Annotated in this window: 105 protein-coding genes and 1 riboswitch (1 of these 106 only partly in view); of the genes, 45 read left to right on the top strand and 60 right to left on the bottom strand. The window is 63.6% G+C overall.

What is annotated here, in order from left to right; genetic code table 11:
• Positions 1 to 871 carry the 5' portion of a cytosine deaminase gene (locus ACSQ3E_RS25960; RefSeq protein ID WP_436124862.1) on the bottom strand. The gene continues 497 nt to the left of window position 1, outside the view, so only the first 871 of its 1,368 coding nucleotides appear in the window; it begins with the start codon at positions 869 to 871; its stop codon lies off the left edge, out of view.
• 245 nt (positions 872 to 1,116) lie between these two features.
• Here ACSQ3E_RS25960 and ACSQ3E_RS25955 point away from each other — a divergent pair, with 245 nt between their 5' ends.
• The 9 genes from ACSQ3E_RS25955 to ACSQ3E_RS25915 all read left to right on the top strand — a co-directional run bounded on the left by ACSQ3E_RS25955 (position 1,117) and on the right by ACSQ3E_RS25915 (position 9,750).
• The gene (locus ACSQ3E_RS25955) at positions 1,117 to 1,860 is read left to right on the top strand and encodes a GntR family transcriptional regulator (protein ID WP_310324013.1); all 744 of its coding nucleotides are present in this window, start codon (positions 1,117 to 1,119) and stop codon (positions 1,858 to 1,860) included.
• A gap of 25 nt (positions 1,861 to 1,885) precedes the next feature.
• The gene (locus ACSQ3E_RS25950; protein WP_067967501.1) at positions 1,886 to 2,353 is read left to right on the top strand and encodes a RidA family protein; all 468 of its coding nucleotides are present in this window, start codon (positions 1,886 to 1,888) and stop codon (positions 2,351 to 2,353) included.
• 2 nt (positions 2,354 to 2,355) lie between these two features.
• Positions 2,356 to 3,354 (top strand): CobW family GTP-binding protein, encoded by a 999-nt coding sequence (locus ACSQ3E_RS25945; RefSeq protein WP_436124861.1) that lies wholly within the window; start codon positions 2,356 to 2,358, stop codon positions 3,352 to 3,354.
• 342 nt (positions 3,355 to 3,696) lie between these two features.
• Positions 3,697 to 4,689, top strand: a complete 993-nt coding sequence (locus tag ACSQ3E_RS25940; RefSeq protein ID WP_436124860.1) for an ABC transporter substrate-binding protein — start codon at positions 3,697 to 3,699, stop codon at positions 4,687 to 4,689.
• A gap of 64 nt (positions 4,690 to 4,753) precedes the next feature.
• Positions 4,754 to 5,530, top strand: coding sequence for an ABC transporter permease (locus ACSQ3E_RS25935; protein WP_310324001.1), 777 nt, complete (start codon positions 4,754 to 4,756; stop codon positions 5,528 to 5,530).
• Positions 5,531 to 5,585: 55 nt separating this feature from the next.
• Positions 5,586 to 6,386, top strand: a complete 801-nt coding sequence (locus ACSQ3E_RS25930) for an ABC transporter ATP-binding protein (RefSeq protein WP_310323999.1) — start codon at positions 5,586 to 5,588, stop codon at positions 6,384 to 6,386.
• A gap of 202 nt (positions 6,387 to 6,588) precedes the next feature.
• On the top strand, positions 6,589 to 7,929 hold the full coding sequence (locus ACSQ3E_RS25925) for a Re/Si-specific NAD(P)(+) transhydrogenase subunit alpha (RefSeq protein WP_436124859.1): 1,341 nt from the start codon (positions 6,589 to 6,591) through the stop codon (positions 7,927 to 7,929).
• A complete protein-coding gene (locus tag ACSQ3E_RS25920; protein WP_432288986.1) occupies positions 7,929 to 8,351 on the top strand; it encodes a proton-translocating transhydrogenase family protein in 423 nt (140 codons plus the stop codon). Before ACSQ3E_RS25925 ends, ACSQ3E_RS25920 begins: the two co-directional genes overlap by 1 nt.
• 1 nt (position 8,352) lies before the next feature.
• The gene (locus ACSQ3E_RS25915) at positions 8,353 to 9,750 is read left to right on the top strand and encodes an NAD(P)(+) transhydrogenase (Re/Si-specific) subunit beta (protein ID WP_436124858.1); all 1,398 of its coding nucleotides are present in this window, start codon (positions 8,353 to 8,355) and stop codon (positions 9,748 to 9,750) included.
• Between the two features lie 99 nt (positions 9,751 to 9,849).
• On the opposite strand, the gene ACSQ3E_RS25910 is transcribed toward ACSQ3E_RS25915, so the two are convergent.
• The 8 genes from ACSQ3E_RS25910 to ACSQ3E_RS25875 all read right to left on the bottom strand — a co-directional run bounded on the left by ACSQ3E_RS25910 (position 9,850) and on the right by ACSQ3E_RS25875 (position 19,239).
• Positions 9,850 to 11,085 (bottom strand): phenylacetate--CoA ligase family protein, encoded by a 1,236-nt coding sequence (locus ACSQ3E_RS25910; protein ID WP_436124857.1) that lies wholly within the window; start codon positions 11,083 to 11,085, stop codon positions 9,850 to 9,852.
• A 76-nt stretch (positions 11,086 to 11,161) separates the two neighbouring features.
• Positions 11,162 to 11,998 carry an ABC transporter ATP-binding protein gene (locus tag ACSQ3E_RS25905; RefSeq protein ID WP_310323987.1) on the bottom strand — a complete coding sequence of 279 codons (837 nt, stop codon included), beginning with the start codon at positions 11,996 to 11,998 and terminating at the stop codon, positions 11,162 to 11,164.
• Positions 11,999 to 12,061: 63 nt separating this feature from the next.
• Complete coding sequence (locus ACSQ3E_RS25900; protein WP_436124856.1) at positions 12,062 to 13,390, bottom strand: ABC transporter substrate-binding protein; 1,329 nt, start codon at positions 13,388 to 13,390, stop codon at positions 12,062 to 12,064.
• Positions 13,391 to 13,437: 47 nt separating this feature from the next.
• A complete protein-coding gene (locus tag ACSQ3E_RS25895; RefSeq protein ID WP_436124855.1) occupies positions 13,438 to 14,514 on the bottom strand; it encodes a branched-chain amino acid ABC transporter permease in 1,077 nt (358 codons plus the stop codon).
• Between the two features lie 4 nt (positions 14,515 to 14,518).
• The gene (locus tag ACSQ3E_RS25890) at positions 14,519 to 15,493 is read right to left on the bottom strand and encodes a branched-chain amino acid ABC transporter permease (protein WP_436124854.1); all 975 of its coding nucleotides are present in this window, start codon (positions 15,491 to 15,493) and stop codon (positions 14,519 to 14,521) included.
• Positions 15,494 to 15,604: 111 nt separating this feature from the next.
• Positions 15,605 to 16,384: an ABC transporter ATP-binding protein gene (locus ACSQ3E_RS25885; protein ID WP_436124853.1), complete on the bottom strand. Its 780-nt coding sequence runs from the start codon at positions 16,382 to 16,384 to the stop codon at positions 15,605 to 15,607.
• Positions 16,381 to 18,345 (bottom strand): AMP-dependent synthetase/ligase, encoded by a 1,965-nt coding sequence (locus ACSQ3E_RS25880; protein ID WP_436124852.1) that lies wholly within the window; start codon positions 18,343 to 18,345, stop codon positions 16,381 to 16,383. The genes ACSQ3E_RS25885 and ACSQ3E_RS25880 overlap by 4 nt, the downstream gene beginning before the upstream one ends.
• A gap of 219 nt (positions 18,346 to 18,564) precedes the next feature.
• Positions 18,565 to 19,239, bottom strand: a complete 675-nt coding sequence (locus ACSQ3E_RS25875) for a Crp/Fnr family transcriptional regulator (RefSeq protein WP_436124851.1) — start codon at positions 19,237 to 19,239, stop codon at positions 18,565 to 18,567.
• Positions 19,240 to 19,729: 490 nt separating this feature from the next.
• Here ACSQ3E_RS25875 and ACSQ3E_RS25870 point away from each other — a divergent pair, with 490 nt between their 5' ends.
• The 3 genes from ACSQ3E_RS25870 (at position 19,730) to ACSQ3E_RS25860 (ending at position 22,735) form a co-directional block, all read left to right on the top strand.
• Entirely contained in the window at positions 19,730 to 20,416 is a 687-nt protein-coding gene (locus ACSQ3E_RS25870; RefSeq protein WP_436124850.1) for an antitoxin Xre/MbcA/ParS-like domain-containing protein, read from the top strand.
• A 316-nt stretch (positions 20,417 to 20,732) separates the two neighbouring features.
• Positions 20,733 to 21,812: a porin gene (locus ACSQ3E_RS25865; protein ID WP_436124849.1), complete on the top strand. Its 1,080-nt coding sequence runs from the start codon at positions 20,733 to 20,735 to the stop codon at positions 21,810 to 21,812.
• Positions 21,813 to 21,970: 158 nt separating this feature from the next.
• A complete protein-coding gene (locus ACSQ3E_RS25860; protein WP_436124848.1) occupies positions 21,971 to 22,735 on the top strand; it encodes an IclR family transcriptional regulator in 765 nt (254 codons plus the stop codon).
• Between the two features lie 47 nt (positions 22,736 to 22,782).
• On the opposite strand, the gene ACSQ3E_RS25855 is transcribed toward ACSQ3E_RS25860, so the two are convergent.
• The 3 genes from ACSQ3E_RS25855 to ACSQ3E_RS25845 form a co-directional block, all read right to left on the bottom strand.
• Positions 22,783 to 23,958 (bottom strand): Rieske 2Fe-2S domain-containing protein, encoded by a 1,176-nt coding sequence (locus ACSQ3E_RS25855; protein WP_436124847.1) that lies wholly within the window; start codon positions 23,956 to 23,958, stop codon positions 22,783 to 22,785.
• Positions 23,959 to 23,971: 13 nt separating this feature from the next.
• Entirely contained in the window at positions 23,972 to 24,937 is a 966-nt protein-coding gene (locus ACSQ3E_RS25850; RefSeq protein ID WP_436124846.1) for a PDR/VanB family oxidoreductase, read from the bottom strand.
• Between the two features lie 71 nt (positions 24,938 to 25,008).
• Positions 25,009 to 26,676 carry a thiamine pyrophosphate-binding protein gene (locus tag ACSQ3E_RS25845; RefSeq protein ID WP_436124845.1) on the bottom strand — a complete coding sequence of 556 codons (1,668 nt, stop codon included), beginning with the start codon at positions 26,674 to 26,676 and terminating at the stop codon, positions 25,009 to 25,011.
• Positions 26,677 to 26,991: 315 nt separating this feature from the next.
• Here ACSQ3E_RS25845 and ACSQ3E_RS25840 point away from each other — a divergent pair, with 315 nt between their 5' ends.
• A complete protein-coding gene (locus tag ACSQ3E_RS25840) occupies positions 26,992 to 28,176 on the top strand; it encodes an aromatic amino acid transaminase (protein ID WP_436124844.1) in 1,185 nt (394 codons plus the stop codon).
• A gap of 133 nt (positions 28,177 to 28,309) precedes the next feature.
• On the opposite strand, the gene ACSQ3E_RS25835 is transcribed toward ACSQ3E_RS25840, so the two are convergent.
• From ACSQ3E_RS25835 to ACSQ3E_RS25785, 11 genes are read right to left on the bottom strand one after another with little or no spacing between them, the layout of a single operon-like run.
• Positions 28,310 to 29,482, bottom strand: coding sequence for a 4-hydroxybenzoate 3-monooxygenase (locus ACSQ3E_RS25835; protein WP_436124843.1), 1,173 nt, complete (start codon positions 29,480 to 29,482; stop codon positions 28,310 to 28,312).
• A 46-nt stretch (positions 29,483 to 29,528) separates the two neighbouring features.
• The gene (locus ACSQ3E_RS25830) at positions 29,529 to 30,197 is read right to left on the bottom strand and encodes a 4-carboxy-4-hydroxy-2-oxoadipate aldolase/oxaloacetate decarboxylase (RefSeq protein ID WP_436124842.1); all 669 of its coding nucleotides are present in this window, start codon (positions 30,195 to 30,197) and stop codon (positions 29,529 to 29,531) included.
• Complete coding sequence (locus ACSQ3E_RS25825) at positions 30,194 to 30,850, bottom strand: RraA family protein (protein WP_436124841.1); 657 nt, start codon at positions 30,848 to 30,850, stop codon at positions 30,194 to 30,196. The genes ACSQ3E_RS25830 and ACSQ3E_RS25825 overlap by 4 nt, the downstream gene beginning before the upstream one ends.
• The gene (locus tag ACSQ3E_RS25820) at positions 30,847 to 31,509 is read right to left on the bottom strand and encodes an RraA family protein (protein WP_436124840.1); all 663 of its coding nucleotides are present in this window, start codon (positions 31,507 to 31,509) and stop codon (positions 30,847 to 30,849) included. The genes ACSQ3E_RS25825 and ACSQ3E_RS25820 overlap by 4 nt, the downstream gene beginning before the upstream one ends.
• Positions 31,506 to 32,522, bottom strand: coding sequence for a hypothetical protein (locus ACSQ3E_RS25815; RefSeq protein ID WP_436124839.1), 1,017 nt, complete (start codon positions 32,520 to 32,522; stop codon positions 31,506 to 31,508). The genes ACSQ3E_RS25820 and ACSQ3E_RS25815 overlap by 4 nt, the downstream gene beginning before the upstream one ends.
• A 50-nt stretch (positions 32,523 to 32,572) precedes the next feature.
• Positions 32,573 to 33,598, bottom strand: a complete 1,026-nt coding sequence (locus ACSQ3E_RS25810) for an amidohydrolase family protein (RefSeq protein WP_436124838.1) — start codon at positions 33,596 to 33,598, stop codon at positions 32,573 to 32,575.
• A gap of 41 nt (positions 33,599 to 33,639) precedes the next feature.
• Positions 33,640 to 35,301, bottom strand: coding sequence for an FAD-dependent oxidoreductase (locus ACSQ3E_RS25805; RefSeq protein ID WP_436124837.1), 1,662 nt, complete (start codon positions 35,299 to 35,301; stop codon positions 33,640 to 33,642).
• A complete protein-coding gene (locus ACSQ3E_RS25800; protein WP_310323931.1) occupies positions 35,298 to 35,708 on the bottom strand; it encodes a Rieske (2Fe-2S) protein in 411 nt (136 codons plus the stop codon). The genes ACSQ3E_RS25805 and ACSQ3E_RS25800 overlap by 4 nt, the downstream gene beginning before the upstream one ends.
• Entirely contained in the window at positions 35,705 to 36,004 is a 300-nt protein-coding gene (locus tag ACSQ3E_RS25795; protein ID WP_310323928.1) for a hypothetical protein, read from the bottom strand. Before ACSQ3E_RS25795 ends, ACSQ3E_RS25800 begins: the two co-directional genes overlap by 4 nt.
• Before the next feature lie 11 nt (positions 36,005 to 36,015).
• Positions 36,016 to 37,269 carry an amidohydrolase family protein gene (locus ACSQ3E_RS25790; protein ID WP_310323926.1) on the bottom strand — a complete coding sequence of 418 codons (1,254 nt, stop codon included), beginning with the start codon at positions 37,267 to 37,269 and terminating at the stop codon, positions 36,016 to 36,018.
• Between the two features lie 11 nt (positions 37,270 to 37,280).
• Positions 37,281 to 38,720 (bottom strand): NAD-dependent succinate-semialdehyde dehydrogenase, encoded by a 1,440-nt coding sequence (locus tag ACSQ3E_RS25785; protein WP_436124836.1) that lies wholly within the window; start codon positions 38,718 to 38,720, stop codon positions 37,281 to 37,283.
• A gap of 163 nt (positions 38,721 to 38,883) precedes the next feature.
• Here ACSQ3E_RS25785 and ACSQ3E_RS25780 point away from each other — a divergent pair, with 163 nt between their 5' ends.
• The 6 genes from ACSQ3E_RS25780 (at position 38,884) to ACSQ3E_RS25755 (ending at position 46,192) form a co-directional block, all read left to right on the top strand.
• On the top strand, positions 38,884 to 39,660 hold the full coding sequence (locus ACSQ3E_RS25780) for a FadR/GntR family transcriptional regulator (protein WP_436124835.1): 777 nt from the start codon (positions 38,884 to 38,886) through the stop codon (positions 39,658 to 39,660).
• A gap of 128 nt (positions 39,661 to 39,788) precedes the next feature.
• A complete protein-coding gene (locus ACSQ3E_RS25775) occupies positions 39,789 to 41,318 on the top strand; it encodes an ABC transporter substrate-binding protein (RefSeq protein ID WP_436124834.1) in 1,530 nt (509 codons plus the stop codon).
• Between the two features lie 38 nt (positions 41,319 to 41,356).
• On the top strand, positions 41,357 to 42,313 hold the full coding sequence (locus ACSQ3E_RS25770; protein ID WP_436124833.1) for an ABC transporter permease: 957 nt from the start codon (positions 41,357 to 41,359) through the stop codon (positions 42,311 to 42,313).
• 3 nt (positions 42,314 to 42,316) lie between these two features.
• A complete protein-coding gene (locus tag ACSQ3E_RS25765) occupies positions 42,317 to 43,126 on the top strand; it encodes an ABC transporter permease (RefSeq protein ID WP_436124832.1) in 810 nt (269 codons plus the stop codon).
• Positions 43,123 to 44,715, top strand: coding sequence for an ABC transporter ATP-binding protein (locus ACSQ3E_RS25760; RefSeq protein WP_436124831.1), 1,593 nt, complete (start codon positions 43,123 to 43,125; stop codon positions 44,713 to 44,715). The genes ACSQ3E_RS25765 and ACSQ3E_RS25760 overlap by 4 nt, the downstream gene beginning before the upstream one ends.
• A 67-nt stretch (positions 44,716 to 44,782) precedes the next feature.
• A complete protein-coding gene (locus tag ACSQ3E_RS25755) occupies positions 44,783 to 46,192 on the top strand; it encodes an aldehyde dehydrogenase family protein (protein WP_436124830.1) in 1,410 nt (469 codons plus the stop codon).
• Positions 46,193 to 46,308: 116 nt separating this feature from the next.
• Here the strand turns inward: ACSQ3E_RS25755 and hpaI are convergent, their stop codons facing one another.
• From hpaI to ACSQ3E_RS25725, 6 genes are read right to left on the bottom strand one after another with little or no spacing between them, the layout of a single operon-like run.
• Positions 46,309 to 47,115: a 4-hydroxy-2-oxoheptanedioate aldolase gene (gene hpaI / locus ACSQ3E_RS25750; protein ID WP_436124829.1), complete on the bottom strand. Its 807-nt coding sequence runs from the start codon at positions 47,113 to 47,115 to the stop codon at positions 46,309 to 46,311.
• A gap of 8 nt (positions 47,116 to 47,123) precedes the next feature.
• Positions 47,124 to 47,930, bottom strand: coding sequence for a 2-oxo-hept-4-ene-1,7-dioate hydratase (hpaH, locus tag ACSQ3E_RS25745; RefSeq protein ID WP_436124828.1), 807 nt, complete (start codon positions 47,928 to 47,930; stop codon positions 47,124 to 47,126).
• A complete protein-coding gene (locus tag ACSQ3E_RS25740; RefSeq protein WP_436124827.1) occupies positions 47,927 to 48,799 on the bottom strand; it encodes a fumarylacetoacetate hydrolase family protein in 873 nt (290 codons plus the stop codon). Before ACSQ3E_RS25740 ends, hpaH begins: the two co-directional genes overlap by 4 nt.
• Positions 48,800 to 48,807: 8 nt before the next feature.
• Positions 48,808 to 49,788 carry a 3,4-dihydroxyphenylacetate 2,3-dioxygenase gene (hpaD, locus tag ACSQ3E_RS25735; protein WP_436124826.1) on the bottom strand — a complete coding sequence of 327 codons (981 nt, stop codon included), beginning with the start codon at positions 49,786 to 49,788 and terminating at the stop codon, positions 48,808 to 48,810.
• Positions 49,789 to 49,803: 15 nt separating this feature from the next.
• Complete coding sequence (hpaE, locus tag ACSQ3E_RS25730; RefSeq protein WP_436124825.1) at positions 49,804 to 51,321, bottom strand: 5-carboxymethyl-2-hydroxymuconate semialdehyde dehydrogenase; 1,518 nt, start codon at positions 51,319 to 51,321, stop codon at positions 49,804 to 49,806.
• Between the two features lie 11 nt (positions 51,322 to 51,332).
• Complete coding sequence (locus ACSQ3E_RS25725) at positions 51,333 to 51,719, bottom strand: 5-carboxymethyl-2-hydroxymuconate Delta-isomerase (protein WP_436124824.1); 387 nt, start codon at positions 51,717 to 51,719, stop codon at positions 51,333 to 51,335.
• A 153-nt stretch (positions 51,720 to 51,872) separates the two neighbouring features.
• Here ACSQ3E_RS25725 and hpaR point away from each other — a divergent pair, with 153 nt between their 5' ends.
• Positions 51,873 to 52,340: a homoprotocatechuate degradation operon regulator HpaR gene (gene hpaR / locus ACSQ3E_RS25720; RefSeq protein WP_436124823.1), complete on the top strand. Its 468-nt coding sequence runs from the start codon at positions 51,873 to 51,875 to the stop codon at positions 52,338 to 52,340.
• Positions 52,341 to 52,409: 69 nt separating this feature from the next.
• Positions 52,410 to 53,327, top strand: coding sequence for a DUF6929 family protein (locus ACSQ3E_RS25715; protein ID WP_436124822.1), 918 nt, complete (start codon positions 52,410 to 52,412; stop codon positions 53,325 to 53,327).
• Positions 53,328 to 53,381: 54 nt separating this feature from the next.
• Here the strand turns inward: ACSQ3E_RS25715 and ACSQ3E_RS25710 are convergent, their stop codons facing one another.
• Entirely contained in the window at positions 53,382 to 53,795 is a 414-nt protein-coding gene (locus tag ACSQ3E_RS25710; RefSeq protein WP_067968446.1) for a VOC family protein, read from the bottom strand.
• Between the two features lie 91 nt (positions 53,796 to 53,886).
• Here ACSQ3E_RS25710 and ACSQ3E_RS25705 point away from each other — a divergent pair, with 91 nt between their 5' ends.
• Entirely contained in the window at positions 53,887 to 54,756 is an 870-nt protein-coding gene (locus tag ACSQ3E_RS25705) for a LysR family transcriptional regulator (protein ID WP_436124821.1), read from the top strand.
• A gap of 233 nt (positions 54,757 to 54,989) precedes the next feature.
• Here the strand turns inward: ACSQ3E_RS25705 and ACSQ3E_RS25700 are convergent, their stop codons facing one another.
• The 6 genes from ACSQ3E_RS25700 to ACSQ3E_RS25675 all read right to left on the bottom strand — a co-directional run bounded on the left by ACSQ3E_RS25700 (position 54,990) and on the right by ACSQ3E_RS25675 (position 62,325).
• Positions 54,990 to 56,801, bottom strand: a complete 1,812-nt coding sequence (locus ACSQ3E_RS25700; protein WP_436124820.1) for an aminopeptidase P family protein — start codon at positions 56,799 to 56,801, stop codon at positions 54,990 to 54,992.
• Positions 56,802 to 56,836: 35 nt separating this feature from the next.
• Positions 56,837 to 57,850 carry an ABC transporter ATP-binding protein gene (locus tag ACSQ3E_RS25695; protein WP_436124819.1) on the bottom strand — a complete coding sequence of 338 codons (1,014 nt, stop codon included), beginning with the start codon at positions 57,848 to 57,850 and terminating at the stop codon, positions 56,837 to 56,839.
• The gene (locus ACSQ3E_RS25690) at positions 57,847 to 58,848 is read right to left on the bottom strand and encodes an ABC transporter ATP-binding protein (protein WP_436124869.1); all 1,002 of its coding nucleotides are present in this window, start codon (positions 58,846 to 58,848) and stop codon (positions 57,847 to 57,849) included. Before ACSQ3E_RS25690 ends, ACSQ3E_RS25695 begins: the two co-directional genes overlap by 4 nt.
• 13 nt (positions 58,849 to 58,861) lie before the next feature.
• Positions 58,862 to 59,731 carry an ABC transporter permease gene (locus tag ACSQ3E_RS25685; RefSeq protein WP_436124818.1) on the bottom strand — a complete coding sequence of 290 codons (870 nt, stop codon included), beginning with the start codon at positions 59,729 to 59,731 and terminating at the stop codon, positions 58,862 to 58,864.
• Positions 59,728 to 60,669, bottom strand: a complete 942-nt coding sequence (locus ACSQ3E_RS25680; RefSeq protein ID WP_436124817.1) for an ABC transporter permease — start codon at positions 60,667 to 60,669, stop codon at positions 59,728 to 59,730. Before ACSQ3E_RS25680 ends, ACSQ3E_RS25685 begins: the two co-directional genes overlap by 4 nt.
• 81 nt (positions 60,670 to 60,750) lie before the next feature.
• The gene (locus ACSQ3E_RS25675) at positions 60,751 to 62,325 is read right to left on the bottom strand and encodes an ABC transporter substrate-binding protein (RefSeq protein ID WP_436124816.1); all 1,575 of its coding nucleotides are present in this window, start codon (positions 62,323 to 62,325) and stop codon (positions 60,751 to 60,753) included.
• 226 nt (positions 62,326 to 62,551) lie between these two features.
• On the opposite strand from ACSQ3E_RS25675, the gene ACSQ3E_RS25670 reads away from it, so the two are divergent.
• Entirely contained in the window at positions 62,552 to 63,172 is a 621-nt protein-coding gene (locus tag ACSQ3E_RS25670) for a helix-turn-helix domain-containing protein (RefSeq protein WP_310323867.1), read from the top strand.
• Positions 63,173 to 63,175: 3 nt separating this feature from the next.
• Here ACSQ3E_RS25670 and ACSQ3E_RS25665 read toward each other — a convergent pair whose 3' ends face one another.
• Positions 63,176 to 64,207 (bottom strand): trans-3-hydroxy-L-proline dehydratase, encoded by a 1,032-nt coding sequence (locus ACSQ3E_RS25665; protein WP_310323863.1) that lies wholly within the window; start codon positions 64,205 to 64,207, stop codon positions 63,176 to 63,178.
• Positions 64,208 to 64,449: 242 nt separating this feature from the next.
• Here ACSQ3E_RS25665 and ACSQ3E_RS25660 point away from each other — a divergent pair, with 242 nt between their 5' ends.
• Positions 64,450 to 65,124 carry a GntR family transcriptional regulator gene (locus ACSQ3E_RS25660; protein WP_310323861.1) on the top strand — a complete coding sequence of 225 codons (675 nt, stop codon included), beginning with the start codon at positions 64,450 to 64,452 and terminating at the stop codon, positions 65,122 to 65,124.
• A gap of 70 nt (positions 65,125 to 65,194) precedes the next feature.
• On the opposite strand, the gene ACSQ3E_RS25655 is transcribed toward ACSQ3E_RS25660, so the two are convergent.
• Positions 65,195 to 65,677: an Lrp/AsnC family transcriptional regulator gene (locus tag ACSQ3E_RS25655; RefSeq protein ID WP_310323858.1), complete on the bottom strand. Its 483-nt coding sequence runs from the start codon at positions 65,675 to 65,677 to the stop codon at positions 65,195 to 65,197.
• A gap of 96 nt (positions 65,678 to 65,773) precedes the next feature.
• Here ACSQ3E_RS25655 and ACSQ3E_RS25650 point away from each other — a divergent pair, with 96 nt between their 5' ends.
• Together ACSQ3E_RS25650 and ACSQ3E_RS25645 are read left to right on the top strand one after the other, a co-directional pair.
• Positions 65,774 to 67,255: an aminotransferase class V-fold PLP-dependent enzyme gene (locus ACSQ3E_RS25650; RefSeq protein ID WP_436124815.1), complete on the top strand. Its 1,482-nt coding sequence runs from the start codon at positions 65,774 to 65,776 to the stop codon at positions 67,253 to 67,255.
• 3 nt (positions 67,256 to 67,258) lie between these two features.
• Positions 67,259 to 68,137 carry an MBL fold metallo-hydrolase gene (locus ACSQ3E_RS25645; protein WP_310323854.1) on the top strand — a complete coding sequence of 293 codons (879 nt, stop codon included), beginning with the start codon at positions 67,259 to 67,261 and terminating at the stop codon, positions 68,135 to 68,137.
• A 45-nt stretch (positions 68,138 to 68,182) separates the two neighbouring features.
• Here ACSQ3E_RS25645 and ACSQ3E_RS25640 read toward each other — a convergent pair whose 3' ends face one another.
• From ACSQ3E_RS25640 to ACSQ3E_RS25630, 3 genes are read right to left on the bottom strand one after another with little or no spacing between them, the layout of a single operon-like run.
• The gene (locus ACSQ3E_RS25640; RefSeq protein ID WP_436124814.1) at positions 68,183 to 69,091 is read right to left on the bottom strand and encodes a DMT family transporter; all 909 of its coding nucleotides are present in this window, start codon (positions 69,089 to 69,091) and stop codon (positions 68,183 to 68,185) included.
• Positions 69,075 to 71,480, bottom strand: a complete 2,406-nt coding sequence (locus ACSQ3E_RS25635) for a PIG-L family deacetylase (RefSeq protein ID WP_436124813.1) — start codon at positions 71,478 to 71,480, stop codon at positions 69,075 to 69,077. The genes ACSQ3E_RS25640 and ACSQ3E_RS25635 overlap by 17 nt, the downstream gene beginning before the upstream one ends.
• Before the next feature lie 26 nt (positions 71,481 to 71,506).
• Entirely contained in the window at positions 71,507 to 72,721 is a 1,215-nt protein-coding gene (locus ACSQ3E_RS25630; protein ID WP_436124812.1) for an ROK family protein, read from the bottom strand.
• 298 nt (positions 72,722 to 73,019) lie between these two features.
• On the opposite strand from ACSQ3E_RS25630, the gene ACSQ3E_RS25625 reads away from it, so the two are divergent.
• Genes ACSQ3E_RS25625 through ACSQ3E_RS25600 form a run of 6 tightly spaced genes read left to right on the top strand, consistent with a single transcriptional unit; the run spans position 73,020 to position 79,547 of the window.
• Positions 73,020 to 74,276 (top strand): extracellular solute-binding protein, encoded by a 1,257-nt coding sequence (locus tag ACSQ3E_RS25625; RefSeq protein WP_067967706.1) that lies wholly within the window; start codon positions 73,020 to 73,022, stop codon positions 74,274 to 74,276.
• A gap of 18 nt (positions 74,277 to 74,294) precedes the next feature.
• Positions 74,295 to 75,233: a carbohydrate ABC transporter permease gene (locus ACSQ3E_RS25620; protein WP_436124868.1), complete on the top strand. Its 939-nt coding sequence runs from the start codon at positions 74,295 to 74,297 to the stop codon at positions 75,231 to 75,233.
• Positions 75,230 to 76,081, top strand: a complete 852-nt coding sequence (locus tag ACSQ3E_RS25615) for a carbohydrate ABC transporter permease (RefSeq protein WP_436124811.1) — start codon at positions 75,230 to 75,232, stop codon at positions 76,079 to 76,081. The genes ACSQ3E_RS25620 and ACSQ3E_RS25615 overlap by 4 nt, the downstream gene beginning before the upstream one ends.
• Before the next feature lie 3 nt (positions 76,082 to 76,084).
• Positions 76,085 to 77,599, top strand: coding sequence for an argininosuccinate lyase (gene argH, locus ACSQ3E_RS25610; protein WP_436124810.1), 1,515 nt, complete (start codon positions 76,085 to 76,087; stop codon positions 77,597 to 77,599).
• A complete protein-coding gene (locus tag ACSQ3E_RS25605) occupies positions 77,599 to 78,636 on the top strand; it encodes an ABC transporter ATP-binding protein (RefSeq protein WP_154384300.1) in 1,038 nt (345 codons plus the stop codon). Before argH ends, ACSQ3E_RS25605 begins: the two co-directional genes overlap by 1 nt.
• Positions 78,633 to 79,547 (top strand): carbohydrate kinase family protein, encoded by a 915-nt coding sequence (locus ACSQ3E_RS25600; RefSeq protein WP_436124809.1) that lies wholly within the window; start codon positions 78,633 to 78,635, stop codon positions 79,545 to 79,547. The genes ACSQ3E_RS25605 and ACSQ3E_RS25600 overlap by 4 nt, the downstream gene beginning before the upstream one ends.
• Positions 79,548 to 79,583: 36 nt before the next feature.
• On the opposite strand, the gene pcaF is transcribed toward ACSQ3E_RS25600, so the two are convergent.
• From pcaF to ACSQ3E_RS25555, 9 genes are all read right to left on the bottom strand, one after another.
• Positions 79,584 to 80,786, bottom strand: a complete 1,203-nt coding sequence (gene pcaF, locus ACSQ3E_RS25595) for a 3-oxoadipyl-CoA thiolase (protein WP_436124808.1) — start codon at positions 80,784 to 80,786, stop codon at positions 79,584 to 79,586.
• Entirely contained in the window at positions 80,783 to 82,762 is a 1,980-nt protein-coding gene (locus tag ACSQ3E_RS25590) for a 3-hydroxyacyl-CoA dehydrogenase NAD-binding domain-containing protein (RefSeq protein ID WP_436124807.1), read from the bottom strand. The genes pcaF and ACSQ3E_RS25590 overlap by 4 nt, the downstream gene beginning before the upstream one ends.
• 6 nt (positions 82,763 to 82,768) lie before the next feature.
• The gene (locus tag ACSQ3E_RS25585; protein ID WP_436124806.1) at positions 82,769 to 83,164 is read right to left on the bottom strand and encodes a RidA family protein; all 396 of its coding nucleotides are present in this window, start codon (positions 83,162 to 83,164) and stop codon (positions 82,769 to 82,771) included.
• Positions 83,157 to 83,573, bottom strand: coding sequence for an acyl-CoA thioesterase (locus ACSQ3E_RS25580; protein ID WP_436124805.1), 417 nt, complete (start codon positions 83,571 to 83,573; stop codon positions 83,157 to 83,159). Before ACSQ3E_RS25580 ends, ACSQ3E_RS25585 begins: the two co-directional genes overlap by 8 nt.
• A 10-nt stretch (positions 83,574 to 83,583) precedes the next feature.
• On the bottom strand, positions 83,584 to 84,777 hold the full coding sequence (locus tag ACSQ3E_RS25575; RefSeq protein WP_436124804.1) for an acyl-CoA dehydrogenase family protein: 1,194 nt from the start codon (positions 84,775 to 84,777) through the stop codon (positions 83,584 to 83,586).
• A gap of 3 nt (positions 84,778 to 84,780) precedes the next feature.
• Positions 84,781 to 85,623: an enoyl-CoA hydratase family protein gene (locus ACSQ3E_RS25570; RefSeq protein WP_436124803.1), complete on the bottom strand. Its 843-nt coding sequence runs from the start codon at positions 85,621 to 85,623 to the stop codon at positions 84,781 to 84,783.
• Positions 85,624 to 85,625: 2 nt separating this feature from the next.
• Positions 85,626 to 86,402: an SDR family NAD(P)-dependent oxidoreductase gene (locus ACSQ3E_RS25565; RefSeq protein WP_436124802.1), complete on the bottom strand. Its 777-nt coding sequence runs from the start codon at positions 86,400 to 86,402 to the stop codon at positions 85,626 to 85,628.
• Positions 86,403 to 86,404: 2 nt separating this feature from the next.
• The gene (locus ACSQ3E_RS25560) at positions 86,405 to 88,732 is read right to left on the bottom strand and encodes a bifunctional salicylyl-CoA 5-hydroxylase/oxidoreductase (protein ID WP_436124801.1); all 2,328 of its coding nucleotides are present in this window, start codon (positions 88,730 to 88,732) and stop codon (positions 86,405 to 86,407) included.
• A 174-nt stretch (positions 88,733 to 88,906) separates the two neighbouring features.
• A complete protein-coding gene (locus ACSQ3E_RS25555; RefSeq protein WP_436124800.1) occupies positions 88,907 to 89,455 on the bottom strand; it encodes a cysteine hydrolase family protein in 549 nt (182 codons plus the stop codon).
• A gap of 105 nt (positions 89,456 to 89,560) precedes the next feature.
• On the opposite strand from ACSQ3E_RS25555, the gene ACSQ3E_RS25550 reads away from it, so the two are divergent.
• Positions 89,561 to 90,535 carry a GlxA family transcriptional regulator gene (locus tag ACSQ3E_RS25550; protein WP_436124799.1) on the top strand — a complete coding sequence of 325 codons (975 nt, stop codon included), beginning with the start codon at positions 89,561 to 89,563 and terminating at the stop codon, positions 90,533 to 90,535.
• 54 nt (positions 90,536 to 90,589) lie between these two features.
• On the opposite strand, the gene ACSQ3E_RS25545 is transcribed toward ACSQ3E_RS25550, so the two are convergent.
• From ACSQ3E_RS25545 to ACSQ3E_RS25535, 3 genes are all read right to left on the bottom strand, one after another.
• Positions 90,590 to 91,114, bottom strand: a complete 525-nt coding sequence (locus ACSQ3E_RS25545) for a MarR family winged helix-turn-helix transcriptional regulator (protein ID WP_436124798.1) — start codon at positions 91,112 to 91,114, stop codon at positions 90,590 to 90,592.
• A gap of 96 nt (positions 91,115 to 91,210) precedes the next feature.
• Positions 91,211 to 92,179 (bottom strand): pyridoxal-phosphate dependent enzyme, encoded by a 969-nt coding sequence (locus ACSQ3E_RS25540; protein ID WP_436124797.1) that lies wholly within the window; start codon positions 92,177 to 92,179, stop codon positions 91,211 to 91,213.
• Positions 92,176 to 92,955, bottom strand: coding sequence for a GntR family transcriptional regulator (locus ACSQ3E_RS25535; protein ID WP_067967747.1), 780 nt, complete (start codon positions 92,953 to 92,955; stop codon positions 92,176 to 92,178). The genes ACSQ3E_RS25540 and ACSQ3E_RS25535 overlap by 4 nt, the downstream gene beginning before the upstream one ends.
• Positions 92,956 to 93,106: 151 nt before the next feature.
• Here ACSQ3E_RS25535 and ACSQ3E_RS25530 point away from each other — a divergent pair, with 151 nt between their 5' ends.
• The 4 genes from ACSQ3E_RS25530 to kynU all read left to right on the top strand — a co-directional run bounded on the left by ACSQ3E_RS25530 (position 93,107) and on the right by kynU (position 97,193).
• Complete coding sequence (locus tag ACSQ3E_RS25530) at positions 93,107 to 94,093, top strand: ABC transporter substrate-binding protein (protein WP_310323807.1); 987 nt, start codon at positions 93,107 to 93,109, stop codon at positions 94,091 to 94,093.
• A 125-nt stretch (positions 94,094 to 94,218) separates the two neighbouring features.
• Positions 94,219 to 94,998: an ABC transporter ATP-binding protein gene (locus ACSQ3E_RS25525; RefSeq protein WP_310323804.1), complete on the top strand. Its 780-nt coding sequence runs from the start codon at positions 94,219 to 94,221 to the stop codon at positions 94,996 to 94,998.
• A gap of 5 nt (positions 94,999 to 95,003) precedes the next feature.
• On the top strand, positions 95,004 to 95,927 hold the full coding sequence (locus tag ACSQ3E_RS25520) for an ABC transporter permease (protein ID WP_310323801.1): 924 nt from the start codon (positions 95,004 to 95,006) through the stop codon (positions 95,925 to 95,927).
• An 18-nt stretch (positions 95,928 to 95,945) separates the two neighbouring features.
• Positions 95,946 to 97,193: a kynureninase gene (kynU, locus tag ACSQ3E_RS25515; RefSeq protein ID WP_436124796.1), complete on the top strand. Its 1,248-nt coding sequence runs from the start codon at positions 95,946 to 95,948 to the stop codon at positions 97,191 to 97,193.
• 48 nt (positions 97,194 to 97,241) lie between these two features.
• On the opposite strand, the gene ACSQ3E_RS25510 is transcribed toward kynU, so the two are convergent.
• The 7 genes from ACSQ3E_RS25510 to ACSQ3E_RS25480 all read right to left on the bottom strand — a co-directional run bounded on the left by ACSQ3E_RS25510 (position 97,242) and on the right by ACSQ3E_RS25480 (position 104,360).
• The gene (locus tag ACSQ3E_RS25510) at positions 97,242 to 97,928 is read right to left on the bottom strand and encodes an ABC transporter ATP-binding protein (RefSeq protein WP_436124795.1); all 687 of its coding nucleotides are present in this window, start codon (positions 97,926 to 97,928) and stop codon (positions 97,242 to 97,244) included.
• The gene (locus tag ACSQ3E_RS25505; RefSeq protein ID WP_310323794.1) at positions 97,925 to 98,674 is read right to left on the bottom strand and encodes an ABC transporter ATP-binding protein; all 750 of its coding nucleotides are present in this window, start codon (positions 98,672 to 98,674) and stop codon (positions 97,925 to 97,927) included. The genes ACSQ3E_RS25510 and ACSQ3E_RS25505 overlap by 4 nt, the downstream gene beginning before the upstream one ends.
• Positions 98,667 to 99,638, bottom strand: a complete 972-nt coding sequence (locus tag ACSQ3E_RS25500) for a branched-chain amino acid ABC transporter permease (protein WP_436124867.1) — start codon at positions 99,636 to 99,638, stop codon at positions 98,667 to 98,669. The genes ACSQ3E_RS25505 and ACSQ3E_RS25500 overlap by 8 nt, the downstream gene beginning before the upstream one ends.
• 25 nt (positions 99,639 to 99,663) lie before the next feature.
• On the bottom strand, positions 99,664 to 100,584 hold the full coding sequence (locus ACSQ3E_RS25495; RefSeq protein WP_067967767.1) for a branched-chain amino acid ABC transporter permease: 921 nt from the start codon (positions 100,582 to 100,584) through the stop codon (positions 99,664 to 99,666).
• A gap of 136 nt (positions 100,585 to 100,720) precedes the next feature.
• Positions 100,721 to 101,857 (bottom strand): ABC transporter substrate-binding protein, encoded by a 1,137-nt coding sequence (locus ACSQ3E_RS25490; protein ID WP_192320331.1) that lies wholly within the window; start codon positions 101,855 to 101,857, stop codon positions 100,721 to 100,723.
• A gap of 44 nt (positions 101,858 to 101,901) precedes the next feature.
• Positions 101,902 to 102,699 (bottom strand): tryptophan 2,3-dioxygenase, encoded by a 798-nt coding sequence (kynA, locus tag ACSQ3E_RS25485; RefSeq protein ID WP_436124866.1) that lies wholly within the window; start codon positions 102,697 to 102,699, stop codon positions 101,902 to 101,904.
• A 35-nt stretch (positions 102,700 to 102,734) separates the two neighbouring features.
• A complete protein-coding gene (locus ACSQ3E_RS25480; RefSeq protein ID WP_436124794.1) occupies positions 102,735 to 104,360 on the bottom strand; it encodes a benzoate-CoA ligase family protein in 1,626 nt (541 codons plus the stop codon).
• Between the two features lie 308 nt (positions 104,361 to 104,668).
• Here ACSQ3E_RS25480 and ACSQ3E_RS25475 point away from each other — a divergent pair, with 308 nt between their 5' ends.
• The 8 genes from ACSQ3E_RS25475 (at position 104,669) to ACSQ3E_RS25440 (ending at position 112,533) form a co-directional block, all read left to right on the top strand.
• Positions 104,669 to 105,496: an alpha/beta hydrolase gene (locus ACSQ3E_RS25475; RefSeq protein WP_310323788.1), complete on the top strand. Its 828-nt coding sequence runs from the start codon at positions 104,669 to 104,671 to the stop codon at positions 105,494 to 105,496.
• 202 nt (positions 105,497 to 105,698) lie between these two features.
• Positions 105,699 to 105,900: riboswitch (cobalamin riboswitch) on the top strand.
• A 179-nt stretch (positions 105,901 to 106,079) separates the two neighbouring features.
• On the top strand, positions 106,080 to 107,942 hold the full coding sequence (locus ACSQ3E_RS25470; protein ID WP_436124793.1) for a TonB-dependent receptor domain-containing protein: 1,863 nt from the start codon (positions 106,080 to 106,082) through the stop codon (positions 107,940 to 107,942).
• Positions 107,943 to 107,953: 11 nt separating this feature from the next.
• Positions 107,954 to 108,829, top strand: a complete 876-nt coding sequence (locus ACSQ3E_RS25465; RefSeq protein WP_436124792.1) for an ABC transporter substrate-binding protein — start codon at positions 107,954 to 107,956, stop codon at positions 108,827 to 108,829.
• On the top strand, positions 108,826 to 109,827 hold the full coding sequence (locus ACSQ3E_RS25460; protein WP_436124791.1) for a FecCD family ABC transporter permease: 1,002 nt from the start codon (positions 108,826 to 108,828) through the stop codon (positions 109,825 to 109,827). The genes ACSQ3E_RS25465 and ACSQ3E_RS25460 overlap by 4 nt, the downstream gene beginning before the upstream one ends.
• Positions 109,824 to 110,618, top strand: a complete 795-nt coding sequence (locus ACSQ3E_RS25455; protein ID WP_436124865.1) for an ABC transporter ATP-binding protein — start codon at positions 109,824 to 109,826, stop codon at positions 110,616 to 110,618. The genes ACSQ3E_RS25460 and ACSQ3E_RS25455 overlap by 4 nt, the downstream gene beginning before the upstream one ends.
• Positions 110,615 to 111,652: a DUF6925 family protein gene (locus tag ACSQ3E_RS25450; RefSeq protein ID WP_436124790.1), complete on the top strand. Its 1,038-nt coding sequence runs from the start codon at positions 110,615 to 110,617 to the stop codon at positions 111,650 to 111,652. The genes ACSQ3E_RS25455 and ACSQ3E_RS25450 overlap by 4 nt, the downstream gene beginning before the upstream one ends.
• A gap of 171 nt (positions 111,653 to 111,823) precedes the next feature.
• A complete protein-coding gene (locus ACSQ3E_RS25445; RefSeq protein WP_436124789.1) occupies positions 111,824 to 112,192 on the top strand; it encodes a hypothetical protein in 369 nt (122 codons plus the stop codon).
• Positions 112,189 to 112,533 (top strand): hypothetical protein, encoded by a 345-nt coding sequence (locus tag ACSQ3E_RS25440; RefSeq protein ID WP_436124788.1) that lies wholly within the window; start codon positions 112,189 to 112,191, stop codon positions 112,531 to 112,533. Before ACSQ3E_RS25445 ends, ACSQ3E_RS25440 begins: the two co-directional genes overlap by 4 nt.
• Positions 112,534 to 112,546: the final 13 nt, after the last annotated feature.

Here is a 112,546-nt window from a genome sequence, read left to right as displayed (position 1 = left end):
CCTCGACATTGGCTTCGTCCTGCATTGCCAGCGAACAGCAATGGCCGACCAGCACCTGACCGCCAAACGACGATCGCATCGCGGCCTCGGCGATACGGCGCAGTCCATCGGCTTTGGGATTCGCGGTCTCGTCGGCATGGAAGTCGAGGTTGAGGCCATGTTGCTGGGCTTTCCGGAACATCAGGTCGAGCAGATGGTCGATGTCGGGAGCCGGATAAGCGACCGCCCCGAGTGTACCGCTGGCAGCGGCGACATGGCGTGCGATACGCTCGAGAAATGCATCGTCGCGGGCCATGTCGATGGGAAACAGGCATGACGCCTGCAAGTCGATGCGGCCACGCCAGTGTTGTTTGAGTTCCATGAAGGCAGGCCAGGAAATGTCGTCTTGCGGAGGCTGTGAGTCGATGTGCGTGCGCATGGCCGCCGTGCCGTAGTGGAACGCCGAGCGCAGCGCGAAATCCATGCGCCTGGTGACATCGCTGGCCGACCAGTTGGCCGTACGATCGGCGCGCGTGGCCGCCAACGCGCCATCGAACGTGCCGTTGGCTGCCGGCGTTCGCGGCAGGATATGACCCTTGTCGAGATGGGTGTGGCAGTCGACGAAGGTGGGGAGGGCGACCCGACCGCCGGCATCGATCGAAATCGCGCTGTCGTCGCTGGTTTCGATGGAACGGCTGCGCGCAGCAGTTGTTGCCAGTATCTTGCCGTGCTCTACTGTCACGTCAGCTAGAAAGTACCCTGTGGCATCGACGGTACCAGTTTTTGCCACTGCACTGTCGAGACGCACATTGCGCAAGATGTAACGGCCCAGCCCGGCGCCGTTGGCGATCTGGTCGCGCAGGGCAGGCTGGTCGAAGGCAGGTGCGTTCATGGACGGGTCTCCGGATGGGCGGATGTGACGGCGCGTCGGGCTGCCGCGGTGTTCTCGGTCAAACGGCAGGGCAGTTAATGGTTGCCGTTCCGGTCAAGATCATTTATTGATCACAATATGAGATCACAGATTGCGGCCTGTCAACTTCTGCCCCCGGCCGGCGACTGTATGCGGCAGCTCGCCGCCAGACGCCGTTCCTCGTACAGCGCAATTCTTGAGGAGCTTGCGAGAGGCGGAGAAGCAGAGTGCGGATAGATAAGACTGAGGATGCCGGCAACGGCAGCAGTGACGCGCCCAAGAAGGAGCGCGGCCATGTCCACGGACATGTGCTGCGCTACATGCGCCGCGGCCTGATGGTCGGCGCATTCCTGCCCGGCCAGGTGATGAGCCTGCGCAAGCTGGCTGCCGGTTTCGGCACCAGCCCGATGCCGGTTCGCGAGGTGCTGAGCCGCCTGGTGGCGGCCAATGCGCTTGAGGAAACCAAGGGCGGTTCGGTGCGCGTGCCCAGGCTGAGCCCGGAAAAGCTCAGCGACCTTTTCGCCGTGCGCGAGATGCTCGAAGGCATGGCCGCCGAGCTTGCCGCGAAGAAGGCGACCCCAGCACTGATCAGCGAACTTGCCGCGATCAACAAGCAGCTGCTGGTGGCAATCGAAAAGCGCGACATTCTGAACTGCCTGTCGTCCAACCAGAAATTCCATTTCACGCTCTATGAGGCGGCTGCATCCGACGTGCTGATGCCGCTGATCGAGTCGCTGTGGCTGCAGTTCGGCCCGACCATGTACATGTCGCTGCTGATCCCCTCGATGCCGTGGAACGCCTCGGACCACGAGGACATCCTTGCCGCCTTGAAGGAAGGCAACGCCAGCGCTGCCAAGAAGGGCATCGTCCACGACATCCGCACCACCTGCAAGGCGCTGCTCAGCGTCGCCGGCTCGCAAGGCATCGAACTGCCTTTCGCGCAGGGGGCGGATATTCAATTCGATTACTGACATCACGATCTGGGAGGATCCCGCCATGGTGGGAAAAGTTGAACAGAACCTTGCTCGCCTGGGCATCAGCCTGCCGGCGACGGTGGCGCCCGCCGCCAACTACGTGCCCGCCCGCCGCCTGGGCAACCAGGTCTATGTTTCGGGCCAGGTCCCAGCTGAAGGCGGCAAGGACAAGTTCACCGGCAAGCTCGGGTCCGATTTCACCGTCGAGGAAGGCCAGGCCGCAGCGCGGCTCTGCGCCGTCAACATCCTGGCCCAGCTCAAGCAGGCGCTCGACGGTGATCTCGACCGTGTCGTTGGCGTCATCCGCCTCGGCGGCTTCGTCAATGCCGAACCCGACTTCAAGGATCACCCCAAGGTCATCAACGGCGCTTCCGATCTGATGGTCGAGGTGTTCGGCGAGGCCGGCCGCCATGCCCGCGCCGCCGTCGGCTGCTACTCGCTGCCGCGCAACGTTCCCGTCGAGGTAGACGCCATCTTCGAGGTCAACTGACCGTGCTGCCTGCCGCTTCCGCGACCGACGACCGAATTCCGGTCCACGTGCTGACCGGCTTCCTCGGCAGCGGCAAGACGACGTTCCTGCGGCATCTGCTCGGCGAACCTGATCTCGCCGACACTGCCGTGATCATCAACGAGTTCGGCGAGGTCGGGCTCGACCATCTTCTGGTGCGGGAAGTGTCCGAGGACGCGGTTTTGCTGTCGTCGGGCTGTCTGTGCTGTGCCGTGCGAGATGATCTCGTTTCCACTCTGGCGGACCTTCTGGCGATGGTCCGCCGTGGCGAGGTGGCGCCGTTCCGCCGGGTCGTGGTGGAGACCACGGGCCTCGCCGACCCCGCGCCGATCATGCAGGCGGTAATGAGCGACCTTCAGCTCCGCCGCGGCTATCGGGCGGGCAGTATCGTTGCCACCGTCGACGGCGTCAGTGGCGCCAATTCCATCGGCAGTTTCGCCGAAGCCGTGCAGCAAGTGGCGCTGGCCGATTGTGTGGTCATCACCAAGTCGGATCTTGTCGAACCCTGGCGGCTGGATGCGCTCGCCCAGGATGTCGGTAAGGTCAACCCTCGGGTACGACAGCTTGTTTCAAGCCGGGCAAGCATGCCGGTTGCAGCCGACATCTTCGACCAAGACGACAGCTGGGAGCCGCGCCATTTCGAAATGGCCGATACGCCGATGCCTGGCCGCCACAGCGATGGCATCGAGACCTTCACCGTCGAGATTGACAACGAAGTCGACTGGCCGTCCTTCGTCGATTGGCTGGAATTGCTGCTCGCCGGACGCGGCCAATCGATCCTTCGTGTGAAAGGACTTCTGCCGGTCAGGGGCGACCCGCGCCCGGTGGTCATCCATGGTGTCCAGCACGTGATGTATCCGCCCGAGTATCTGCCGCGCTGGCCGGAGGGCATGCCCCGCGGCTGGCTGGTTTTCATCGCGCGCAACCTTAACCGCAGCGCCATCGAGCGCTCGTTGCCTGATACCTTCGCCGCTGCGGACTGATCCGGCACGCTTCATTTTTCAGGCGATCTTGGGCCGTTTGCCGACTTGTGAATGTGCCTCGCCCGGAGCGGGTGAGGTTGCGTCGTCTCGACGCGTGGTGAATCCGCCAGCAATTTCCGATGCTTGCCGCAGCGGCAGGGAATTCGCGGCAACGCTTCGATTGAGCATGCAAATTCGTGCGCTGCCTGATCCGATTCATCGCTTGACAATCATCAAATGTGATCACACTATGAGATCAAGAATGAAGATCGAGAGCGAAGGCTGTCGCGCTTTGTTCCGGGGAGAGAGGCAGGCCTTCGGGCCATTGGGGCGCCTGAAAGGTGCTCTTTAGGGAGGAGAGAAATGTTGTACGCCACAGGTCTCATTCGCGGCACGGCGCTTGTCGCCACAGCCGCCGTCGCTACCGTTCTTGCCAGTCACAGCGCCATGGCGGAAGACGTCAACGTCCGCTTCAGCTGGAAGCTCAAGGGCGAATACGGCTTCTTCTATCTCGGCGAGCAGAAGGGGCTCTACAAGGACGCTGGTGTGACGCTGAAGCTCGGCGAAGGTGCCGGTTCGCAGGCAGCACTCGGCTCGCTCATCCAAGGCCAGGAAGACGCTGTCATCCTGCCCGGCATCTTCGCCATCTCCGCGATCCAGAAGGGCATGCCGGTCAAGATCATCGCGCTGTATCAGCCGGAGTCGCCGATTGCGTTGATCTCGCACCCCGACAAGGCAGTGATGACCCCGAAGGATCTCGAAGGCAAGACCATTGCGCACGCCGTCGGCGAGACCGGCACCTCCTATCTCGGCGCGTTCTGCGAGATCAACAAGATCGACTGCGCCAAGGTCTCCAAGGTCCAGATGGACTCGCAGTCGCGCGTGCCGCAGTTCCTGCAGAAGCAGGTCGACGTCGTCAGCGTCTACAAGACCAACGACCTGCCGGTGCTGGAAGACAAGACCGGCACCAAGTTCCCAACCCTGGACCTCACCGAATTCGGTCTTGCCGTGCCCGGCATGGCGGTCGTCGCCAGCGATGATGGCATTGCCAAGAAGGGGCCGGCACTCAGGAGTTTCCTGGCTGCCAACGCCAAGGCCATCGAGCTGACCCGTGCCGACCCGGTTGCTGCCACCGCCGCGCTCAAGGCGGTCTGGCAGGCCGGACCTTCCGACAAGGTCGTGCAGCAGCAGATCGAGGCGACCTCGGCATCGATCCATTCGCCCGCCGGTACGCCGATCGGGTACATCGACGAAAAAGCGATTGCAGACGCCATCAAGCTGATCGGCAGTGTCGAGGAAATCGGCGACGCCAAGCCGATGTCGTCTTTTTATACCAATGAACTTCTGACGCAGTGAGGCTACGGTGGCGAGCACGGATGTAATCGGCGCCGCTCAGGCGCAGAAAAAGCAAGGCAAGGGCATGAGCAGCAAGAAGAAATCACGAGGGCCATGGCTCGAGCGCTATTCGGCGCTCATCCTGGCGGTAGTGCTGCTCGGCGCATGGCAAGTTCTGGTTCCCTGGTCCGGGCTTTCGGAGTTTGTCCTGCCGACGCCGCTGGCAATTGCCAAGCGGATCGTCAACGAGCTGCCGTTGCTCGCCTCCCACGCCTATGTCACGCTGTTCGAAGTGGTTGCGGGATTTGCCATGGGCGTGCTGGTCGGCATGCCGCTGGCGCTGGCGATCTTCTATTCCAAGGCTTTCGAACGCGCCATCTACCCGATCCTGGTGGCGCTGCAGACCGTGCCCAAGGTGGCGCTGGCGCCGCTCCTGGTGCTCTATCTCGGCTATGGCTGGGCACCCAAGATCACGCTGGCATTCCTGATTTCGTTCTTCCCGATCGTCATCTCGACGGTGGTCGGCCTGCAGTCGCTCGACAAGAACCTGGTCAATCTCGTCCGTTCGATGGGCGCCAGCGAGTGGCAAACCTTCTTCAAGGTCCGTCTGCCGGCAGCCTTGCCCAACATCTTCGGCGGCTTCAAGGTTGCGGTGTCGCTGGCAGTCATCGGTGCGGTCATCGGCGAGTATGTCGCTGCCGAACGCGGCCTCGGCTACCTGCAGCTGCAAGCCAACTCGCTGTTCGACACGACGCTCAACTTTGCCACCGTTGTGACGATCTCCGGGCTCGGCGTGATGCTCTACTTCATCATCGACACGATCGAAGCCCGCGTCACCTACAAGCGCGACGCCGCCAAGTAATCAGCCGGCCGCCGGTGCGGCCGAGCAACGACAACAGGTTCAGTGAGGCAATCCCATGAGTGCCACTACCCAGATGGGCGCGGCGGTCGACATTTCGCGGCTTTCCAAGATCTACAAGACACGCGAGGACGATGATGTCCTCGCCCTCGACAAGATCGATCTCAAGATCGAACCCGGCAGCTTCGTCGCGGTGGTCGGTCCCAGCGGTTGCGGCAAGAGCACGCTGCTCTCGCTTCTCGCCGGCCTGACGCCAGCCTCGACCGGCAGCATCGCCATCGACGGCGACGGCGTCTCCAGGCCACACCCGAAGACCGGCGTTGTGTTTCAGTCCGACCTTCTGCTCTACTGGCGCACAGTGCTCGACAACATCCTGCTGCCGATCGAGATCAAGAAGCTCGATGTCGCGAGGTACCGGGCGCGTGCCGAGGAGCTGCTTGCCCAGGTCGGGCTCAAGGGCTTCGGCAACAAGTATCCCTCCGAGCTATCCGGCGGCATGCGCCAGCGCGTGGCGATCTGCCGGGCGCTGATCCAGGAACCGGGCCTGCTTCTGATGGACGAGCCCTTCGGTGCGCTCGACGCGCTGACCCGCGAACAGATGATCATGGATTTGCAGTCGATGTGGCTGCGCCTGCGCAACACGGTGCTGTTCATCACCCATGGCATCGACGAGGCCGTGTTCCTGGCCGACCGCGTCCTGGTGATGTCGCCCCGTCCCGGCCGTGTCGACCTCGACCTCAAGATCGACCTGCCGCGTCCGCGCCAGTGGAGCAAGACCCACGAGGACAAGGACTACCACGGCTATGTCCGGCAGATCCGGGCGATCTTCGAGGCCAAGGGCATTCTCGTCGCTCACTAAACCAGCAGTCCGAATATCGGAACCGATTTTCGGATAGGATCAAGCACGGCTTCCACGCTTTGCGGCATCCTTGGCGCCTCTACATGGACGCGCGGCTCTCTAGTCGGTTCGGCCGATCCGTCAAATCGGCGAATACTGCAGTAACGGCATCAGCGTCGCCGGGAAATTTCCCGGCGGACGAACATTTGCGCGGAGACCTCGGATGTCCGGGACGATATTCATACCCAGAGAGTTGGATGCGATTGAGAGCCGTGTAGGTGCTTCGCCGGATACGGTGAAACGCCTTGTGGGTCTTGGTTTTGCGGTGGTTGTCGAGACGGGTGCCGGCACCTTGTCGCGCATTCCCGATGCCGATTATGCGGCGGTCGGTGCTGTCATCGGCAAAGCCGGCGATGCCGCCAAGGCCGATGTCGTGCTGAAGGTGCGCCGTCCTTCGGAGGCCGAGGTCAAGGGCTACAAGCAAGGTGCCGCGGTGCTGGCCACCATGGATCCCTACGGCAATGATGCGGCGGTTGCCGCGATGGCCAAGGCCGGTGTGACGGCGTTCGCCATGGAGTTCATGCCGCGCATCACCCGAGCCCAGGTGATGGACGTGCTGTCGTCGCAGGCAAACCTCGCCGGCTACCAGGCGGTCATCGACGGTGCCGCCGAATATGACCGGGCGCTGCCGATGATGATGACGGCGGCCGGCACGGTTCCTGCTGCCAAGGTGTTCATCATGGGCGTCGGCGTTGCCGGCCTACAGGCGATCGCCACCGCACGCCGCATGGGCGCGATCGTGACGGCCACCGACGTGCGTCCGGCTGTGAAGGAGCAGGTCGCCTCGCTCGGCGCAAAGTTCCTCGCCGTCGAGGACGAGGAGTTCAAGGCCGCCGAGACCGCCGGCGGCTACGCCAAGGAGATGTCCAAGGAGTACCAGGCGAAGCAGGCGGCTTTGACCGCCGAGCACATCGCCAAGCAGGACATCGTCATTACCACGGCACTCATCCCGGGCCGTCCGGCGCCAAAGCTGGTGTCCGCGGCAATGGTTGCCTCGATGAAGCCGGGTTCGGTGCTTGTCGACCTCGCCGTCGAGCGCGGCGGCAATGTCGAGGGCGCGGTGCCGGGCAAGGTCGTCACGACAGCCAACGGGGCAAAGATCGTCGGCCATCTCAACGTGCCGGGCCGTGTCGCGGCGTCTGCCTCGCTGCTTTACGCCAAGAACCTGTTCGCCTTCCTCGAGACCATGGTCGACAAGACCACCAAGCAGATCGCCATCAACCGCGACGACGAGCTGGTCAAGGCGACCATGCTGACCGACGGCGGCAAGGTGGTTCATCCCAACTTCGCCAATGCGGCTGCGGCAGCGGACAAGCCAAAACCGATCGTGCCGGGCCAGAACCGCGGCGACGATCCGGCGAGCGATGGTGCTGCACCTGCCAAGGCAGCAGCGAAGAAACCGGCCGCCGCCAAATCGGACAAACCGGCCGCTGCGAAAAAGCCCGCTGCCAAGAAGTCGGCCCCAAGCGCCGGCGCCAAGACGTCATCTGAGGGAGACGCGTGATGGAAGGTCTTCAGAAAGCCCTCGACCAGCTTGACCAGGCGGTCGCCGCCGTCCGGCTCGGCGTCCAGGATCTCGCCACATCAGAAGGTGCGGCGGAAGCTGCCGGCAATGCGGCGCATGCTGTGTCAGGCGGTGCGATCGACCCGTTCGTGTTCCGCTTCGCCATCTTCGTTCTGGCGATCTTCGTCGGCTATTACGTCGTCTGGTCGGTGACACCGGCTCTGCACACGCCGCTGATGGCCGTCACCAACGCGATTTCCTCGGTCATCGTGGTCGGTGCGCTGCTCGCCGTCGGCATCGCCGCCTCCGGCCTTGCCACCGGCTTCGGCTTCGTCGCCCTGGTGCTGGCCTCGGTCAACATCTTCGGCGGCTTCCTCGTCACCCAGCGCATGCTGGCGATGTACAAGAAGAAGGACAAGTGACGTGACCCTGAACCTCGCTTCCTTCCTCTACCTCGTCTCCGGCATCCTGTTCATCCTGGCCCTGCGCGGCCTGTCGCATCCGACCACGTCGCGCAAGGGCAACACCTACGGCATGGTCGGCATGGGTATTGCCATCGTCACCACGCTGGCGCTGGCCAAGCCGTCCGCGACCGGCCTCGGCCTGATCGTGCTCGGCCTCGCCATTGGCGGCGGTGTCGGTGCGGTTACCGCGCGCCGCATCGCCATGACCTCGATGCCGCAGCTGGTCGCTGCCTTCCACAGCCTCGTCGGTTTGGCCGCCGTCATGGTGGCGGCTGCCGCCGTCTATGCACCCGAAAGCTTCGGCATCGGTGCCGTCGGCGCCATCCATGGCCAGGCGCTTGTCGAGATGAGCCTTGGCGTTGCCATCGGCGCCATCACCTTCACCGGCTCGGTCATCGCCTTCCTCAAGCTCGATGGCCGCATGTCGGGCAAGCCGATCATGCTGCCGGCCCGCCACCTGATCAACGCAGCACTCGGCATCGGCCTGGTCGTGCTGATCGTGCTGTTGGTCACCACCCAGTCGACCACCATCTTCTGGCTGATCGTGGCGCTCTCGCTTGTCCTCGGCGTGCTCTTGATCATCCCGATCGGCGGCGCCGACATGCCGGTGGTCGTGTCGATGCTCAACTCCTATTCGGGTTGGGCGGCAGCAGCCCTCGGCTTCACGCTCGGCAATCTCGCGCTGATCATCACCGGCGCGCTGGTTGGCTCGTCTGGTGCGATCCTGTCCTACATCATGTGCAAGGGCATGAACCGCTCGTTCATCTCGGTCATCCTTGGCGGCTTCGGCGGCGAGACGGCGGCAGCTGTCGACGACGGCATCCAGCGCACGGTCAAGACGGGTGCTGCCGACGACGCGGCCTATCTGATGATGAACGCCCAGAAGGTCATCATCGTGCCGGGCTACGGCATGGCTGTCGCCCAGGCCCAGCATGCGCTGCGCGAGATGGCCGACAAGCTCAAGGCCAATGGCGTCGAGGTCAAGTACGCCATCCACCCGGTCGCCGGCCGCATGCCCGGCCACATGAACGTGCTGCTCGCCGAGGCCAACGTGCCTTATGACGAGGTCTTCGAACTCGAGGACATCAACAGCGAGTTCTCGCAGGCCGACGTCGCTTACGTCATCGGCGCCAACGACGTCACCAACCCGTCGGCGCGTGACGACAAGAGCTCGCCGATCTACGGCATGCCGATCCTCGACGTCGACAAGGCCCGCACCTGCCTGTTCGTCAAGCGCTCGCTCGGTTCAGGTTATGCCGGCATCGACAACACGCTGTTCTACAAGGACGGCACCATGATGCTGCTCGGCGACGCCAAGAAGATGACCGAAGAAATCGTCAAGGCCATGGATCACTGAGCCAACAGCTCGGACATCCGCACCCAAGACAAACAAAAGCCCGGCGTGAGCTGGGCTTTTTTCTACAGACGGCGGGTGCTCGCGAGCTTCTGCCGTAGATTATTCAACAGGCCGCTCGTCGGCGATGACCTTGCCGTCGTTCGGCAGGCTGCCGGGAGCGACGATCTCGACGCCGCCGCGCATCTTAGTCGCGGCCTGCAATGCTGCTTCGAGTTCCGCTTGCAGTTCGCCATCGGTTGAGCTGGCTTCGGCTTTCAGCAGCATGACGTCCTGCTCGGCCTCGCGGCTGACGACGAGGCGAAGGCGGCCAAGGGCTGGGAATTTCCGGCCGATCGCTGCGATCTGGGCCGGGTCGACGAACATGCCCTTGACCTTGGTGCGCTGGTCGGCGCGGCCCATCCAGCCGGCGAGCCGCATGTTGGTGCGGCCGCAGGCGCTCTGGCCGGGCAGGACACGCGAGAGGTCGCCCGTGCCGAAACGCAGCAGGGGGTATTCCGGGCTCAGCCGGGTAACCACGACTTCGCCGACATCGCCGTCGGCGACCGCCTCACCGGTACCCGGGCGCACGATCTCGACGATCAGGCCTTCATTGACGACGAGGCCGGAGCGCGCCGCCGTTTCATAGGCGGCGACGCCGAGCTCTGCAGTGGCGTAAGCCTGATAGGCATCGATGCCGGCGCCGGCGATTTCCTGCTGCAGTGAGGCCGGAAATGCGGCCCCCGAAACCAGGGCATGGCGGAATGGGCTGGCAGCACCTGACGCCACGATGCGGTCGAGCAGGATCTTGAGAAAATCCGGCGTGCCGATGTAGCCTGTCGGCTTCAGCACCGTGATGGCCTCGACCTGTTGCTCGGTGTTGCCGACACCCGCCGGGATCACCGCGCAGCCAAGCGCGTGCGCGCCGGCTTCCATCATGTGCCCACCCGGCGTCAGGTGATAGCTGAAGGCGTTGTGGACGACGTCTTCCCGGCGCATGCCTGACGCGAACAGGGCGCGCGCGGATCCCCACCAATCGTCGCCGCGCCCCTCGGGATCGAAGATCGGACCGGGGGATACGAGCAGGCGCTTGAGTGCGCCGGGCCTGATGGGTGTGAGGCCGGCAAAGGGTGGGTTCTCGGCTTGCAAGGTCAGCAGGTCGCCCTTGCGGATGACTGGCACCAGCTGCAGGGAACTGCGGTCGACGAAGCTGTCCGACGCAATTCCTTCGAGCTGCTGGCGCAAGGCAGGCGTTGCGGATAGCGCGCCTTCGAGAAGCGAACGCAACCGGGCAAAAAGTGCCGCCTCGCGGGCTGCCGGATCTTGGGTTTCCCCGGCATCGTAATGTGCGTTCGTCACCATGGTTCACCTGGAGTTTGAACGAGGGGCAAGCGCGCCCGCCCGGTTGAGGCTTGGCCGCGCTGCTAGGAAAAGATCACGCCAGCCAGCGCTTGCGCCGCTTGTAGCTCTTGACCTCGCGGAACGACTTGCGACCCTCGCCGCCAATGCCGAGATAGAATTCCTTGACGTCTTCATTGTCGCGCAGGGAAGCGGCGTCGCCATCCATGACGACGCGGCCGGTCTCCATGATGTAGCCATAGGTGGCGTATTTCAGCGCCATGTTGGTGTTCTGCTCGGCCACCAGGAACGACACGCCCTGCTTGCTGTTCAGGTCCTTGACGATCTCGAAGATCTCGTCGACGACCTGGGGCGCGAGGCCCATCGATGGCTCGTCGAGCAGGATCATCTTGGGTCGGCTCATCATGGCGCGGCCGATGGCGCACATCTGCTGCTCGCCGCCGGAGGTATAGCCGGCCATCGACGACCGGCGCTGCTTCAGCCGCGGGAAATAGTCATAGATCATGTCGAGATCGTCGCGGATGGCGCGGTTGCCGTCGCGACGCGTAAAGGCGCCGGTGAGCAGGTTCTCCTCGATGCTGAGATGGCCGAAGCAGTGGCGGCCTTCCATCACCTGGATGCAGCCGCGCCGCACCAATTCGTTCGGGCTGAGCCGGTCGACGCGGTCGCCGTCGAACTCGATCGAACCCTTGGTGACTTCGCCGCGCTCGGCCCTGAGCAGGTTGGAGATCGCCTTCAGCGTCGTTGTCTTGCCGGCGCCATTGGCACCAAGTATGGCGACGATGCCGCCTTGGGGCACATCAAGCGACACGCCCTTTAGGACGAGGATGACGTGATCGTAGATCACCTCGATGTTGTTGACCGACAGCATCGGCCGGGCCGGCTCGACCGCTTTGGAAGCATGTTCAGACATCAGCAAGCTCCGGGGGCATTGTCCCTTCCCCTGATGGGGAAGGGACGGGGTTCAGGGTAGGCCTCAGGAGGCGTCGCAGGCCTCGGAACGGGCGGGCCACGGCGCGTTCTTTTCGGCATAGGCCTTGGCATCGGCGTCGAGCAGCGGACCGACCTTGTCGCTCAGCGGCGCGATGTAGTCGGAGACCTTCTCGTAGGTGGTGCCGTTCCAGCTCTGGACGAAGGTCGAGAAGTGGCCGTTGTGGTCGGCGCAGGAGAGCTTGACCGCGCTGGTGAAGCCTTCGAGGCCGATTTCCTTGAGCCTGGCGTCGTCGATGTTGAGGCCTTCGAGCCCGCGGCGGACGTCCTCGCCGGTAACGACCTTGTTGCCGGTGATTTCCTGGGCCTTGCGGATCGCCTCGGCAATCAGCATCGAATTGTAGATGCCGCGGTTGTAGAGGACCTGGCCGACCTTGTCCTTGCCCGAGACCTGGCTCTTGCCGGCATCGACGACGTGCTTCTGGATGTCGGCGAGCAGCGGGAAGTCCGCGCCCACGGCATGCCAGTTCAGCGTCTTGAAGCCCTTGGCGCCATCGCCGGCGCCCTTGGCGTCATCCTCGCTCGGCCACCAGATCGAGATGAACTTCTCCATCGGGTAGTTGGTCTTGACCGCTTCCTTGACGGCGGTGGCGTTCAGCGCGCCCCAGCCATAGAGGATCATGTAGTCGGGCTTGTCGCGGCGGACGCTCAGCCATTGCGACGACTGGTTTTGCATGTCGGCGGCAGCCACCGGGTAAAGCTTGGCTTCGAAGCCGAGTTCCTTCGACAGCTGTTCGATCAGCGGAAGCGGCTCGCGGCCGAAGCTGGCGTCGAGGTAGATGTAGCCGATCTTCTTGCCCTTGAGCTTCTCGACGCCACCGCCTTCCTGTGTCGCGATGTATTGCAGGATCTGGGTGAAGCCGTCCCAGTAGGTCGCCGGCGGGTTGAAGATCCAGGGGAAGGTGTCGCCCTTGGCCGAGGCCGACAAGCCGTAGGCCATCGACAGCACGGGGATCTTGTCCACGGCGGCCTTGGGAATCAGCGGCAGGGTGATGCCGGTCGACCACGGATTGACGATGACGGGCTTCTTGGGCTTCACCGATTCATAACATTCGAGGCCCTTTTTGGTGTCGTAGCCGGTCTCGCATTCCTCGACGATCAGCTTGACGCCGCCGATGCCGCCGTCGCGCTCGTTGAGCAGTGTCAAATAGTCGTGCATGCCGTTGGCGATCGGCGTGCCGGAGCCGGCGAAGGGCCCGGTACGGTAGGTGAACAGCGGCACATAGATCGAGTCCTCGGCCTGCGCGTCGTGGACGGCCGGCAAGGTCAGCACTGCTGTTGCGGAAAGTGCGTATAACCAGTTCTTGAGTGACATGACGTTCTCCTCCCTACTTGTTTGCATTTCCGTCTTGTGGGCAGCCCCTAGTAAGGGAAGGGCCACACACGAAGCTTCTGCTTGGCGATCTGCCAGAGCCGCGCGAGGCCGTGCGGTTCGACGATCAGGAAAAAGATGATGAGGGCGCCGACGATCAGATAGGTCAGGTGCTCGACGGTCGCGGCAGCGATCGGCAGGCCGAGTGCTTCCGGAAGCCCGCGGATGACGATCGGCAGGATGTGGATCAGGGCGGCGCCGAAAAAGCTGCCGATCATCGAGCCGAGGCCGCCGATGATGACCATGAACAGCAGCAGGAACGACAGCTTGATGTCGAAGGCCGATGGCTCGGCGGCACCGAGCCACAGGAACACCATCAGCGCGCCCGAGACGCCGCAATAGAAGGATGACACCGCGAAGGCCAAGAGCTTTGCCGGCAGCAGGCGGATGCCCATCAGCTGGGCCGCGATGTCCATGTCGCGCACCGCCATCCAGGTGCGGCCGATCCTGCCATGGACGATGTTGGAGGCGAGCAGGGTCATGACCACGACGATGACCAAGACGACCAGATAGCGCGTCACGGGTGTGGCCGACGGGCCGGTGATGGCGAGGCCAAACAAAGTGCGGGCAGGGACCTCGATGGCTCCCGACGGATTGTCGTTGTAGAGCCAGCTGATGCGCACGAAGCACCATTGCAGGAAGAACTGCGCGGCAAGTGTCGCGACTGCCAGGTAGAAGCCCTTGATGCGCAGTGACGGCAGCCCGAACAGCACGCCGATGCCGGCTGCGAAGAAGCCTGAACACAGGATCCAGACCAGGATGTTGACGCCTGGAAAGATGGTCGAAAGCTTGTAGGCCGCATAGGCACCGACACCCATGAAGGCGGCCGAGCCGAGGGACAAAAGTCCAGTGTAGCCGACCAGGATGTTGAGCCCGATCGCGCCGAGCGACAGGATCAGGAACGGCACCATGACAGAGGCGAGCAGGAACTCGTTGCCGAACAGCGGCACGACGACGAAGGCAACGAGCAGGATTAAGGCCAGGCCGAGCCTGTCCTGCAGGATCGGGAACACCGCCTGGTCGGCCGCGTAGCTTTGCTTGAACTGGCCAGTTTCGCGATAGAACATGTTGTCAGATCCGCTCGATAATCTTGTCGCCGAACAGGCCTTGCGGCCGGTACAGCAGGAACAGCAGGGCAATGGCATAGGCGAACCAGCTCTCAATGCCGCCGCCAAGCAGGGGCCCCCAGTAGAACTCGCCAAGTTTCTCGCCGATGCCGATGATCAGCCCGCCGACGATCGCGCCGGGCACGGACGTCAGGCCGCCGAGCACCAGCACCGGAAGCGCCTTGAGGGCCACGATCTCCAGCGCGAAGGAGACGTCGGAGCGGGCGCCCCACATGATGCCGGTTACCAGTGCGACTAGGCCGGCGGCGAACCAGACGATGACCCAGATCTGGTTGAGCGAAATGCCGACCGAAAGCGCTGCCTTGTGGCTGTCGGCCACGGCGCGAAGGGCGCGGCCGATGCGGGTCTTCTGGAAGAACAGGGCAAGCCCGACGATCATCGCCGACGCAATGACGGCGGCGGCGATATCGATCTTCTGGAAGCTGACGAGGCCACCCAGCATTTCGACGTCGACCGAGCCGCTGGGCAGGAACAGCTCGCTGGCGATCATCTGCTTTGGGTCGCCGCCGAACACCATCTCACCGAGGCCGATCAGCACATAGGTGATGCCGAAGGTCGCCATGAACAGGATGATGTCGGGCTGGTTGACCAACGGCCGCAGCACGACACGCTCGACCAGCATCGCCAGCACGAACATCACGCCCGCGGTCAGGATCAGCGCGACGAAGGCCGCTGTGTGGCCGGAGAAACCCGCAGCCGAGAACTTCTCATAGAAGCCGACCAGGGTGAGCGCTGAAAACACCACCATGATGCCTTGGGCGAAGTTGAACACGCCCGACGCCTTGAAGATCAGCACAAATCCAAGTGCTATCAGAGCATAGAGCACGCCCGATACCAGACCCTCCCACAGGGTCTGAACCAGCAGGTCGGGCATCTGCATCATCTGCACGAAGGGGTCGATGAAGATGTTGTAGAGCATCTGTTTCCCCTCAGCTGAGCTGGCAGATGGCACGAGCCTGCCGGCATGTTGTGCTGACTGTGTGTCTCGCGTTCATGCGGAATTTCTCTCCTCCACCAGACAGCTGCATGCTCAATGCCCCACGCCGAGGTAGGCCTCGATGACCTTCGGGTCGGCCTTGACCACTTCGGGCGTGCCGTCGGCGATCTTGTGGCCGTATTCGAGAACCACCACGCGGTCGGACAGGTCCATGACCACGCCCATGTCATGCTCTATGAGGGCGATGGTGGTGCCGAAGTGCTTGTTGAGGTCGAGGATATAGCGGCACATGTCCTCCTTCTCCTCGATGTTCATGCCGGCCATCGGCTCGTCGAGCAGCAGGAGCTCCGGTTCCATCGCCAGCGCTCGGCCAAGCTCGACGCGCTTCTGCAGGCCGTAGGGCAGCTTGCCCACCGGCGTCTTGCGGATCGACTCGATCTGCAGGAAGTCGATGATGTCTTCGACCACGCGCCGGTGCTCGATCTCCTCGCGCATCGCCGGCCCGTAGCGCAGCATCTGCCAGAAGAGCCCGCGGTGCATCTTCAGCGTGCGTCCGACCATGATGTTGTCAAGCGTGGTCATGCCTCGGAACAAGGCCACGTTCTGGAATGTGCGGGCGATACCCTGGCTCGCGGCCTGGTAGGGCCGCATGCGCGGGCGGGTCTTGCCCTTGTAGGTGATGCGGCCGTGCTGGGGATGGTAAAAACCGTTGACGACGTTCAGCATCGAGGTCTTGCCGGCGCCGTTGGGGCCGATGATGGCGCGGATCTCGCCCTTGCGGATATCGAAGGAAACGTCTGTGATGGCCTTGACCCCACCGAACGACAACGACACGCCGTCGACCGCCAGCAAAGTTTCCGATGTCGCGGTCATGCTGCGGCCTCGAGCTTTGCGGCCGGCATGGCCTTGGCGTCGGCGATGCGGACTCGAGCCGAGATGACGCCCTTACGGCCGTCCTCGAAGGTCACTTCGGTCGAGATGTCGGCGGCCTCGGCACCGTTGTAGAGTGCGTCGACCAGAGGCTTGTAGCGTTCGGCGATGAAGCTACGCCGGACCTTCTGGGTCCGGGTCATCTCGCCATCGTCGGCGTCGAGTTCCTTGTGCAGGATCAGGAAGCGATGGATCTGGGCGGCCGCCATGCGCGGCTCGGCGGCGAGCGCCTTGTTCACCTCGGCGACATGCTCGATGAACATCGCGTAGACCTCCGGCCGCTGCGCCAGTTCCTGGTACGAACCATAGGCGATGTTCTTGCGCTCGGCCCAGTTGCCGACCGCCGTGAGGTCGATGTTGAGCATCACGGTGACGAAGTCGCGGTCCTGGCCGAAGGCCACGGCTTCCTTGATGTTGGGGAAGAATTTCAGCTTGTTTTCGATGTATTTCGGCGCAAACAGCGCGCCCGACCTCAGCTTGCCGACATCCTTTGCCCGGTCGATGATGTTTAGGTGGCCGTCGGGATCGAAGAAGCCGGCATCGCCTGTCTTCACGTAGCCGTCGGCGGTCACCGTCTCGGCCGTCTTCTCCGCATCCTTGTAATAGCCGACGAACTGGCCGGGCGAGCGGTAGAGCACCTCGCCGTCGTCGGTGATGCGGATGTCAACATTGGGCGTCGCCGGTCCGACCGTGCCCGCGCGGATCTGCCCGTCGGGCTGCGCGGTGACATAGAGGAAGGCTTCGGTCTGGCCATAGAGCTGCTTCAAATTGAGGCCGAGCGAGCGGTAGAACGAAAACAGATCCGGGCCGATCGCTTCGCCGGCAGTGTAGGCGACGCGGATACGGGAGAAGCCGAGCACGTTCTTCAGCGGAGCGTAGACCAGCAGGTTGCCGATGGCGTAGCCGAGGCGGGCGCCGAGCGGGACCTGCTTGCCGTCGAGGATCTGTTCGCCCCAGCGCTTGGCGACACCGATGAAGTAGTTGAACATCGAGCGCTTCAGCGCGCCCGCGTCCTCCATGCGGATGGTGATCCGCGTCAGCAGTGTTTCGAACACACGCGGCGGTGCGAAATAGAAGCTCGGGCCGATCTCCTGGGTATCCGCTTCAGCGGTCTCGCGGCTTTCGGGGCAGGCAATGCAGAAGCCCGCGACCAGCGACTGCGCATAGTTGAGATAGTGATCGCCGACCCAGGCCAGCGGCAGATATGCCAGTACCTCGTCGCGGTCGGTCAGCTTGTCGAAGGTGACGGTATCACGTGCTGCCGCGATCGAGCCCCCGGCGGTCAGCAGCACGCCCTTGGAACGCCCTGTCGTGCCTGAGGTGTAGAGGATGATCGAGATGTCGCTGGCCTGGCCGCGATCGCGCTCGGCGTTGATCGCGGTGTCGTCGGAAGCCAACAGGGCACGGCCGTTCGCAATGATGGTATCGATGGCGTGGAGCCGGCTGTGGTCATAGTCGCGCAGGCCGCGCGGCTCGTCATAAAGCACCGTGCGGAGCTTGGGCACGCGATCCTGCACGGAGATCAGCTTGTCGACCTGCTCCTGATCCTGCACGGCTGCAAAAGCGACGTCGGCATGGTCGAGCACATAGGCCATCTCGTCGGCAACGGCGTCGGCGTAGACCGGCACCGGAATGGCGCCCAGCCATTGCGCGGCGAGGATGGTCCAGTACATCGCCGGGCGGTTTTCGCCGATGACGGCAATTGTTGCGCCGCGCTCGAGGCCTAGCTGCTGCAGGCCGGCAGCATAGGCGCGGATCGTCTCGGCCAGTTCGCTCCAGCTCCACGTCCGCCAGATGCCAAGATCCTTGTGGCGCATCGCCGGGCGGTCTGGCCGAACCCGTGCATGCTCGCACAATAGCTTGGCAAACGTGTCGCGTTCGCGCGTCTCGCTCCCTTGTGCCAAAGGCACGCCTCCCGTTTCGTTCCCTCGTATGCCGCCGGGTATTCCCGGTCGTTGTATCGAAGCTCGCAACCTTGGCAGGCTTTTTCAAGGGCTGGCTTGACAGACAGGACGCCAATGTTCAGTCTTGGCTACCGGCCTTGTGTGGTCGAGCTGCGAAAATTCCCATAACTTATTGATTTTACTATGCTGTGAGCATTGGCCGCGCTGAGCGCTGTGATGCTAGTCGCCGTAGTGGCGCAGCTTGTCGAGATCCAGGATCGTCACGCCGCCATTTTCGCTGCGGAGCAAACCTTCCTTTTCCAGTTCCTGCAGGATTCGGTTGGCGACGGGGCGCGAGACGCCGGCCAGCAAGCCGATCTCCTCCTGGCTGATATCGATGTGTTTGCCGACGAACGGGCTGATCACTGGGTTGAACAGCGAGGCCAGGCTGCGCGCCACCTTTCCGGTCGAATCGAGCGTACGGTCATGCTCGACCTGCGCAATGAACTGGCCGAGCCGCTCGTTGATGAGCCGCACCAACAGCCGATCGAAGGCGACGCTGTTTTCGAACAGCCAGAAGAATGTCGCGCGGTTGAGAAGCGCCACCTGCGTGCGGCGCAGGGCCAGCACGTCATACTGGCGAGGTTCGTCCTTGAGCAGCGACCCCTCGCCGAACCAGCAGCTCGGCGGCAGGCCGGCATAGGTCACGGCCTTGCCCGATGTGGTGATCGAACCCAACCGCAGCAGGCCGCTGACCACGCCGATCCAGTTGTCGATGCGATCGCCGCGATGGATGAAATAGGTGCCCGGTTCCAGGACGCGCAGCATGATGCCGCGCCGCGCTCGCTCGCGCTCATCCTCCGGCAGTTCACGCGCCCAGAATACCGAGGCCAGAAATTGCTCCGGGCTTATCACGCGCGCTCCCACTCTTCATGACGGAGTCGTGCGTACCATGTCTTGGGCGCGCTCGCCATGCTGCGGGACTGGCCGGTCGCTCCCCCACACAGGCTTGTCGCCCTATGCCCTTAGGGAATGTTAGCGGGCGCTCAAGGAATGGCAGGGACATCGTCCGGATCGACTATGCCAACAGTGCGGAAGTCATTGTAGGCATGATCGGCCACGACATCGATTGGACAAAGGTGCCTGGCTAAGCATCGCGACCGTGGAGGAGCCCGAAAGGGAGCGGATCGTGGCGCAGATCGCATCGAGGGGAGGGTATCGATGAACGCTGTCTTGCATTCGCGTGGCCGACGGTATGGCCGGCCTTGTACGGCTGCCGGCATTGTCTGGCGTTGAGCCGACTTTCACCGCCGCCCGATCGACGCGCAGCTTCGTGAAAATGAGAAGCGCCTGGGATCGAATGTAGCTTGATGCTTCCTTTTGCATTGGCAAGGACTAATTGGAAATGGTTGAAGATATTCATGCGCATGGAATAACGCTTGTCAACAAATACACTGAGTTCTTCTTCAGTGAGTTGAAGAATATACTTGCGGTTGACCGTGAAGATTCTGGATGGCCGGCGCAACAGCGGGCATCGTTCGATGCTGTCGCTCGCGCGGCAGCGGCGCAACTGCCGAGCAGCATTTCGCCCGAATTGCCTGGACTCGCCTCCCAGTTCATCCGTGCCCTGGCTGTTGAGGCGTCTCGCCAGTGCTTGGTAAACGAGGGCGGCGACCCCGGGATGCTGGCGCAGTCGTCGGCCCGGTTGATGTCGCCAGGTCAGGTCCGCGGCGGCGATCTCGACTCCATGACCATCGAAGAGTGGGCAGGGCGTGTCGCGGGAGCCACCTATCTGGAAGAGAACCTCCGCATTCCGCGGTCAACTTTGCACCGGTGGTTCCGATGCAACGAGGTCATCGCATTGCGCAAGGGGCGGCAGCGTCACGTATTCCCCCTGGCGCAGTTCGTCGATGGCAGGCCCGCGTCGGGCATTCGCGAGGTGCTGGTGCATATCACTCATCCGCGCCAGGCCTGGCACTGGATGATCCATCCTTCGCCGGTGCTGAACGGCCGGACCCCGATAGATTTGCTCAAGCAGGACCTGGTTGGTGACGTCGTCTCGGCGGCCAGAGAGCATTCCCTGGCGCCATAAGTTTCGCCGCGCGAACTGCGGAGCGTGGCTTCGGTTCCGTATTTGTTTGTAAAAGCAAACGTTCTATTTGTGCCAAATGTACTTGTTGTTTCATTTGTGTAGTATTGTTGTTGTTTTTATATCACTAGACAATCGGATTCATCGAATTTTTGACGTGGCGTTGAATTTTGATGTTTATCAATCCAGTCAGATGGCGATATTCAATCTGACCGGAAGCGAAATTCAAGAAACGTTTCTGGCGGATCGGTACCGACGGCACTTTCAATATAAGAAAGTACTCTGTGCCATTTGGATTAATTCTACTGGAGGTTGGATAATGAATATCAAGAGCGTTCTTCTCGGCTCTGCTGCGGCTTTGCTCGCAGTTTCTGGCGCCCGTGCGGCCGACGCTGTCGTCGTCGCCGAGCCGGAGCCCATGGAATATGTCCGCATCTGCGACGTCTACGGCGCGGGCTTCTACTACATCCCCGGCACCGAGACCTGCCTCAAGGTAGGCGGCCTGGTTCGCTACCAGATCGACTGGGCTGACTCCGACAATGGCTGGAAGAAGTACTCGGCGGCGCGCCTCAAGCTCGATGCACGTTCGGAAACCGAATACGGCACCTTCCGTCGCTACATCGAACTGCATTGGCAGAACAATGGTGGCGAGTTCGGTACCACTTCGACCACGCCGCGGCCGTACACCGACACGACCGACATGTGGATCCGCTATGCCTACTTCGAGGTTGGCGGCCTGATGATCGGCCGCAATGACACGCTGTTCGACGGCGGCGTCGACGGCGAGTTCGACAAGGGCGGCGGCACCTTCATCAACCAGATCCGCTACACCTTCGACGCAGGCAACGGCATCGCCGTGTCGGTCGGCCTAGAAGAGGAAGACAACAACTTCGACTACGTGCCGCTCGTGACCGGCAAGGTCTCGATCGCCCAGGGTTGGGGTTCGGTCAACCTGTACGCCGCCTATGACGATCGCTTCTCCGAGTTCGCTCTGAAGGGCATCGTCAACGTCAAGGCAACCGATGCCCTGGCGCTTCAGGCGATCGCGACCTATGAGTCGGGGGCGACCTGGCTCGGCCTGCTTGGCCCGTACTCGGGCTACGACTGGTCGATCGGCGGCTATGTGAAGTACCAGGTCAACGCAAGCCTGTCGGTTGGTGCCGGCGGCCAGTACTTCGGCGACCGTCACGTTGGCAACTTCGCCACCGGCCAGACCGTCGACCTGAACGCCAACGACTGGGCCATCGGCGCCGTCGTCGACTACAAGATCGTCGAGAACCTGAACGCCAAGCTGGCCCTCAACTACAACGATGGCGACAGCTACCAGGACAATCCGCTTACCGCTGTTAAGGAAGACGGCGCGTTCTCGGGCTTCCTGCGCCTCGACGCTTCGTTCTGATCCATTGCTGAACTGACCTTGGCAAACCCGGCTTCCAGTCGCCGGGTTTGTCTTTTTCCTATTTCAACATTGAGAATTTCGGAGCGGTTGTCTCGAATTTCGTGAATACTTCTTGCTATGCGTGACATATAACAGGCTACGCGCAGCGGAAGGAAAGCATGAGACGGTCGAACCAGGACAATGACGACGAGCAAGGATCCTCGTCAACGGTAAAAAGCGTCGAGGTCGCTGTCCAGATTCTCGATGCGCTGGCCGACGCGCCGGGTCCGGTGCGCGTGACCGAGCTCGCCCGTTCGCTCGACATGACCAAGGCCAGGGTTTCCAGGCATCTGCAGACGCTGACCAGGCTCGGTCTCGTCGATCACGCCCGGGAGGGCGAGGGTTATGTCTTCGGCCGCAAGCTGTTCAAATTCGGACGCGCCGCGGTCTACCGCAGCAATGTCGTCGAGATCGGGCGGCCCTATCTCAACGAGCTGTGCGCGCAGACCGGCCATACAGCCTTGCTGACGACGCCGATCAAGGGTGGTGCAATGGTCGTGCACGCAGTGCCCAACCCGTTCGAGCCCGGCATCATGGTGCAGCCGGGCATGGTGTTGAGCTTGCCGGGATCGCCGGCGGCGCGGCTGTTCTATTATTTCGAAAACAAGAAGCCGGTGCCGCCGCGGGTCGTCGAAAACCTGACGGCATATGGGGTCGACTTCGAGACCGACACGCGCGGCAACGGGCTCGGCGGCATCGCCGCGCCGATCTTCGAGGCGGACGGCCAGATTTGTGCCGCGCTGGGCGTCATCTTGTCGTCGTCGCTGCTGGTGCCCGAGCCCGATGTCCAGTTGCTCGCGACCGTGAGATCGGTCGCAAGCGAAATCCAGAAGCGGTACGCCGACGGCGTCAATCCACCTCTGATGCCAACGCAATCAAACTGATTAAGTGCTGCCGGCTCGCAGGCAACGCCGCTGAGCCGGCTGTTCGATCATGCCCCGGGCACGACGCGCGATCCTGCCTCGAGCTTGACCAGCGCCTTGGTCGGGTCGAAGACGACACCGATCGGATCCTTGCCGTTGGCAACCGCGTCGACCTGCTGGCGCAGGACGCGGCGCAGCATGCCGATGCCCTGGTCGGTCGAGGTCAGGTTTTCCTCGGAGTGGAAGGTGATCGGCCCCTGGCCGACTTGGGCCTCGTAGTCGCCCGGCAGCTTCTGGTGTTCTTCTTCCGACAGTTCGTGCCAGACCTTGCCGGCATATTTCGATCGGATCTTGGCCAGCGTGCCGGCCTCCCTGACGCGGCCGACCGAATAGATGCGGAACGACGTGTCGTCCATCGGCAGGACCCAGCCGAGCAGGCTGCACGGGCCGTCGACGGTTGCGACCGGACTTGCCACCGCGCGCACGGTCGGCACGACGGCTTCGGTGATGCGTTGATGTTCGCCTGCTTCCAGATCACGCAATTGCAGGCTGGAGACGCCGCGCGGCGTGTAGTGGAATGTCACGCGCGGCATCAGGCTCATCTTGGAATTGAATTGATCGCCGCTGAAGGAACCGTGCAGGATCGGCACGTGGAACGGGTCGAGCACGTTTTCGTAGTGCTGGAGCCAGTTGCAATCGACGATGACGGGACCGCCGCTGCCGATGCTGCTGTCGTCGGTTTCGAGGAATTCGCCCTCGCCGAGCTTCTCCAGCACGTCATAGCTTGGCAGCACGGGTTTGCGGTCGAGCGGGCCCATATAGGCAAAGATCAGGCCGTACTTCTCTTCCAGCGGATAGTGCGGCTGGCGGATATGGCCGCGGGTCTTCGCGCCCATTTCGGGTTCGCAAGGTTGCTCCAGGCAGTTGCCTTCGGTGTCGAACAGCCAGCCATGATAGCAGCAGCGAATACCCGTTTCCTCGACGCGGCCGTAATAGAGTGACGCGCCGCGATGGGCGCAGCGCGGATGCACGAGGCCTGGCCGGCCGGTGCCGTCGCGAAACAGGATGAGCTCCTCGCCAAGTGCCATGATCTTGCGTGGCGTGGCGGTGGCATCTTCCGACAGGCCGACCGGGTGCCAGTAGCGGCGAAGCAGTTCGCCCATCGGCGTTCCGCGCCCGACCTCGGTCAGTTCGGCGAAGTATGTCGGCTTGGGCAAGGTGTAGGCCGATCCATCTTTGGTCATTGTGGTTTCCTCCCTAGCGGTCGAGCCGTAGCAGCGCTGTCGTGGCGCGTGAGCAGCAGATCATCATCGTGTTGCCGGCCGTGCGTTCGGTGTCGCTGAGCACCTTGTCGCGATGGTCGGGCACACCCTCCAGCACGCGGGTCTCGCATGTGCCGCAGACGCCGTTGCGGCAGGACGAGGGCGCATGCACCCCGGCCTGCTCGAGCGCATCGAGGATTGTCTGGTCGGCACGGACCTGGATCGAGAGCCCCGACTTGTTCAGCACAACTGTGAAGCCGCCATCATCGGCGGCAGGTACGCTCGGCGTGAAGGATTCCGAATGCACAGTCGAGGGATCGCGGGACGAGGCGGCGCTGAGGAACGCATCCAGCATCGGCACTGGGCCACAGCAATAGAGTTGCGTTTCCGTCGCTGCCTGCGCGACGATCCGTGCGATATCGAGCAGGCCGTCGTTTTCACTGTCGACATGAAGCTGGATGTTGTTGCCGAGCGCCAAGAGCTCGTCGAGAAGCGCGCATTCGGCGCGCGAACGCACCGCATAATGCAGCGTCCAGTCGGCCCCGGCCTCGTGCAGCTGTCGCGCCATGGCGAGCAGGGGCGTGATGCCTATGCCGCCGGCAATCAGGATCGAAGTGGCCTTCGCGTCTGCAAGCGCGAAGGTCGAGCGCGGCTGCGAGATCCTTATGCGATCGCCGGGCCGGGCGCTTGCATGAAGCCAGCGCGAGCCGCCGCGTGTCGCCCGGTCGAGCGCTACGGCGATGCGGTAGTCTGAAGCGTCCGGCGTGCCGATCAACGAGTACTGCCGCACCAACCCGTCGGGAAGATGGACGTCGATATGTGCGCCTGCCTCGAAGGACAGCAGGCGCGCGTCGTTGGTCGGCCGCAGGTCATATGAAAGGACCGTGGGCGTTTCGTAGGAAATCCGACGGACGATGACCTCGATCGTCGCGTCGGCAGTCTGCTGATGACCGTCGTTCATTTTTGCGGCCATCCCAAGCCGTATCAAGGGAGACCCGGCCGCGCGTCCGCGGGATGCCGGGCCTGGTGGGGTTAGCCCAGCGGGTTGGCTGGTGGCGTGACGGGCGAGGGCACGAAGGGGTGGATCAGCGCCCAGGGGCTCGGCATCTCGCTGACCGAGACGGCGATCAGGGCCGGGCCCTTGCTGTCTTTTGCCCGCACCAGTGCGTCGTGAAGCCCCGACGGCGAGTCCACCTTTTCAAAAGGCAGGCCGAAGGCGCTTGCCAGATGGGCGAAGTCGGGGTTGGCAAGTTCGACCGCGAAGGTGTCGCCGAACGTGCGCTGCTGGATGCGGCGGACATTGCCGTAGTGGCCATCGACGAAGACCACGACCGACATGTTGCAGCCGTCGCGCGCCAGCGTCGCCAGTTCCTGCATGCCCCAGCCGAAGCCGCCGTCGCCATTGAGTGAAACGACGCGCCGGTCCGGATTGCCGTGGGCGGCACCCAAGGCGGTGTTGAAGCCGTAGCCCAGCGTGCCCTGGTAGCCCGGGGTGACGTAGGAGTTGGCTGCATGGACCGGGAAGGCGATGTTGGAGAAATAGCCGACCTGGGTGAGCTCGCTTACCAGGATGTCGTCGCTGGCCATGCTGGAGCGAATGGCCCTGACATAGTCGGTCTGCGGCTGGATCGCGTCGGTCTGTGATGACGACCAAGCCTTGACCTTGCCGATCTTGTCGGTTGACGAGGCGCGCGTTTCGGACGGTAGCGCCGAGAGCAGCGCTTCGGCCGCGGCAGTTGCGTCTGACAGCACCAAGCAGCCCGGCCTGCGTGGTGTTCCGGCGGCACCCGCATCGACATTGACGTAGACGTATTTGGTCTCGCCGCTGGCATGGGTCGGCTTGGCGATGCCGTCGATGAACCGGGTCCCGACCGCAACGATGACGTCGGCATGCGGGAACACCGCCCGTCCGCCAAGCGAAGTCAGGGCAAGCGGGTGGTTGTCATCGAGCAGGCCGCGTGCGCCGTCGGTCATGACGACAGGCGCCTGCAGACGTTCGGCTAGGGCCTGAATGGCCTTGCCGGCGCCGGATGCGGCAGCACCGCCGCCAAGCTGGATGACCGGGAATTTCGCCTGCGCCAGGATTGCGGCCGCTTCTTTGATAGCGTCGGCCTGCGGTTCGAGGCGGTTGAATTCGGAACGAGGAAGGACTTTCGTCACGCCCTTGGCTTGCAGCACGTCTGGCGGCAGTTCGATGGCGACGGGGCGCGGGTGGCCCGAGCGCAGCTGGACGAAGGCCTCATGAACGAGCGCGGGCACGTCTTCGGGGCGATGGGCGATGCCATGCCACTTGGTCAGCGACCTGAGGATGCCGCTCTGGTCGGGGATCTCGTGCAGCATGCCGTGCTTCTGACCGATCAGGGTCGAGGGGATCTGGCCCGAGATGCAGAGCACGCGCGAGCTGCAGGCATAGGCGGTGGCGAGGCCGGAAAGCGCGTTGAGCACGCCGGGGCCGGGCACCACCATGAACACGCCTTCGCGGCCGGTGGTACGGGCATAGCCGTCGGCCATGTAGGACGTCGCCTGCTCGTGGCGGGGCATGATGTAGCGAATGCGGTCCGGCTGGCTGCGGATGGCGTCAACCGCCCAGTCGAGCTGAATGCCGGGAATGCCAAAGATGTCGGTCACGCCTTCTTCCAGGAGCTGGGCGACCAGCGCCTGTCCTCCGGTCAGCTCCATAGGTTCGTAATTCCTGTTCACGCCGCTTTTCTCCGGTTGGTTTCGATCGCAGGGCAGGCTCTTCCCCAAAGCCATTTGCCGATCTAGGGGCGTCCCAAAGCCCTGCGAATAGTCACATGAAATGCAAAGTCGTCTCATAATGCGTTACATCGTCTCGCTAGTCAACGACAAAACACGATACGCGATCCGAGTTGAGACCCGTTCGGGCTGCCTGTCGTGTAACATCGGGAAAAATGCTAGAGGACGCGCGCCACAAGAGGTCGGGTTGATGAGTCCGAGTTGACCACGTTCAAAATACGCGATAAAGTCTCATAATACGAGACAATAGAGGGTGATATGTTTTCAAATCTCTCCACGCCGACAGCCGACCCGCTGCTCGGAATGATGCAGCAGTTCCGCGACGACCCGAGCGCCGACAAGGTCGACCTCGGCATTGGCATCTACAAGGACGGGCAGGGCAAAGCGCCGGTGCTGGCGACGGTCAAGCAAGCGGAATCCTTCCTGGTGGAGAACCAGAAGTCGAAGGCTTACGTCTCCTCGGCTGGCAATGAAGACTACAATCGCCTGACGCGGGAACTCATCTTCGGCGCCGACAGCGGCCTGCTCGCACGGTCGCAGGCGATCCAGACGCCGGGCGGCACCGGTGCATTGCGTGTCGCGGGCGATTTCGCCCAGAGCGTGAAGCCGGGCTGCAAGGTCTTCCTGCCGGATCCGACCTGGCCGAACCATCCCTCGCTGCTGGCGGCTGCCGGCCTCCAGGTGGTCCGTTACCCCTATTACGACGTCGCGTCGGGCAAGCTCCAGTTCGACCGGATGATCGAGGCGCTGCGCGCCGCGGGGCCCGGCGACCTGGTGCTGTTCCACGGCTGCTGCCACAATCCCGGCGGCGCCGATCCGAGCCTGGCGCAGTGGGCGGAAATCGCCGAGCTGCTCGCCTCGACCGGTGCCACACCGCTGATCGACCTCGCCTATCTCGGTTTCGGCGACGGGCTGAATGAGGATGCCGCCGGCGTCCGGCTTCTGGCCGAGCGCTTGCCGGAAATGCTGATTGCCAGCTCCTATTCGAAGAACTTCGCGCTCTATCGCGAGCGCGTCGGCGCGCTGACGCTGGTGGCCAAGGATGAAGCCACGGCCAGCCGCGCGCACGGCCACCTGCTGCCGGTCGTTCGCACCAACTATTCGATGCCGCCGGATCACGGCGCCTCGGTGGTTGCCCATATTCTCGGCGATGCGGCTCTGCGCACGACCTGGGAAGGCGAAGTCGCCGAAATGCGCGGACGCATCAATGGCATGCGCGAAAAGCTGGTGGCAGCACTTGCCGGCCGCACGACGCGTGACTTCGGATTCCTCGGTGTGCAGCGCGGCATGTTTGCCATGCTCGGCATCACCCCTGCGGACGCCGAACGGATGAAGGTCGAGCATCACGTCCACATCACCAGCTCGGGCCGCGTCAACGTCGCCGGCCTGAACGACAGCAATGTCGGCCACGTCGCCAACGCCATCGTTGCCGTCTGCGGCTGAGTTACCGACGGCGGGCTTGGTCCGCGTGAATGAAAAAAGGGCGGCGTTCCATCGGAGCGCCGCCCTTTTCGTTTGCAGAGCCTTCGGAAAGTGATCCGGGATCAGCCAGCTGCCGTCCCGGACCCTTGGAAAGTCAGATTTCGTAGGGCAGGCCGAGCTGGGCCTTGCGCAGCCGCTGCTGGCCGATCTCGGTGTTCCCCCAGTGGTTCAGCGTCTGGTACTGCATCCGGGTCTGGAAGTTCGTCTGGCCGGGGAAGATGTGCAGTGCCTCGCACATCGAGCAGGCCCAGTGGACGGTCGGCCAAATCCGGCGCAGGCACATCTCCGAATAGCTGTCGAGCAGGGCGGTGTCGTTGGCCGTCAGCAGCCGGCGGATCGCTTCGGCCATGATGCGCGCGTCGCCAACCGCGAGGTTCAGCCCCTTGCCGCCGCTCGGCGGCACGATGTGTGCTGCGTCACCGGCAATCGCCAGCCGGCCATGGCGCATCTTCTCGCAGACATAGCCACGCAGGCGCGCCACCGAGCGTTCGATGATCGGCCCGCGATTGAGTTGCGCTGCGGTACCGTCATCCATGCGAATGTCGAGTTCGTCCCAGATCTGCTGGTCGCTCATCGCGTTGGGGTCAGCGTCTGGCTCGACCTGCAGATAGAGCCGGCCGACCGATGCGGAGCGGGCGGAGGCAACGGCCAGGCCGCGCGTCGAATGGGCAAAGCCGCGGCGGGCGGCGAGAGGTGCCGCCTCGGCCAGGATGCCAAGCCAGGCGAAAGGATATTCGGTCAGGAAGATATGTTCGTCTGACCCCGGAATGTGCCGGCGGCTGACACCGTGATAGCCGTCGCAGCCGGCGATGAACTGGCACTCCAGCACCTTGTCCTCGCCATTGTGGCGGTAGTGGATGCGCGGTGCGGTTTCGATATCTTCGAGCTTCGAAACGTCGGCTTCGAAGACGATCGGCAGGCCGTCGGCCTCGCGCTGAAGGATCAAGTCCTCGACGATCTTCTGCTGGCCATAGGTGGTCAGGTGCCGCCCGGTGCCGTCGTCGAGTGAGATGTCGGCCTTCTGCTTGTCCCAGCACAACTGCATCGACCGCATCGGAATGCCCTCGCGGTTCAGGCGTTCGCCCACGCCGTAGGCCCGCAGCGTGTCGACGGTGCCCGATTCAAGAACGCCGGCGCGCACGCGCTCGAGCACATAGGCCCGCGTACGCCGTTCCAAGATCACCGAGTCGATGCCGTTGAGCTGGAGGATACGCGCCACAAGCAGGCCGGCTGGCCCCGCGCCGATGATACCGACCTGAGTTTTCATGAGTTCACCCATTGCTGCTGACTGGTTTGCGGCGCCGTGTCAGGCGTCAGTATTCGAGGCCCTTGTCCTTCAGGCGCCCGCGCAGATTGAAGAGATCGAGGCTGAGAACGCCCTTGGCGAGTTCTGTGCGCTTGGCTTCCTCGTCGGCGATGCGACGCTCGGAAAGATGCGCAACGGTGTCGGCCAGTTCGCGCGGGATGATCACGACACCGTCGTCATCGGCGACGACGACATCGCCGGGATTGACCACAGCGCCGGCGCACGAGACCGGCACGTTGACCGAACCGATCGTTTCCTTGACCGTGCCCTGGGCGCAGATCGCTGTCGACCAGACCGGGAACTTCATCTGGGTCAGGTCGCGGATATCGCGCACGCCCGCGTCGATGACGAGGCCGATGCCGCCGCGAGCCATGACAGAGGTTGCAAGCAGGTCGCCGAAATAGCCGGCGTCGGAAGGCGAGAACGGGGCAACGACAAGGATGTCGCCCGGCTTGATCAGCTCAATCGCCACATGGATCATCCAGTTGTCGCCGGGCGGCACCAGAACGGTGACCGCACTTCCTGATATGGCGGCACCGGGATAAATCGGCCGCATACGTGAGCTCATCAGGCCGGTCCGGCCAAGAGCTTCATGGGTGGTGGCAACGCCGGCATTTGCCAGCCGGGCGATAGTCGCGCTGTCGGCGCGCTCGATGTTGCGAACGACCTTGTTCATGACTGGCGCGTCTGCAGCGAGTGATAACGGTACTTCACGCGGGCATCGCGCAGCGACATGCCTTCGGTGATGGCTTGCCGGATGGCATTCTCGGCGGTGGCGATCTCGTCGGCGAGGTCGAGAACCTGTTCGGCGCGCTCGCTCGGAATGACGACGACACCGTCGGCATCGCCGACCAGGATGTCGCCCTGGCGAACCAGCGCACCACCGATCTCGACCGTGATTCCTGTCGCGTCGACCTGGACGCGGTCCTTGCCGGTCTTCATCGAATAGCTGCGCGAATAGATCGGGTAACCGAGCCTGAGGCAAAGATCGACATCGCGACAGGCGCCGTCGATGACAGTGCCGGCGAGGCCCTTGTGGCTGGCCAGCTGGGTCATGATATCGCCCCAGACGGTGCAGTCCTCGCGGCCTCGATTGTCGAGCACGACTACCGTACCCGCCGGCAGGTCGTCGATGAAGTCGCCGACATTGCCCGGTGCCAGCACATCGAGCGGCACGTAGCGGACGGTGAAGGCGCGGCCGACAAGCCTGAACTTGTGGTCGCGCGGCTTGATGCCCCGGCAGACGCCCTCAATGCCGAGCCTGTCCATGGCGTCGGAAAGGGTGGCGCAGTCGTGTTTTCCGGCGCGTTCTACGGCCTGGTCGGTCATTGCATTGCCTCGAGCATGTCTTCGTAGTCGGCGCCGAGCACCTCGGAGACCGGCTTGCCGGACTTCAGGGCGTCGATCATCAGGCATTCCTTGGCAGCAATCCGCTCGCCGGTCCGGATCACCTTCTCCGCGTTGTCGGCGGTAATGAACACCGCACCAGAACCGTCTGAAATGACGTAGTCGCCGGGCATCACCATCACCGCGTCGATGGTGATGGGCACGTTGGTTGCGACGTCATGGACGCGGCCGCGAGCCGTGCGCACGGTGGTCGCGCGCGCAAAGATCGGAAAGTCGAGCCCGTTGGCTTCATCGACGTCACGCAACGGTCCATCGACGATCACACCCTGAATGCCGGCAAGGCGTGCAGCCTGGGTCAGCACGCCGCCCCAGCCGCCGGCGTCGATGCCGGGGTGGGAAACCACGATCACCGAGTTGGCGTCGCCGGCTTCGATGGCGCGGGCACCGAGGTGAACCTTCGGTGCGCCCGCGGGCGCCGGGCCTTCGGCGAGGGCGACGGTGACGACACGTCCGGCCACCACGCCGCCACCGGAGCGACGGGCGATGCCGGTGACAGCGCCGGTCAGGCCAAGCGCATCAAGTGCGTCCGAGACTGTACAGGCGTCGAGGCGGCGCAGCCGTTCAAGCAGGTCCGCGCTCATGGCTTGACGCCCCACCAGTACATGCCCTGCGCGGTGCCGGTGCCGGCAGCCGAGCGGTAGCACGGTACGTAGGCGACCTCGTGGTACTCGGTGTTGTAGGCTTCCATGACACCGGCGGTGGTGATCCAGCTCTTCATTTCCGAGGTGCCCGACTGGAGCTCCGAGAGCGGGATGTTCTTGAGGAACTCGGCATCCTTTTCGCGCATCGCCTGCATGAAGCGGGCGTCCCAGTCCTCATCGATGGTGAAATGGCTCATGCCGCCCGAGCCGAACACGACGACGCGTGCGTCGCTGTCCCAGGAACGGATGGCTTCGCCCACCACCTGGCCGAACTTGTAGGAGCGCTTTGCCGTCGGCTGGTTCGGCGGGAAGAAAGTGTTCTGGTAGATCGGAACGTTGGGAATGACCTTGTCGCGCATCACCTGGCGATAGATGTGGCCAAAGGCGTGGCTGATGCCGGTGGTGCGCGGATTGTGGGTCGGCAGCTTGGGCGAGACGGTGATGTCGAATTCGTTCTCGACCAGATTGCCGATGATGTGCTTGGCGAGCTCCGGCACCGTATCGTATTCGCGGTACTCTTCCGGCGCGTGGCCGGCCTCGCCCTCGGCGACTCCAGGTGGCATCAGGCGGCGGCCCTCTTCGGTCGCCGGATGGTGGCGGATCTTGTCGCCGTAATAGATCATGTAAGGCGGGCTCAGATCCTCGCCGTAGATCTCGTGCTGGTCGTTGCCGAAGATGATGGCGACGTCGGCCTGCATGGCGTCGAAGGCGTCAGCCAGGCGTTCGCTGGCTATGTGGCACTTCTCATAATTGGCGGTCATCGCCTCCATGGTGCTGCGCTCGGCAAGGTTCTCGTCCTTGCGCAGTTCGCAGAGCTGGTCGAACGAATAGACGCCGCCCCGGAAGGGGTGCATGCGGGTGCGGTCCGACTGGACGCGCAGCAGCCACTTGTCAGGGGTGGTGTGCAGTTGCGGCCCGTGAGCCGTGCAGATGAATCCGACTATTTTCGCCATAGGGTAGCCTCCATGTTTGCCAAGGCTGCGCTTCAGGTGACCTGGGGTGATCAGGCTTCGATGTTGAAAAGCCGTGCGGCATTGCCGCCCAGGATTGCCTTGCGTTCATCATCGGAGATGAACGACAGACCGTTGATGTGCGGGATGATGGTGTCGAAGGTTTCGCCGGTTTCCGGATCGATGGACGAGCCGACGCCGGGCATTTCCGCGCCGTAGAGGCATTGCGAGGGGCCAACCACCTTGACCAGCAGCTCGATCGCGTCGCGCGAATAGAGCACGGTGTCGAAATAGAGCTTCTGCAGCCGGTCGCGGAAACGCACGCCTGATGTCGACATGCCGTTGCGCGGCACCGTGGTCGCATCGAAGCGGCCAAGCTGGTAGGGGATCGCGCCGCCGCCATGGCTGACCAGGATCTTGAGCTCGGGGAAGTCTTCCAGCACCGTCGACTTGCACAGACCGTAGACGGCAGTGGTCTCTTCATTGATGAAGTGCAGCGAATAAGGCTCGCGTTCGGGCGCCCGTGAGCTCGCCGAATGGATGTGGCCGACGACGTCGAGCTCGCAGAGCTTTTCGTAGAGCGGGTACCAGTAGCGGTCGCCCATTGGCGGCGCCATGCGGCCGTTGTTCTCGAACGGATCGGGATTGATCAGGCAGCCGCGGAAGCCGAACTCCTTGACGCAGCGTTCGAGCTCCGGCAGCGCCTCGGTGATCGGGCTGTCGCCTGTCTGCGGCAGGCCGGCGACGCCATAGAAGCGCTTGGGATAAAGCGCGCATTCCTGGGCGATGATGTCGTTGGCGTATTCGACGTACCAGTGCACCAGCTTCTTGGGTTCTTCCGAATGCATCAGCTGGAACGGACGCGGCGACAGGAGCTGGATGTCGACGCCGGCCTGGTCGAGACAGGCGAGGTGGCCCATTGGTGCCATCTCGACGCGGTTGAAGGCCTGCTCCAGCGCCTCGTTGGACACAGGCGGCGCCTTGCGGCCATGCGCGCCGCGATGCGACAGGATGCTGGCCTTGTAGGCGGGAAGCTGATGCGGCACCGCCATGTGTGCGTGACAGTCGATGATCTTCATCGGGCACTCCAGAATTCCAGATAGGTTCGCATTGGCCCGCCTCAGTTCGCCGAGGCGGCAGTGCCGGTGATGGTGTCGAGCAACGCGTTGGGCTCGGTTGGGCAGGTATCGCCGCGCCAGGCGACATGCCTGTCGGGTCGCGACAGCACGAAGGCTTTGGCATACGGGCCTGAGCCATCCTTGCCGGGTACGACGTCGAGCAGCTGGATCGGGATCCCGCGCGCCGCTGCCGCCGCCATCAAGGGCTCTGCGTCCTGGCTCGGGTCGAACCGCAGCAAGGTGTAATCGGGACCCATCGCGTCATAGAGCGAGCGCTTGTCCGCCAGCCAGATGTGCGGCGTGCGGCAGCCGGGCACTGTCGACGGCGTGAAGTCGGCCATCGAGTAGGCCGGCTGAGCCGCACCGTCATAGGAGATGATCGGCGAGCGGTCGTAGTAGTAGCCGAAGTTGAGGCCGCCGCAGCAATATTGCTGGACGTTCAGGTCGTAGATCTTGCGTCCCAGCACCTCGCGCGCCGAGGCACCTTCCGTGGTGTCGTCCTCGATGTTTGCGGGCACGACCTTTCGCTCCTTGGCCATGGCATGGGCATGGTTCATGGCGAAGACCGAAACCTGCTCGGTGATCGGTTGGCGCTCGGCGGCATAGGCGTCGAGCATGCCTGATTTGCCCCATCCGGCGACGTTGGCGGCGAGCAGCCAGCCCAGGCATTCGGCGTCGGCGATGCCGGCGTTCATGCCGTAGCCGGCGTAAGGCACCCACAGATGAGCTGCGTCACCGCAGATGAAGACCCGGCCCTTTTGGAAGCTGTCGGCGACGAGGCGACGGCCGAACCAGTCTTCGTTGGACAGGACTTCGTAGGAAAAGTCCGGACCGACGCCGAGGATCTCGCGGATCGACCAGTGGCGGTCGACGCTGTCGAAATCCGGCTCGTCGTCGCGCAGATAGTTGTGCACCAGCCAGGTCTCGCGGCCGTCGATAGCATAAACGTTGCCGCTGCGACGGGGATTGAGCGAGAAGCTTGCCCAGGCAGGTTGATCATTCATCAGGCCAAGCAACTGCGGCGCGCGGATGTAGGTCGACTGCACGCGCTGCACGACGGCGTCGCCGACGAGCTTGGCGCCGATGTCGCGGCGGACCTGCGAGCGGCCGCCGTCGCAGCCGGCAAGATAGCGCGCCGAGATCGTCGTCTCCTCGCCGCTGTCGATGTTGCGGGCGCTGATCTGCACGCCGTCGGCGGTTTCAGCGTGAGAGACATATTCTGTCCGGTTGAGCACCGTCAGCCCCGGCATTGCCACTGCGTGTTCGAACAGGATCGGCTCGAGGAAGAGCTGGTTGATGCGATGCGGCGGTTCGGCTGTCGGCCAGTCTGTGTCGGGCCCACCGGTTGCCATGAAGCGGTCGCGCCGGCAGGGGATGGGGATACGGGTGATCGCCTTGCCGGTCATCGAGGTGCGGTAAGCGATGTCGTTGGCATAGTCCTCCGGCAGGCCGGCATTGCGTGCGGCGCTGGCGACGCCGAGGCGCCTCAGGATCTCCATCGAACGCGCCGAGACGTGATTGCATTTCACGTTCGGTGGCTCGCCGCGATGGCGGGTCTCCAGGATCGTCACCGCCACGCCGCGCTGTGCCAGCACCATGCCGAGCGTCAGCCCGACAGGACCCGCGCCAACGATGAGCACGTCTGTTTCGACCGTCGCGGTCATGGCCGGATGCCTCCGACCGTCACGACTACGTCGCCGTCTTTAACCGCGACCGGGATCGGCGTCAGTCCAACATTCTTGTCGATCGGGTGGCGCCCGGTCAGCATGTCGAATTCGAAGCCATGCCAGGGGCAAACGATGTGCAACTGCTCCTTGGAAAAGCCGAGGCCGAGGCTCTTGCCGTTGTCGGCCACCAATTCCAACGTGCGCGGCATGATCTTGCCTTGGCACACTGGTCCGCCCATGTGCGGGCAGATGTTGAGATAGGCGCGCACTTCTTCGCCCACGAAGTAGACGCCGATGCCCGTGCCGTCGACGTCGATGACCATGCGCTGGCGCTTTTTGAGCTCGTCATGACGGCCCAAAACGATTTGCCGCGACGTTGCCGCCGTCATTTCGGGGGCGCTCACGATGCCCTCCGGAACCACATGGCGAGGTCGAACACGTTGAGGTCGGCGGCGCGCAGAAGTTCGCTGACCAAGACTGCTGTCTCGGTTGCGGTCAGCGCATCCGAAGCGACGGGCGGGAAGATCTTGTCCGACTTTTCAACCTTGGCGGCGTAGAGCTTTCCGAGCGCGGTCAGGGCTGTGGCGATGTCGGCCTCGCTCACACAGTTGAGTGTTCCGGAGGCGAGGGCCTCGTCTGCTGCTGTGGCAATTGCCGCGGCAGCCGCGCTGAAACCAGCGCCATGTTCTGAATTTGTCATTGTCTGTGCCACTACGATGCGGTTTTCGGGCGATTGGCGAGGACGTCCTCTGCCAGCGGCTTGCGGCGCGTCGTGTCGAGCTTGAACAGCCGCGCGGCGTTCAGGCCGAGGATGTTGCGCTTGGCCTGCTCGGAGAGGAACGGCAGCGAGTCGATGGTCGCAGGCGAATCCCAGTCCCAGTGCGGCCAGTCCGAGGAGTAGAGCAGCTGAGTCTCGGCGTTCATCGCCTCCATGGTCGCTTCGAGAAGCTTCATGTTGGTGCGCTCGAGCGGCTGGCTCGTGTAGTACATCTCGCGCATGTATTCGCTCGGCAGCCGCTTGAGGCCGGGCGCCTCGCTGGGGCGCATCAGAACTTCATGGTCGAGCCGCTGCATCAGGAACGGGATCCAGGCCAGGCCGCTTTCCACCCAAAGCATGTTGAGCTTGGGGAAGCGCTCCGGCATGGCGTTGACGATCCAGTTGGTGAGGTGGATTTGGTTGTAGTGGGTGAACGACAGCGCATGCATCGACAGGAAGCGGTTGAGCTGCGCGAAGGACGGATCGCCCCAGTGATAGCCGGAGTGGAAGGCCAGCGGCTTGTCCAGTTCCTGGATCATCGAATAGAGCCGCATGTAGCAGTCGTGGTGGACCGGCTTGTTGCGGGTCGAGCAGACGGTGAAGCCAATGATGCCTTCGGTGTCGCCGTAGCGCTCGACCAGTTCCTCGCAGGCCTCGGGGGTATTGAACGGCAGGTAGAGCAGGCCCTTCATGCGGCTGTCGATCGGCAGGATGCGTTCGATCATCCAGCGGTTGAAGGCCTTGGCCAGCGCCACCTCGATTTCGTCCTGCGGGTGCATTCCGAGCAGCAGCATGGCGCTCGGGAACACCACCTGGTAGTCGAGCCCCATCGCATCCATGCTGCGGCGCGCTGTCGAGATGAAGCGGTGCACGCTGTCGTCCGTCACCGGTTCGCGCCGGCCCTGGTGGCCGATGCGGCCGCCGACGCTTTGCAGCGACAGGCCGGGCGAAATGTTGAGCAGGGCGTTGGAACCGCCAAAGCCCTTGACCTGGTGCTGGCCGATCTGGCGCAGCACGTCATTGTCGATCAGGTCGATGATCTCCGACCAGAAATGGTCCTCCGAAACATGGGCGTCGACGTCGACGATAAGGTAGTCGTCGAAATTCCTGGCCGCCTGCCTGGTGGCGTGCGCCAGCACGTCGCGGGAATCCGTCGAGCCGGTGATTTCGCCGATTTCACGGAAGTTGGGAATCGAATGCTCGGTCATTGCGCTACGCTTCAACCCTGTGTCACGAATTTGGTCACGAGATAGCTATCGAGGCCTTCCGACCCGCCTTCGGAGCCGTAGCCGCTTTCCTTGACGCCGCCGAACGGGGTCTCGGGCGTCGTCAGCACCATGTTGTTGATGCCGACCATGCCGGACTCCAGCTCGTCGCCGATCCGCGTGGCGGTGGTCGTGTCGCGGGTGAAGGCATAGGCGGAAAGACCGAAGGGAAGCCTGTTGGCCTCGGCAACGACCTCGTCGAAATCCTTGAACCGGCGCGTCACCGCGACCGGACCGAACGGCTCCTCATTCATGATCCGCGCCTCATTGGGCACGTCGGTCAGAACGGTGGGCTGCCAGAAATAGCCGCGATCACCAGTTCGTTCGCCGCCCAGCTCGATGCGCGCGCCAGAGCGTTGCGCCTCCGAAACCAGGCTGTCCATTGCGTCTATGCGGCGGCTGTTCGCCAGAGGCCCCATCTGGGTTTGCGGGTCGAGGCCGTCGCCCAACCTGAGCGAGGCAGCTACATCGCGAAACCTGGTAACGAACCTGTCGTGGATGCTCTCGTGGAGATAGAAGCGGGTCGGCGTGATGCAGATCTGGCCGGCGTTGCGGTACTTCGACCGCGCGGTCATTTCGGCAGCCTTCTCGACGTCGGCGTCAGCAAAGACGATTGTCGGAGCGTGACCGCCGAGCTCCAGCGTCGCCGGCTTGACGCCGTCGGCTGCCAGCCTGGCGAGGTGCTTGCCGACGCGGGTCGATCCGGTGAAGGAGATCTTCTTGATCACCGGCGACGCGATCAGATGCGTCGAGATTTGATCCGGCACGCCGAAGACGATGTTGAGCACGCCATGTGGAAGGCCGGCATCGGCGAGCGCCTGGGCGATCGCCAGTGTCGGCGACGGCGTTTCCTCGGCGGGTTTGGCAATGCAGGAACATCCAGCGGCAAGTGCCGCGGCGATCTTGCGTGCCGGGATCGTGACGGGGAAATTCCACGGCGTGAACAGGGCGACCGGGCCGATCGGCTCGCGGAACACCAGGCTGCGCACACCTGAGGTACGCGAAGGAATGATGCGCCCGTAGGCGCGGCGGCCTTCCTCGGCGTACCAGTCGAAGATGTCGGCAGCACCTTGCACCTCGGCCATCGAGTCGCCGACCGGCTTGCCCTGCTCAAGCGTCATGGCACGGGCGATGCTTGGTGCGCGTTCGCGCAGCAAGCCCGCCGCGCGGCGCAAAATGGCGTAGCGCTCGAATGCCGAAACCTTGCGCCAGGAGCGGTATGCGGCGGTCGCCGCGGCCAGGGCGTCGTCGAGATCGGCAGTGGTTGCGACGGGGATTTCGCCGATCGTCTCGCCGCTGGCGGGGTTGATGATCGGCAGAATGTCGCGATCGGCCGCTTGGACCCTCTCGGAGCCGATGCGCAACGAGCGATCTATCAGATCTTCTGTGACCATGTCCCACTCAACTGATTGAAATTGTTGAAGGCGGGAGCTCGTCACCGCCGATCTTGAAATATATGATAGTTTAAAAATTTAGGCTGCGCAATCGCCATTTTTCGCTTGATTTCTGACTCCGAATGATCTTTTTTGTCCTAAATATCGTATCAAAGGGATCGACATGCAAAAGGCGCCTGATGCTGAAGGTAGCGGTCTTACCCAGATGGTCGGTCCGGCAGAGCGGCTGTGGTCCTCGGGCAAGCAGACGACGCTTTCGGCGAGCGTGATCGATCAGATCCGCACCGTGCTTTTTGCCGGCCGGCTTGCACCTGGTGATCGCCTGGGTTCGGAGGCGTCACTGGCGCTGCAGTTCGGCGTCAGCCGCATGACGATGCGTGATGCCTTGCGGTCGCTCCAGGCATCTGGCGTGATCGAGGTCAAAGTTGGTATCAAGGGCGGCATCTTCGTTGCCGAGGGCAATTCCGAACGGCTGGCTGAAACCATCGCCATCCAGTTGAAGCTGATCGGCATCAGCACCGAGGAGCTTCTCGACACGCAAATCGCCATCGAGGTGATGGCGGCGGGGCTTGCTGCCAGCAACGCCGACGGCTCCGATATCAAGGCACTGCATGACGCGCTGGCCGAGGCCGAGCGGCTCATTGATGACGCCGAGGAGTTCACCTGGGCGGCGATCAACTTTCATGGCTGCGTCGTCGCAGCCTCCCACAATCGGGTGCTCGCAGCACAGTTCAGGGCGCTCAGCCATGTTCTGATGCCGCTCTACGTCAGGGGATCGTCGCCTGACGTGGCCCGTCGCGCGGTGGCATTCCAGCGCGCGCTGATCGCCTGCATCGAAGCCCGCGAGCCCGATGCGGCCAGAAACCTCGTTTACGGACGTCTGCAGTTCGTCAAGTCGCGCCAACTGGGCGACCTGGCGAAGGCAGAAGCCGGCGACTGACCATGGAGGAACGGCCGGGCCTGCCCTGCCGCTTTGGTTCCAAGCCGAAAATACAGAGGGGAATGCCTGCTGAACGCCGCAAGAGAAGCGACGTTGCGGGTCAATTTGCGAAAAAGGGAGTGAGGAAGATGTTTACGATTTCGCGCCGAAGCCTGCTCAAGATCTCAGCGGCTTCCGGCCTGATGGCGGCATTGCCTGGCGGCGGTGTATGGGCGGCCGAGCCCAAGCGCGGCGGCCACCTTGTCGTGGCAAGCGGTGGCGCCTCGACGGCGGATTCGCTTGATCCGCGCACGTTCGGCTCGCCCTACACGGCGGTCATGTCCGGCATCACCTACAATTCGTTGATCGAAGTCCATGGCCTCGACATGGAACTGCGGCCCGGTCTCGCCAAGAGCTGGGAGCCTGCCAACGGCGGCAAGAGCTGGATTTTCGATCTGGTCGAGGGCGCCACCTTCCACAACGGCAAGGCGTTCACCAGCGATGACGTGGTGTTCTCGCTGAAGCGCCATGCCGAAGAGGCGTCGCGCTCCAATATGCGTGGCATCATCAAGAGCGTTACCGATATCCGCGCTGATGGCCCGAACCGCGTCATCATCGACCTGCCCGAAGCCAACTACATGTTCCCGGCCATGCTGACGGCGTTCTCGCTGGGCATCGTTCCGGCTGGCACGACGACCTTTGACGGTGTCGGCACCGGCCCTTACAAGCTGAAGCGGTTTTCGCCGGGCGAGGTTCTCGAAGCCGAGCGCAACGAGAACTATTTCAAGTCGGACGCAGCTTTCGTCGACAGCCTCGAATTCCTCGCCATCAATGATGCCTCGGCGCTGGGCAGCGCGTTCCAGAGCGGCCAGATCCATCTGACCACGCTGCTCGACGCCCGCACTGCACCGCTGATGCGCCAGATGCCGAACCTCAAGATCTACAACACCGAGGGCCGCGGCTTCATCTGCTTCAACATGCGCACCGACATGGCGCCGTTCGACAACCCCGACATGCGCATGGCGCTCAAGCTCGCCGTCAACCGTCCCGACATGCTCGAGCGTGTCTCGGTTGGCGTCGGCCGTATCGCCAACGACACGCCGGTCGCACCGAGCGATCCGGTCTTTGCCGACGACCTGCCGCAGACCGAATACGATCCGAAGCGCGCCAAGGAACTGTTCGACAAGACCGGCTTCAAGGGTCCGCTCGTGCTGCAGACTTCGGAAGCGATCTCGTCACGTGCCGTCGACATGGCCGTGATCTTCCAGGAGCACGCCGCCAAGGCGGGCATTCCGATCGAGGTCAAGCGTGAGCCGTCGGACGGCTACTGGGAGACCATCGTCGGCCAGACGCCGTTCCACGTCTCGGCCCGTTCCGACCGACCGACCGCAGATGCGATCTTCTCGGTCGCCTTCCTCAGCACCTCGGGCAACAACGAGTGCAAGTGGGTGAACAAGGACTTCGACGCAGCAGTGATCGCCGCGCGCGCCGAGCCTGACCTCGAGAAGCGCAAGGCCTTCTATGCGACGGCGCAGAAAATCTGCCGGGAAGATGGCGGCACCATCATTCCGTTCTTCTCCAGCACGGTCGAAGGCACGACCAGCGACCTCGACGGTTTCGTGCCCTCGGCTCTGCAGATGGCGGGCTACCGCGCCATCGAGCAGGTCTGGTTCGCCTGACAGGACTGGACGGCATGACTCTGTTCGCCAATTCCCCGGTGAAATCGTTCGTAGTCGCCAGGGTTGCGTCCGGGCTCGTGTCGATCTTTTTCATTTCGTTCCTGGTCTTTCTGGGAACGTCGATGTTGCCGGGTGACGCAGCCAATGCGTTGCTCGGCCAGAATGCCACCCCTGAAACGGTCTTGGCCCTGCGTACCGAGCTGGGCCTAGATCAACCTTTGCCGGTGCGTTATTTCCATTGGCTTGGAAATGCGTTGCACGGCGATTTCGGAACTTCGCTTTCCAACTCCCAGCCGGTCATCAACCTGTTGGTGCCGCGACTGATCAATTCGCTGATCCTCGCTTTTTCTGCGGCGGCAATCGTTCTGCCGCTGGCTGTCGGCGTCGGGCTGCTCGCGGCGATCAACCGTGGCAAGGCACTCGACACCGCAACCGGTTCGGTCTCCGCGATCTTCCTGTCGATGCCGTCGTTCCTGATCGGCTACCTCTTGGTCTTCATCTTCGCGGTCAAGCTTGGGCTGTTTCCACCTCTGTCGATGGTCCGCTCCAGCGCCAGCCTGCCGACATGGATTTCGGCGCTGACATTGCCGGTGCTGACTCTGGTTCTGGTGGCGCAGGCCCATGTGATGAAACTCACCCGCGCCGCCGTGCTCGGGGTGATGAGTTCCGACTACATTCTGATGGCCGAGACCAAGGGCATTCCGCGCAACAGGATCATTCTCAAGCACGCGCTGCCCAATGCGCTGTCGCCGATCGTCTCGATCTGCATGATCACCATGGCCTACCTGATCGTTGACGTCGTGGTGATCGAGGCAGTGTTCAACTATCCCGGCATGGGCAAGCTGATGGTCGACGCGGTCGCCTATCGCGACATTCCGATGGTGCTTGCTTGCGGCGTGCTGTTCTCGACGATCTTCATCTCGCTCAACTTCACCGCCGACCTTTTGGCCATGCTCGTTAATCCGCGCCAGCGCCTGCCCAGGAAGGGGAACTGAACCGTGTCGAGCAAGTTGACGCTGACCGTTTCCCTGGCCGTACTCGCAACGATGGCGGCAGCTGCCATCCTTGCGCCGGTGCTGGCGCCGTTCCCGCCGAACGAGATGGTCCATGCCGCATTCGATGCGCCCGGCGTGGGCGGTGTGCTGGGTGCCGACGGCCTCGGCCGGGACATGCTGTCCCGCATCCTCTACGCCACGCGCTACACCTTCGTTGCGACGCTGATCGCAACCACGCTGGCCTGCATGATCGGCGTGTCGCTGGCCATCATCGCCGGCTTGAGCAAGGGGTGGGTCGATATCGTCATTGGCCGTGCAGTCGACATCCTGATGTCGATCCCGCAGATCATCTTCGCGCTGATCATCCTGGCCATTGCCGGCGTGTCGTTGACGACGCTGATCCTGACCATGGCGGTGCTGCAGTCGAGCACCTACTACCGCGTCACACGGCCGATCGCCGGCGACCTGGCGGCGATGGAATATGTCGAAGTCGGACGCCTGCGTGGCGAACGGCTGCACTGGTATTTGTTCAAGGAAATACTGCCTAACATGGTGCCGTCGCTTTTGGCGCAGTTCGGACTGGGGCTTTCCTCCGCGGCACTTTTCATCAGTTCGCTCAGCTTCCTGGGCATTGGCATCCAGCCGCCCGCGGCCGATCTCGGCGGACTTGTCCGCGAGAATGCGCTCGCCCTTTCAACCGGCCGTCTGACGCCGCTGATACCGGCTTTCTGCATCGCGCTCTTCTGCCTGAGCGTGAACGGGATCGTTGATTGGCTCGTCGGTCGCTTTTCAGACAAACCGGACGTGAAATGAGCGGAAATCGAATACTGAGCATCGACAATCTGCGAGTCGAGACACAGACGGGCGTATTGCTCGACGACGTCTCGATTCATGTCGATCGTGGCGAAGTGCTCGGCATCATCGGTGAGTCAGGCGCGGGCAAGAGCACGCTGGCGCTGAGCTCGATCATGCTGTTCAAGTCGGGCTGTAGACCGACCGCGGGGTCGATCACGCTGGGTGGCCAGTCGCTGATGGTGCTCGGAACCGCCGAACTCGAGACCATCCGTCGTACCAAAGCGTCCTATGTCGCCCAAAGTGCTGCCGCGGCGTTCAACCCGTTTTATCGGTTGGAAGATCAGGTCACCGAAATCCCCGCCATGGCGCAGAAGCTGACTTCCGCCCAGCGGCGGCGCATGGCAACCGAACTATTCGAGGAACTTCAGCTCCCAGACCCTCAGAATTTCGGCCGGCGCTATCCGCACCAGGTCTCGGGCGGCCAGTTGCAGCGGGCGATGATCGCCATGGCGCTGATCAACCAGCCAGACCTGATCATTTTCGACGAACCGACCACCGCACTCGACGTGACGACGCAGATCGAGGTGCTCAGGCTGATCAAGAAGGTGGCGAGTACGCACAATTGCGGTGCGCTCTACATCTCGCACGACCTGGCCGTGGTGTCGCAGATGGCCGACCGTATCGTCGTGATGCGTAATGGCAAGATGGTAGAGCAAGGGCCGACGCGTCAGCTCGTCGACCACCCGCAGACCGAATACGCCAAGCGTCTCGTCGCCCACCAGGGTGATGGCAGCTACGCCAGTACCAATGGCAGCGACGAAACCTTGCTCGATGTACGCAATGTCGACGTCGGCTATGGCGGTGTTACTGCCGTGAAGGACGCCTCGATCAGGCTTGGCTCCGGTTCTGTGCTGGCGCTCGTCGGCGAGTCCGGCAGCGGCAAGACCACATTGGCGCGCAGCATTGCCGGGCTGCAGCCGGCCCGCACCGGCGAGATCCGCATGCGCGACAGCCTGCTGGCGCCTTTGGTCGAACGCCGCAGCTTCGACCAGCGACGCCTGATCCAGTACATCCATCAATTGCCCGACCTGGCGCTCAATCCACGCCAGACCATCCGCGACGTCGTTGGCCGGCCGCTCAGCTATTTCCACGGTTTGCGTGGTACTGGTGCTGAACAGCGGCTGCGCGAGCTGATGGATGCCATCGAGCTGCCGGTGGCCTATCTCGACCGCTACCCCGCATCGCTCTCCGGTGGGCAGAAGCAGCGTGTCTGCATCGCACGCTCGCTGGCGGCCAAACCCGACATCCTGATCTGCGACGAAATCACGTCAGCGCTCGATCCGCTGGTCGAGGAAAGCATCGTCAAACTGCTTACCCGACTGATCAAGGACGAGGGGCTGAGCATCCTGTTCATCACCCACAATCTGGGGCTCGCGCTGCGCTTTTCACACAAGACCGCGGTGATGCAGGGAGGGCGGATCGTCGAGCATGGCGATACGCGCGCCGTGTTTGAACAGCCGCAGTCCGACTACACGAAGAGCTTGATCCGAGCGGTGCCGCAGCTACGCGAAGGCTGGCTGGACGGCTTTTCCGCCAATGCCGCCTGAATGAAGCGTGGCCGCTTGTGCGGCCAGTGCCGCAATTTGCGGCGGTTCAAATTCGAGGGAGACAACCATGACGCAGTCCCATGCGATGATCATCAATGGCGAAAGGGTGGAGGCCGCGGGCAATTTCGGCGTCATCGATCCGGCGCGGGCGGAGGTCTTCGCCGAGTGTCCTGCCGCCAGCCCTGAGCATCTCGATGCAGCGGTTGCGGCCGCGCGCGCGGCGTTCCCGGCATGGCGTGACACCGCGATCGAAGAGAGGGCACGCCTGCTCAACGAGATCGCGAACGCCGTCGAAGCTGACAAGGAAGCCTTGGCGGTGCTGCTGTCGACCGAACAGGGCAAACCGCGTGCCAGCGCTCATGGCGAGATCGGTGCTGCCATCCACTGGATGCGCGAAACGGCCAAGCTCACGCCACCGGTCGAAGTGATCCGTGACGACGAGAAGGTCAGGATCGAGGTCCACCGCAAGCCGCTAGGTGTGGTCGGTTCGATCACTCCGTGGAACCATCCGGTGCTGATTGCCACCTGGCACATCATGCCGGCGCTGATGGCGGGCAACTGCGTGGTGATCAAGCCGTCGTCCTACACACCGCTGAGCACGCTTCGGCTTGTCGAACTTGCCAATGCGCATCTGCCGCGCGGCGTGCTCAATTCGGTCACCGGCGAGGGCGGCATCGGCCGCGCCATCACCAGCCACCCCGGCATCGACAAGATCGTCTTCACCGGCTCGACGCCCACCGGGCGCAACATCATGTCGAATGCCGCCAACACGCTGAAGCGCCTGACGCTCGAACTCGGCGGAAACGATGCGGCGATCGTCTTGCCCGACGCCGACATCGACGCCATCGCGCCGGTGATCTTCGCCAAATCTTTCGGCAATAGCGGCCAGACATGCGCCGCGCTCAAGCGTCTCTACGTGCATGAGAGCCTGCATGATGCTCTGGCCGAAAAGATCGCTGGCCTGGCGCGCGCCGCCAAGGTCGGTCCGGCCAGCGATCCGGCCAGCCAGTTTGGTCCGCTGCAGAACAAGGCACAGTTCGATCTGGTGCGCGCTCTCGCCGATGACGCCAAGGCCAATGGCGGACGTTTCCTGGCCGGCGGCGAGGCTTCAGGTGAGATAGGCTACTTTTTCCCGCTGACCGTCGTCACCGAAGTGACCGACGGCATGCGCATCGTTGACGAAGAGCAGTTCGGCCCGATCCTGCCGATCGTGCGCTACAGCGATGTCGATGATGCGATCGCGCGCGCCAATGCCAGCGAAAACGGCTTGGGCGGTTCGATCTGGTCGACTGACATCAAGAAGGCGGAAGTGCTGGCGCGGCGCCTGGAATGCGGAACCGCCTGGGTCAACGACCACAGCTCGATCTCGCCTGCTGCGCCATTCGGCGGCGCCAAACAATCGGGCATCGGTGTCGAGTTCGGCCACTGGGGACTCGAAGAGTACATGCAGATGCAGACGGTCCACATCACGCGCTGAGCGAGCGATGGTTTCAGCTGTGCGAGGCGGTTGCGGCTGGCGCCGGGTGATCGCGGGACAGCAAAAGAAGGGGCGGCTCGAGGCCGCCCTTTCTACATTTCTGACGAAGAGAATTCTCAGTAGCTGGTGCCAGTTGCCTGCTGCTCGCCCTTGCTGTTGGTCCTGAACTTCGCTGCAAGTGCGCTCGTCGCCTGCGCCAGCAGGCCGACATCGTTGCCGACGGCGACGAAGGTGGCGCCGAGGTCCAGGTAGCGCTGGGCCAGACTGACATCGGAGGTGAGGATGCCGGCAGCCTTGCCTGAAATGCCAATGCGGCGGATCGCATCCTCCACGGCTGCCTGCACTTCCGGCGCGCCGGGCTTGCCGAGGTAGCCCATGTCGGCGGCGAGGTCGGCCGGGCCGATGAAGATGCCGTCGACGCCCTCGACGGCTGCGATGGCTTCAAGCTGCGCCAGCCCGGCCCTGCTCTCCAGCTGGACCAGCAGACAGGTCTGGTCGTTGGCTGTCGCCAGATAGTCGGGGATGCGGTTGAAGGCAGAAGCGCGGGCAAGCGCTGCACCCACGCCGCGCACGCCATGCGGCGGGTAGCGCATCGCCTTGACGAGCTCGCGGGCTTGATCGGCGGTCTCGACCATCGGTACCAGGATTGTTTGGGCGCCGATGTCGAGCAGTTGCTTGATGATCCAGGTTTCGCCGATTGGCGGGCGCACGACGGCATGGGAACCGGAGGCGGCGATGGCCTGCATCTGCGTGGCCATGACGGGGACATCATTCGGGGCGTGCTCGCCGTCAATGACCAGCCAGTCGAAACCCGCGCCGGCACAGATCTCGGCGGTGTAGGCATTGGCGAGGCCGAGCCACAGGCCGATCTGCGCTTCGCTGTTCAGCAGTGCCGCTTTGAAAGGATTGTGTGGTGCGGGCATGGGCTTCTCTAAGCGAAGTAGGCGCTGACAGTGCCGAAGGAACCGAAGTCGGCCATGATGGTGTCGCCGTGGCGCGCTTCCACAGGACGGATGAACGAACCCGAGAGCACGATGTCGCCGGCCGCAATCGAGCCGCCGAACATGGCGAGCCGGTTGGCCAGCCAGGCGATACCGGCTGCAGGATGGTTGAGTACACCGGCGCCGAGGCCGGTTTCCTCGACTTCGCCATTGCGCGATACGATGGCGCCGATCCAGCGCATGTCGGCCTCGGTCGGGCGCATCGGCCGGCCGCCGGTGATGATACCGGCATTGGCAGCATTGTCGGAGATGGTGTCGACGATGGTGCGGGTGCGGCCGGTGGCTGGATCGCTACGCAGGATGCGCGTGTCGAGGATCTCGATGGCGGGCGCAATGAAATCGGTGGCGTTGAGCACGTCGAAGACGGTCGTGTTCGGACCGTCCAGCGGCGCTTTCATAACGAATGCGATCTCGGCCTCGATGCGGGGCTGGATGAAGCGGTCGGCCGAGATTGTCGCCGCGTCCGAAAACATCATGTCGTCAAGCAGGACGCCTGAATCGGGAATGTCGATGTTGAGCGCATATTGCATCGCCTTCGATGTCAGGCCGATCTTCCAGCCAATCCGGCGCCGACCCTGGGCGAGCTTGAGCTGGACCCATGCGGCCTGCACGGCATAGGCGTCCTCCATGTCCATCTCAGGGTGTTCGAGCGACAGCAGCCCGATCTGCTTGCGCTGCTTTTCGGCCTGGTCGAGGCGTTGCGCTGCTGTCTGATGCTGCTCTGGCTTAAGCTTCATGGCTGTTCGTCCATGACGGTGTTGCGCAATGTGCCGATGCCTTCCGCTTCGACTTCCACGATGTCGCCGGGGACCAGCCAGCGCGGCGGATCGAAGCGCGCGCCGGCGCCGGTCGGTGTGCCGGTGACGATGACGTCGCCTGGAACAAGCGTGGTGAAGGTCGAGATGTAGCTGATCAGCTTGCGGAAGCCGAAGATCATGCGGCTTGTGCGGTCATCCTGCCGCAGCTCGCCATTGACCTTCGTCGTCAGGCGAATGTCGGCAAGCTGGGCTTCGTCCGTATAGGGCACCAGCCAGGGGCCGATGGCGCCGGTGGCGTCGAAGTTCTTGCCCTGGGTGACGTTGAACTTGGCGTGCCGGACCCAGTCGCGGATCGTGCCTTCGTTGCAGAGCGAAAGTGCTGCTATATGGTCGAGCGCGTCGCGCTCGGCAATGCGGCGTCCGCCCTTACCTATGACGATGACGATCTCGCCTTCATAGTCGAACTGCGGTGACTCCGGTGGCCGGACGATGGCCGCGCCATGGCCGACAAAGGAACGCGGGAAACGGATGAACAGCGACGGATTGCCGGGCGCCGCCTGGCCGTCCTTGTACTCTTCGTTGCGGTCGGGGAAGTTGACCCCGACGCAGATCAGCTTCTCCGGCGCCGGGATCGGGATCTGGTAGGTGATCTCGGGTTCCGAAATGTCGGCCGCGCGCTGTTCAGCGGCTTCCGTAAGCCGAGCGAGACCGTTCGCCGCGATAACCTCGCGCAGCGTCGGCCATTGCGGGAACTGTGGTGCCAGGTCGACAATACCTTTGGAGGTCACCGCGCCGTAGCTCGTCTTGCCGGCGTGGGTGTAAGTGGCGAAACGCGGCCGTTCGGTCATGTCTGATCTCACGGTGCGATGATCGGCGAGGCGGCAAGCGCCGACGGGCGCGGCTCGGTGCCGGCGAATGTGCTGCCCTCCTCGAACCATGAGCGCGGGGCAGGGGCGCCCCACAGCGTCTGGCGCTGCGGATCCTTGAGGTCCCACTTGATCGGCTCGAGGTCGGGATCGACCGTCTGGTAGTCCGAGCAATAGATCTCGATGCGGTGACCGTCGGGATCGCGGATGTAGAGGAAGAAGGCGTTGGAGATGCCGTGGCGGCCGGGTCCACGCTCGATGTTGCCGACGTAACCGGTGGTCGCCATCAGGTCGAGCAGGTCGATGATGTTGAGCGGCGTCGGCACCCAGAAGGCGACGTGGTGCAGGCGCGGTCCGAGCCCATTGGTGAAGGCGATGTCGTGCACGCCGCCCTTGCGGTGGGTCCACGCCGCCCACAGGCGGCCGGTCTCATTGTCCTCGGTGAACTCGGTCACGCGGAAGCCGAGCTCGTTGTAGAAGGCGACCGACTGGTCGACGTCTGGCGAAAAACAGTTGAAGTGGTCGATGCGCAACGGTTTCACGCCCTTGTAGAGCGCGTATTTCTGGTGGATCGGCGCCAGCCGGTCCATTTTGGAATAGAACTCCAGCGGAATGCCGTGCGGGTCGCGGGTGCGCAACGTGCGCGACTGGTAGGGCCGCTCGACCCATTCGACCGGCAGCTCCTTCGCCTTGAAGAAGTGCTCGGCCTTGTCGAGGTCTTCGTCCGAAAACACCTTGAAGCCGAGGTCACGGGCTTCGGCCCGGGCGCTCTTTTTCAGCACGATGCAATGGTGGCCGCGCTCTTCCATGGCGCGCAGGTAGATCGTGTCGGCCGTTTCGTCGGTGACCTGAAGGCCGAGCGTGTCGACATAGAACGCGCGAGACTTCGCCAGATCCGTTACGGCCAGTTCGACATGGCTGAGCCGTACGATGTTGAAGGCGGGATAGAGGTTGGGTGTGGGCAATGGCATGTGTGGTGTTCCCGCTCAGCCGCCGAGCTTCTGGATGTTGTGGGCCGCCGTGGCGAAGGCGATATTCTTGGTTTCCATGTAGAAGTCGAACGACCAGTCGCCGCCGTCACGGCCGATGCCGGAGTTCTTGACGCCGCCGAACGGCGCCGGCAGATGCCGGACATTCTCCGAATTGACCCAGATCATCCCGGCAGCTAGCCCTTCGGTGAAGCGCAGGGCGCGCGTCACATCCGATGTCCACAGATATCCGGCAAGACCGTATTGGGTGTCATTGGCGATCGAAAGCGCTTCGGCTTCGGTCTCGAACGGGATCGCGGTCAGCACCGGTCCGAAGATCTCCTCCTGCGCGATGCGCATGTCGTTGCGTGCGCCGGTGAACAGCGTCGGCGCGACGTAGCAGCCGCCACCCGGGCCGTCGACCTTGTTACCGCCGGCGGCGATGGTAGCACCTTCCGAACGGGCGAGCTCGATGTAGGAAAGCACCTTGGCCTCGTGCACCGGGTGGATCAGCGGGCCGACGACAGTCTTCGGGTCGAGCGGATGGCCGACCTGGATGCGCTTGGCCTTTTCCGCCACCATGGCCACGAACTTGTCGTGGATCGAAGCTTCGACCAGCAGGCGTGACGACGAGGTGCAGCGTTCGCCATTGAGCGAGTAGATCATGAACACGGCGGCGTCCGCAGCGCGCTCGAGGTCGGCATCGGCGAACACGATCACCGGGTTCTTGCCGCCGAGCTCGAAATGCACGCGCTTCAGCGTGTCGGCGCCCTGGCGCATGATCATCGAGCCGGTGCGGCTTTCGCCGACGAAGCCGATCGCCTTGATGTCGGGGTGTTCGGTCAGCGCCTTGCCGGCATCCTCGCCCAGGCCGTTGACCAGGTTCCAGACGCCCTTTGGCAGGCCTGCCTCTTCGGCGATCTCGACGAGCAGCCGCGCGGTCAGCGGCGAGAACTCGGCCGGCTTGTGGACGATCGTGCAACCTGCGGCCAGTGCCGGCGCAATTTTCCAGGTCGACAGCATGAAAGGCGTGTTCCACGGCGTGATGACGCCGACCGGGCCGATCGGCACGCGGGTGGTGATGTTCAGCTGGCCGGGCGCCTGCAGCGTGCGGCCGTCGCGCGCCTCGGGTGCCTTGTCGGCATAGTAGCGGAAGTTCTCGGCACCGCGGAGGGCCGCCTTGGCCATGAACTTCAGCGACTGGCCGGTATCCATGCATTCGACGAAGGCGATCTCTTCTGCCCGCTTGACGATGGCATCGGCGATGGCGTGAAGCATCTTCTTGCGGGCATCGCCCGATTGGGCGGCCCATGCCGGAAAGGCTGCCTTGGCTGCCTTGGCCGCCATGTCGATGTCAGCCGCCTTGCCATGTGCCACCCGGGCTAGCGGCTTGAGGTCGACCGGCGAGATGGTCTCGAAGGTCGTCCCGTCGAGCGCAGGCACCGCCTCGCCGTTGATGTGGTTACTGACCCGGCCGGACTTGAAGCGTTCGAGATAGGCTTCAGCCTTGCGCAGGTTGTTTTCGAAATCTGACATTGAGGTTTCCGTCACTTGTTCCGCAGACGCGGGTGGATGGCGTTGTTTTTCCAGCTCAGCTCGGCGTCGATCTCGCGGATCTCGAGCGAAAGCGCGAAATGAGGCGTGGCGAAAAGAGGCGCGAGAAACGCATTCGCGGCAGCGAAGATTGCCGCGCCGGCACGTTTCTTTTCCTCTGCTGTGCGTCCGGCGCCGATCCTGAAGCTCATGTCGATGAAGCCGTTTTCGGCCACGCGGTCGGCAACCGCATAAGTGTCGGCGCGCAGTGCCCGCACTCTGACCGCACCATGTTCGAACAGGCCGGTGTCGAGGATCGCCTGCGACAGCTCTCCGCAAAGCATCGGCATGTCGACGCGGCCGTCGAGATTGGCGGAATATTCGAGCGTGAGGTGAGGCAAGGCGTGTCTTCCCACACAATTGGCGTTTCAATATTTAACATGTTAAGTAGTTTTGCGGATCGATGTCAAGGCGCATATGCCGTCAGAATTCAGCTGATTGCCGCCACTCGGCGTTGATCCGTCGGGGCGCCGGTATTATCGGAGTAGAGTGGAATGCCGGCCAAACCGTCGCCTGCCATCAGGAGTTCACCCTTGCTGCAAAGCACCCGACGTTCGTTGCCAATGTCACTGCTGCGTGCGCGTGAAGTGGTGATGGCCCAGTTCCGGCCCATTCTCGCTCAGCATGGCGTTTCGGAGCAGCAATGGCGCGTCCTTCGCGTTCTGGGCGAGCAGAGCCCTCTCGATGCGACGGAACTTGCCGAACGTGCCTCGATACTGGCGCCGAGCCTGACACGGATCATCAAGGCGCTTGAAGAGCGCAGCCTCATCACGCGCGGCAAGGTCGAAGGCGATGGCCGGCGTGTGATGCTGTCCATCGCGCCGAAAGGGCAGGTCCTGATATCGGAAGTGTCGCCGGAGAGCAGCGCCATCTATGATGACGTCCAAAGGCGCATCGGGCACGAGCGTTACGAACAGCTGCTCGACCTGCTGGAGGGGCTGATCGATCTTGAGAAGAAATGACGGTCGCGCGGCCGCGGCAATGTCCCGGCAGGTAGGAGCCATTCGCGCACAAGCTGCTATGACTTCTGCATGATCGCTCTCAAGAAGCAGCGCGAACTGACCCTGACGGCTGCGCCAAGCGCTGGGCGGCCATTGCATCTGAGTGCTGCCAGCGGCCTAGTTTGCCTCGGTTCGGCGATGTATGTCGTTGCCGACGACGAACTCCATCTCGGCGTCTTTTCCACAAAGGACGATCGTCCCGGTCAGCTGGTACTGTTGTTCGACGGCGCGCTGCCAGACGAGAAAGTTGCCCGCAAGCGGCACAAGCCAGACCTCGAAGCACTCACGTCGCTGCCCGCTTTCGAGGGTTTTCCCCATGGCGCGCTGTTGGCTGTCGGATCGGGCTCGCGGCCCAACCGGCGCCGCGGCGCATTGCTTGCTCTCGACCTATCGGGTGCCATTACCGGCGCTGCGCGAGGCCTCGACTGCTCAGCCATCCTGGCTCCGCTTGCCGATGTTTTCGCCGAGGTCAATATCGAAGGTGCGGTCGTTGTCGGAGACGAACTGCGCCTGTTCCAGCGCGGCAACAAGCAGCATCCCGACAATGCCATCATCCGATATCCGCTTGCGGCGGTCATCGATGTCGTGACCGGCACACGAGCCGATGCGCTCAGGCCGATGACAATCGACAGGTTCGATCTCGGCCATGTCGATGGCGTGCCGCTGTGCTTTACGGATGCCACGGCGCTGCCCGGTGGCGATGTGGTGTTCAGCGCGGTTGCCGAAGACACGGACGACGCCTTCAACGACGGCGCATGTGTCGGGGCTGCCATCGGTATCGTCGGGAACGACGGCCAGCTGCGTTTCGTTCGCCGGCTTGATCGGCCGTATAAGATCGAGGGCATTCACGCTGAGCTCGACGGCAACCGCCTCGATCTGCTGGCAGTCACCGACGCCGACGATCCGGACATGGCGGCAGCGCTCTATGCGGCGACGATCGCGATCTGATCACGCTAGGCACGCGGTCTCATTCCAGAACTTGTCGAGCGTGACCTGTCTCGTCTAGGCGGCGAAGACGCTGTCGAAATCCTTGAAACCCTTGACCTCGATCGGATTGCCCGAAGGGTCGAAGAAGAACATCGTGCGCTGCTCGCCGGGTTCACCTTCGAAGCGGATGACAGGCGGAATGTCGAATGCGATGCCGCCTTTTTTCAAGCGATCGGCGAGTGCAAACCAGTCGTCGAGCGGAAGCACGATGCCGAAATGCGGCATCATGACGAGGTGCGTGCCGACCTTGCCGGTGCGGGTGACCTCGAACGGCTTGCCGAGATGCAGCGACAGCTGATGGCCGAAAAAGTCGAAGTCGACCCAGCTGTCGGTCGAACGCCCTTCGACACAGCCGAGCACACCGCCATAGAAGCCGCGCGCCGCGTCCAGGTCCGTCACGTGAATGGCGAGATGGAACAGTGATTTCATATCAGGTGTTTCCCAGTGTTTGACCGACATCTAGAGGATCCGCTAGGAAAGGAAAACTATGGAAAAGTGTTTCTCAGCATAAGGAATTCCATTGGATATCCGGTTTCTGCAGAGCCTCGTTGCGGTGGTCGAGACCGGCTCCATCGTTGCCGCTGCGCGGCGGGAAGGGCTTACGCCAGCGGCTGTCAGCCAGCGTATCCAGGCACTGGAGCGGACGCTTGGTTGCTCACTTCTGGTGCGCGGCGCCCATACCGCGCGGCCGACGGAGGCCTGCCTTTCGCTGCTGCCCCGGGCCCGCCAGCTTGTTCGCGATGCCTCGCTGCTCGTCGATGATCTCGACGCCAGCGGCCTGTCCGGTGATCTCAGGGTGGGCGCGATCTCGACTGTCCTCACCGGGCTGGTGCCGGCGGTGCTGGGCAGGCTGACGGCACGTGCGCCAGCCCTGAAACTGCGGCTGACGCCCGGAACGTCCGAACACCTCTACGATCAGATGCTTGCCGGCCAGCTTGACGTCGCCGTACTCGTCGAACCGCCCTTTGCGCTGCCCAAACTGCTCGACGCCACCTGCATTTCGCGTGAGCCGCTGGTGTATCTGACCCGCGATGCTGTCGCGCCCGCTGACATCGTCACGCATGCGCGGGAGACGCCGTTCATCCGCTACGACCCGTCATCATGGGGCGGGCGTATCGTCGCCGGCTATATGGAAAAGGCGGGGCTCCACCCTGATGTGCGTTGCGACATGGATGCGCTGGAAACGATCGCGATCCTGGTAACCAAGGGCATCGGCAGTTCGCTTGTGCCTCACTGGCCGGGGCTCGTCGCCGAGGGGTTCAACATCGTCCCCGTGCCGCAGGCGGATGCGCACCAACGGTCGCTGTCCTTTCTCGCGCCGAGCGTTCCGCAAAAGCCCAACGCCATCCGGCTTTTGCGTGATCTGCTTGTCGAGGCTGTGAATGCCTGAGGCTTAGGCGCTGCCGCGTCCGATCGCATTGCCGATCCAGTCCAGCCGCGCTGCCGGGATCAGGCCGTAGTTGTAGAATGCGTGGCGACGAGCGGTGAAGCCGGCATTCGCAACGACTCCGCCGCGACGCGTGGCAGGAGTGCGTCTGTCCGAAACGCCAACAGGCCTCCGATTGGAGGCCTGTGATTTGTTGCGGTCAGACTATGTCGTGAATGAGCTGACGTGATGTCCGCTCAGATGGCGTCCCGACATGGCGTGCACATGCGCTGCAGCCACTCCAGGTCATCTCGGCCGAGCAGGGGGCTCAGAGCAGACCTGACATCGTCATGATATGCGTCGAGCCATCGTCTCTCCGACGGTGTCAGCAGCCCGATATCTGCAAGGCGCAGATCGAGCGGTATCAGCGTCAGGCTTTTGAAAGTCATGAAGCCTTCGCCCGCCTCGACAACCTCGACCTGGTTTTCAAGGCGGATGCCGTATTCTCCCGCCTTGTAGTAACCGGGCTCGATGGTCGTCACCATGCCGGGTCGCAGGGCGATCTCGTTGACGCGCCTGTCGAAGCGCTGCGGCTGCTCGTGCACCGACAGGAAGTGGCCGACCCCATGGCCGGTGCCGTGGTCGTAGTCGAGACCGAGCTCCCATAGTGGCCGCCGCGCAAAGGCATCGACATGGTGGCCGAAGGTGCCCGCCGGGAACTTCAGCGTCAGCATCGAGATCAGCCCCTTGAGCACGGCCGTATAGGCGCGACGGATCTCCGGGTCGGTCTCTGCCAACGCAGTCGTGCGCGTGGCATCGGTGGTGCCGGTCAGATATTGGCCGCCGGAATCGAGCAAATAGACGCTGGCCGAGGTGATCGGCGCGTTGGTCTCGACAGTGGCGTTGTAATGGCACATCGCGGCATTGCCGCCGGAGGCCGAAATCGTGCGGAAGCTCGGCTCGACGAACAGCCTGCTGTCGCGGCGATAGGTCAGGATCCGCTCTTCAGCCTCCAACTCGCTCACCGGCATGCCTTGGCTTTCGCGCGTGCGGCCGTAGCGGTCGAGCCAGGCCAGGAAACGCACCCAGGCCGCACCGTCCTGGCGGTGGCAGTCGCGGAAACCTTGCAGCTCGACGTGGTTCTTCAACATCTTGGCGAGCGTAATGGGGCTGCGGGCCAGCTTGGCCTCGCCGCCGCTTTCGCGTGCGGCATGAGCGACCGCCGACGGCGCGAAACCGGGATCGACGAGCGCTGTCCGGCCCTTACCAAAGGCGGCGACGCGTTCCAGCAGGCGCGCCGGTTCGGCGATCGCCACCCCGTCGAGTTCGAACTCGGAGAGATCGTTGGGCAGCTTGCGGTGGTCGACCAGCCATTCGGTGCGGCCGTCCTTGTCAAGGATCAGGAAGGAATGCGGCATCGGGTTGAACGCCACGTCGCGGCCGCGCACGTTGAGCAGCCAGGAGATGTTGTCGGGCTGCGCCTCGACGAGGAAGTCGGCGCCCTGCGCCGCGACCAGTTCGGCGATGCGGCGCTTCTTGTCGGCGACGCTCTCGCCTGAATACTGGCGGCCAAAGGCCATGATCGGGCCGAGCGGCTCCTCAGGCTGGTTCGGCCATATCGCATCGACGAGATCGTCTGAGAACGCGACCCAGCTGCCACCGGCTGATACAACGGCGCGACGGCAATCCTGGTCCCAGGTCGAGGGCAAAAGCATTGCGTTGAAGCCGATGCGCTGGCCTTCACGCACGTGCTTCGCCAGCCAGTCTTTCAGCGGCGCATCGTAGAAATGCTCTATGGCGAAGCTGCCGAGATCGACCTCGTCGCGCACCTGCACCTGGTAGCGGCCGTCGACGAAGATCGCTGCCTTGTCGTGCATGACGATCGCCACGCCGGCCGAGCCGGTGAAGCCGGTGAGGTAAGCGAGCCGGCAATCGTGCGGCGCGCAGTATTCGCTCTGGTGCTCGTCGAAGCGCGGGATGACGTAGCCGTCGAGCCCCTCCTCGACAAGCTTGCGGCGCAGTGCTTCAACGCGGCCGGAAATCCCCAGCCTGTTGTCGGTGGATGTCATGTCGTCTGTCCTTGATATGTAGATGATGGCGGCTTTCACGCCCCGGAAATGGTTTCGGCGAAGTGGCAGGCGGCCATACCGGCGCCGACAGTTCGCAACGCCGGCTTTTCGATACGGCAACGCTCGGCGGCATGCGGGCAACGCACATGGAAAGGGCAGCCCGGCGGGATATCGAGCGGGCTGGGCAACTCGCCAGTCAGCGCCGGCGCGCGCCTGCGGTCGGCCGGATCGAGCGATGGGGCTGCGGCCAGCAGGGCTTGCGAATAGGGATGGCGGGGCCGCGAAAACAGCGCCTCGGACGGGCCGACCTCGACGATGGCGCCGAGATAGATGACCGCGACCCGGTGCGAGACGTGGCGCACCAGCCGGAGATCATGCGCGACGAACAGCACCGTCAGTCCGAGATTGTCCTGCAGCTCGAGCAAAAGATTGACCACCTGCGCCTGCACCGAGACGTCAAGCGCAGACACCAGCTCGTCGGCGACGAGACAGATCGGCTCGAGCGACAGCGCACGCGCGATGCCGATGCGCTGGCGTTGCCCGCCGGAGAATTCGTGCGGGTATTTGTCGGCGGCACCCTCGGGCAGGCGCACGAGATCGAGCAATTCGTCGACGCGCCGGTCGATGGCAGCGCCTTCTCGCATCCCGTGCACCGAGATCGCCTCGCGCAGCGTGTCGCGCACTGTCATGCGCGGGTTGAGCGAGGTGTAGGGGTCCTGGAACATCATCTGCACGCGCTTGTTGTAGGCGCGACGTCTCAGTCCCTTGAGCCCGACAACGCTCGCGCCTTCGAACAGGATGTCGCCGCCGCTTGGCTGGTGCAGCCCGGCGATGCAACGGGCGAGCGTCGACTTGCCGCAGCCGGATTCGCCGACGATGCCAAGCGTCTCGGCCGGCATGACGTCGAGGTCGACGCCGTTGAGCGCCGACACGATCTGGCGCGGCCTGCCCGCCAGCGTATCGGAAAGCGAACGCGGCTTTTCGAAGCGCATGGTGAGGTCGCGGATGGAGAGCAGCGGCGTGGCCGGCTCCATGGTCAGCATGTTCATTGTGCCGCCTCGTGTTGACGGAAATGAGCGAGCGCCTCGGTGAGACGGTGGCATGCCACTTCGTGCGACTGTCCGACGGCGGCAAGTGCCGGCCGAACATCCCCGCATTCGGGTCCGGCGACCGGGCAGCGCGCTGTGAAGGCGCAGCCCGGAGGCAGCGCGCTGAGCGCCGGCGGCGCGCCAGGGATCGAGTAGAGCGGCGTGCGTGGCGCGACATCGCGCGGGATCGAGCGCAACAGCCCCAGCGCGTAGGGATGGCGGGCGTCGCCGATCACCTGGGTTGTCGTGCCCACTTCACACAGCCTGCCGCCATACATCACTGCCACGCGGTCGCAGGTCTGGGCGACGACGCCCATGTCGTGGGTGACGAGGATCACCGCCATGCCGAGATCGCGGCTCAGCGACTGGATCAGGCGCAGAATCTGATCCTGGATCGTCACGTCGAGCGCCGTCGTCGGCTCGTCCGCCAGCAACAGTTGCGGGTTCGAGGCAAGGGCGATGGCGATCATGACGCGTTGGCGCATGCCGCCCGAGAACTCGTGCGGATAGTCGCCTAGCCGGTTGCGGGCGCCGGGAATGCCGACCATGTCGAGCAGCTCAATGGCCTTCGCCTTGCGCGCCTTGGCGTCGAGCTCTGTATGGGCGACGAGGTTTTCGGAGATTTGCAGCCCCACCGTCAGCAGCGGGTTGAGCGACGACATCGGTTCCTGGAAGATCATCGCGATCTCGCGCCCGCGCACTTTGCGCAACGCCGCTTCGTCAAGTGCCGCGAGATCACGGCCCTTCCAGAGGATTTCGCCGCCGACGCGGCCACGCGGACGGACGATGCCGAGGATCGAGCGCAAGGTGATGCTCTTGCCCGAGCCGGACTCGCCGACGAGGCCGAGTATTTCGCCCGCCTTGACGCTGAAGGAGACGTCATCGACCGCGACCAGCGGGCGCTCGCGCGGACCGAATTCGGTCCTGAGATGGCGCAGTTCGAGCACTTTATTGCGCATGGGGTCGGCCATCTCAGCGTCCCTTTGGTCGCAGCAGGTCGGCCAGCGCGTCGCCGAGCAGGCTGAAGCCCAAGCCGGTGAGCACGATGGCGAGGCCCGGCATCAGGCTCATCCACCAGGCGGTGAGCAGGAAGTTGCGCCCTTCCGAGATGAGCACGCCCCATTCGGCCGCCGGCGGCTGGGCGCCGAGGCCGAGATAGCCGAGCGAGGAGCCGAGCAGGATGGCGAGCGCCATGTCGGTCATCCAGTAGACGATGATCGGCGAAATCGCGTTGGGCAGGAGGTGGCGGAAGATGATGCGGCGGTCGGAATAGCCGAGCACCCGGCCGGCGGCGGCGTAATCGTTGGCCTTCTGCGTCATGATCTCGGCGCGGGTCAGCCGGGCGTAGTAGACCCAGTTCACCATGGTGATGGCGATGTACATGTTGACGAGGCCAGGCCCGAGCACGGCGACGATGGCGATGACAAGCACCAGGAACGGGAAGGTGATGATGGCGTCGACGCAGCGCCCGAAGATGGTGTCGGCAATGCCGCCGTAATAGCCGACGAAGGCGCCGATGGTGACGCCGATGGTCAACGCGAAAATGGTCGCGAACAGCGCCATCTGCATGTCAACACGGTAGGCCCAGATGACCCGAGAGAGCACATCGCGGCCGAAATTGTCGGTGCCGAAGGGATGTGCGAGGCTCGGCGGTTGCTGGATCGCCGTCATGTCGAAGGCGAGTGGATCGTAAGGCGCGAAGACCTGCGGAAACAGCGCCAGCGCGATCGACATCGCGATGATGACAAAGCCGATGGCGAATGACGGCCGCGCAAAGGCGCGACCTATGAATGCGCGGAAGCGGCTCGGCCTGCGCGGCAGGGATTGTGTGACTGCGCTCATGCCTTGCGAAGCCTCGGATCGAGCAATGACTGGACGACGTCGGTAAGCAGGAAGACGACCGAGACCAGCACGGCGAAGGTCAATGTCAGCCCCTGGATCAGCGGATAGTCGCGCGCGAAGATCGCCTCCAGCATCAGCCGGCCCACGCCGGGAATGGCGAACACTGTCTCGGTCACCAGCGTGCCGCTCATCAGGTTGCCGATCGACAGGCCGAGCAAGGTGACGGTCGACACCAGCGCATTGCGCAGCACGTGGCGGGTCATGATGATCCGCGTCGACAGACCCTTGGCGCGGGCGAACTGGACATAGTCGGCGTCGAGCACCTCGATCAAGGATGCGCGCAGGTTTCTGAGGATGATCGCCGAGGTGTAGAGCGCGACGCTCAGCGCCGGCAGAATCAGGTGGTGCAGATTGTTGAGAAAGCTGGTGCCGTAGCCGCCGACCGGGAACCAGCGCAATTGCGCTGCAAGCACCGTGAGCAGCACCAGGCCGATGTAGAACACCGGCATCGACAGCCCGATCTGGAAGACGCTGCGAATGACGACGTCGGTTGAGCTGTTGACGCGAACCGCGGCAAGAAATGCCAACGGTCCCGCCAGGCAGATTGCGAGCACCACCGAATAAAGCGCCAGGAAGATTGTCGTTGGCAGGCGGTCGAGAATGACCTCCGTGACAGGCGCTTTCAGCATGATCGAGCGGCCGAGATCGCCCGTCAGCGTGTTCTTGACGAAGACCACGAACTGCACCGGCAGCGGTTGGTCGAGGCCAAGATTGTGGCGGATCTGCTCGACCTGGGCGTCTGTCGCCTTGGCCTCGGCCATTGCGATGGCGGGGTCGCCGGGCAGCATGCGCACCAGCAGGAAGATGAAGACCATGACCAGCAGAAAGGTCGGGATGATCTGCAGCAGCCGCGCCAGAAGATAGGACAGAGAGGGCATTGGCTTCGCCTTTGAGCACTCGCCTTGCAGAAAGACGCGCCGGACGGATGTCCCGCCCGGCGCGCAGCGGTCACGCTTGGGTTACTTGGCGCGCCATGCTTCGGAGAAGTCGTTGGCGCCGAGCGGGGTCTGGACGTAGTCCTCGACCGACTTCGACACCGCGACTGCGAACGGCGTCTCATAGAGGAACAGCAGTGGCGCTTCTGCGGAGTAGATTTCCTGCATGCGCTTGTATTCGTCCTTGCGCTTGGCCGGATCGACCTCGGAGTTCGAAGCCTCGAACAGCGTGTTGAACTCCGCGTTGTTCCAGCCGGTGCCGACTGCCTGGCGCTGCTTGTAGTAGCCCAGCCATCCGGTCACCTGGGCCGGGTCGTTGACGTCATTGGCCCAGCCATAGGTGTGGATGTCGAACTCGCCGTTGCGGTTCTTGGCGCCCCGCGTTGGGTTGTCGACCTGCTCGACCTTGAGGTTGACGCCGAGCGGCGCCCACATCTGCTGGAGGGCTGTGAACAAAGTCGCGTCGTCGGCGCTGCCGGCGAGCGTGGTGAAGGTGATGTCGAGGCCGCCATCGATGCCGGCTTCGGCAAGCAGCTGCCTGGCCTTTTCCGGGTTGTAGGGATAGAGCGGCTCGGGCCCATAGTGCAGCTGGGTTGCTGCCGACATTAGCGAGGTCATCGGCTTGCCGGTGTCGAAGGTCACCAGCTTGATCAGCATGTTCTTGTCGGTGGCGTAGTTCAGCGCCTGGCGCACCTTGAGGTTGGCGAGCGGGTTCTTCGAGCCGTCCTTGCGGGTGTCGCGGGTGTTGATCGGCGCGTAGATGATGCGGGTCGAGGGGAACAGCTCCATCTTCAGGTTGGCGTCGCCGCCGAGTTCGCCGACGCGGGCGAACGGGATGAATTCGGCGACGTCGACTTCGCCCGCCTGCAGCTTGAGGATGCGGGTGGCGTCGTCAGGGATGACGACGAAATCGACGCTATCGAGATAGGGCAGCGGCTTGCCATCCTCGCCGGCACGCCAATAGTTCGGGTTCTTGGCAAAGCTCATGGAACTGCCGGCGGTGCGGCCCTTCATGGTGAAGGGGCCTGACGTCACTGGATTGTTGTCGAAATAGGCCTTGGCCTTTTCCTGGTCGTTGGCGCCCGTGGCCTTCTCGAACGCGGCCTTGGAGACGATGCCGGTGTTGAAGGTCGCGAGGATCGAGGGGATCGTCGGATCGGGCTGCTTCAGAGACAGCGTGACCTTGCCGCCCTCGGTCGTCACCTTTTCGACCGAACCGAGCAGGCCGGCCCACGGTCCGTCGGGGTTGCGGGCGCGGTCGAGCGAAAACACAATGTCGCCACCCGTGATCGGCGATCCGTCGGAGAACTTCAGGCCGTCGCGCAGCTTGAGCGAGATCGACTTGCCGTCGCCGGCGACTTCGTAGCTTTCGGCGAGGCCGGGCTCAATCGCACCGTTGGCGCCGTTGCGCAGCAGCGTCTCATACAGGCTGGTGATCATCCACAGATCGGGATTGCGGTCGGCCCAGACCGGGTCGATGACGGTGGAATCGTCATAGCGGGCAAAGGTCATCGAGCCGCCGCGCTCAATCGCCAAAGCCGACGTCGCGGCGCCCAGACCCAGTGATGCGCTGAGCAAAAGCGGCAAAAAGCGTTTCATGTCTTCTCCTCCTCTTGGCCTGCCGGCAATGCCGGCGCTACACCTCGGCGGTCAGTTTGGATATTTTATCCAATTTTGCCGGACAATTTTCTTTGCGTCCGGATTGCCGCGAAGGCATTGTGCAGTTCCCCATCAAAGCGGCGGCGCGGTGGCCATTTGGCTTGCGCAACCAACTTTAGCTGGACTAAAGTTCATCGAAATTGTGAAGTCAAGCGGAAAGACAGTGATGCCCCTCGATATCGATGACGCGGCCGCAGGCAACGGGGACGCGCCGCATCCGGACATGCCTGCCGCCGCTTCGATCGGCCAGATGCTGCGGGCGCGCCGCAAGCTGATCGGCAAGACGATGAAGCAGGTCGCGGCCGAGGCGGGCTTGACCGAAGGTTTCATCAGCCAGATCGAGCGTGGGATTTCGACGCCGTCGCTGATTTCGCTCTACAACGTCGCCAGTGCGCTCGAAACCACCGTCGACACCTTCCTGTCGCAGCCGCCGGAACATACCCATTCGATGGTCTCGCATGCCGGCGCGCGCCGCGGCTACAATGTCGAAACCAAGGAACGCGTCTATGAGTTGCTCGAGCGCGGCTTTCCCGGTGCCCAGCTCAATGGCTGCATCACCCACATGCCGCAAGGCTATGCCTCCGAGATTACGACCCATCAGGGCGAGGACTTTCTCTATCTGATCGAGGGCGAGATGCTCTACGAGATCGACGGCAAGGAGTATCTGCTCAAGGCCGGCGACACGCTGCACTTCCCTGCTTCGCTGCCGCACCGCGCCCGCAATGTGGGCCCGGGGCCGGCGCGCGAGCTCTGGGTTGGCACCACGCGCATCATCTCCGAGACCTGACCGCTACTGCCGGCGCGGCCAGGTATCGGCGAGCCGGTAACCGGCCGGCCAGGGATCGTCCGGGTCCAGCATCACCTGATGGGTGCCGGTGATCCAGGCGCGGCCCGAGATTTCCGGAACGATCGCCGGCCGGCCGGCGACGGTTGTTTCAGCGAGGATGCGGCAGTCGAAGGTCGAGTCGATGATCGAATGCCCGCTGAAGCGCTGGCCGATCTTCATCAGCCCGCGTGCGTGCAGCACGGCCATGCGTGCCGAGCAGCCGGTGCCGGTCGGCGAGCGGTCGAGCTTGGCGGGCTGGATGACGACGGTGTTGCGGCCATGCAGGACACCGTCCCTTTGCTCGACCGGAAGCGCCAGCTGGCAGAATGAGATGTGGTCCCACTCGGGGTTCTCGGGATGCGAGAAGCCGAGCTGTTCATTGGCGGCGCGGGTGATCCTGATGCCGGTTTCGGCCAGCTCGCGCGCCTCGTCGGGCGTGACGGAAAAGCCCAGCGCCTTGGCATCGGCAATGACGAAGCTGTCGCCACCATAAGCCGTGTCGACGGTCAGCGTGCCCAGGCCCTCGACTTCAAGCTTTGCGTCCAGCCTGTCGGCGAAGGACGGTACGTTGGTGACGGTGATCCGCTCAGCCTTGCCATTGCGGCAAGAGGCGACGACGTCGACAAGACCGCCCGGCGCCTCAAGGACAAATCGCGTTTCCGGCTCCTGCATTGGCACGATGCCGCTGTCGAGCAGCACGGTCGAAACGCAGATCGAATTGGAGCCCGACATCGGCGGGGTGTCTTCAGGCTCCATGATGATGAAGCCCATCGCGGCACGCGGGTCCTTCGGCGGCACCAAAAGATTGATGTGGCGGAACACCCCGCCGCGCGGCTCGTTGAGCACGAAATTGCGCAGCGTCTTGTCCTCGGCAATGAAACGCCGCTGCTCCCACAATGTATTGCCCGGCGGTGGCGCGACACCACCGACGATGACGTCTCCGACCTCGCCTTCGGCGTGGCAGGAAACGATGTGGATCACCTTGCTTGTGCGCATCCTTCGCCTCCTCGCGAATTCGCTTCGTTCCTCGCACCGGTCCTCGCACCGGTACGATGCCGGGCCTCTCGCATCGTGCCTCGGCCCTGCGAGTTTGGCATCCATAGAAAAATAGGATCCAATATACAATCTGGAATATGCAATTGTGTGGGAAGAAAATGCTGGGCATGTTGCCCCCTGCTGCCACGGCACCTATCACCGAGCCTTGGCCGTTTGCCGCAATCCTGCAAGGTTGGACCGCAATGAAACTGGAGACCGTCGATATCAGGCAAGCCGCATCGGCGGCCGATATCGTCTACGAGGCGCTGCGCAAGGCGATCATCGAGGGCGAACTTGCCGAGGGCGAGAACCTCAGGCAGGACCAGATCGCCTCGCTGTTCAACACCAGCCGCATCCCGGTACGCGAGGCGCTGTCGCGGCTCGAGCAGAACGGCCTGATCACCACCCAACGCTACAAGGGTGCGGTCGTCGCCGGCCTGTCGATCGAGGAGATCGAAGAGATCTTCGAGTTCCGCGCGCTCATCGAGGCCGAGGTCATCCGGCTTGCAGTGCCGAACATGAACACAAAAACGCTCGACGCCGCCCGGCGGCATTGCGAGGCGTTCGGCGGCGAAGCCAATTCGGCCAAGTGGGGCGAGATCAACCGCAACTTCCACTACAGCCTCTACGAGGCGGCGCGGCGGCCCTATTATCTGCAGATCGTGCGCGCCTCGCTCGACCGTATCGACCGTTACCTGCGCGCGCAGCTGACATTGACCGACGGCATGAACCGAGCCCGGCGCGAACACCAGGGCATCCTCGACGCCTGCATCGAGGGCAATACCGACAAGGCTGCCGAACTCACCCGCGACCACATCCTCGGCGCTGGCCGCGCATTGATGACGTTCCTTGAAGAAACGCGCGCCCGCAACGAGTGAAGAAGCGCGCAATCCGCCTTCTGCTCATCGGTCGCACAGACCATGATCGACGCGCTGGCTTGAGCGGAAATCAGCGAAGGCGGGCCAGGTCCGCTGCGCGGTTTTCGATGATCGCTTCCATGGAAAAGAAACCGGTCACCGTCGCCAGGTCGAAGTTGGTGATCAGCTTCTGGTAGAAGGCGTCGTAGCCCGACATGCCTCTGGTCACGACCTTGATCAGATAGTCCCAATCGCCGCCGATACGGTAGAAGTCGGTTACCTCGGGCATGCGTTCGACATGCTTGCGGAAATTGTCCGCCCACTCCTTGGAGTGATGGCGGGTGCGGATCATCACGAACACCGTCAGGTCGTAGCCGAGTGCCGCAAGGTCGATGTCGGCATGGGTGCCGCGGATCAGGCCTGATGCGTTGAGCCGCTGCAGGCGGCGCCAGCAGGCGTTTTGCGATAGGCCGACGCGCTCGGCCAGGTCGCGCTGCGAGATCGCACCATCCTTTTGCAGGCATGCCAGAATCTTGTGGTCGATTTCGTCGATTTTTTCCATTGAAACGATCATATGACCCAACTCGGTTGCAAAGTCGCGCGAAAACGATGAGGTTTCACCTCTCGTATCCGATTAGAATCGCCTCCAGTTGGTTGCGGGAGAGATTCAATGGACACCGAGCGCTGCGAAAAGCCTGGCGGCACCGGCTTGCTGGACAAGTTCAAGGAGTGCCTTGCCGTTCGTGACGTCGTCGCGGAGCTGCGGAGCGGCCTTGTCGGCAAGGATGCAAGCATCGACGGCCCGTTTGGCCCCAAGCCCATGGTCTATGCCGACTATGTCGCATCAGGCCGGGCGCTGATGCAGATCGAGCGCTTCGTCCTCGAAGAGATCTTGCCCTACTATGCCAACAGCCACACCGAGGCTTCCTACTGTGGCGGCATGATGACCCGCCTGCGCCGCGAGGCGCGTGCGGCGATCGCCGAGTGCTGCGGCGCGAGCGACAAGCATGCGGTCATCTTCGCCGGGTCGGGCGCGACGGCCGGCATCAATCGGCTGGTCAAGCTCCTGGGCGTCACTGATGCTGTTGCCGCCGGCAAGCAGGTCCGTGTCATCATCGGTCCCTACGAGCACCATTCCAACATCCTGCCCTGGCGCGAAAGCGGAGCCGAGGTGATCGAGATCGCCGAATGCGCTGCCGGTGGACCCGATCTCTCCGCACTGGACGAAGTGCTGCAATGGGAGGCCGACCTCACTGTATGCGCGTTTTCGGCTGCCTCCAACGTTACCGGCATCATTACCGATGTCGCTGCCATCACCAGGCAGGTGAAGACGGCGGGCGCCAAGATCGTCTGGGACTACGCCGGCGCGGGACCCTACATGCCGATCGCCATGTCGCCGGTATCAGGCGCCGAGATCGATGCCGTCGTCGTTTCGCCGCACAAGTTCCTCGGTGGTCCGGGCGCTTCGGGCGTGCTGATCGTCCGCCGCGATGCCGTCGTCACCGATAAGCCGTCATGGCCCGGCGGCGGCACCGTCAAATTCGTCTCGCCTGCTGGCCACGACTACAGCACCAGCCTGGAAGCGCGGGAGGAGGCGGGCACGCCCAACGTGGTCGGCGACATCCGCGCGGCCCTTGTCTTCCTGGTCAAGGAAGCGCTAGGCGTGGACGCGATGCAGGCTCGCAACGCTAAATTGACGAACCGCGCCATGGCCGCCTGGAACGGCGCCGGGAACATCGAGTTGCTCGGTGCCCTGGCACCGCAAAGGCTGCCGATCTTTTCGTTCCGCGTGAAGGATGGCAAGGGCGGCTATGTCCATCAGCAGCTGGTCACCCGCATGCTCAGCGATCGTTTCGGCATCCAGGCGCGTGGCGGCTGCGCTTGCGCCGGCCCTTATGTCCATCGCCTGCTGTCGATCGGCGAGACGGAATCTGAGCGCATGCGCCAAGCTATCCTGGCAGGCGACGAGATCAGCAAGCCAGGCTTTGTCAGGCTCAATTTCAGCGTGCTGTTGCCGGAAGAGAAAGTGCAGTTCATCCTCGATGCGGTGCTGAAGCTGGCTTCGGACGCGGTGCAGTATCAGGATCGCTACGATTTCGATGCCAGCCGTGCGATCTTCTATCCGCGCGCTGCGGAAATGGCGGAGGCTTGAGAAATGGCAAGACCCGACGTCGCCGCCTTTTTCGACCCACGCACCTGGTCGGTGCAGTATGTCGTCTCCGACCCGCGAACCCGAAAGTGCGCGATCATCGATCCGGTCCTCGACTTCGACGAGAAATCGGGTGCGACGGCGACCGTCAACGCCGACAAGCTGCTGGACCATGTTCGCGAACAGGATCTGGAGATCCAGTGGATCCTCGACACCCACCCGCACGCCGACCACTTCTCGGCAGCTTCCTATCTGAAAGCAAAGACCGGTGCGCCGACGGCGATCGGGGCGCGCATCGTCGACGTGCAGAAGCTGTGGGCCGGCATCTACAACTGGCCTGAACTCCGCACTGACGGCTCGCAATGGGACCGCCTGTTCGACAAGGGCGACACCTTCGAGATCGGCGACATCAAGACGGGTGTGATGTTCTCGCCCGGCCACACGCTGGCATCCGTCACCTATGTCGTCGGCGATTCAGCTTTCGTCCACGATACCGTGTTCATGCCCGACAGCGGTACAGCGCGTACCGATTTCCCTGGCGGCAGCGCCAATGCGTTGTGGTCGACGATCCAGGACATCATGGCGCTGCCCGGCGACACCCGTATTTTCGTCGGCCATGACTACCAGCCGGGCGGGCGCACGCCTTTGTGGGAGAGCACCGTTGCCGCCCAGAAAAGCCAGAACATTCACCTGACGCGCTACGAGCGGGAAGAGGATTTCGTGGCGTTTCGCAACGGGCGCGATGCCACGCTGCCGATGCCGAAGCTGATCCTGCATGCGCTGCAGATCAACATCAATGGCGGCCGGCTTCCCGAGCCGGAAGCCAACGGCCAGCGCTATCTCAAATTCCCGCTCAATGCCCTCGACGGAGCCGCCTGGGGCTGATTTCTCCCACGTCCTGGAGCAGGACGCTCCCGGATTTGGCGAAGGTCACTTCCGCTTGGCGCGGCGTTCGAGATAGGCGGTCGTCTGCAATGCGGCGAGGATGACGATTGCGCCGATGACGATACGCTGGTCGGGCACTTCGCCGAAGAAGATGTAGCCGGCGGCGGTCGTCACGACGATCGAGAGATAGCCGATGGGCGCGAGAACGCTGGCGTCGGCAAGGCGATAGGCGCGCAGGAAGCAGTATTGACCGGCCTGCGCCAGAAGTCCGATGCCGAGCAGCGGCACCCAGTCGAAGGTCTTGACCGGCTGCCAGACAAAGATTGCCGGGACAGCGGTGATGACCGCAAGGCCGACAGTGTAGAACACCATCATCACGGTGGTGTTTTCGTCGCGCAGCATGCGTGTCTGGATGATGGCGAGCGAGCCGAAGATGACCGTGGCAAACACCGCAAGCAGGCCGAGGTTCCACTCGACGCCGCCTGGCGCCAGCATGACGAGTACGCCGGCGAAGGCGAAGGCGGCACCCACCCAGCGCAGCCGCGAAACTGTTTCGCCCAGGAAGGCGACCGCCATGGCCATGGTGACCAGCGGCCTGGAAAAGCTCAGCGCGTTGACCACCGCCAGCGGCAGCAGCGTGTAGGCCATGAACTGGCTGGTCAGCGCGATCGCGTTGCAGCTGATGCGCGAGACGTTCTTCCACGGATGCTTGGTATGCCTGATTTGACGGCGATGGCGCCAGATCAGTGGCAGGATGAACAGCAGGCCGATCAACGAGCGGATGAAAACCAGCTGAAACGCCGGATAGACCATGCCTTGCGCCTTGACGAGGGCCGTCATGCCGCCGGAGACCAGCAGCATGTCGGCGAGCACCCAAACGACGCCCTCGCGGTTGGCTTTTTGCCGCTCCTCTTCCGCCTGGAGCGGCAAGTCCTGATCAGGCTGGCTGGACAAGATTTGCCATCAGGCGGAATGCTCCCGGCACCAGCTTGTCCATCTGGTGATGCAGGACAAGGCTTGTGTGGGTGTGGCGGCCCTTGCCGATCGCAGCCGAGACCAGTGCACCCATCAGCGGCTGTTCGTTGGCGTCGTGCATGGCCAGCAGCGGTTGGTAGGCCTCGTCCCAGCGCGCGGCGAAGTAGAGCCCGCGCTCCTTGTTCCAGCCGGACCAGTCCTGCGGGCCAATGATGTTCGGCCCCTTGAGCAGGACGTGGTCCGGCACCAGCACCGTAACCTCGGCGGTCGGATCCGTTACGCGCCAGCGTAAAGACGGCGAGCCAATCTCGAGTTTCCTCGGCGGCGTCGCTAGTGGATCCCAACCGTCGGTCGGGCGGTGGTAAAGGGTGACAAGGTGGCCGCCATTTTCGACGAAGCGGTGCAGCTTCTCAGTAGCGGCGGCCAGATCCTTGCGAATGCCGAAGGCAAAGATGCCGACGACGATGTTGGTGTAGCGGCTGAGGTCTCCGGCGAGCGCCTTGGCGTCGAGTTCGGTGACGTCGAGCCCCATGCGTGACAGCCAAAGGCCGACACGGTCGGCACCTGCTCCGACATAACCGACGACAGCGCGTTGCGGCAGCTTGAGGTCGAGTGTCAGCACGCGCAGCGCTTCCGGCTGGCGATGGGTGACGCGGCCGATATGCGGATAGGCAATCGGGGTCAGCCGCAATGCCGACCTGCCGCCAACGAGCGGGGTGATGGTGGCGAGCCCGGCAACGCGTGTTTCGGGCGCGCGGATGACTTGGCCGCCTTCTGCCTGGGAAAGCGTCCAGCCGTCCTCCATTTTTAGCGAGACGGGCGCATCCTTGCCGGCGAGGACTGGCTTGATCGGCCATTCGCGCCTGGTGCCGTCGAGCGGCACGATCAGCGCTTCGGGCTCCATCACAACCGAGCTTGCCGGCAGCACGGCAAATGGCTCCTCGAGATCATAGGTGGCGCGGGCGGTATGGTCACCGAACTTCGCCGAGATGACGACATGGGCGTCGCCATTGCCGCCGAGAGCAGACCATGACGGCGGATAGAGCTTTGTGTAGGCGGCGTCGGCTGCGGCAACGATTTTCAGGCTGCGCCGGCGTCCGGGGCTGGTCTCCGCCTTGGCTGCAACAGCGTTGGGCAGGACAGCTTCGATCTCCACAGAGCGGTTGTCGCTGGCGGGGGCCAGATCGATGGTGAGCTCAGCCGTTTCGCCCGGCGACATTGTCGACGGCGACAGCGTCGCGCGATCTAAGATGCCGGCGGCTTCGATCAGGGCGGCGTCGATCTCACGTGCCTTGCGGTCGAGGCGGTGGCGATGGCGTTCGAGGAAATCGGGCGAGGCATTGTTGCGGGTAGCGGTAAGCTGGGTAGCCGCTTCGGTAAGCGCTGCAATGACCGCATCGGCGTGTGGGAAAGCTGCAATTGCCTTGTCGACGGCCGTTGCAGCGGCCTTCAGTGCCTGCGCGGCTTCATAGGAGAGGTCTCGCGACGTGGCGAGATCGGCGAGCGTTGCCGGCAGTGCGTCGAGCACCGACGTCTCGGCCTTTGTACCGTTGGCAGCCAGCAGCAGGTGCAGCGGCCAGCGGGTCTCGGGTACAGCTGGCCAGTGCCCCATGCCTTGCGAGGCGTGGTAGTAGCGCGACCATTCGCCGATGCGGTCATATTCCACGCCGGTCGCCGGTTCGCGGCCGACTGCATCCACGACGACAGTCGCGTCCGGAGGTGGCACTTCATCGTCATAGGTATCGCCGCCGCCGGACCACGCCGGCAGGTAATATTTTGCCACCTGCCAGGGGCTTATGCCTTCCTTGAAATGTTCGGGGAAAGCTTGCGGGTCGGCGGCAAGCCTGATCGCTTTTTCGGCGGCGCGGGTCATGGCGCGGTGGTGGCCATGCTGGCCGGGGACATCGAGAAAGGTCGGAATGACGATGTCGGGCCGTTCGCTGCGATAGGCGCGCACCAGCCGTTCGACAGTGCGCATCTCGCCCCAGCGGGTGAAGGTCTGGTCGCCGTCCTTGGAGAAGCCGAAATCATGCACCTCGTCATCGGGGCCATGGCCGAGCCAGACGACGTCGGCGTCGAGCTCGCGCGCGGCCTCTTCCATCTCGCGCGTGCGCATCATGCCGAGCACGCCAAGGCGCTCTGGCCCGAGTGAATTCTGGCCGCCTTCGCCACGCGTCGAGCAGGCGACGATGACACGCATGCCGAGGCCAAGGCGGAACCAGGCGAGCAGGCCGCTCTGCTCGTCGTCGGGATGGGCTCCGGTGTTCATCATGGTGACGGTGGAGCTGAGACGGCTGAGGGCACGGTGAAGCCTGAGCAGCGACGGGCTGGCCTTTTGTTTTTCAATACGTTCGCGGGCGCTCGGCAATTCAGGTCCTCCGGTATTTCAGTCTGCTATTCGGTGGGCGCGGTGGCGGCCGTTTCGAGCTTGGGGGTAACCACCTCGAACAGCGGCAGGGCGGCGGCACCGAGTGCCGCCGTGTATTGCCCGGTCTGGCCGCGCATGACGCGGGGCAGGGCGCGGGTCCGTCGGCTGGCGACCGAGATCGGCAAGGGTCCCATCCGTTCGATCAGTTCGTCGATGATCGCGTCCGGCAACACGCCGCCAAGGATCACCGTTTCGGGGTCGAGGATGTTTTCGATCATCGCGATCATTGGGGCGAGATAGGTCGCGGTTTCGTCCATCCATTCCAGCAGCACCGGGTGGCGCGTGGCATGGAGTTCGGAGAAGTCGGCGAAATCGCAGTCGGGGATGCCGGCGGCGCAAAGCTTTTCGCGCAGGGCATGAACCGAGGCGTAGCGCTCGAGGCAACCGTGCTGGCCGCATGGGCAGGCCCTGCCTCTGGGAACGACGACGACATGGCCGATTTCGCCGGCATTGCCGAAGGCACCACGAAATGGCGTTCCGTCCTGGATCATGCCGAGGCCAAGGCCGGCGCCGAAATAGACCATGCAGAAGCTGGAGATGGTGTGGCCGGCACCGAAGAAGCGTTCGCCGACAGCCGCGGCGTTGGCGTCGTTTTCCACAGTCACCGGCTCGCCGCAGGCTTCGCTGAGCAGGCTCGCGGCATCGATATTGGCCCAGCCCGGCAGCGTCGTCGGGCCGACCGAGGTCATGCCTTCGATCTCGAACGGGCCGGGCATCACCACGCCGATGCCGAGCAGCCGCGACTTGAACGTCGACCTGACCGTGTCGAGCTCGGCGCGCAGATGGGCGATGACCTGGCTTGGGCTGGTGTCGCTGACCGGCATGATTCGCCTGGAGCGCGGCTGTCCCGACAGGTCGAGCACCGTCGACACCATATGGTCGGAAGCCATCTCAATGCCCATGGTCATGGCACCATCGGGATTGACGGCGAACTGGATCGGCGGCTGGCCTCGGCCCGAGCGCAGGCGCCCGGTCTCCATCAACAGGTTTTCGCTGACCAGCTCGTCGACGATGTTGGCGATGGCCTGCGCTGTCAGATGGGTAAGCCGGGCGATGTGCATGCGCCCGAGGGCGCCGTTGCGGCGCACGACGTCGAGCACCACGCGACGGTTATGGTCGCGGCTGCGCTCGGGGTTGTTGCCCAATGTGACCTGATGTGTGCTGCCCGGCTGAAATGCCATTTCGCCCATCCTGACCTCAGTTGCAAAATTGATAACGCGGAAGCGACGTTAGCCGCAATAGATTAATTCAAGTAGATTATCTTATTGACAAATGGCCGACGAAAGGGAACCGTAAAGGGAGTGTGCGGGGAGGATCCGCAGCTCCTTGGTGTCAGTTTTGTCGGGCGTGTTCCGCCCGCGTGCGATGACCCATGAATTTAGGCGAGTGGCCCGTTTCTCGAATGCGAGGAAAATCGGGCCAAGGGGATAATGGTCGCCCGTGGTTCGGGAAATCCGATGGGCGCATTTGGAGGCTAATATGCGTAGAGCAACCTTGTTTGCCGGTTTGATCGCTGGTTTCAGCACGCTGGCTATGAACGCGGCGCAAGCCGTCGAGATCGAATATTGGCAGTATGTCTTCGACTCGCGCGTCAAGGCGATGGACCAGCTGATCGAGAATTTCGAGAAGGCCAATCCCGATATCACCGTCAAGCAGACGACCTTCCCTTATGCCGACTATCAGACGCGCGTCATCGCTGCGAAGATGGGCGGCCAGGGCCCCGATGTCATGCAGCTGTTCTACGGCTGGCTCGACAAGTTCGTTGCCGGCGGTCTGCTGCAGCCGCTGCCCACCGACGCGTTCCCGCACGACAAGATCGAAAGCGAATTCTTCCCGATCGTCAGCGCCATGAAGCGCGGCGAAGACTATTACGGCCTGCCGACCGCAGTGCGTTCGCTGGCGCTGTTCTACAACAAGAAGCTGTTCACCGAAGCTGGCCTCGATCCGGCGAACCCGCCCAAGACGCTCGACGAGTTCGTCGCTGCCGCCGAGAAGGCGACCAAGCGTGATGCCGCTGGCAACCTGATCGTTGCCGGCTCGACCCTCGACATGGCCGGCCAGGACCATCAGTGGTGGCGTGAAGTGCTGGTGCGCCAGTTCGGCGGCCAGCCTTACACCGATGGCGACCGCAAGGTGGCCTACAACACCGAAGCCGGTGAAAAGGCGCTGAAGTTCTACACCGACCTGCAGACCGAGAAGAAGATCGGCCAGGCCGGCTTCATGGATGAAGGCCAGGCAGCCTTCCGCGCCGGCATGGCGGCAATGACCATCGACGGCACCTTCCGTCTCGGCGCCTTCAAGTCTATCGAAGGCTTCGAATGGGGTGTGACCGAACTGCCGGCCAATGCCGACGGCACTCGCTCCAACTATGCCAGCTACTTCGCCAACGGCATCTCGGCGACGACCAGCGGCGAGAAGCTCGAAGCCTCGAAGAAGTTCCTGGCCTACATCTCGTCGCCCGAGGCCATGGACGTCTGGCTGAAGACTGTCGGCGAGCTGCCGGCACGCCGTTCGGCCGCCATGACCGAGGCCAACCTTGCGGATCCGGTCTACGGTCCGTTCCTCAAGGGTCTCGAATACGCCCGCACCACCATGTTCGTTGATGAGGCGGCCCAGCGCCAGACCACCATCGACATGGCCAACCGCGTGCTGCTCGAAGGCCAGTCGGTGAAGGATTCGCTCGCACAGGCCGCAGCGGCCGAGCAGGCGATCATCGACGCAGCAGCCCCGAAGTAAGGCGAAGGCTTGATGTCTGTGACAGCGGATCAACAGGGGGCGGCGCTGAGCCGCCCCGGCGCGACCTTCTGGGAACGCCGTTCCATGCGGACGAAGCGGCTGGTGTGGGTGTGGAGTTTCCTCGCTCTGCCGATCCTGTTCTATTCGGTGATCCGCTTTTACCCGACAATCGAAGCCTTCTGGCTTTCGCTGACCAACTGGGACCTATTGAAGCCGCCGCAGTTCATCGGCTTGGCCAACTACGAAAAGCTGTTCGCAGACCCGCAGTTCTGGAAGGTGTTCAAGAACACCTTCGCCTATCTGCTCGTCGGCACGCCGATCAGCCTGTTGCTGTCATTCGTCATTGCCTATCACCTCGATCGCGTGCGCTTCATGCATGGGCTGATCCGCGGTCTCTATTTCCTGCCCTACCTGACCACGGCTGCGGCCATGGCCTGGGTATGGCGCTGGTTCTTCCAGCCGGCACCGATCGGCGTGATCAACAATGCGCTCGGCACGCTTGGCATTCCCCAGCAGCCGTTCATCCGCTCGGTTGACCAAGCCTTGCCGTCGATCATGCTGACGGCGATCTGGGCCGGCCTCGGCTTCCAGATCATCATCTTCATGGCCGGCCTGCGGTCGATCCCCAACACCTTCTACGAGGCTGCGCGCATCGACGGCCTTGGCGAATGGGCGATCCTGCGCAAGATCACGCTGCCGCTGCTCAAGCCGACCACCGTGTTCCTCGTCGTGTTCTCGTCGATCGGCTTCCTGCGCATCTTCGACCAGGTCTACAACATGACCACCAACGATCCGGGCGGCCCGCTCGGTTCGACCAAGCCTCTGGTGCTGATGATCTACCAGACGGCGTTTTCGTCCTACGCGATGGGATATGCGGCGGCCCAGACGGTGGTGCTGTTCACCATCCTGCTGTTCGTGTCGCTGTTGCAGCTCTGGATCCTGAGGGAAAAGAAATGAGTGCCGTCACCCAAACGCCGGCGCTGTCCCACGCCAACGTCAAGCCCGGCCGCATCCTGACGTGGACGCTGCTGTTCATCGGCGGCCTGATCATGGTGACGCCGCTGGCCTTCATGTTCTCGACGTCGTTCAAGACAGCTGGCCAGGTCTATGACCTCAGGCTCATTCCCGCAGCGCCGACGCTCAACAACTACATCGCCATCCTGGCCGACGGGCGCTTCATGCGCTGGTTCTTCAATTCGATGTTCGTTGCCGTCATGGTGACGCTGTCGAACGTCTTCTTCGACAGCCTTGTCGGCTACACGCTTGCCAAGTTTGAATTCCGCGGCCGCTACTTCATATTCCTGGCCATCCTATCGACGCTGATGATCCCGACCGAGATGCTCGTCATCCCGTGGTACCTGATGTCGGCCAATCTCGGCTGGCTGGACAGCTACTGGGGCATCATGTTCCCCGGTATGATGACGGCCTTCGGCACCTTCCTGATGAAGCAGTTCTTCGAAGGCGTGCCCAACGACTTCCTCGAAGCAGCGCGCGTCGATGGCCTGAACGAGTTCCAGATCTTCTGGAAAGTGGCGATGCCGCTGGTGACGCCGGCTCTCTCGGCGCTCGCCATCTTCACCTTCCTCGGCAACTGGACGGCGTTCTTCTGGCCGCTGATCGTGACCACCAGCAAGGAGCTCTACACCTTGCCGGTCGGCCTATCGAGCTTCGCCGTCGAACAGTCCATCCAGTGGGAAATGATCATGACGGGTGCTGCAATTGCCACGCTGCCGACGCTGATCGTCTTCCTCGTGCTCCAGCGCTACATCGTCCGCGGCGTCATGCTCGCCGGGCTCAAGGGATAGAAAATGTCTGAACTGAACCCCAGGCTCTCCGACAAGAGCGTCTTCCCCGATCCCGTCTACAAGGAGACGGTGCTTCGGCCGCTCTTCGACGGTGCCAAGACCCACCATGTCGACGGCTTCCGCGCCATCGACCGGGCACATCTGGTGATGCTGACCGAGACTGGCATTCTCGACGCCAAGCAGGCGTCGGCTATCGCCGGTGCCCTCGAAGCCATCGACCGCGAAGTCGACCCGGAGAAGCTGGTCTACACCGGCGAGGTCGAGGACTTCTTCTTCCTCATCGAAAAGGAACTGAAGGCCCGCCTCGGTGCCGACGTCGCCGGACGCCTGCACACCTCGCGTTCGCGCAACGACATCGACCACACGCTGTTCAAGCTTGGGCTCAAGCAGCGCATCGATGCGTTGATGGTCAAGGCGCGGCATCTGCTGGCCGCGATGATCGACGCGGCCGAGCGTGAAAAGGCGACGCTGATCGTTGCCTACACGCATGGCCAGCCGGCGCAGCCCTCGACTTTCGGGCATTACCTGTCGGCTGCCATCGAGGTGCTGATCCGCGACATCGAGCGCTTCGAAGAGGCGCGCAAGATCGTCGACCTGTCGCCGATGGGGGCCGCCGCCATCACCACGTCGGGTTTCCCGATCGACCGGCAGCGTGTCGCCGATCTGCTTGGCTTTGCCTCACCTTTGCGCAATTCCTACAGCTGCATCGCGGCGTCCGATTACATCACCTCGACCTATTCGGCGATCGAGCTGATGTTCCTCCACCTCGGCCGCCTGATCCAGGACTTCCAGTTCTGGACCAGCTTCGAGGTCGGCCAGGTCTATGTGCCGAACGCCTTCGTGCAGATCTCGTCGATCATGCCGCAGAAGCGCAACCCGGTGCCGATCGAGCATATGCGCCTGCTCGCCAGCCAGACGATGGGCCGCGCCCGCACCGTGCTCGGTGTCATTCACAACACGCCGTTCACCGACATGAACGACAGCGAGGGTGAAACCCAGTCGATGGGCTATGAGGCGTTCACCGCGGCATCGCGCGTGCTCGACCTGTTGGCAGCTTTCGTCAGCGCGATCCGCATCGATCCCGAGCGCGTGGCCGAGAATATCCGCCGCTCCTGCATCACCATCACCGAGCTTGCCGACTCGCTCGTTCGTATCGAAGGCCTGTCCTTCCGCGAGGCGCACGAGATCGCGGCGACTGTCGCCAAGTCAGTGGTTGCGGCGGGCGGCGGGCTCGCCAAGGATGGCTACGCGCCGTTCCTCGAAGCCTTCAAGCATTCGACCGGACGCGAACCGAGTTTCGGCCGCGACAAGTTCGAGGAGATCGTTTCGCCTGAACATTTCGTTGCCGTGCGCGACCGCTTCGGCGGTCCGGCACCGGTGGCGATGGCCGAAGCGATCGGCGTCTACAGGAAGAAGGCAGCGGCACTGGATGCCGTTGCGCAGGAGCATGCCGGGCACGAGGCGAAAGCCGCAAAAGAACTCGGTGAGAAATTCAAGGCACTGGCAGGGGCGCTCTGATGGCGACGATCGAACTTGAAAAGCTGGTCAAGCGCTACGGCAAGGTAGACGTCGTCCAGGGCATCGACCTTGAAATCGCCGATGGCGAATTCGTGGTCTTCGTCGGGCCTTCGGGCTGCGGAAAGTCGACGACGCTGCGCATGATCGCCGGCCTCGAAGACATCTCCGGCGGCACGCTGAAGATCGGCGGCGAGGTGGTCAACGAGCGCGATCCCAAGCAGCGCAACATCGCCATGGTGTTCCAGAACTACGCCATCTACCCGCACCTGACCGTGCGCCAGAACATCGGCTTCGGTCTCTACACCTCGAAGCTGTCCAAGGCCGAGAAGGACCAGCGCATCGAAGAGGCAGGCAAGATCCTTGGCCTGGAGAAGTATCTCGACCGCCGTCCGGCGGCGTTGTCGGGCGGTCAGCGCCAGCGCGTCGCCATCGGCCGCGCCATGGTCCGCAACCCTTCGGCCTTCCTGTTCGACGAGCCCTTGTCCAACCTCGACGCCCAGCTGCGCGCCCAGATGCGCATCGAGATCAAGCGCCTGCACCAGAAGCTCAAGACGACCACCGTTTACGTCACCCACGACCAGGTCGAGGCGATGACCATGGCGGACCGCATCGTTGTCATGAAGGACGGCCACATCCTGCAGGTGGGCACGCCGACCGACCTCTATGAAAACCCGGTCGATGTCTTCACCGCCCGCTTCATCGGCAGCCCGTCGATGAACCTGGTGCCCGGACGCAAGAACGGCAAGGGAATCGAGCCCGCTGCCGGCGGCGATATCCTGATCGGCGTGCGCCCGCACGAGCTGACCGCAGCCGTCGAGAAGTCGGATGGCGGTCTGGAGCTCACCGGTACGGTGACGGCGGTCGAGCCGCTCGGACCCGAGACGCTTGTGCACCTCGATGTCGATGGCAGCGCCGTGATCGCCACCGCACCGAGCAAGTTCATTCCCGCGACGGGCAGCACGCTGACCTGCCGCGCAGCACCCGGTAGCCTTTATCTCTTCGACGCCAAGACCGAGAAGAGCCTGGGCCGGCAATGACTTCGGGAAATGCCAAGCGTCCGGCGGTGCTCAGCATCGGGCGGATTTACTGTGACCTGATTTTCACCGGCCTGGCGTCGTTGCCTGAGCCGGGGCGTGAGGTGTTTGCGCAGGACATGAAAATGGCTGCTGGCGGCGGGGCGTTCATCGCCGCCGCCCACATGGCCCATGCCGGGCGTCAGGTCGCTCTGGTGGCGCGCCTTGGCACCGACTCGCTGTCGACAGGGATCGAGGCCGAACTCGGTGCCAGCAATGTCGACCTGCGTTTCGTCGAGCATTCGCCCGGCGCGGGGCCGCAGGTCACTGTCGCCTCGGTGATCGGCAACGATCGCGCCTTCCTGTCGCGGCGCGCAGGGACCGCGCTGCCGGCTACGCTCGATGCCGCGCTCGACTGGAGCGATGCCGGCCATCTGCACATAGCCGAATATGCCACGCTGCACGAAATCCCCGACCTGGTGACCCGCGCCAAGGCGAAGGGGCTGACCGTCTCGCTTGATCCGAGTTGGGACGAGACGCTGATCTATGAGGCCGAGCTGCTGGAGCGCTGTGCCGGCGTCGACATCTTCCTGCCCAACATGGAAGAGGCGACCGCGATCACCCGGGAGAACGATCCGATCGCAGCGATCGAGATCCTGTCCAGGGACTTCCCTGTCGTTGCCCTGAAAGCGGGTGGCGAGGGCGCATGGCTGAAGGCGAGTGGCCAGTTGTTGCACCGGCGGGCGGAACAGGTTCCTGTCATCGACACGACGGGTGCAGGAGACGCCTTCAACGCTGGTTTCATCGATGCTTGGCTCTCTGGTCAGTCCGAGGACGCCTGCCTTGCCGCCGGCATCACCTATGGCAGCCTTGCCGTCCAGGCAGCAGGAGGCTCGGCGATCTTGCGCCAGCCGCTGCGTCGGGCCGCGGGCTGAAGCCACCAAGACCGGCCGAAGCGAGACGTGGTTTCGCTACGGCCGGCTGATCAAAAGCGAGATGCCCTGGCCAACGCCGATGCACATGGTGGCGAGCGCGCGGTTGGCGCCGCGCAGGTCGAGTTCCAATGCTGCGGTGAGTGCAAGACGCGCGCCCGACATACCAAGCGGGTGGCCGAGCGCGATGGCGCCGCCATTCGGATTGACGTGGCCCGCGTCGTCGGCGAGGCCAAGCTGGCGCATGCATGCCAGCGACTGTGCGGCAAAGGCTTCGTTGAGTTCGACGATGTCGATGTCGGCCATGCTCAGGCCAGCGCGCTCCAGAAGCTTTTTCGTCGAGGCGACCGGGCCGATGCCCATGATGCGTGGGGCAACGCCGGCGGTCGCCATGCCATCGACCTTGGCGAGCGGCTTGAGACCGAAGCGCTCGATGGCACGTGCCGATGCAACGATCACTGCCGCGGCCCCATCATTGACGCCTGACGCGTTGCCGGCTGTCACCGTGCCGCCATCTCGGAACGGGGCCGAAAGGCTCGCCAGCTTTTCGATCGTCGTTTCGCGCGGATGCTCGTCGTGCTCGACGACGGTCGCTTCGCCCTTGCGGCCCTTGATGGTGACAGGAGCGATCTCGCGGGCAAAACGGCCGCTCTTCTGCGTGGCGGCGGCACGAGCCTGGCTGCGCAGGGCAAAATGGTCCTGATCCTCGCGTGAAATGGAAAACTCGGCGGCGACGTTCTCGGCCGTTTCAGGCATGGAATCGATGCCGTATTGCTTTTCCATCAACGGATTGACGAAACGCCAGCCGATGGTGGTGTCGAAGATCTCGGAGCTGCGCTGGAACGCGCTCGTCGCTTTCGGCATGACAAAGGGCGCGCGCGACATGCTTTCGACGCCTCCGGCGATGATGATGTCAGCTTCACCCAGCTTGATGGCGCGCGCGGCATACCCGACGGCATCGAGACCGGAACCGCAGAGCCGGTTGATTGTCGTTCCGGCCACCGTCTCCGGCAGGCCCGAAAGCAGTGCGGCCATGCGGGCGACATTGCGGTTGTCTTCGCCGGCCTGGTTGGCGCAGCCGAGCACGACTTCGTCGATGCTGTCAGAGGGAATGCCAGGGTACCGCGCTAGTGCCTCGCGAATGGCATGGGCGGCGAGATCGTCAGGGCGCACCGAGGCAAGCGCGCCGCCATAACGGCCGATCGGGGTGCGGACGCCGCCAACGATGTATGCTTCGGTCATGGTGTCATGTCCTTGTGCGTTTCGGCTGCGAACATCGGCCCGCCCTTGTGCGCCGGAAAGCCGTAGCCATTGATCATCACCAGATCGATGTCGCTCGATCGCGCAGCGATACCCTCAGTGAGCAAGGCAGCGCCTTCGTCGGCCATGGCGCGCAGCAGTCGGTCGACGATCTCGTTGGGCGTAAAGCTGCGGGGCGAGATGTCCTTGGCCTTGCGTGCGGCGGCAATCAACGCAGTGACCTCTGGATCGACGGCCTTTTCGCCAGACGCATAGTCATACCAGCCCTTGCCGGTCTTGCGGCCGAAACGGCCCGCCTCGCAAAGCTGATCGGCGATCTCGACATAACGCGCCTGGGGATCGCGGGTCGCGGCCTGGCGCTTGCGCCTTGCCCAGGCGATCTCCAGCCCGGCCATATCGTAGACGGTGAAGATGCCCATCGGAAAGCCATAGCCTTCGAGCGCCGCGTCGACCTGTTCGGGTGCTGCACCGTCCTCGATCATGAACTCCGCCTCGCGGCGATAGGCCGAGAAGATGCGGTTGCCGATGAAACCTTCGGTCACGCCGCAGACCACCGGCAGCTTGCCCAGTTTCCTGGCGAACGCCAGCGCGGAGGCGAGCACGTCGGGCGCAGTTGCTTTACAATCAACGACCTCGACCAGGCGCATGATGTTGGCCGGCGAGAAAAAATGCAGGCCTACGACGCGCTTAGGGTGAGCCGTTGCCGCCGCGATCTCGTCGGGGTTCAGGTAGCTGGTGTTGGTGGCGAGGATCGCATCCGGCCTGACGATGCCGTCGAGGCGCCGGAACAGCTCGGTCTTGACCGCGAGATCGTCGAAGACAGCTTCGATAATGAGGTCTGCTGCGGCGAGTTTGCTGATGTTCGCAGCCACCGCCAGCCGTGCAAGGCATTCGTCGCGAGCTGTCGCCGCAAGGCGCCCCGACTGGACTGCCTTGTCGAGAATGCCTGCGATACGCTCGCGTCCCTTGGCAGCTGCGTCCTCAGTCTGCTCGATGCCGACGACGCGGTAGCCAGCTGTCAACGCTGCGACCGCGATGCCCGCGCCCATCAGGCCGGTGCCGACGATGCCGACAGTCTCGATCTTGCGTGGGGCGATGCCCTCGAGTTTGTCGACCTTGCCGGCTTGCCGTTCGGCGAAGAAGACGTGGCGCAGGGCAGCGGCCTCATTGGAATCCCGCAGGCGCAGGAAGGTCGCGCGTTCGTCGGCGAGGCCTTGCTTCAAGTCGACATTTGCGGCTGCCTTGACGAGACGGACGGCCTCGGCGGGGGCGGCCTGACCGCGCGCCTTGGAAAGTACTTTTTTCACTGCAGCGTCGACGGCCGCCGATTCCGCGGCGGGGACTTCCAACATGCCGGTGCGGCGCAGCGGCTCGCTGGCGAGATCATGGACGAGGCTCAAAGCGGCGTCGAGATGATCGGCTGATATGCCGTCAACGAGGCTAAGCGAAAGCGCTTCGCCTGATTTGACCGTGCGTCCGCTGCCGATCAGGTCGATCGCTGCGACGGTGCCGATCAGGCGCGGCAGGCGCTGTGTGCCGCCGGCACCCGGCACGATGCCCAGCTTGACCTCGGGCATGCCGAAGGTCGCCTTGTCGCTGGCGATGCGGCCATGGCAGGCAAGTGCGATTTCGCAGCCGCCGCCCAACGCGGCACCATTGATCGTAGCGACGACAGGTTTGCTGTAACTCTCGATGCGTTCGATGACCTCGGGCAGCGTCGGCTCGACCGGAGGCTTGCCGAACTCCTTGATGTCGGCGCCGCCGACAAAAGCGCGGCCGGCACCGGTGATCACGACGCCGACCACCATGACGAGGGCGGCCGCATGGTCGAGGGCCTTGACTAGCCCTTGGCGGACATGAGCCGAGATGGCGTTGACGGGCGCATTGTCGATCGTAACGACCAGCACGCCGTCGCGGATGCCACCCGTAACGCTCTCGGAAAACCGCGTTGCGCTCATTTGGCCTTACTCGGGAATGACGGCGGTGGCCTGGATCTCGATCTTGGCGCGGTCCTCGACCAGCGCCACGACCTGCATGGCGGCCATCGCCGGGAAGTGGCGGCCGATGACATCGCGATAGGCTTGGCCGAGGCCGCGCAGGTTCTCGGTGTATTCCTTCTTGTCGGTGAAGTACCAGGTCATGGTCGTGATGTGGTGCGGCTCGGCGCCGCCGGCCTTCAGCACGGTGACGACGTTTTCCAGCGTCTGGCGCACCTGGCCGACGAAGTCGTCGGTCTCGAACTGGCACTGCGCGTTCCAGCCGATCTGGCCGCCGACGAAGATGGTGCGGCCGCTGGCGGCGACGCCGTTGGCATAACCGATGGGCTTGGCCCAACCTTCGGGTTGCAGGATCTCATGCATCTGACGTCTCCAGGCGGCTTTCGAGCGCGGCACGGAGATCGTCCGGCCAGGCAAGCGATTTGTGGGTATCGAGCGAGGTGGCGACCACGCTGTGGCGAGCGCTCCAGAGCAGCGTGCCGGCGGCCGAAACCTTGTGCTCGAGATCGAGCGAGGAGCGGCCGATGCGCCGGACGAACAGCTCGAAGTCGAGCGTGTCGCCATGGAAGCCCGGATGGGCAAAGGTGAGGTCCAGTCGCACCGTCGGCGTGCCGATGCGGCGTTGGGCGATCAGGCCTTTCCAAGGCGCGCCGGCATCGCCGAAGAATTCCTCCAAGACGCCGACGAGGATGTTCAGGTAGGACGGGAAATAGGCAATCCCGGAGGGGTCGCAGTCTCCGAAACGCAGCGGCCGTGAGGTGCGGAAGGGCACGTCAGCACTCCTACCTTGCGGCCTTCATCAGCTCGCGGCCGATGATCAGCTTCTGCACTTCGGTGGCGCCTTCATAGATGCGTAGTGCACGGATCTCGCGATAGAGGCGCTCGGTGATCTCACCGACGCGCACGCCGCGGCCGCCGAACAGCTGCAGTGCCTGGTCGATGACCCACTGGGCGTTCTCGGTCGCCGTCATCTTGGCCATGGCGGCCTCGCGGGTGATAGGCAGCTTTTGCACGTCGCGCCGCCAGGCGGTGCGCACGGTCAGTAGCGAGGCTGCATCGATGGCAGTCGCCATCTCGCCCAGCGTGCTCTGGGCGGTCGGCAGGTCGGCCAGCGTCGCCCCGAACATTTTGCGCGACTTGGCGTGTGCCACAGCTTCGTCGAGCGCGCGACGGGCAAAGCCGAGGGCTGCGGCGGCCACCGACGGCCGGAAAATGTCGAGCGTGCGCATGGCAATCTTGAAGCCTTCGCCCGGTTCGCCCAACAGGTGGGATGCCGGGATGCGGCAATTGTCGAACCTGACGCGTGCCAGGGGATGCGGGGCGATCGTCTCGATGCGCTCGGCGATCGAAAAGCCCGGCGTGTCGGCATAGACGACGAAGGCCGAAATACCGCGTGTGCCCAGCGCCTCGCCGGTGCGGGCAAAGACAGTGTAGACGTCGGCGATGCCGCCATTGGAGATGAAGACCTTCTCGCCGTCGAGCACGTAGGTGTCGCCGTCACGGCGTGCGGCGGTCGACATTGCGGCAACATCGGACCCGGCCTCCGGCTCGGTCAGCGCGAAGGCCGAGATCAGTTGGCCTCGGGCGATCTTCGGCAAGATGGCCTGCTTGAGTTCATCCGAACCGGACAGGCTGATCGCGCCGGTGCCAAGGCCCTGCATGGCGAAGGCGAAGTCGGCGAGACCGTCGGCATAGGCCAGTGTCTCGCGGATCAGGCAGAGCGAGCGGCTGTCGATCATGTCCGACGCGCCGCCGAAGGCAGCCGGCACGCAGTGGCGCAGAATACCAGCCTGGCCAAGCGCCGCCACGAGCTTCTTGCAGGCGCCGTCGGCGTTGCCATGGTCGATCTCGCCCAGCCCGCCGCTGGCGATGAAGGCGTCGAGTTCAGCTGCCAATGCGCGATGGCTTTCGGCGAAGAACGGCCAGTCGAGATGGTCGCGAGCCGGCGCACTGGTCGGCATCAAATGCGCGGCCATGGCTCAGTTTCCCTTGAATTCGGGCTTGGCCTTGGCGGCGAAAGCCTCGAAGGCGCGGCGGAAGTCGCCTGTCGCCATGCAGATCGCCTGCGCCTGCGCTTCGGATTCGATCAGCTGGTCGATGCCCATCGCCCATTCCTGGTCGAGCATCTTCTTGGTCATGGCATGCGCAAACCAGGGACCGTCGGCCAGGTTGCGGGCGAATTTCTGAGCCTCGGCGAGCAGTGTGCCACGCTCATGCAGCGCGTTGTAGAAGCCCCAGGCATGGCCCTCGGCCGAGGTCATGACGCGGCCGGTAAAAAGAAGTTCTGCGGCGCGGCCCTGGCCGATGATGCGTGGAAGGATGCCGCAAGCGCCCATGTCAGCTCCGGCCAGGCCGACGCGGGTGAACAGGAAGGCGGTCTTCGCGTCCGGCGTGGCGACGCGGTAGTCGGACGACATGGCGATGATGGCGCCTGCGCCGGCGCAGATGCCGTCGACGGCGGAGATGATCGGCTGCGGGCAGGCACGCATCTGGCGCACCAGATCGCCGGTGAGGCGGGTGAAGTCGAGCAGGTCATGCATCGGCATGCGGGTCAGCGGCTCGATGATCTCGAACACGTCGCCGCCCGAGCAGAAATTGTTCTCGGCACCCGCGATGACGATGGCGCGCACGTCGCTGGCCCGGTGCAGGGAGCGGAACAGGTTGCCGAGCTCCTCATAGCTCTCGAAGGTCAGCGGGTTCTTCTTCTCGGGGCGGTTGAGCGTGATGGTCGCGACCTTGCCGTCGGCATCGGTCTCAAACTTGAAGTGCTGCGCCTGATGGCCCTGGAAGGGACGCTTCTTGTCCTGCATCGGGTTGGTCATGGTCATCCTCCCAGAACTTCGCCGCCGGCGATGGGGATCGCCTGGCCTGTGATTGCGGTCGCCTTTTCCGAGGCGAGCCAGAGCACGGTGTCGGCCACCTCCTCAGGCGTCACCAGCCGCCCTTGCGGATTGGCGCGGGCGAGCGTGGCGCGGGCCTCTTCGGCCGAGCGGCCGGTCTTGCCGGTGATGGTTTCCACGGCACCGTCGAGCAGCGGCGTGTCGGTGAAGCCGGGGCAAACCGCGTTGACGGTCACGTCAGCGCGGGCAAGCTCAAGCGCCAGAGCGCGCGTCATGCCGACCACGCCATGCTTTGAGGCGCAATAGGCGGAGACGTAGGCATAGCCGGTCAGGCCGGCGGTGCTGGCGACATTGACGATGCGGCCCTTGCCGGCGCGCTTGACCGAAGCAAGCGCTGCCTGTGTGACCAGGAACGCGCCGGTGAGATTGATGCCGATCACCCGGTTCCACAATGCCAAGTCGGTCTTGTCGAACGGTGCCGACGGCGCTTCCCCGGCGCAGTTGACCAGCACGGCGATGTCGCCTGCCTGGGCAATCGCGTTGGCGATGCCTGCCTCGACCGAATGCGCATCAGTGACGTCGAAGCCGTCAAACACAATGGCCTTGCCGCCCACCTTGGCGATCTCGTCGCGCACCGCCTCGAGCGGCGCGGCACGCCGTCCGCACAGGCTGACGCTGTGGCCGTTGGCTGCCAGCGCAAGAGCAATGGCCTTACCGATCCCGCTTCCGGCGCCGGTGACGAGGGCGTGACGTTTGGCCATGCTCATGCCTTGCCCGTGGGTGCCGCCGCTGCTGCGCGGGCGAGGTTGTTCACATATTGGGCGCGGGCCGAATGATACTGCTTCGGCCAGGCCTGTTCGGCATAGCCGATCTTCGCTGCCTCATGCATGACGAAAGATGGGTCGGCGAGGTGCGGGCGGGCGACGGCGCAGAGATCGGCGCGGCCGGCGGCGATGATCGAATTGGCGTGATCGGCTTCCGAGATCGCGCCTACGGCAATTGTCGGCACCTGGATCTCGTTGCGGATCTTGTCGGAGAACGGCGTCTGGAACAGACGGCCATAGACCGGCTGCTCTTCCTTCACCACCTGGCCGGACGAGCAGTCGATCATGTCTGCGCCGGCGTCCTTGAACATCCTGGCGAAGATCGCCGCGTCTTCCGGCGTGTTGCCGCCTTCGTACCAGTCATGGGTGGAGAGACGCACCGAAATCGGCTTGTCTTCAGGCCATGCAGCGCGCACGGCGCGGAACACTTCGAGCGGATAGCGGGCGCGGTTTTCGTGGCTGCCGCCATATTCGTCGTCGCGCAGATTGGTCAGCGGCGACAGGAAGGAGGACAGCAGGTAACCGTGGGCGGCGTGCAGCTCGAGGATGTCGAAGCCGAGGTCGCGGGCGCGCTCGGTGGCGCTGACAAAGTCGGCCAGCACGCGGACCATGTCCTCGCGCGTCATGGCGCGTGGCATGTCCGAATGCTTGAGATAGGGCAGGGCGGAGGCCGAGATCAGCGGCCAGCCGCCTGAGGTGACCGGCTGGTCGATGCCTTCCCAGGCAACCTTGGTCGCACCCTTGCGGCCGGCATGGCCGATCTGGATGCCGATCTTGGCCTGGGTCTGGTTATGGACGAAGTCGACCATGCGCTTGAAGGCTTGCGCCTGCTCGTCGTTCCACAGACCGAGGCAGCCTGGCGTGATGCGCGCGTCTGGCGACACGCAGGTCATCTCCGGGAAGACGAGTGCTGCGCCGCCCATGGCGCGCGCGCCGATATGGACGAGATGGAAATCGTCCGGCACACCGTCGGTCGCCGAATACATCGCCATCGGCGACATGACGATGCGGTTCTTCAGCGTCAGCCCGCGGATTGAAAACGGCGTGAACATCGGCGGCGGTACTGAGCCGTTGGGGGCAGGCGACACGCCGGCGCGCTCGGCGAACCAGCGTTCGAAACCTTCCAGCCAATCCTTGTCGCGCAGGCGCAGATTCTCATGGCTGATGCGCTGCGAGCGGGTCAGCATCGAGTACATGAACTGCTCGGGTTCGAGCGTGTCGGCATAGCGCGTACCCACGACCTCGAACCATTCCATGGCGTTGCGCGCCGCATTCTGGATGCGGGCGACGTCGACGCGGCGCACTTCTTCATAGGCCGACAGCACGGCCGGGATGCTGGCCTTGTCATGGCCAATGAGGTCGAACTGGCGGGTCAGCTCGATGGCGTCATCAATGGCGAGCTTGGTGCCCGAGCCGATGGCGAAATGTGCGGTGTGGGCGCTGTCGCCCATCAAGACGACGTGGCTTTGGCCGTTGAAGTGGCTCCACTTGTCGCAGATTAGTCGGCCGAAATTCAGCCAGGCCGAGCCGCGCAGATGGCGCGCATTGGTCATCAGCTTGTGGCCTTCAAGCGTGCCGGCAAACAGCTTCTCGCAAAACGCGATGGACTGATCCTGGTCCATCTCGTCGATACCATGCGCCTTGAACACCTCGTCGGTGGTCTCGACGATAAAGGTCGAGGTGTTGTCGTCGAAACGGTAGATGTGTGCCTGGAACCAGCCGTGCTCGGTGCGCTGGAAATCAAAGGTGAAAGCATCGAAACGCTTGTCGGTGCCGAGCCAGATGTAGCGGTTCGGCCGCATCACCATGTCGGGCTTGAAGATGTCGGCATATTTGTGCCGGATGCGCGAATTGACGCCGTCGGAGGAGATGATCAGGTCGGCGTCGGGGAAGTCCTGGTCGCCCTGCACGTCGGTCTCGAACACCAGCTCTACGCCGAGCTCGATGCAGCGCTCCTGCAGGATGTTCAGCATCTTCTTGCGGCCGATGCCGACGAAGCCGTGGCCGGTGGTGCGGATCTTGCGACCCTTGAACACCAGCTCGATGTCGTCCCAGTGATTGAACGCGTCCTCGATGGTCTCGGCGGTCGCCGGATCCCATTGGCGCATCGACTGCATCGTGGCGTCGGAAAAGACCACGCCCCAGCCGAAGGTGTCGAAGGGACGGTTACGCTCGACGACGGTGACCTGATGCTCGGGATGCTGCTTCTTCATCAGCAGGGCAAAGTAGAGACCGGCCGGTCCGCCACCGATACAGACAATGCGCATACCGTCCTCCTCCTGAAGCCGTTCGGTCAGGTGGACATGCGTGCCCGACCCTGACCATGGAGGTACCATGGACGCATTCCAAAAAAACTTCAAGCTTAAAGTTGTTTTTGGAAGTGAGCGCAAAAAGGCCCCGGGCGGCGGGCGCCGACCGGGGCCAGATAGGACCTGAATGGGCTAGCGCGACAGGTAGGCCGCGGTATCCACGAGTTCGCCATAGCCGAAAGCGATCGCTGCCATGACGGCGTCATGGACCTGGGCGGCTGGCACGGTCTTGCCGTTGAATTCGAGATCGCGCGTGGCGCAGGCGTCGTGGACGACAGTCGCCTTGTAGCCGAAATCGGCCGCGGCACGGGTGGCGCCTTCGACGCACATATGGCTCATCGCGCCGACGATGACGACCTCCTCGATACCCTTGGCGTCGAGCGTCGCCTTGAGGTCGGTTTCGCGGAACGAGTTGACGTAGTTCTTGGTGATGATTTTCTCGCCATCGGCCGGTGCAACTGTGGCGTTGATCTCAATGCCCGGGGTGCCGGGCGCGAAGATCGGGGCGTCTGCCGCCTTCGAGAGGTGGCGGACGTGGATGACAGTGTCGCCCTTGGCACGTGCCGCCTCGATAACGCGGGCGGCGTTTTCGGTTGCCTGCTCGATGCCGACGAGCGGCATGCGGCCGCCCGGGAAATATTCGTTCTGGATGTCGATGGCGATGACCGCGCGCTTGCTCATGTCCCTGATGCCTTTGCTGTTGGGAAGGATGTTGCATGGAAGATGCAATGGATTATGGTGCCGGCCCATTGGCGATATCGACATAACAAGGGGTGATTTCGACAAATGGCAAAAGCTGGTGTCATCGAGATTGGGCTGGTGTTCTACCCCGGCGCACAGATGTCGGCGGTACTTGGCATGACCGATCTGTTCGAGCTCGCCAACCGCACCGCTGCTCGCAAGAGCCGCGGTGAGGCGCCGAACCAGCTGCGCGTCAGTCACTGGCGCGCGGACCAGCCGGAACACGCCCCTGCGCGGGTGTTCGACACGCATCCGGAAGCATCAGGGGTACCGGAAGTCTATGTCGTTCCGCCGGCGCTTAGCGATCCGATTTCGCGCGAAACCATCGCTCCCCTTTCAGGCTGGTTGCGTGAGCGCCACGGAGCGGGCAGCGTGCTGGCGTCCGTCTGTGCCGGCGCCTTCGTGCTCGGCGAGACTGGGTTGCTGGCCGGGCGGGCGGTGACGACCAACTGGGTCTATGACGAAGCGTTCCGGTCGCGCTTTCCCGAGGCGAAGCTCGACACCGACAGGCTGCTGATTGATGACGGTGACATCATCACCGCCGGCAGCCTGATGGCCTGGACGGACCTCGGGCTCAGGCTGGTCGACCGCTTCCTCGGGCCGACCGTGATGATCGAGACGGCGCGGATCCTGGCGCTCGATCCGCCCGGACGCGAGCAGCGCTACTACAGCGCCTTCGCGCCACGGCTCAGCCATGGCGACGCCGCCATCCTCAAGGTCCAGCATTGGCTGCAGGCGGGCGAAGGCAAGGAGTTGAACCTGGCTGTGCTGGCATCGCTGGCTGGATTGGAAGAGCGCACTTTCCTGCGCCGCTTCCAGAAGGCGACCGGTCTCACGACGACTGAGTATGGCCAGCGCCTGCGCGTCGGCAAGGCGCGCGAACTGCTGCAATTCACCACGCAGACGGTCGACAAGGTAGCTTGGGAGGTTGGCTATGGCGACCCGGGCGCGTTCCGCAAGATCTTTGCCCGCATCGTCGGTCTGACGCCGAGCGATTATCGCGCCCGGTTTCGGGCATAGGCAATTCCGGGAAAAACGTGGCGCGGTTTTCCGATAGAAATTGCGTCAAGAAATCTAGCTGCCCTTACCCAGCGACGCGACGATCGAGCGTTTGAGCTTGCCGAGTTCGTCGAGCAGGATGCCGCCATCCTTGGCCGACAAGGTGCCGAACAGGTCGCCGATCCAGTCGGCATGGGCTGCGGCCATTTTCTCGAATTCGGCGCGGCCGAAGGGCGTCAGCGCGATGATCTGGACGCGTCGGTCGGTCGGCGAGGTGGTACGGCTGATATGGCCGCTCTCGGCGAGACGCTCGACCAGGACGGTGATGTTGCCCGGCGACACCATCATGCGCTTGGAAACTTCGCCCAGCACCATGCCGTCCTGGGCTCGTTCAAGCTGGGCCATCAGGTCGAAGCGGGGCAGGGTGGAATCGAACTCTTCGCGCAGGCGACGGCGCACTTCTGTTTCAACCAGTGTCGAGCAGGTCAAAAGGCGCAGCCAAAGGCGAAGCTCGGTGCCATGATCCGCAGGCGCTTCCAGCACCTTGGTCTCGCCGTCCACCCAGCCGTCGGCGCCGGTTGTATCCTTGCGCTCTTCCATCTGTGTCAGGGTCTTTCCTCGCCGTGAGCCGGCGCGCCGGCTATCCTCTCGGGCAGTTGTAGTGCCGTTTCGCGCGATAGTACAAGCTTGAAAGGTTCACGGGGCGGGAATGTTGCCCGCGAGCACTGCCGAATACGCCGCGGCATCGATGTTGCCGCCAGAGATCACGCAGACGACGTTGCCCTTGGCATATTCGCTCGTCAGCGCCGCAGCCAGCGAAGCTGCCCCCGCGCCCTCGGCGACGACCTTGGATTTGGCGAACAGCAGCCGCATCGCCTCGGTGACCTGCTCCAGGCTGACTGAAACCGCGCCGTCGATCAGCTCGCGCGTGACTGGCCAAAGCTGCGGCACCAGCGACGGGCCGCCGATGCTCTTGATGAAGGAAGGGCGCGTCTCGATGTCGACGATGCTGCCGGCCGCGAGCGCGGCTGTCACCGGTGCCGCGTTCTCGTCCTCGACGGCGAAAATTCTTGCCTCGGGCCGTAGTGCCTTCACTGCACTTGCCACACCAGTGGTCATTGAGCCGCCGCCATAAGGCGTCAGCACGACGTCGACCTCGGGGAGATCCTCGAGGATCTCCATGCCGATGGAGCCATTGCCCGACAGCACCGCCTGGTCGGTCACCGGGTTGATCAGCAGTTCCGGGAAGTCGGGCATGTCGGCGCCGATGACGTACTGCCACCATGTCTCCATGGAGATGAAGCGCACATCGCCGCCGAGGCGGCGCACGCCATCGATCTTGGTTTGCGGCGCGCCCGAGTACATGTAGGCGGCCATCGGCACGCCGAGCCTGTTGGCAGCCCAGGCCATGCCATAGGCCATGTTGCCGGAGCTCGCTGTGGCTACGCCTTTTGCGAGCGTTTCACTGTCGCGTGACAGGAGCGCGTTCAGCGCCGGCCGGAGCTTGAACGCCCCAATCGGAGAAAGCGTTTCGAGCTTGAGGAAGATCTGCCGGTCGGGCAGGCCGAGATCGAGGCGAACCAGCGGCGTGCGCGGCACATGGGGTGCGATCCGGGCGCGGGCGGCGCTGATCTCGTCAAGCGACGGCCGATAGGGGGTGGTCATTCGGCTGCCGACGGCGTTCTGAGGCTGCCGGCGCGGGCGGCGTGTCTGCTGCCGCTGTAGTCCTCGGTATGCACATAGACATGGAGCGTGTAGCCGATGTGGTCGATCATCAATGCCTTCGCTTTTTCAAGGTCGCGATCGAGTGCGGCCTCCATGAGGGCGGTGTGCGGTCCGATCGACTGCGCCTCGCCAAGGGCTGCCATTGCCTCTTCGTAGCCCTGCTTCTGGCCTGCGGCGGCGCGCAAGGTGGGTGCCAGCCCGAGGAACCTGTGATGGCGCCGGAGCTGGTCGGAGATCGTCGAACGGAATCGCAACAGCCAGTTCGAGGTTGCAGCGCTCAACAGCGCCGAATGGAATGCTTCGTGCTTTTCGTCCCAATCATCGACGGAGGCGTCGGAAGGATCCTCGACTGCGGTCTTGCAGCGCGACAGGCGATAATGCGCGGTGACAACCGCCTCTTCCCAGTCGCTGCCACCCTTCTCGATCGATTCCAGCAGAAGCGGCAGTTCGACCACCATCCTGGCCCTCGCCAGGTCTTCCAGCTCCTGGCGAGAAACGGAGGCCACGGTGAAGCCGCGATTGGAAATCGCCGTCACCAGCCGCTCGGCTTCGAGCCGTGACAGTGCCTCGCGCAGCGGCGTCCAGCCGACGCCATAGGCCGTGCGCAGCGCGCTCAACTTGAGGGGGGCGCCTGGCATCAGACGGGTGGTCAGAATGTCTCGGCGCAGCAGCCGGTAGGCCGCTTCCGTCTTGGTCGAGTGCTCGTCATCCTGCATGGTGATCCGTCCCTGTCTCCGCAAAAATTATATATCATGGGAGCTGATGGCAAGAATTATATATAATGTTTGACAGAGCTCTCCGGACTGCTCATGATTGTCCCATGCTGCCGTTCAGGGGAGCGGTGCTTGTCAAATCTGGGAGGAATAGATGAGAAATTTGAAGTCCGGTCTGATGTCGGGCCTGGTTCTGGCCGGCGCGCTTGCCGTCAGCCTTGGTGCCGCCGTTGCTGACCCGATCAAGATCGGCATCGCCAATTTCGGTGAGCACCCGCAGCTCAACGCCGCCGTCGCAGGTTTCAAGAAGGCGCTGGCTGACAACGGTTATGTCGACGGCAAGGATGTCGTCTTCACCGAAAGCCACACCAATTTCGACGCATCGCTGGTTCCCCAGATGATCGCCAAGCTGCAGGCTGAACAGCCGAAGCTGATGTACACAGTCACCACCCCGGTCTCGCAGATCGCCAAGAAGGCGCTCGCCGGCTCGGGCATCAACATCGTCTTCTCGGCCGTGACCGACCCGGTCGCCGCCAAGCTGGTTCCGTCGTGGGAAGCCGGCGACGAAGGCATGACGGGTGCTACCGACCTGCAGGACGTCAAGGCGGTGATGGAATTCACCAAGAAGCTGCTGCCGAACGCCAAGCGTTTCGGCGTGCCCTACAATCCGGGTGAAGCCAATGACGTCGCGCTGGTCGAGAAGATCAAGGAAGCAGCACCTGCCGCTGGCTTCGAAGTGGTTGAAGTCGGTATCGACAACGTCAACGACATCCAGCAGCGCATCGCATCGCTGGCCGGCAAGGTCGACGTGATCTACGGCCCGACCTCGAACCTGATCCAGCCTGCAATTCCGGCCGTTTCGGCTGCGGCACGCCAGGCAGGTATCCCGGTCGTCAATGCCGACGACAACGCCGTGCGCGATGGTGTCGTGCCAGCAAGCTTTGCCGTCAATTACGAGCAGGTGGGCGTCAATGCCGGCAAAATTGCTGCCGAAATCCTGAAGGGCAAGGACCCCAAGACCATCGCGCCTTCGCGTCCGGCCTATGAGGACCACGCCGCGCTGATCTCGAAGAAGGCCATGGCCGCCTTCGGTATCGAAATCCCGGCTTCGCTGGCTGATTGCGGCTGCATCGTCGACTAATCTTCAGCTTCGTCAAAACTGGTAGCGGCGTCTGGCGCATCGGCCCAAAAGGCACGATGCGCAGGTTTGGAAACTTAGAGCGCCCTGGCGCTCTAAGGCGCCGTTACCTTTTCCGGGAGGGACGGATGCTCGAAATCCGATCTGCACGTAAAGTTTTCTACAAGGGCCAGGCCGACGAAAAAGTCGCGCTGGACGGCCTCAGCCTCAAGCTCGCCACAGGCGAATTCGGCGTCGTCATTGGCTCCAACGGTGCCGGCAAGAGCAGCATGCTCAATGCCATTTCGGGTGCTCTGGTGCTCGATTCTGGCCAAATCCTGATCAACGGTGACGACGTCACGGCAATGCCCGTTCACAAGCGCGCCATCCGCTTGGCTCGTGTCTTCCAGGATCCGATGAAAGGCACTGCCGCCTCGATGACGGTCGCCGAAAACATGCTGCTCGCCGATCTGCGCAGCAAGAAGCGCACCTTGCGCCAGGGTCTCAATGCCACCCGCCTTGCCACCTACAAGGAGCGGCTTGAACTCCTTGGTCTTGGCCTTGAGAACCGCCTCGACACCCGCGTCGAACTGCTTTCGGGCGGCCAGCGTCAGTCGCTGTCGTTGATCATGGCCGTTGGCGGCTCGCCGGACCTGCTTTTGCTCGACGAGCATACAGCAGCGCTTGATCCGCGCACCGCCGACATCGTGATGAAGGCAACGGTGCGTGCCGTCGAAGCACTGAAGCTCACCACCTTGATGGTGACCCACAACATGCAGCATGCCGTCGATTTCGGTCACAGCGTCATCATGCTGGACGCCGGCAAGCTTCGGCTCGAAATCTCCGGCGAGGAAAAGGCCAAGGTCACTGTTGTCGACCTGATCGGCCATTTCTCCGTGAAAACCGACCGCATGTTGCTGGCGAGCTGATCATCATGGACTTTATCCAGACCGTTTTCACGAGCTTCGTCTCGCTCATTCCCGTCACCCTGGCGCAGAGCCTGATCCTGGCATTCGTCGTGCTCGGCATCATGATTCCGTTCCGTACCCTCAACTTCCCCGACCTCACCAGCGAGGGCGCGTTTCCGCTTGGCGGCTGCGTCTGCGGCGTGCTTCTGGCAGCTGGCGCCTCCCCGCTGACGGCAATTGCTGTGGCAATCATCGCTGGCTTCCTCGCCGGCTGCTGCACCGCCTTCATTCACCTGCGGTTTCGTATCCACACGCTGCTCGCCGGTATCCTGATGATGACGATGCTTTACAGCATCAACCTGCGCATCATGGGCAAGTCGAACCTCTCAGTCTTCGGCGCGCCGACGGTGTTCGACTGGGCGCCGTTCGTTCAGCCGGGCTTCCCGGTCGCCAAGATCATCGTGGCGGGGTTGATCGGAGCAATCGTCTTCATCCTGCTCAACATGTTCTTCAAGACCGAGAAGGGCACTGCGATCCGCGCCGTCGGCGCCAACCCCGACATGGCTGAAGCACAGGGCATCAACGTCTGGGTCGCCACCATTGGGGGCGTCGGCCTTGCCAGCGCGTTCTCTGCCACCAGCGGTGCGCTGATGGTGCAGAGCCAGGGTTTTGCCGACGTCAACATGGGCCTCGGCATCTTGATCAACGGCCTTGCCGCGCTGATGATCGGTGAAGCCATTGTCGGCAAGCAGACAGTGCTGCGCCAGCTCGCCGCCCCGTTCGTCGGCGCGGTTGTCTACTACCAGCTGGTTTCGTTCTGTCTGGCCGCGGGCATGCCGCCCCCCGATCTCAAGCTCGCCACCGGCCTGTTCGTGCTTGCCATGCTGGCGCTGCCGAGCCTGCGTCGCAGCCGGGGACCGGCACAAGCACGCGAAACCATCCGCGAATAAGCAAGGATAGCCCGCATCATGACTGCAATTCCCGATCTCGCCGCTGTCGAGGCGATGGACGCTGCCGATCCACTGCGCTCGATGCGTGATCGCTTCATCCTGCCGGAAGGAGTGATCTATCTCGATGGCAATTCGCTGGGGGCTGCGTCGCACGCCGCCTTCAGCGAGCTTCAAGCGGCCGCGTCCAAGGAGTGGGCGCAGGACCTGATCCGCGCCTGGAACACCGCCGGCTGGTTCGACATGCCGACCGAGCTGGGCGACCGCATCGGCCGCCTGATCGGTGCCGCACCCGGCCAGACGGTCGTCTGCGACACCACCTCGACCAACATCTACAAGGTGCTGCATGCAGCCCTTGCAATGCGGCCGGACCGTTCGGTCATCGTTGCCGAGGGCAACAGCTTCCCGACCGATCTCTACATGGCGGAAGGCGTTGCCTCGACGCGGGCTGGTGCCGTGCTGCGCCTCGAAGGCGTCGATGCGCCCAGCATCGAAGAGCTGATCGACGACAAGGTTGCGGTGGTTCTCGTCAACCACGTCAACTACAAGTCGGGCGAACTGCGGGACATGGCGGCATTGACTGCGAAGGCACATACCGCCGGCGCCCTGATCGTCTGGGACCTCTGCCATACGGCAGGCGCCCTGCCGGTCGATCTCGACGGCGCCAATGTCGATTTCGCCGTTGGCTGCACCTACAAGTACATCAATGGCGGCCCCGGCGCGCCGGCCTTCATCTACGCCGCGACCCGTCATCTCGCTGACGTCCAGCAACCGCTGAGCGGCTGGTGGGGCCATGCCAGGCCCTTCGCCTTCGAGCAGGGTTATGCGGCGGACGCCGGCATCCGCCGGTTCCTGTGCGGCACCCAGCCGATCCTGACCATGCGGGCGCTCAAGGGCGCGCTCGATGACTGGGACGACGTCGACATGGCGGAGCTGCGCAAGAAGAGCATCGCCCTGACCGACCTGTTCATCCAACTGGTCGAAGCCAGGTGCGGCGCCTACGGCCTCAAGCTTGAAAGCCCGCGCGACGGCACCAAGCGCGGCAGCCAGGTGTCGTTCGAGCATGACAACGCCTATGCCATCATGCAGGCGCTGATCGCGCGCGGCGTTATCGGCGACTTCCGCGCACCGGCCACCGTGCGCTTCGGCTTCACCCCGCTCTATGTCGGCTTCAAAGACGTCTACCAGGCGGTCGAAATCCTTGAGGACATCATGCGGACCGGCGCCTGGAAGGAAGCCCGTTTTGCCGTCAAGTCGGCAGTGACCTGATCTCAGGTCGAATGGAAAAAGAAGAAGGGCGGCAATTGCCGCCCTTTTTCATACGCCGAGATAGCGGTCCTGAATTTCAGGCGTCAGCCGGTCCGGTGTGCCTTCGAATACGGTTACGCCCTTCTCCAGCACGAAGCAGCGGTCGGCCACCGGCAGCAGCTCCGACAGCGTCTTGTCGACCACAAGGATCGACTGACCCGCAGCCTTGAGCTTGCGTATCGCCGCCCAGATGTCCTGACGGATGACGGGTGCAAGACCCTCGGTCGCCTCGTCCAGAATGAGCAGGCTGGGATTGGTCATCAGTGCGCGGCCAATTGCCAGCATCTGCTGTTCGCCGCCCGAGAGCGTGTTGGCATACTGGTCGCGGCGTTCGCCGAGGCGTGGAAACAGCTCGACGACTTTTTCCAGCGTCCACTCGCTGCCGCGGGCTGCGGCAAGCAGGTTTTCCAGAACGGTCAGGTTAGGAAAGCAGCGCCGTCCCTCCGGAACCAGACCCAGGCCGAGGCGGGCGATGCGATGCGGACGCATGCCAGCGACCTGGCGGCCGGCGAAGCTGATGGCACCGGAGCGCGGCTTCGCCAGGCCGAGAATGGAGTTGATCGTCGTCGTCTTGCCCATGCCGTTGCGGCCCATGAGCGCCACGACCTCGCCCTCTTTGACGTCGAGCGAGACGCCGAACAGCGCCTGCGATGCGCCGTAGAAGGTTTCGACGCCTTTGAGTTCGAGCAGGCTCACGCGGCTTCTCCGAGATAGGCCCGGCGGACTTCGGGGTCGTTGCGGATCTGGTCGACAGTGCCGGTGGCAATGACGCGGCCATAGACAAGCACCGAGATGCGGTCGGCGAGGGCGAAGACGGCATCCATGTCGTGCTCGACCAGCAGGATCGGCGCTTCATGGCGCAGGCCGTCGAGGAACCGGGTCAGCGCTTTCGAGCCCTCCGGACCCATGCCGGCCATCGGTTCGTCGAACAGGAAGGCCTTGGAGCCGAGCGCCAGCGCAATTGCGATCTCGAGCTGACGGCGTTCGCCATGCGACAGTTCGGCAGCGGGCAGGTGGGCGCGCCCGGCGAGACCGACGCGCTCCAGCATCGCCATTGCCGGTTCGGTCAGGCTCTTGTCGCTCATGACAGGGCGGAAGAAGCGGAAGCTCGTGCCCTGGCGTGCCTGCACCGCCAGCATGACGTTGCGCAGGGCGGAAAACTCCTGCGCCAGCGACGAGATCTGAAAGCTGCGGCCGAGGCCGAGACGGGCGCGCGCGGCCATGTCGAGCCCGGCCATGTCCTGGCCGAGGAAGCGGATGCTGCCGCTGTCCGGCCGGAACGAGCCGGAGATCTGGTGGATGAGCGTGCTCTTGCCGGCCCCGTTGGGCCCGATCAGCGCGTGGATCTCGCCTGGCCGGAGGTTGAGGCTGACGCCGTCGGTGGCCTTCAGCGCGCCGAAGGTCTTGCGGAGGTCGCGGATTTCGAGGATTGGCTCAGCCATGACGCGCCTTTCCGGCCAGCAGACCGAGGAGCCCGCCGCGGGCAAACAGAACGACACCGAGCAGGATCAACCCAAGGAAGAACTGCCAGCGTTCAGTGATGCCGCCAAGGGCGAATTCGAACAGGACATAGAGCATGGCGCCGGCGACGGGCCCGAACAGCCGGCCCTTGCCGCCCAGGATGATCAGCACGATGAGCTCGCCCGACATGTGCCACGACAGCATCGAGGGGCTGACGAACTTGTTGAGGTCGGCAAACAGCGCGCCGGCGACGCCGGTGACCATCGCCGAGAGGGCGAAGGCAACGAGCCTGATGTTGAACGGCGCGATGCCGACAGCGGAGAGCCGTGTGGCGTTCTGCCGGGCCGCCTGCAAAGCCGCCCCGAAGCGCGAGCCGCGCAGCAGCCAGAACAGACCGAGTGCAGCCATCAGCACCGCATAGCAGATAAGGAAATAGGACAGCGGCTGGGCGGTGTTCACGCCGGGGAATTCGTTGCGCACATAGATCGAAAGCCCGTCCTCGCCGCCATAGGCCGGCCACGACACGGCGAAGTAGTAGATCATCTGCGCGAAGGCGAGCGTGATCATAATGAAGTAGACGCCCGTGGTGCGCAGGCTGATGGCCCCAATCGGCAAGGCGATCAGGCCGCAGACCATCACCGCGACAAGCCAGATGATCGGCATCGATGCGGTGCCCGGAATGCCGGCGAACAGCGGCGCGCCGTCGAAGGCATGGGTGGCGAGGATACCGGCAGCATAGCCGCCGAGGCCGAAGAAGGCGGCATGGCCGAACGACACCAGCCCGCCGAGGCCAAGTGCGATGTTGAGGCCGACGGCGGCGAGCGCCAGGATGGCGATGCGCGTGGCGAGCGTGATGTAGAACGGCTCGCCCATGGCCTGCGCCGCCAGCGGGAAGCCGAGCAAAAGCAGTGCGAGTGCTGTGTTGACGATGGTTTCGCGGGTCATGAAGGATGCGTTGGTCATGGGCGCCTCACGACTGCGTCGCAAACAGGCCGCTCGGCCTGAAGGCAAGGATGAGCGCCATCACGATGTAGATCAGCATCGAGGCGAGGGCCGCGCCGATTGGACCCGCCTGGGCGGCGGGGATCATCAGGGCCAGAGCCTTGGGCAGCAGGAAACGCCCCATCGTGTCGACGACGCCGACGAGGATGGCGCCGAATAGCGCGCCCTTGATCGAGCCGATGCCACCGATGACGATAACCACGAAGGCAAGGATCAGCGCCGGCTCGCCCATGCCGACCTGCACCGACTGCAATGCGCCGACGAGCGCACCGGCAAGGCCAGCCAGCGCGGCGCCAAGTGCGAAGACGACGGTGTAGAGGGTACGGATGTCGACGCCGAGTGCTGCGATCATCTCGCGGTCGGACTCGCCGGCGCGGATACGCATGCCGAGCCGCGTCCGCGAGATCAGCACATACAGGCCCAGCGCGACCACAACGCCGACGCCGATGATGGCGAGACGGTAGAGTTGGTACTGACCGCCGCCGGGCAGGGGGACGGCGCCTTGCAGCAGTGGCGGAATGTCGAGATAGAGCGGGAACGAACCGAACAGCCAGCGCGTGCCTTCGGAGAAGATCAGGATCAGCGCGAAGGTTGCCAGCACCTGGTCGAGATGGTCGCGGTCATAAAGCCTGCGAATGACCGTCACCTCGATGATCGCGCCGGCCGCGGCCGCAGCGACAAGGCTCGCCGCCAGACCGATCCAGAACGAGCCGGTGGCAGCCGCTACCGCAGCACATGCGAAGGCACCGATCATGTAGAGCGAGCCATGAGCGAGGTTGATCAAGCCCATGACGCCGAAGATCAGCGTCAGGCCAGCGGCCATGAGGAACAGCATCACCCCGAGCTGCAGCCCGTTGAGAAGTTGCTCGAGGAGCAGTGCTATGGACAAGGGGACGATCCGGTCTTCGGTTCAGACTAAACCTTAGCCATTCCGCAGAATGGGCGGCATCAGGTCGAGACTATGAGCTTGTCTCGAGCGCCAACCGGGCGGGGTCGGCGCTCGAGAGTGCGGATGCCGGCCAAGCCTACATCTTGCACTGGTCGGCGTATGCGTCCTTGTGGTGCTCGAAGGCAGTGGCGACGATCTTGTTGGTCAGCACGTCGCCTTCCTTGATCACCTCACGCACGTAGATGTTCTGCACCGGGTGGTTGTTGGTGTTGAAGGTGAACTCGCCGCGCACCGACTTGAAATCGGCCGCTTTGAGTGCTGCGCGGAAGGCATCCTTGTCCTTGACACTGGCCTTGCCGAGCGCCGACAGGATCAGGTTTGCCGTGTCCCAGCTCTGGGCGGCATAGACCGAGGGCAAGCGCTTGTATTCGGCCTGGAACGCCTCGACGAACTGCTTGTTGGCCTCGTTGTCGAGGTCCTTGGACCAGCTCGCCGAGTTCTTGACGCCGAGGGCTGCATCGCCAACAGCAGGCAGGATGTCCTGGTCGAAGGAGAAGCCAGGGCCCATGACCGGAATGTTCACGCCCGACTGGGCGTACTGCTTCATGAACGAGATGCCCATGCCGCCTGGCAGGAAGAAGAACACCGAGTCGGCGCCGGAATCGCGGATCTGGGCGATCTCGGCGGCGTAGTCGGTCTGGCCGACCTGGGTATAGACCTCGCCAGCCAACTCACCCTTGTAATAGCGCTTGAAGCCGGTCAGTGAATCCTTGCCGGCCGGATAGTTGGGCGCGAGGATGAAGGTCTTCTTGTAGTCCTTGTTGGCGTACTGGCCCATCGCCTCGTGGAAGTTGTCGTTCTGGTAGGCGACGTTGAAATAGTTCTTGTTGCACTTGGCGCCGGCGAGCGCCGACGGGCCAGCATTGGGCGACAGGTAGATGACGTCCTGCGCCACCGCGTTTGGCACCACGGCCATGGCGAGGTTCGACCAGATGATGCCGGTCAAAAGGTCGACCTTGTCGCTCTGGATCATCTTCTCAGCGAGCTGAACGGCGATCTCGGGCTTCTGGGCATCGTCCTCGACGACAAGCTCGACATCCTTGTTGCCCGATTGCTTCATGGCCAGCGCGAACGCATCGCGCATGTCGACGCCGAGGCCCGCGCCGCCGCCCGAAAGCGTGGTGATGACGCCGATCTTCACCGGTTCGGCATAGGCCAGGCCGGATGCCGCCAGCGAAAGGCCGAAAATTCCAGCCGCAATGATTTTCTTCATTAGGTTACTCCTCCCAAGTGTTCCCGATTATTTGATTTGAAGTCCTAGAGCCGGGTGCGAACTTTCCAGAGTTCAGGAAACAGTTCAACCTCCAACATCTTCTTCAGATACGAGGCGCCAGACGTGCCGCCGGTGCCACGTTTCATGCCGATGATACGTTCGACCGTGGTGACGTGGTTGAAGCGCCAGCGGCGGAAGTAATCCTCGAAATCGACCAGCTTCTCGGCCAGTTCGTAGAACATCCAGTAGCGCTGCGGATCGCGATAGATCGCCTGCCAGGCGACGAGCACCTCTTCGCTTTCGCTGCGGGTTTCGCGCCAGTCGGTGCGCTTGCCATCCGCGCCGATATCGAAGCCGTTGCGGCCAAGCAGCAGGATCGCCTCGTCATAGAGCGACGGCTGGGCAAGAACCGCCTCGAGCTTTTCGCTAAGTTCGGGCTGGTGGGCGTGCGGGCGCAGCATGGCGATGTTGCGGTTGCCGGCCATGAACTCGATGGCGCGATATTGCCAGGACTGGAAGCCCGAGGACTGGCCGAGCGAGTCGCGAAACTCGGTGTACTCGCTCGGCGTCATCGTCCTGAGCACATCCCAGGCGCTGTTGAGCTGCTCGAAGATGCGCGACACGCGCGTCAGCATCTTGAACGACGGTTCGAGCTTGTCGGCACGGATCGAGCGGATGGCCGAGCCGATCTCGTGCAAGGCGAGCTTCATCCACAGCTCCGACGTCTGATGCTGGATGATGAACAGCATCTCGTCATGGGCGGTCGACAGCGGCGCCTGAGCGTCGAGGATCTTCTCGAGATGCAGATAATCGCTGTAGGACATCCGGTCCTTGAACGACATCTGCGCGCCCTCGGTGGAGGGATCGTATGGCTTGCTCAATTCATCTTCTCCGCGCGCAACCGGAAGCGCTGGATCTTGCCGGTCTGAGTCTTGGGCAGGGCGTCGATGAATTTCACCGAGCGCGGGTATTTGTAGGGCGCGATCGTTGCCTTGACGTGATCCTGCAGGCGTTTGACGGTCGCGGCGTCGGCTGCCACGCCCTGAACCAACACGACATAGGCTTCGACGATCTGGCCGCGTTCGCTGTCTTCGGCGCCAATGACGGCGCATTCAGCGACTTCCGGATGCGAAAACAGGGCTGCTTCAACCTCGGGGCCGGCGATGTTGTAGCCGGCGCTGACGATCATGTCGTCGGAGCGGGCGGCGAAATGGAAGAAGCCATCCGCGTCCTGCAAGAAGGCGTCGCCGGTGACATTCCAGCCGTCGCGGACATATTCGAGCTGCCTGTCGTCGGACATGTAGCGGCAGCCGGTGGGGCCGCGCACGGCGAGCTTGCCGACCGTGCCGCGCGGCACCTCGTTCATGTCGCCGTCGACGACGCGGGCCTCATAGCCGCCAACAGGCTTGCCAGTGGAGGCGGGCTTCATGTCTTCGAAGCGGTTTGAGATGAAGATGTGCAGCATCTCGGTGGCGCCGATGCCGTCGAGGATCGGCTTACCTGTCTTGGCCAGCCATTCCTCGAACACCGGTCCGGGCAAGGTCTCGCCGGCCGAGACCGCGACGCGCAGCGACGACAGGTCGGCACCTTCGTCCATTGCCTTCAGCATGGCGCGATAGGCGGTGGGCGCGGTGAACGAGATCGTCGCCTTATAGGTCTCGATGATGTGGATCATGTTGGGTGGTGTCGCCTGCTCGAGCAGGGTCGCGGCCGCCCCGAAGCGCAACGGGAAGATGGCCAGGCCGCCAAGACCGAAGGTGAAAGCCAGCGGCGGAGAGCCGACGAAGACGTCGTCGGAGGTGACAGAAAGCACCTCCTTGGCATAGGCATCGGCGATGATCAGCAGGTCGCGATGGAAATGCATCGTCGCCTTTGGCACGCCCGTGGTGCCGGAGGTGAAGCCGAGCAGGGCGACGTCGTCGCGGCCGGTCTTGACCGCTTCGAAGATGACGGACTTGTCGAGCGCGACCCGGTCGAGTTCGGCGTCATGGTTGGCGGTGCCGTCGAAGCCGATGACGGTCTTGAGGAACGGGCTGTCCTTGGCGCAGGCGACCATTTCGTCCATCAGCCGCGTGTCGCAAAGCGCAATCGTGATCTCCGCCTTGTCGACGATCTTGGCGAGCTCACCGGCGCGCAGCATCGGCATGGTGTTGACGACGACAGCACCGGCCTTGGTTGCGGCCAGCCAGCAGGCGACCATGGCCGGGTTGTTGGCGGAGCGGATCAGCACCCGGTTGCCGGGCTTGACGCCGTAGTTCTCGACCAACGCATGCGCCAGCCGGTTGGTCCAGTCGGACAGCTCCTTGTAGGTGCGGCGGCGGCCATTGCCGATCAGCGCGGTGTGGTCGCCCAGGCCCTTTTCGACCAGGCGATCGGTCAGCTCGACAGCCGCGTTGAGGTGCTCGGGATAGTCGAAGCCATCGAGCAGAAAGTCCGGCCACTGTTCCTGAGGGGGCAGGTTATCGCGCGTGAAGGTGTCGATATGCGCTGACGGTCCAAGCATTCTACGGCTGTCCCCTACCTGCTCATCGGCATGACGATGCGCCATGCGTGCGTTGGAATGCGTTACTTCGGGGGAAGGTGCTGCGCCGCAACGGGTAGCCGTTCGGCACAAGCCACGGCTTTGTGCGATCGTCATGCGATCGGCGTCTGGCACAGCGAGACCTCCCACGTTCTCGACTGATGGCTGAGAATTGCACCGGACCAAAATTATTTCAAGCATAAAGTTTCTGGTCGCTGGCCCATTGACGCGATCCGGCGCGCTGGCCATTGCTATGCGCCTGAATTGCGCCACCTTGGAGGGATGCCCGCATGCTCGAACGCCGTATCGCCGATTGGGACAACGCCTACACCAATGGCGCCAACATCGCCGGTGGCGACCGTTGGCCTGCTGCGTGGGTGGAGCCGGCGCAGTCGTTTCGCGAGGCCCAGACGGCGGCCGGTAGGGCGCAGCTCGACATCGTCTATGGCGACAAGCCGCGCAACCGGTTCGATCTGTTCCTGCCTGAAGGCAAGCCGAAGGGCTTGGCGGTGTTCGTGCACGGCGGTTACTGGATGGCGCTCGACAAGAGCTACTGGTCGCATCTCGCCAAGGGCTCCATCGACAGCGGCTACGCGGTAGCGATGCCGTCCTACACCTTGTGCCCAGAAGTCAGGATCGGCGAAATCGTACGCGAGGTAGGTGCTGCGATCGGCCAGGCAGCCGCGTTGGTCGACGGCCCGATCATGCTGACCGGCCATTCCGCCGGCGGACACCTGGTGTCGCGGATGGTCGCGGCTGCTTCGCCGCTTGCGCCCGAAGTCCAGTCTCGCATCCGCCATGTGGTCTCACTCTCGGGCGTCCATGACCTCAGGCCGCTGGTCAACACCGGCATGAACAAGACGCTTCACATCGACGAGGCCGAGGCGCTGGCCGAAAGCCCGGCGCTGCTGCGGCCAGTGGACAACGTCCGCATCACCTGCTGGGTCGGCGGCGGCGAGCGCGCCGAGTTCCTGCGCCAGAACGCATTGCTCGCCAATATCTGGACCGGGCTTGGTGCGGCGACGGCGACCGTGGTCGAACCCGACCGGCATCATTTCAGTGTCATCGACGGGCTCGCCGACAAGGATCATGCGCTGACAAGGACCTTGCTCGGCTAAAGCATGAGCCGATGATACCGACGCGGCCAACGATCATGTCGTTGGCCGGTGCGCAACCATCGTCGAGGCAATCTAGTTTGACTGCCCTAGGTCATCTTCCGCCATTCTGACGGCAATCTGCAGAAGTCCTATCTAATTGAAAATAAATATATTTTACGACCTATCGCATGATCGCGATTGACAAGCATCGGCATCCCTGAGTAGCGTCCACCTCGGAATCGGTTCCGCCGAGAGGCGGATGAAAAGGGAACACGGTGAGGCCGAAGGCCAAATCCGCGACTGCCCCCGCAACTGTAACCGTTGAGCCTCTTCCATCATGCCACTGAACGCATTCGCGCGTTCGGGAAGGCGGAAAAAGGCTGTGACACGGAAGTCAGGAGACCTGCCCGTTCCAGTCACCCATGCTTGTCCACGGGGTGTGGTCAGGCGCGGTCGCTCGTGGCGGTGACATCGAAAGTGTTGCCGCATGCGGAAGGCCGTCGGGTCAATCTTGTCCCAAAGTCTGCCTGCCGACCTGTCTTGCCTGCGGTTTGGAAACCGGGTGCGATCCTTGTCGCGCCCACCAAACCATTTGGGGGCAGAAATGCAGAAACTGACTTTAGCCGCGAGCGCCATGGCGCTGGCAATTCCAACATCCTCCCACGCGCAGCAGCTGCCCGCGACCGGGGACGTGACCGTGCTGCCGCGCCTCGTCGTCACCACGCCGTTGCGCCGCGAGACTGCGCTTGTGCGATCGACATCGTCGGTTACCGTCATCGACGAGCGGGAACTCGCCAAGTCGTCGGCGCCCGACCTGCCGTCGCTGCTCAAGCGCTACGCCGGCGTTTCGATCATCGGCTATGGCGGCCAGGGGTCGGCCTCGAACGTGTATCTGCGCGGAATGTCGGCCGGGCAGACGCTGGTGCTCGTCAACGGCATCCGAACGGCTTCCGCTACCAGCGGCACGAGCTCGATCTTCAATATCCCGCTGTCAACGATCGAGCGCATCGAGATCGCCAAGGGGCCGCACTCGGCCCAATACGGCGCCGATGCAATCGGCGGCGTCATCAACATCATCACCAAACAGGGCGGCCAATGCGCCGACGGCCGCGATGCCTGCGGCAGCGTCACGACTGGCGTCACGTATCCCTGGGGCGGATCTGTGTCAGGCGATCTGCGCGGCCGCACTGCTGATGGTATCGACTACTCCGTCGGCGGCAGTATCCTTGGCACGCGCGGCTACGACTTCACCACACCGCTGGCTTGGGGACATGAACCCGATGACGACGGGTTCCTCCAGGGCTCGCTCAACTTCGCTGCCGCCAAGGAATATGGCTGGGGCAGGCTCTATGCCGACGGCCTGTTCTCGCGCGGCCGCAGCCAGTACGACGCCTCTGCCCCCTCCGCCAATGAAGTCGACACCGACACCTTCGCCGGCAAGATCGGTGCGCGGCTGAAGCATTCCGACAGCTGGAACTCGACCGTCGAGCTTTCCAGCAGCCTCGACTATTCGACCAATTTCCGCGACGGCGTCGTCGGCAGCAACGAGTTCGACACCAAACGCTACGGCATCTTCGCTTCGACGGAAAAGTCCTTCGAAACACGTGAAGCAAGGCATGTCCTGATCGGCGGTGCCGAGGCTTATCGCGAACAGGTGGATTCGACTGTCAACTTCGGCGTCAATTCGCGCGATCTTGCAGCGGTGTTCGGCCAGTATTCGCTCGAATATGGCGCGCTGACGATCGACAGCGGCCTGCGCTACGACCACAACGAACAGTTTGGAGGCGCCACCACCTACAACATCGGTGCCAGCTACGAGATCGTTCCCGAGCTAGTGGCGCGCGCCTCGTACGGCACCGGATTCCGCGCGCCGACCTTCAACGATCTCTATTACCCCAACTACTCCAACCCGAACCTGAAGCCGGAAAAGTCGCGGTCCTATGAGATCGGCATCAACTGGCGGCCGAGCGACGGGACCGTTCTCGACGTCGCCTTCTACCAGACCTGGCTGACCGACGCGATCGCCTCCAACCCGCCGACCTACCTGCCGTTCAATGTCGCACGCGCCAAGGTGACTGGTGTCGAGGCCAGCCTGTCGCACGAGTTCAACGACCGCTGGAGCGGCAAGGTTTCGATCGACTACCGCTCGCCGAAGAACCAGGACAATGGCCGCTACATCCCCTATCGCGACCGCTTCAAGGCTGCGGCCGAGGTGAGCTTTACTGCCACAGACAGCCTCGACCTTACCGCCAAGCTGCTCTACGGCGCGGCGCGCTACGCAAATGCTGCCAACACCGTCAAGCTGCCGGAATATGTGACGGTGGATTTCGCCGCCAACTACACTTTCGACGAGCGGTCGAGCCTGAAGTTTTCGGTCGAGAACCTGTTCGACGAACACTATTCGACTGTCACCAACTATCGCGCGCCGGGCCGAAGCTTCAATCTGAGTTTCACGCGTGTGTTCTGATGAGAGGTAACATGCCCACCAATCGTCTCGGCCGCGCTCGTTTTCGAGCGTGGCTGCCCGCCCTCGCAGGTCTGGCGGCAGTGTCCGGTGCATCCGTGCCGGCGGCCGCCGAACCGCCGGAGCGCGTGGTGTCGATGAATGTCTGCACCGATCAGCTGGCGATACTTGTTGCCGGCGAGGGGCAGTTGCATTCGGTCTCCTATCTCGCAAGTGATCCCAACACATCGGTGCTGGCCGACCGGGCCAAGGGCCTTGCGGTCAATCATGGGCTCGCCGAGGAGGTGTTCCTGATGCAGCCGGATCTGGTGCTCGCCGGCACCTACACGACGCGGACGACGGTGGCGCTGCTGAGGCGCCTGGGCATCAGGGTCGAGGAATTCGCGCCCGACAGCTCCATCGCCGACATCAGGACCAACATCCTGCGCATGGGGGAGGTGCTGGAGCGGCGCGAGCGGGCGGCCGAGCTTGTCGCCGCGCTTGATCGTGGCGTCGCCGAATTGGGTGAGGGAGGCGCCTCGCACAAGACGGTCGCAACCTACTATGCCAACAGCTACACATCAGGTGCCGGAACGCTCGTCGACGAGATCGTCAAGCTGTCAGGGCTGGTCAATGTCGCCGACAAGCTGGGCCTCAGCGGCACGGCGCGGTTGCCGCTGGAGATGCTGGTGCTGAGCAAACCGGATCTCGTCACCGGTGGCAGCGAAGACTATGGCGCTCCGGCACTGGCCCAGGAAAACTTCGTCCACCCGGCATATCGGGCGGTTGCCGAGCAGGGCAGGGCTGTGGCGGTGCCATCGCGCTACACCATCTGCGGCGCGCCCTTCACGCTCGAAGCCGCCCGCCTGCTGCGTGATGCCGCCGGGCAGGCCACGGGAGGCGCCAGATGAGCGACATCTCCCGCTACAGGCTGGTGCTGGCCGTTCTTGCCATCCTGGCCACTGTTTTGTTCCTGCTTTCGCTCACCGTCGGTCCGGCAGGCCTTGGCTTCGCCGACAGCATCTCTGCATTGTTTTCCGACAAGGCCGGCGCCATCGAACTGATCATGCGCGAGATCCGCCTGCCGCGCGCGCTGCTCGGCCTGATGGTTGGTGCTACGCTCGGGCTTTCCGGGGCAGCACTGCAAGGCTATCTGCGCAACCCGCTGGCCGAGCCGGGCCTGATCGGCGTCAGCGCATCGGCTTCGCTGGGCGCGGTGATCGCCATCTATTCCGGCCTGACCATTGTCCTCCCGCTTGCCTTGCCGCTGTCGGCATTGGCTGCAGCTGTGCTCGCCGTGGTCGTCGTGCAGTCACTCGCCGGCCTGCGCGGCAGCACCTTGACCATCATCCTTGCAGGTGTCGCCATGTCGAGCTTTGCAGGTGCTATGACCTCGCTGGCGCTCAACCTGTCGCCCAACCCGTTCGCAGCACTCGAGATCATGTTCTGGATGCTCGGCTCGCTGACCGACAGGTCGATGACCCATGTCTGGCTCGCCTTGCCGTTCATGCTCGTCGGCTGGGCGATGCTTGCGGCGCTGGGGCGGGCGCTCGATTCGTTGACACTTGGCAACGAGACCGCGGCGAGCATGGGCATCGACATGCGCCGCGTGCAGTTGCTGGCTGTGTTCGGCACCGCAGCTTCCGTCGGTGCTGCAACGGCGGTGTCGGGCGCCATAGGTTTCGTCGGCCTCGTCGTGCCGCACATGCTGAGGCCTCTTGTCGGCTCGCGCCCGTCGCGGCTGTTGCCGGCGAGTGCACTGGGCGGTGCCTGCATGCTGCTCGCAGCCGACATTTTGGTCCGGATCATCGCGCCCGGTCGCGACCTCAAGCTCGGCGTTCTGACTGCAATCGTCGGCGCGCCGTTCTTCCTGTGGCTTGTCTATCGCACGAGAAGGAATCTCGCCTGATGCTGCTCGATGTTCAAGATCTCACTGCGTCGCTCGGCAACCGGCCGGTGCTCAAGGGCGTGTCCTTTTCGATCATGGCGGGCGAGTTCGTCGGCCTGATCGGTCCCAACGGTGCCGGCAAGTCCACTCTGCTGCGGGCTTTGCTCGGACTCACACCTGCCGAGGGCGCGGTTGCACTGGGGCCGCTCGACGCCGCTCATGTCACCACCAAGGAGCGCGCCCGGCACATGGCCTATGTCGCGCAGGAGCGCGAGATCGCCTGGGCGGTGCCGGTCGAGATGCTGGTCGGGCTTGGCCGCTCGCCCTATCGGCCAAGCTTCGCATCGCTCGGCCTTGCCGACCGCAATGCCATCGACACCGCGATGCGCAAAATGGAAGTCGATGGCTTCCGGGATCGTGCCGCAACCGAGCTCTCGGGTGGCGAAAAGGCGCGCGTTCTCATTGCTCGGGCGCTGGCGCAGGAGACGCCGCTGCTGCTCGCCGACGAGCCGACGGCGGGCCTCGACCCCTTGCACCAGATCACGCTGATGCGCCTGTTTGCCGATCTGGCGGCTGGCGGTCGAAGCGTCGTGGCTTCGCTGCACGATCTCGGGCTCGCCGCCCGCTGGTGCACCAGGCTGCTGCTCATCGACGCCGGCAGGATCGTCGCCGACGGCACGCCGGCGGAAGTGCTGACCGCCCGAACCCTGCGCGACGTCTATGGCGTCGAGGCCTTCTTCGGCGAGACAGCGGGCGGGCTGGTTGTCCAACCGCTCGATCTCGTTGCGGCCGACACCGGAGCACGACCATGACTTACCTCGAGCAATTGTTGCGCCACCACCTGACCGACTGGCGCAGTGGATGGAGCATGGGCACGTTCGGCGCCATCGCCGAGTTCCATCAGGATGACGGCGAGATCGCTGTGATCGACGATACCCATCTTCTGACCCGGGCCACCCGGCGCGGCGGCATTCGCGTCGATCGCGGCGTGCTGGGCGAACTGGTGCCCGTCGCCTACGAGACGCTGAGCCCCAAGCGGCATCGCTGGAGCCAGGCGGTTGCCTTGTGCCTCCCCGAAGCCAAGGCGCGGCGCAGCGGCAGGAACGTTCTGAGCGAGCTCGGTCCCGACGATCACGCGATCCGGGGCATCGACCGCACCGGCATCCTGTTCGACATGGGCCTGTCCTTGCCGCAATGCGACTTCTGCATCCGCACCAGCGAGCCGAAACTGCTGGCCGCCTTGCGTGCCAATCTCGGCCGCTCGTTGTTCGAGCATGGCAACAAGGCGATGCCGGCGATCCTTGCTGCCCATCCGCATCGCGTCGCCTTGACCAATATTGGCCGTGTCGAGGTCTACCAGAGGATCGGCGGACCGGACACGGGCGGGGTCTCGCCGGAAGGGCCGCATACGCATCTGCTGCCGAAGCTTCTGAAGGGCGGTCGCACGCATTCGGCCAACACGCCGATCCCGACGGGCCTTCTGCCTGTCGGCGGCTTGCATCCGGGCAATCCGGTCATCGATCCGCTGGGCAAGGACCGGCCGTTCGACCTGACCCTGCACAGCGAGTTCCAGGAGCTGATGAGCCGCTTCGGCACCGCCGAGGCTCTCGCCGGCAAGGCCTATCTCGACAAAGCGCTGGAGGCGGGCAGGAATCTCGATCCCGGGCAGGCGCCCGCCGGGCGCCAGGCCCGCGCGGCGTTGCGCGTCGCCCTGCGGCAGAAGGCGCGGCTTGCCGAACACATTGGTGACGAGGCGCGCATCAGAACGGTCGCTGCCTGGCAAGCAGGCTTCGAGCAGTCGGAGCCGGAGGTCGAGGACGACGACGTGCCGGGTCACGCGGCCTGAGTTTTTCGCTGCGCCCAGTGATGCCTTTCGGCGAAGGTTCCAGCCTTCGCCGAAAGGGCAAAAATTCGTGACCAAACTAAACTTGATATTTATAGTCATGTTTTATATGTTCCCGTTGTGCTCGGGACAGGACGGCCGCAACAGCCACCGTCGGCACGATAGGACCAGGTCGTGGCAATAGCTCTTTCGGCGAGGAATGTCGGGACGCATCGGATCAGCAGGCTGGGCTTGAGGGCAACCAGCGCTGCTGTCGAGCTGACGCGCGCCGAGCTTCATCAATTGGTCTGGTCGCGACCGATGACCGAGATTGCCGTGCAGCTTGGCGTCCGCGACCAGCAGATAGCGCAGGCCTGCGATCGCCATGACATCGCCCGGCCGCAGGCTGGGCATTGGCAGAAACTGCAATACGGCAAAGGCGTCGAGATCCGGCCACTCTCGACCGACTCCTACGCCGCGGAAGAGCCTGTCGTCATCGCTGGCCGCGAGCCTTTCTCACGGGTGCGCGACAACGAACCCAGGCCGGAGGCCAGCAGGTCATGATGCATTTCAATCCCTTCAAGGAGGCCGGCGAGTCGCAGGGCGCCAACATCAGTCGTTATCGCGAGACGTTCGCCGAGGTCGAAGCCTTGGACGCCCTGGTTCGCCGGGCGAGGCGACAGGCCGATCTGACCCTGAAGCGTGTCAACGCGGTGCCCCAGCCCCACAGCGTCGGCAATGCCGTCTTCGCAATTGAACTCGAACGTCACCGCGCGGATCGCGAGACGATGTTCGAGGCGATGCGCAAGCTTGACGCCGCGCGCCAGGCGCTGCGGGCAATCGCCTCCGATTTCGCCATGGATCAGGACAAGACCGCCCCGATGGACCTACGCCGCCCCGCCTGAGGCAGGCCGGGCC

It is taken from the genome of Aminobacter sp. LjRoot7 (genome assembly GCF_964252895.1).
Lineage (GTDB): Bacteria > Pseudomonadota > Alphaproteobacteria > Rhizobiales > Rhizobiaceae > Aminobacter > Aminobacter aminovorans_B.
This window is presented reverse-complemented; position numbering and strand designations above follow the sequence as displayed.

Excerpts from the sequence above, each read along its gene's own strand:
- ACSQ3E_RS25950 (WP_067967501.1), top strand. The coding sequence starts at position 1,886 with ATGGTGGGAAAAGTTGAACAGAACCTTGCTCGCCTGGGCATCAGCCTG.
- ACSQ3E_RS25940 (WP_436124860.1), top strand. The coding sequence starts at position 3,697 with ATGTTGTACGCCACAGGTCTCATTCGCGGCACGGCGCTTGTCGCCACA.
- ACSQ3E_RS25935 (WP_310324001.1), top strand. The coding sequence starts at position 4,754 with ATGAGCAGCAAGAAGAAATCACGAGGGCCATGGCTCGAGCGCTATTCG.
- ACSQ3E_RS25930 (WP_310323999.1), top strand. The coding sequence starts at position 5,586 with ATGAGTGCCACTACCCAGATGGGCGCGGCGGTCGACATTTCGCGGCTT.
- ACSQ3E_RS25925 (WP_436124859.1), top strand. The coding sequence starts at position 6,589 with ATGTCCGGGACGATATTCATACCCAGAGAGTTGGATGCGATTGAGAGC.
- ACSQ3E_RS25920 (WP_432288986.1), top strand. The coding sequence starts at position 7,929 with ATGGAAGGTCTTCAGAAAGCCCTCGACCAGCTTGACCAGGCGGTCGCC.
- ACSQ3E_RS25905 (WP_310323987.1), bottom strand. The coding sequence starts at position 11,998 with ATGTCTGAACATGCTTCCAAAGCGGTCGAGCCGGCCCGGCCGATGCTG.
- ACSQ3E_RS25900 (WP_436124856.1), bottom strand. The coding sequence starts at position 13,390 with ATGTCACTCAAGAACTGGTTATACGCACTTTCCGCAACAGCAGTGCTG.
- ACSQ3E_RS25895 (WP_436124855.1), bottom strand. The coding sequence starts at position 14,514 with ATGTTCTATCGCGAAACTGGCCAGTTCAAGCAAAGCTACGCGGCCGAC.
- ACSQ3E_RS25890 (WP_436124854.1), bottom strand. The coding sequence starts at position 15,493 with ATGCTCTACAACATCTTCATCGACCCCTTCGTGCAGATGATGCAGATG.
- ACSQ3E_RS25885 (WP_436124853.1), bottom strand. The coding sequence starts at position 16,384 with ATGACCGCGACATCGGAAACTTTGCTGGCGGTCGACGGCGTGTCGTTG.
- ACSQ3E_RS25870 (WP_436124850.1), top strand. The coding sequence starts at position 19,730 with ATGGTTGAAGATATTCATGCGCATGGAATAACGCTTGTCAACAAATAC.
- ACSQ3E_RS25865 (WP_436124849.1), top strand. The coding sequence starts at position 20,733 with ATGAATATCAAGAGCGTTCTTCTCGGCTCTGCTGCGGCTTTGCTCGCA.
- ACSQ3E_RS25860 (WP_436124848.1), top strand. The coding sequence starts at position 21,971 with ATGAGACGGTCGAACCAGGACAATGACGACGAGCAAGGATCCTCGTCA.
- ACSQ3E_RS25855 (WP_436124847.1), bottom strand. The coding sequence starts at position 23,958 with ATGACCAAAGATGGATCGGCCTACACCTTGCCCAAGCCGACATACTTC.
- ACSQ3E_RS25850 (WP_436124846.1), bottom strand. The coding sequence starts at position 24,937 with ATGAACGACGGTCATCAGCAGACTGCCGACGCGACGATCGAGGTCATC.
- ACSQ3E_RS25840 (WP_436124844.1), top strand. The coding sequence starts at position 26,992 with ATGTTTTCAAATCTCTCCACGCCGACAGCCGACCCGCTGCTCGGAATG.
- ACSQ3E_RS25835 (WP_436124843.1), bottom strand. The coding sequence starts at position 29,482 with ATGAAAACTCAGGTCGGTATCATCGGCGCGGGGCCAGCCGGCCTGCTT.
- ACSQ3E_RS25830 (WP_436124842.1), bottom strand. The coding sequence starts at position 30,197 with ATGAACAAGGTCGTTCGCAACATCGAGCGCGCCGACAGCGCGACTATC.
- ACSQ3E_RS25825 (WP_436124841.1), bottom strand. The coding sequence starts at position 30,850 with ATGACCGACCAGGCCGTAGAACGCGCCGGAAAACACGACTGCGCCACC.
- ACSQ3E_RS25820 (WP_436124840.1), bottom strand. The coding sequence starts at position 31,509 with ATGAGCGCGGACCTGCTTGAACGGCTGCGCCGCCTCGACGCCTGTACA.
- ACSQ3E_RS25815 (WP_436124839.1), bottom strand. The coding sequence starts at position 32,522 with ATGGCGAAAATAGTCGGATTCATCTGCACGGCTCACGGGCCGCAACTG.
- ACSQ3E_RS25810 (WP_436124838.1), bottom strand. The coding sequence starts at position 33,598 with ATGAAGATCATCGACTGTCACGCACACATGGCGGTGCCGCATCAGCTT.
- ACSQ3E_RS25805 (WP_436124837.1), bottom strand. The coding sequence starts at position 35,301 with ATGACCGCGACGGTCGAAACAGACGTGCTCATCGTTGGCGCGGGTCCT.
- ACSQ3E_RS25795 (WP_310323928.1), bottom strand. The coding sequence starts at position 36,004 with ATGACAAATTCAGAACATGGCGCTGGTTTCAGCGCGGCTGCCGCGGCA.
- ACSQ3E_RS25790 (WP_310323926.1), bottom strand. The coding sequence starts at position 37,269 with ATGACCGAGCATTCGATTCCCAACTTCCGTGAAATCGGCGAAATCACC.
- ACSQ3E_RS25785 (WP_436124836.1), bottom strand. The coding sequence starts at position 38,720 with ATGGTCACAGAAGATCTGATAGATCGCTCGTTGCGCATCGGCTCCGAG.
- ACSQ3E_RS25780 (WP_436124835.1), top strand. The coding sequence starts at position 38,884 with ATGCAAAAGGCGCCTGATGCTGAAGGTAGCGGTCTTACCCAGATGGTC.
- ACSQ3E_RS25775 (WP_436124834.1), top strand. The coding sequence starts at position 39,789 with ATGTTTACGATTTCGCGCCGAAGCCTGCTCAAGATCTCAGCGGCTTCC.
- ACSQ3E_RS25760 (WP_436124831.1), top strand. The coding sequence starts at position 43,123 with ATGAGCGGAAATCGAATACTGAGCATCGACAATCTGCGAGTCGAGACA.
- ACSQ3E_RS25755 (WP_436124830.1), top strand. The coding sequence starts at position 44,783 with ATGACGCAGTCCCATGCGATGATCATCAATGGCGAAAGGGTGGAGGCC.
- hpaI (WP_436124829.1), bottom strand. The coding sequence starts at position 47,115 with ATGCCCGCACCACACAATCCTTTCAAAGCGGCACTGCTGAACAGCGAA.
- hpaH (WP_436124828.1), bottom strand. The coding sequence starts at position 47,930 with ATGAAGCTTAAGCCAGAGCAGCATCAGACAGCAGCGCAACGCCTCGAC.
- ACSQ3E_RS25740 (WP_436124827.1), bottom strand. The coding sequence starts at position 48,799 with ATGACCGAACGGCCGCGTTTCGCCACTTACACCCACGCCGGCAAGACG.
- hpaD (WP_436124826.1), bottom strand. The coding sequence starts at position 49,788 with ATGCCATTGCCCACACCCAACCTCTATCCCGCCTTCAACATCGTACGG.
- hpaE (WP_436124825.1), bottom strand. The coding sequence starts at position 51,321 with ATGTCAGATTTCGAAAACAACCTGCGCAAGGCTGAAGCCTATCTCGAA.
- hpaR (WP_436124823.1), top strand. The coding sequence starts at position 51,873 with ATGCCGGCCAAACCGTCGCCTGCCATCAGGAGTTCACCCTTGCTGCAA.
- ACSQ3E_RS25715 (WP_436124822.1), top strand. The coding sequence starts at position 52,410 with ATGATCGCTCTCAAGAAGCAGCGCGAACTGACCCTGACGGCTGCGCCA.
- ACSQ3E_RS25710 (WP_067968446.1), bottom strand. The coding sequence starts at position 53,795 with ATGAAATCACTGTTCCATCTCGCCATTCACGTGACGGACCTGGACGCG.
- ACSQ3E_RS25700 (WP_436124820.1), bottom strand. The coding sequence starts at position 56,801 with ATGACATCCACCGACAACAGGCTGGGGATTTCCGGCCGCGTTGAAGCA.
- ACSQ3E_RS25695 (WP_436124819.1), bottom strand. The coding sequence starts at position 57,850 with ATGAACATGCTGACCATGGAGCCGGCCACGCCGCTGCTCTCCATCCGC.
- ACSQ3E_RS25690 (WP_436124869.1), bottom strand. The coding sequence starts at position 58,848 with ATGCGCAATAAAGTGCTCGAACTGCGCCATCTCAGGACCGAATTCGGT.
- ACSQ3E_RS25685 (WP_436124818.1), bottom strand. The coding sequence starts at position 59,731 with ATGAGCGCAGTCACACAATCCCTGCCGCGCAGGCCGAGCCGCTTCCGC.
- ACSQ3E_RS25680 (WP_436124817.1), bottom strand. The coding sequence starts at position 60,669 with ATGCCCTCTCTGTCCTATCTTCTGGCGCGGCTGCTGCAGATCATCCCG.
- ACSQ3E_RS25675 (WP_436124816.1), bottom strand. The coding sequence starts at position 62,325 with ATGAAACGCTTTTTGCCGCTTTTGCTCAGCGCATCACTGGGTCTGGGC.
- ACSQ3E_RS25670 (WP_310323867.1), top strand. The coding sequence starts at position 62,552 with ATGCCCCTCGATATCGATGACGCGGCCGCAGGCAACGGGGACGCGCCG.
- ACSQ3E_RS25665 (WP_310323863.1), bottom strand. The coding sequence starts at position 64,207 with ATGCGCACAAGCAAGGTGATCCACATCGTTTCCTGCCACGCCGAAGGC.
- ACSQ3E_RS25660 (WP_310323861.1), top strand. The coding sequence starts at position 64,450 with ATGAAACTGGAGACCGTCGATATCAGGCAAGCCGCATCGGCGGCCGAT.
- ACSQ3E_RS25655 (WP_310323858.1), bottom strand. The coding sequence starts at position 65,677 with ATGATCGTTTCAATGGAAAAAATCGACGAAATCGACCACAAGATTCTG.
- ACSQ3E_RS25650 (WP_436124815.1), top strand. The coding sequence starts at position 65,774 with ATGGACACCGAGCGCTGCGAAAAGCCTGGCGGCACCGGCTTGCTGGAC.
- ACSQ3E_RS25645 (WP_310323854.1), top strand. The coding sequence starts at position 67,259 with ATGGCAAGACCCGACGTCGCCGCCTTTTTCGACCCACGCACCTGGTCG.
- ACSQ3E_RS25630 (WP_436124812.1), bottom strand. The coding sequence starts at position 72,721 with ATGGCATTTCAGCCGGGCAGCACACATCAGGTCACATTGGGCAACAAC.
- ACSQ3E_RS25625 (WP_067967706.1), top strand. The coding sequence starts at position 73,020 with ATGCGTAGAGCAACCTTGTTTGCCGGTTTGATCGCTGGTTTCAGCACG.
- ACSQ3E_RS25615 (WP_436124811.1), top strand. The coding sequence starts at position 75,230 with ATGAGTGCCGTCACCCAAACGCCGGCGCTGTCCCACGCCAACGTCAAG.
- argH (WP_436124810.1), top strand. The coding sequence starts at position 76,085 with ATGTCTGAACTGAACCCCAGGCTCTCCGACAAGAGCGTCTTCCCCGAT.
- ACSQ3E_RS25605 (WP_154384300.1), top strand. The coding sequence starts at position 77,599 with ATGGCGACGATCGAACTTGAAAAGCTGGTCAAGCGCTACGGCAAGGTA.
- ACSQ3E_RS25600 (WP_436124809.1), top strand. The coding sequence starts at position 78,633 with ATGACTTCGGGAAATGCCAAGCGTCCGGCGGTGCTCAGCATCGGGCGG.
- pcaF (WP_436124808.1), bottom strand. The coding sequence starts at position 80,786 with ATGACCGAAGCATACATCGTTGGCGGCGTCCGCACCCCGATCGGCCGT.
- ACSQ3E_RS25590 (WP_436124807.1), bottom strand. The coding sequence starts at position 82,762 with ATGAGCGCAACGCGGTTTTCCGAGAGCGTTACGGGTGGCATCCGCGAC.
- ACSQ3E_RS25585 (WP_436124806.1), bottom strand. The coding sequence starts at position 83,164 with ATGCATGAGATCCTGCAACCCGAAGGTTGGGCCAAGCCCATCGGTTAT.
- ACSQ3E_RS25575 (WP_436124804.1), bottom strand. The coding sequence starts at position 84,777 with ATGGCCGCGCATTTGATGCCGACCAGTGCGCCGGCTCGCGACCATCTC.
- ACSQ3E_RS25570 (WP_436124803.1), bottom strand. The coding sequence starts at position 85,623 with ATGACCAACCCGATGCAGGACAAGAAGCGTCCCTTCCAGGGCCATCAG.
- ACSQ3E_RS25565 (WP_436124802.1), bottom strand. The coding sequence starts at position 86,402 with ATGGCCAAACGTCACGCCCTCGTCACCGGCGCCGGAAGCGGGATCGGT.
- ACSQ3E_RS25560 (WP_436124801.1), bottom strand. The coding sequence starts at position 88,732 with ATGCGCATTGTCTGTATCGGTGGCGGACCGGCCGGTCTCTACTTTGCC.
- ACSQ3E_RS25555 (WP_436124800.1), bottom strand. The coding sequence starts at position 89,455 with ATGAGCAAGCGCGCGGTCATCGCCATCGACATCCAGAACGAATATTTC.
- ACSQ3E_RS25550 (WP_436124799.1), top strand. The coding sequence starts at position 89,561 with ATGGCAAAAGCTGGTGTCATCGAGATTGGGCTGGTGTTCTACCCCGGC.
- ACSQ3E_RS25545 (WP_436124798.1), bottom strand. The coding sequence starts at position 91,114 with ATGGAAGAGCGCAAGGATACAACCGGCGCCGACGGCTGGGTGGACGGC.
- ACSQ3E_RS25540 (WP_436124797.1), bottom strand. The coding sequence starts at position 92,179 with ATGACCACCCCCTATCGGCCGTCGCTTGACGAGATCAGCGCCGCCCGC.
- ACSQ3E_RS25535 (WP_067967747.1), bottom strand. The coding sequence starts at position 92,955 with ATGCAGGATGACGAGCACTCGACCAAGACGGAAGCGGCCTACCGGCTG.
- ACSQ3E_RS25530 (WP_310323807.1), top strand. The coding sequence starts at position 93,107 with ATGAGAAATTTGAAGTCCGGTCTGATGTCGGGCCTGGTTCTGGCCGGC.
- ACSQ3E_RS25525 (WP_310323804.1), top strand. The coding sequence starts at position 94,219 with ATGCTCGAAATCCGATCTGCACGTAAAGTTTTCTACAAGGGCCAGGCC.
- ACSQ3E_RS25520 (WP_310323801.1), top strand. The coding sequence starts at position 95,004 with ATGGACTTTATCCAGACCGTTTTCACGAGCTTCGTCTCGCTCATTCCC.
- kynU (WP_436124796.1), top strand. The coding sequence starts at position 95,946 with ATGACTGCAATTCCCGATCTCGCCGCTGTCGAGGCGATGGACGCTGCC.
- ACSQ3E_RS25505 (WP_310323794.1), bottom strand. The coding sequence starts at position 98,674 with ATGGCTGAGCCAATCCTCGAAATCCGCGACCTCCGCAAGACCTTCGGC.
- ACSQ3E_RS25500 (WP_436124867.1), bottom strand. The coding sequence starts at position 99,638 with ATGACCCGCGAAACCATCGTCAACACAGCACTCGCACTGCTTTTGCTC.
- ACSQ3E_RS25490 (WP_192320331.1), bottom strand. The coding sequence starts at position 101,857 with ATGAAGAAAATCATTGCGGCTGGAATTTTCGGCCTTTCGCTGGCGGCA.
- kynA (WP_436124866.1), bottom strand. The coding sequence starts at position 102,699 with ATGTCGTTCAAGGACCGGATGTCCTACAGCGATTATCTGCATCTCGAG.
- ACSQ3E_RS25480 (WP_436124794.1), bottom strand. The coding sequence starts at position 104,360 with ATGCTTGGACCGTCAGCGCATATCGACACCTTCACGCGCGATAACCTG.
- ACSQ3E_RS25475 (WP_310323788.1), top strand. The coding sequence starts at position 104,669 with ATGCTCGAACGCCGTATCGCCGATTGGGACAACGCCTACACCAATGGC.
- ACSQ3E_RS25470 (WP_436124793.1), top strand. The coding sequence starts at position 106,080 with ATGCAGAAACTGACTTTAGCCGCGAGCGCCATGGCGCTGGCAATTCCA.
- ACSQ3E_RS25465 (WP_436124792.1), top strand. The coding sequence starts at position 107,954 with ATGCCCACCAATCGTCTCGGCCGCGCTCGTTTTCGAGCGTGGCTGCCC.
- ACSQ3E_RS25460 (WP_436124791.1), top strand. The coding sequence starts at position 108,826 with ATGAGCGACATCTCCCGCTACAGGCTGGTGCTGGCCGTTCTTGCCATC.
- ACSQ3E_RS25450 (WP_436124790.1), top strand. The coding sequence starts at position 110,615 with ATGACTTACCTCGAGCAATTGTTGCGCCACCACCTGACCGACTGGCGC.
- ACSQ3E_RS25440 (WP_436124788.1), top strand. The coding sequence starts at position 112,189 with ATGATGCATTTCAATCCCTTCAAGGAGGCCGGCGAGTCGCAGGGCGCC.